The organism is Longimicrobium terrae, assembly GCF_014202995.1.
GTDB lineage: Bacteria > Gemmatimonadota > Gemmatimonadetes > Longimicrobiales > Longimicrobiaceae > Longimicrobium > Longimicrobium terrae.
In genome coordinates, this window is the sequence record NZ_JACHIA010000009.1 from 57,672 (window position 1) to 173,014 (window position 115,343).

The window sequence follows — 115,343 nt, forward strand, 5'->3', positions numbered from 1 at the left end:
CCGGGAGCGGCGGATCATCCGGCGTGCGCAGGCGGATGGTGTCCGCCGGGGCCTCGGGCTCCGCGAGCGGCGGATCGGCGGGCGCGTCCTCCGGCGCGGGGACGGCGACGGTGTCCGTCCGCCGCTCCGTCCGGGTGCGGCGTACCGGCGGCGGCCCGGCATCCTCGCGGACTTCGGCATCCCCGCCGGCGGCGCGGCGCACGCGGCTGCGCACCTGGTCCCACGCGTCGCGCGCCCACTCGCGGGCGGAGGTGCGGGCGGACTCCCACGCGCGGGTCCACCAGGGCGAGTCGCTGCGCCGCGATCCGCGCGGGCACACCCCGGCGGGAACGTGGGCGCGCAGAAAGTACTCCTGATACGTCGCGCCCGGCGCGCGGCAACCAGGCGCGATGACGCGGTCGCCGCTGACCGAAACCGTGCGCTGGACCACGTTCCCCGGCGCGCTCCATGCCTCCGGCGCCTCTCCCCGCTCCGCCACGCGCATGATGCGGCCCCACACCGGCGCGGCGAGCGTGCCGCCCGATCCGCTGGCGGTAATTGTCCGGGGCCGGTCGAAGCCGATCCACACCAGTCCCACGTGGTCCGGCGTGAACCCGACGAACCATGCGTCCGTGGCGCCGTTGGTGGTTCCCGTCTTTCCCGCCGCGGGGATTCCGGGCCCCAGCGCCGCCCGGGCCGCGCTCCCCGTCCCGCGATCGACGACGCCGCGCATCAGCGTCGTGGTCACAAAGGCGACACCGCGGTCCATCACCCGTTTGCGCTGCACGTCCTCGCGCCAGAGGATTTCGCCGTCCGCGTTCTCCACCCGCGTCACCCAGCGCGGCTCCACGCGCACGCCGAGCGTGGCGAACGGGGTGTAGGCGCGGGCGAGTTCCATCGGCTGCACCGCCGTCGCGCCGATGGCTACGGAGGGGAGCTGCGGGATGTCGCGGCTGATGCCGGCGCCGCGCGCCATCTCCCCGACCTTGTCCAGCCCCGCGCGCTCCGCCAGCTTGACCGCGACGGTGTTGATGGACTGCCGCAGCGCCGTCCGCACCGTCACGCTTCCGCGATAGCGGCCGTCGAAGTTGCGGGGGATCCACACCTCGCCGCCGGGCATCTGGCGGCGGACGGTGTCATCGACGATGCGGTCCGTGGGATTTACGCCCTGCTGGATGGCCGCGGCGTAGACGAACGGCTTGAAGGCCGACCCCGGCTGCCGCAGCCCCTGCGTGATGCGGTCGAAGCGCGACTCGTCCCACGAGCGGCCGCCCACCAGCGCGAGCACGTCACCGGTGTGCGCGTCCATCACCACCGCCCCGCCCTGCAGGTACGGCGTCTGGTCCGCCACATCGTATTCCGCCTTCTTCGGCCCGTCGAAGCGCCCGAAACGGCCGGACTCCACCGCGCGGATCTGCGCCTCCAGCTGCCGTTCCGCCGCGGACTGCACGGCGGGGTCCAGCGTGGTGTAAACGCGCACGCCGCCGTCGTACAGGGACGGGCCCAGCTGCGACTCCAGCGCGCGCCGCACCTGCTCCACGAAGTACGGGGCCCGCGTGGCGCGGCGGTTGTCCGGCTGCAGCCGCGCCAGGCGGACCGGCGCCGCCTTGGCCTCGCGCGCGCGGTCCGCGGGAATGCGCCCCTGCGCCGCCATCAGCGTCAGCACCAGGTTCCGCCGGCCGGTGGAGAGGGCCAGGTTGCGGCGCGGACTGTATCTCGTGGGCGCCTTGGGAAGCCCGGCCAGGAGCGCGGCTTCCGGCAGGGTGAGCGCGGAGGCGTGCTTGCCAAAGTAGACGCGGGCGGCGGACTCGATGCCGTACACGCCCTCGCCAAAGTAGATGTTGTTGAGGTAGACCTGCAGGATTTCGCGCTTGCCGTAGTGCGCCTCGATTTCCCGCGCCACGCGGATTTCCAGCAGCTTGCGGCGCACGGTGCGGTCCGAGGCGGGCAGGCGGTCCGGAAAGACGTTTCGCGCCACCTGCATGGTGATGGTGCTGGCCCCCGCGCCGCGCTGCCCCGGGATCAGGTTGCGCGCGGTCTGGGCGATGAAGCGCGGCCAGTGCACGCCGCCGTGGCGAAAGAAGTTCTGGTCCTCCACCGCGACGAAGGCCTCGGGGACGAGCGGAGGCAGATCGTCGATGTCCACCACCGTCCAGCGCGTGGGCGACAGGTCCGCCAGCAGCCCGCCGCGCACGTCGAAGACGCGCGCCGCGCCGCCGGGCTGAAGGGCGGCCAGGCGGCGCACGTCGGGGCAGCCGCGGAACCCGCAGCGCTGCCAGCTGAACAGGGGGAGAAAGCCGAGGATGGCGAACAGCGCCAGGATCCAGCGGCGGTGGAACGGGTGCCGAAGTCCGCGCCCGCCCGCACGGAACCCGCCGCGGAGCGCGCGGCCGCCGGCGGAGAGGATGGCGGCGAAGAAGAGCGCGTCGCGCTCCATCTGCTCGCTGAACCAGTCCGCGGCGGCGGCGGGAACGGCCCGGGGCTCCGTGAAGGGCATGCGCGCGCGGCGGCCCAGCGTGCGCAGGCGCTCGCGCAGCGCGGGAAAGCGGCCGGGGCGGTACACGTTCTCGGGCGGGGACGAGCCGGGCTGCGGCATGCGGTCGGGTTGTGGGCGCGGGGCTGGATGGAGAGGATGCGGCGGGGCAGGTTCAGTGCCGGAGAGATCAGAAAGGACGCGGCTCGGACGGTTTGGCGCATGCGGAGGCACCCCTCTCCCCCCAGCCTCCTCTCCCGCAAGCGGGCGAGGGGGAGCCGTTCGGCGCGGGCGACGGGTTCGGTGCGCGGCCGACACCTCGCGGGCCCCTCCCCGGCCCTCCCCGTGCAAAACAGACGCACGGAGAGGGAGACAACGACCACTTAACCCGATCCGAATGGTGCCGTGCGTCGGAGAGGCCCCCTCTCCCCGGCCCTCTCCCCCGCTCCGCGGGAGAAAGGGAGACCTCAACGCGGCGGAGGATGCGGCTTCAACCCCGACCCTTCACGCGGTTGAAGCCCCGAACGGCGCCTGTGGGCGTCGTGTCGGGGGTTCCCGCTGTCTGAGCGGCGGATTCATTCGCTCCACGGCATTCGCTTACACTTGGCACTGGGCCATCCACACCGGACCATCCGCCCGACCCAACCCTCCCCCAGTCTTTTTTGGGGGAGGGTGGGCGAGTAGTACGAGCCCGGGTGGGGGCCGCCCGTGAACTCCGCCGCCCGCATCCATCCTTCCGCGCGGAGAGCGGAACGGGGGCCCGGCGCAGTGCGCCGGGCCCCCGTTTGTCATCGACCGAAACCGACGTGGTTCAGCGGATCGCGCCGAGCACCACGCGGCTCTCCTGAATCACCACGCCGCGCTCCGCCAGCGCCCCGATGTACTCGCGGGCGGGCATGGCCTCGTCCGGCGTCCACACGCCCGGCTTGATCTTGCCCTCGGCCTGCAGCGTGCCGGTGATGGCCAGCGAAAAGCCCGTCGTGCGCATCATCGCGGTGATGCCGGTCTTTTCGTCATAGCGGTCCAGCAGGTCCCAGCGCAGCAGTACGTTCTCGCCGCGGTCGGTGCCTTCCACTTCCACGCGGAGCGCCACCAGGTCCGGGCTCTCCTTGTAGTCCTTGCGCAGCTTGGGGCCCACGGCGGCGATGAACAGGTCGCGCGGCACCACCGGCACACCCTTGACGTTCACCGGCTCCAGATCGAACAGCCCCAGTTCGCGCAGCATTTCCATGGCCTTGGCGTGGCCCGGGTAGCGCAGCGTCTTGTACTCCATCGTGGGGATCTTGCCCTCGTACCGCTGGGCCATGGCGCTCAGCCCGCCGGCGGTGTGGAACGCCTCCAGCCGGCCCGCGCCGTCGAAGTCGAGCTCCACGATTTCCGACAGCGCCGTCACCTGCGTCTGCTTGCCGTCGCGCAGAACCCAGGAGAGCGTGGTGTAGTAGTCCAGCACGCCTTCCAGGCTGTAGACGACCTGGTAGTTCAGCGGCGGCTGCGGCTTCTGCGGCAGCCCGCCCACGTAGATGCGCGCGGCGCGCGTCTCGTCCAGCTGCCGGATGCCGTGCTCGGCCAGGATGTTCACCATCCCGGGAGCCAGCCCGCAGTCGGGAATGATGCTTACGTTGGCCGCCACCGCGCGGTCATGCCCCTGCTTCTGCTGCAGCACGATGTCGGTGTTGCCGCCCAGATCGCAGAAGTGCGAGCCCGCCTCGATCGCGAGAGTGCTGAGCGGCCCGTTGAAGTAGTACGGAAACGCGCTCATGGTGGCGGACACGCCCTGCATCACGCGGCGCATGGCCTCGGGATCGTTGGCGTCCACGCGCACGGCGGTCAGGCGGCCGCCGGCCAGGTACGGGGCAAGAAACGACGGAAGGGCGTCGACGTTCTGGTCGGCGATGACCACGTCGTGCTCCGTATGGGCAAGCAGGTCGTAGGCGCAGGCAGAGCCCTGAAGGCCCGCCCCCAGCACCAGCATCCGCATGTGCAGGACTCCGGAGGGTGATCGGAAACGATCCGGCCCGCACCACGCGGTCCCGGAAAAGGCGGCCAAGATAGCGGCGCGGACGGGCCGGCGCAAAAACGCGCGCCGGCGCGGGCAGAGGATCGGCTGAAAAGACTGGCGAAAAGTGGACCTTCCGCCGGGCTCCGTCGCCGGTCGCGTCAAGTAGACGCCGGCTGGTTCGCGGGGTCACGAAGGGGAGGGCGCCGCCATCGGGGCTGGGGCGACTGAAGTCGCGGCAACAACGGCGCAAAGTCCGCCTGCGCGGACTGGGGGTTCAGGCAGGGTGCGGCGAGCGTGGGTCGGCGCGGCCGCAGGTCCCCGTCGGTGCGCCGATGCGGATCGATGGGGTCGCCGTGCCGGTGCGTCAGGCGTGGATCGGTGGGCCGCCGTCATGGATCGGTGCGCCGGGCTGGGTCGGCGCGGCCGCCATCCAGGAGCGAATCAGTTCGCATCTGGAAAGCCACGAAGTCCGCCTTTCCGACGGTGTCGGCGGCTTTCTCCAAGCCCCCCAATGCAGTTGAAGCCCCGAACCGGATGCGACAGCAGCCGGTGTCGGGGGTTACCGCTGTTCGAGCGGCGGATTCATTCGCTCCCGGGCGACGCGGTGGCATGGTTGCGTGGTCAACTCGTGGCAGATGCCGACTCTGTTTGGTCCTATGGTGCGGTCTCACTGGATGAACGAGAAACGCCGCGGCCGCTCTGGGCGGGCGCGGCGTTGATGGTTTGTGGTCGATGACGATCAGGCGGGCGGGGCGCCGAAGCGCTTCTGCAGCTCGGTGAAAAAGGCGTCGGCGAGGACGGCGAATCCGGCGGCGTCGATGCGGATCCGCTCGCCGATGCCGGTCTTGAGGACGGAGGATTCGGGCTTGTACCTGATGGTGCGGTCCGCCGTCATCACGCCGTCATGCTGAAGGATGGATTCGCACAACATCCGCACCTCGTTGAGCGCGTTGCCATCCTTGCCCTCCATCCCCCGCGTGCGGTGCACGAAGCAGCGGTCCAGGTCCAGCACCATCGTACTGAAGAAGCGTGATTCGAACGCCTCCACCGCCGCGCCGCCCGCACCCGCGAGCGAGCGCCAGGCCTCCAGCTCCGCATTGATCCGCGCGCGGCATCCATCAATGTACTCCGGCGGATACGTGTTGGCTGCGAGCACGTCATCATCTCCAGATCAAAGGGTGGATACCGCTCACGAAACTCCGTCCGCCGGCCACCCCGGCGGACGGGAGGGACAGTTCAGCCGCGCGCCTCGTCCAGCAGGCGCAGCACGTCTTCCTGCGTGTTGAGCATGAAGTCGGGGCCGGCGGCGATGATCGCGTCGTGCGGAAACGGGCCCCAGAGCGCGGCGGCGGTGCGCGTCCCCGCCGCGCGCCCCGAGGCAATGTCGTGCGGCGAATCGCCGATGAAGATCGCCTCGTCCGCCGACACGCCCAGCCGACGCAGCGCGACCTGCACCGGCTCCGGGTGCGGCTTGGCGTGCGTCACGTCTTCCGGCGTCACGATCTCGTCAAAGTGCTCCACGATCCCGCACAGCTCCATGCCGCGCAGCGTGGCGCGGCGGTGCTTGCTGGTGACGATGGCCATCAGGTAGCCGCGCCGGTCCAGCTCGGCCACGACCTGGGCCGCGCCGGGAAAGGGGCGCAGCAGCTCGTCGTGAATGCCGTCCTGGTGGTCGCGATAGGTATCCAGCATGGCCAGCGACTCCTCATCGCTGCGGCCGAAGCGGGCCAGCTGCGTCTCCAGCGGCGTGCCGAATCCGCTCAGCCACTCCTCGTCCGGCGGCACGTGGCCCAGGTGCGTGGCCATCGTATGCCGCCAGCAGCGCATGATGAGTTCGGTGCTGTCCGCCAGCGTGCCGTCAAAGTCGTACAGAACCGCCCGGATGGGGCGATGGATGAGTTCAGTCACGGGAATCAGTCCTTTTCCGCCTCGCGGGGCGGGTGGATGTGCAGCGCGTTCAGGATGGCGGGCGCCACGTCGGTGATGGCGCGCACCTCCGCGAACGCCTCGCGGCCCGGTCCCAGGATGATGACGGGCACCGGGTTGCGGGTGTGACCGCCGCGCGCGTCCTCCAGGTTTCCGTGGTCGCTGGAGACGACGAGCAGCAGGTCCGGCGGAATCGCGTCGGCCAGCGCGGCCAGGAAGCGGTCCAGCTTGGCGACGGCGGCGAGGCCGGCATCCAGGCCGCCGCGGTGGCCGCTGTAGTCGGTGTCGTAGTGGGCGAACAGCGTTACGTCCGCCCCCCCGGCGATGCGGGCCAGGGTGCGCGCTGCATCCTCTGCCGTCACCTGCGGCACCTCATGGCCCAGGTGCTCCGTCCACCGCTCGTGCGTGATGGAGGATGCCACGGCGTCGCCGGCGAACAATTCCGCGGCCCCGCGGACCAGCGCGCCCACTGATTGCGCCACCAGCGGCGGCGCGGCAGGCCGGCGAAAGATGCGCGGATCGCCCCCGGCCAGCGGGTACGCGTTGGCGAACGATGTGGTGCGCCCCGCGTCGGCGGCGCGGCGCAGCAGGTTTTCGCGCGCGAGCATGGGGCGCAGATCCGTGGGCACCCACGGGCCGAAGTGGCGGCCGTACTCCGCGGCGGCGTTGCGCCCGGTGAGCAGCGCGGTCTGCCCCGTCCCGCTCTGGGGCGTGCCTTCGACGCCCATCGTGGCGTCCGCGGCGATGAGGACGGCGCGTTCGGAGACGATGCGCCCGTCGCCGTCCAGGTGCTCGCGGACGGGACGGCGCCCACCCAGCAGCCTTTCGATCCCCGGCAGCGGCGCGGCGGCGAACGGGTTGTGCGCCGCGTCCCCCTCGCCGATGCCGACGCCATCCACGAATACGAGCAGCGCGCGGCGGGGATGGATCACGGCGTTCGGCCCGGGTGCGGCGTGGAAAAAGGATCGGCGGGCGGGAATGTAGGCAGGGGACGGGACCGGCGCGACCGGGCGGCGGGCGCGTTGGTCTGGCGAGGTGTGCGGGTACAACGCAGGGAGTGGCGGAGCGCACGGCGGCCCCCACCCGGGCTCGTACTACTCGCCCACCCTCCCCCAAAAAAGACTGGGGGAGGGTTGGGGCGGGCGGAGAGATCAGCGCGGTTCGGAGCGTATCCGGCGCGCCCAAGCGGCGTTGAGCGAATCAATCCGCCGCTCCAACAGCGGGAACCCCCGACACCGGCCACTGGCGCGTCCGGTTCGGGGCTTCAACTGCGTTGGGGATCGACAGAGACGGCCAGGGCACAGTCCGCGCAGGCGGACTTCGTGTATCTCGAGGCGCGGTTTCAACCGCCGGATGAAACCCGCCTCCCGCTCCGGACCAACCCCACTCACGACACTGGGGTGTGCTCCCTCTCCCACATCCGTTCGTGGGAGAGGGTCGTCGTGCGCAGCACGCGGGGTGAGGGGCCGCGGATGGCGGGCACCGAATATCGGCCCACAACCGAGTCACTCCCCCACCGAATCGCCCGCAAAACAGATCGGCCGCCGCGATCCTGTCGCGGCGGCCGATCATCATCCTCCAACTCCTGTTCTGTCGATCACATCCGCGCGTCCAGTCTCAGGACGGGATGACCAGGCGCTGTCCGGGGCGGATGCGGCTGCGAGATCCCATGCCGTTGGCGCGGCGGACGGCGGCCACCGACGTGTTGTTGCGGCGCGCGATGGTCCACAGCGACTCGCCCTTGCGGACGGTGTGGCGGCGGGCGCTGGTGGCGCGGCGCGCGGCAACCCGGCGCACCACGGCCTGCTTGGCCCGCACCTGCCGGGCTTCCGTCTCGGCCTTGGCCGACGCCACGCGCTGCACCTGCGTGAAGTTGGCCGCGTAGCGCTCCGTGCGTCCCCGCGGAATGCGCACCGGGTACGGCTTCCTACCTGGAGGCGTCATGGAGCGGACCAGGTGCGGGTTCATCCGCTTCAGCTCCGTCTCGCCCACGCCCACCGCCTCGGCGACGGTGGAAAGGCGCGTCCCCGCCGGCACATCCACCTCATCCCACTCCAGCGGCAGCCAGCGCTTGACGGGCGCCATGCCGTACTTGTGCGGCTCCTTGCCCACCAGCGCGGCGGCCACCATCAGCGGCACGTACTCGCGCGTTTCGCTGGGCAGGCGCCCGCGGATGCGCCAGAAGTCGGCGTCCTTGCCGCGCTGCTTGCCGGTGACTTCACGCATCACCCGGGCGACGCGGTTTTCGCCGGTGTTGTACGCGGCGGCGGCCAGGTACCAGGAGCCGAACTGCCCGTGCAGGTCCTGCAGGTAGCGCAGGGCGGCGTCGGTGGACTTTTCCGGATGGCGGCGCTCGTCCACGTAGCTGTCCACGCGCAGGCCGTAGCGCTCGCCGGTTCCTTCGATGAACTGCCACAGTCCAACGGCCTGCGCATGGCTGCGCGCGGTGGGGTTGAAGCCGGACTCGATCATCGAAAGGTACAGCAGATCCTCGGGCATTCCCTGTTCGCGCAGCTTGCCGCGGATCATGCCCTCGTAGCGCCCGGAGCGCTTGAGGTACAGGGCCATGCGGTCCTGCTGACGGCGCGTGAACAGGGTGACGAACTTCTGCACCGGCGCGTTGTGCACCACCGGGATGTCCCAGGTCGCGCCGGTGACGGCGGCGGCGGCTTCGGTGACGAACCCGTCGCCGCCGGTGACGGCCGAGGTCACCGTCGTGGGCGAACCCGCGTTGTTGCGGCCCGCGGCGGCGACGCCGAGCACGCATCCAAGCAACACGGCGACCGGCAGTGCAGACCTGAACTCCATTCGTCTCTCCTTCAGCTTGCGCGGATGCTTTTTCTGAGACCAGCCGAGCGCGCGCGAGGCGCTTAGAGAGGCGGGCCGGAGCCCACCGTGGTGCGGAGAACGACGGTGTCGTTCTGCACGTAACGTAAACGTACATATGGGGTTAGTCAACCCGGCGGTCCCGAATTTCCCATTTCGCGGGTAGATGAACCCAGGGCGGAATCAGCCGGAATGCGCATGAAATCGCGGTTTTCGGCGGGTTGGGCGGCCGGATCAGCGCCTCCTAAAGCGCTAGAAATGCATCTGATTGCACTGCATCAACTTAGGCGCGAAACACCCTTCGCGATCATGGGATGATGAGAATCGAGCCGGGATGAACGTCGGGTTGAGCCGATGCCGCGCGTCCGCCATCCAGGAGCGAATGAATTCGCCGCTGGAAAAGCACGAAGTCCGCCTGCGCGGACTGGGGCGGCGGGTTCGGCGGGTCACCCATCGTGCGTGCACGGCGGAGGCTGCGCGGACGAGCGCCGCGGGGCGGAACCGCAGGCTGAGCAGGCGCTGAGTTCATCCGCATTTTTTGAGGGACGTAATCATGCGCATCCCCGCCCCGCCGTCCCGTGTCGGAGCGGCGCGGGTGGCGGGAAATGCGGTGAGTTGACCATCCATCCGGACGGAGAGGCTGGCGATGGGCGATGATGCGGGCCCACGCTCCACCTGCTGCGCGTCTGTTTACGGAGCAGGTCGCGGGCGGGCAGGTTGTGGTGCGGGCGGAGCTTGCCGCGGGATCTCATCCTCCTTCGCGGCGGCGGATCAGTTGAAAAGACGCGCGGCGGGTGGTCAGTCCGGCGTCCAGCGGCGGCTCGGATGGCCGGCCCCGTTGCGGCGGAAACGGGGAGGACGGCGCGGGGGGAGGAGGATGCGAAAAGCGAGGAGTTCCGATGGACGGAACTCCTCGCTTTCGTTGGATCAACAGATCATCCGCCGACTGGGTCAGCCGATTCGGGGCGGACCGGGGTCGGCTTCGATTCGGGGCGCGCCGGCCGTGTCGGGATCGGGTTGGCGCGGATGGACTTCCTCGATGTTGATCTCCGTCGGCCGAAGCGCGCCGGTTTGCGCATCCGCGGTGGACTGCGGCGGATGACCGGCTGCGGCGTGCGACGCGGTCGGATCGGCGCCGCGCGCGGAGCGATCGCCTTCCGCGCCGGAATCGGGCGGATCGTCGCCGGTGTGGACGCGGACAAAGGCGGCGATGCCGAGCAGGATGTAGATCAGCGCACTGGGCCACGCCAGCACCCGCGGCACGAACACCCCCAGCACGCCCATGCCGATGAGGATGGCGCCCCACACGCTCACCCATCCCGTATCCTCGCGCCCCACCGTGCGCTGGCCGATGAGCGCGCGGGCCAGCACGGACGCCGCCCGGGCCAGCCGGCCCAGGAAGCGCGCCATCTGATTGCCGCGATACGACCGCTCCCGCGCCGCGCGCGCCGTTTCGCGGGCGACGGCGGCCTGGCTGCCGTCGCGCTCGCGCAGGACGCGGTCGGTGCCGCGCCGCTCGCGGATGCCGAGCACCGGGACGCGAGCGGAGTGCACGAGCCCGACTTCGACGGACGATTCCAGGTCGCGCAGAAAGAGCGCCTCCATCTCGCCGGCGAACACCAGGTCGGTGACGGCGACGTCCATCTCCCAGTTCCCCAGCAGCGACGCCAGGTTCAGGTTGCTGGAGCCCACGCGGGACCAGAACCCGTCCGCCACCGTCGTCTTGGCGTGGATCATGGGCCCTTCCCACTCAAACAGCCGCACGCCGGCCTCCAAGAGCGGCCGGTATCCCGCGCGCGACATTCCGCCGACGATGGGCCAGTTGTTGTGCGCGGGGACAAGGACGCGCACGTCCACGCCGTCGCGGGCGGCGGCGGCGAGCGCCTCCGTCATCGCGGGCGGGAGGACGAAGTACGGGTCCGTGATCCACAGCCGCCGCTCCACGCCCACGGCGACGAACTGCGAGATGCGGTAGATGCGCGACCGTCCCGGCTCACCTTCCACGACACGGACGGCCACGTTGCCCACCGTGCGCGACCCGTGCTGATTGGGAACCTCGTCCGGCGGAAGCACGCCGCCCGCCGCCGCCCACGTGCGCCCGAACGCCCGGTCGATGACCGCCGCCACGGGGCCGCGGAACTCCACGCCGGTGTCGCGCCAGGGCGGAATGCCGGCGTCCGGATCGCCCGCCCACTCGTCGCCGATGCACATTCCGGAGACGGAGGCCCACGTTCCATCGACCGCGACGACCTTGCGGTGGTCGCGGCGGATGTAGTTGAGCGGATCGGAGAACGAGGGCGGAGCGAACGCCCGCACCTCTACCCCGGCGTCGCGCATGGGCTTCCAGAAGGCGCGCGGCGTGGCCCAGCACCCCACCCAGTCGTACAGCACCCGCACGCGAACGCCCGCGCGCGCGCGTTCGCAGAGCGCGTCGCGAAAGCGCCGGCCGATGCCGTCGTCGCGGATGATGTAGTTTTCCAGGTGGACGTAGTGCTCGGCACGGGCGATGGCGTCCAGCCAGGCGCGGAACGCCTGCGTGCCGTCGCTGAGCAGGCGGGCGGTGTTTCCGCGCACCTGGTCGGCGTCGCTGGCGCGCTGCATGGCGCGCTCGGCCATGCGCAGCATCACCCGCATGCTGCCGGCCGTGGTCATCCCGCGGGTGCGCTCGGAAAGCGCATCCGCAAGATCGGGCCGCAGTTGGGGGAAGGCTTCGGGCACGTTGGAAGGTGTGAGGGTCCGGGCACCGCTTCGCAATCGCTCGGCCAGACGGATTATGGCGCGGTTCGCGGCGGCGGGAAAGCCTTTGATTCCGCGACTTGGACGAGGATCGCAGCTCGCCGCCCAGCGGTGTCGCAATCCGATCCGCCGCCCCGCGCCCTTCCCGCCAGGGGACCTGAGCGCGGAGGCCACGAGTCTGATCCGTACCCCGCCTGCCGGGCACTCCGCGTCCACCGTGGCAAGATCCTTCGACTTCGCGACACAGTTGGGCGCCGCTGATCGTCCGGCGAGGCGCTCCGCTCAGGATGACAAAATAGGGTGCGCAGTAACACTCCACGCCGAGGCTTTGTCATCCTGAGCGAGCGGCCACGCCGATCTTGGAGATGCGCCGATCCATGCAGCGAGTCGAAGGATCTTGCCACATCGCCGGCCCCGAGCGCCGAGGCCACGAGTCTGATCCGTACCCCGCCTGCCGGGCACTCCGCATCCACCGTGGCAAGATCCTTCGACTTCGCGCCACAGTTGGGCGCCGCTGATCGTCCGGCGAGGCGCTCCGCTCAGGATGACAAAACTTCGGCGGAAGGATCAGCGTTGCGGCCGCTCACGGCGACGGGCTCCGCTCAGGGTCATACAAGCTGACGCGCGGAGAAACCCCAACCGCTTCGCTGGATTCCTCTATCGACCGGGACGGCGCTGCTTCACGAGACGGTGCGGAGGACGCTGGCGGTCTGGGGGACGTAGCCGCCGCCGAACAGGTTCACGTGCGCGAGCAGGTAGTAGAGTTGATAGACGGCGCGCCGCTCGGCGTACCCCGGCGCCAGCGGCCACGCCTCGCGGTACGCCGCCCGGAACCGCGCGCCGACGCCGCCGAACAGCTCCGCCATCGCGAGGTCCACTTCGCGGTGGCCGCGGTACACGGCGGGATCGATGAGCGCCGGGCCGGCCGCCGTGGCCAGCACGTTTCCGCTCCACAGGTCGCCGTGCAGCAGCGACGGCCCGTCATCCTCCGCGGCGGCGAGGAGGCCGGGAAGGAGGTCCAGGAGGCGCGCCCACTCGTTTTCCGTCGCGGGGAGGCGGCCGGAGCGGCGGGCGAGCTTCAGCTGCGGCTCCATCCGCCGAAGGCGCCAGAACGCCGCCCACGACGGCTCCGCATCGTTCGCCTGCGGCAGCGAGCCGATGAAGTTGGCTTCCTCCCATCCCCAACCCGACACGGGCGTGCGGTGCAGCGCCGCCAGCCCGCGGCCCAGCCGTTCCTCATCCGCCACGGCTGGTTCCAGCCACTCCAGCGCGAGCCACGCGGGGACGCCCTCCTGCGCGTCGGCGCGCGCGAGCACGCGGGGAACAACAAGGCCCGCGGCGGCGCGCCGAAGCGCATCCAGCCCGCGGGCCTCCGCCGCGAACATCCCCGCCGGCGAGCGCGGGTGATACTTGATGAACACCGGCCCGTCCGCCGTGCGCACCCGCGCCGCGTGGTTGATGCTGCCGCCGCCCACCGGCTGAGCGTCGAGAATGCGGCCCAGCCGCGCCTCCACCGCCGCGCGCAGCCCGCCTGGGATCATCCCAGCCCGTGCTCGCGGACGATATGCTCCAGCAGGCCGCTCACGCCGCGCTCCACGATGTCGTGCACCTCGTCAAAGCCGCGCTCCCCGCCGTAGTACGGATCCGGCACGTCGCCGTGGCCGGGATCGGAGTCCCACTCGCGCAGCCGGTGCACGCGCGCGGTGCCGCCGGCGCGTTCCTCCAGCACGCGGATGCCCTCCAGGTTTTCCGTATCCATCGCGATCACGTAATCGAACCGGCGCAGGTCCGCGGGGGTGAGCGCGCGGCTGCGGCCCTCCAGCGTAATCCCGCGCCGCAGCGCCGTTTCCGCGCTGCGGCGGTCCGGCGCGGCGCCGCGATGGTAGCCGGAGGTCCCGGCGGAATCGATGACGAACCGCTCCTCCAGCCCGCGCTCGCGCACCTGGTGGCGGAATACGGCTTCCGCCAGCGGCGAGCGGCAGATGTTGCCCATGCACACGAAGAGCACGCGGATGCGCTCGTCGCGCGAGCCGGGCAGTTCCATCTCTTCCTGCACCGGCGCGCTCACCGCGGGACCGGGGGGATGACCAGCCGCTGGCCGGTGCGCACCTGATCCGTTTCCAGCTTGTTGGCTTCGATGATGGCGTCGCGCGTGACGCCATACTGCCGCGCGATGCCGAACAGCGTCTCGCCCGCCGCCACCGTGTGGGAGCGCGAGCCGCGCGGCGCCGCGGGCTGGCTGGGGCGCGCGGGCGTGGTGGCGCCCCCGCGTGCCGGAGCAGGCGTCGTCCCGCCGCTGCGGGCAGGAGCGGGCGTGGACGATGCGCCGGAGCCGGAGCCCGCACGCGTGTCGCGGGCGTTGGCGGGAAGGCGAAGCACGTCGCCGGTGCGCACGTCTTCCCAGTCCAGGTCCGGGTTCACCGCGCGGAGCTGCGCCGTGGTGATTCCGTACCGCCGCGCGATGCCGTAGAACGTTTCGCCCGCGGCCATGCGGTGCGTGCGGGGCGCGGCCGTCGTGCGCGGACGGGCCGTGTCGCGCGCGGCGGGGCGGCGCGTGCCCGCCGTGTCCGCGCGGCTTCCCCGGCCGATGACGACCGTGTCGCGCGGCGCATTCCGTCGCGCCGCGCTGTCCCGGGCCGCCGTCCGCCGGGCCGCCGAATCACGCGCGGCGGTCGTGGTGCGCCGCGTCGCTGCCGTGTCGCGAGACGTGTTGCGACGCGCGGCTGAATCGCGGGCGGCGGCAGCTGCGCGGCGAGTGGCGGCCGTATCGCGAGACGTGTTGCGCCGAGCCGCACTGTCGCGCGCAGCCGTCATGGCGCGGCGAGTGGCGGCCGTATCGCGAGACGTGTTGCGTCGAGCGGCCGAATCGCGTGCGGCAGTTGTCGTCCGGCGAGCGGCAGTGTCCCGAGCCGCGGTTGTGGTGCGACGAGTCGCGGTATCGCGTGCCGCAGTCGTGGTGCGGCGAGCGGCGGTGTCGCGTGCCGCCGTTGTTGTCCGACGAGCCGTTGTATCCCGAGCGGCAGTCGTGGTCCGGCGAGCCGTGGTGTCGCGGGCAGCGGCGGCGGCGCGGCGGGCGGCGGCGGTGTCGCGCGCGGCGGTGCGGGCGGGCGCGCTCACCCACACGGCGGAGTCGCGCGGCGGACGGGTGGAAACGGCGCCGCTGGACTGCACGGCGAACGGTCCGCTCGTCCCCTGCGCCCGCGTGAACGGACCGGGGCCGGGCACCGTGTCGGCATCGGCGGATTCCGCATCCGCCGAATCGCGATCCACGATCTGCACGGTGTCGCGGGCCGGGCGCGCGGGCGTCTTCTGCGCGAACAGCTCGCCCGGAGCCGCGAGGGCCAGGGCGAGCAGAAGTGCGGAGGCGGAACGGATGAACATCAACCGATTGAACATCAGATGCGGGGCTCGGTGCCGGTCGCGTCGGCCACGTCGCCGACGGTGCGCGAGCGGCGGTGCTTGAGCCACTCCAGGAACGGCGGCAGCAGCGAAACCAGAATGATGCCGATGACGACGTACTCGAAGTTGTGCTGAATCACCGGAATGTTGCCGAAGAAGTACCCGGCGAACAGAAACAGCGTGATCCAGATGACGCCGCCGATGACGTTGAACGTAAGGAACTTGGCGTAATCCATCTTGGACGCGCCCGCCACGAACGGCGCGTACGTCCGCACGATGGGAATGAAGCGCGCCAGGATGATGGTCTTGCCGCCGTACCTGGCGTAGAAGCCCTCCGTCTTGCGCAGGTACTCCAGCTTCATGACCCGCGCTTCTTCCTTGAACACCTTGGTGCCCACCGCGCGGCCGATCTGGTAGTTCACCGAGTCGCCCACGACCGCGGCGATCACCAGCACCAGCCAGAGCAGCAGGATGTTGAGCGCGGGCTCGCCGGGCATGTTGTTGGCCGCGGCCGTGATGGCGCCCGCGGCGAACAGAAGCGAGTCGCCGGGCAGGAACGGCGTCACCACCAGCCCCGTCTCGGCAAAGATGATGGCGAACAGGATGACGTACGTCCACGCGCCGTACTGCCGCAGCAGTTCCGCCAGGTGCACGTCCAGGTGCCGGAAGTAGTCGAACATCTGCGCAAGAAAGTCCATCCGTCACCGCCATCCAGAGAAAAATCCCGCCCTCGCCCGGAAGCCCCTTCCGGAAGAACGGGAATGGTATCGGCGGCGGGGGTGGGATTCAAGGATGATGCTGAATCCGCATCATCGTCCCGCCCCCGCCGAAACGTACGCGCCGTCCGGTTCCAGCCGCCGCACCGTCCGCTCCACCACGTCGCGGTGCGCGATCACGCGGTCGATGCTGTGCCCGTCGTACGCCGGATCGCGCGGGCTCACGCTGGGCCCGCCCGACACCTCCAGCACGGCGTCGTGCGCGTACCGCACCGTCTGCCCCGTGCGGGGATCGCGCCACGAGCCCGCCCACGCCAGCGGCCGCGTCTTTGGCCATATGCCCAGCGGCAGCGCCAGGGTGCGCACGCGGTAGCCGGGAACCGCGCTGTCCACGGCCATCTGCAGCCGCGCGATCTGCTCCTGCACGTACGCGTCGGAGTACTTGTCGAGGCGCGCGTGCCAGACGGTGTGGTTGCAGATTTCAAAGCCCTGCTGGGCCAGAAACTTCATCTTGGGATAGCGCCATTCCGTCTTCTGCCCCTTGATGCCGCCGCGGCCGAAGAAGGCGCCGCCCGCGTCGCCCGCGCTCAGGACGCAGAAGGTGGCGGCGTTGCGCCATCCCGGGTGCGTGCGGGTGAACTCCGTCCAGATCCCCACGGCGCTGTTGGGGTCGATGGACAGCGTTCCGTCGGCGGATTCCACGTAGCTGAACTGCGTAGGATCGGCGTCATCGAACACGGCGGCAAAGGCACGATAGCCGGCGGGGAGCACCTGGTCGATGCGGCGGTCGTGCATTTCCGCGACGGTGACGGGGCGATAACCGGCGTCGTACAGCACCTGCAGGTCGCGGCGCAGGGCCTCGGGCGGATGGTGGAACTCAGTGGGGCCGGCGCGGATGACGTGGTATTCAAAGACGGGCACGCGCCCCATGCTGTCCGGCGTGTACGGCCCCCGCGGCAGGCGCGATGCCGCCGCCGTCGCGGAATCCGCCGCATCCGCGGGACGGGCCGCCGCCGAATCCGCGCTCGCGGCCGTCGCCGCCTTTCCCGCCTCGCGAGGCGCATCACCCCCGCATCCCGCCATCGCCTGCACCGACAGCCCCATCGTCAGCACCCGCATCGCCATCACCCGCCGCATTACCGCTCCCCGTTCGTCATTCGCCACATGCCTCATCCACCGATCCCGGCTGGAGGATGGTTCCTCTGCGCGCATCGTGCCTCGCGGGCGGAAAGCCCCCCATCTGTTCCCCCGCGCCCCTCCGCCACCCCCGCGTCCTCCGCGTGAAACGGTGTTGTCGTTTGCGGGGCGTGGGGCTTGGGGCGGCGCGGAGGTGCTGGGGCCAAAAAGTGGAGGCGCAGTTCGATCATCGTCGGCGAGATCCGCCATCCAGGAGCGAATGAATTCGCCGCTGGAACAGCACGAAGTCCGCCTGCGCGGACTGTGGCGGCAGCTGTGGTGCGTCGCGCGAAATTGGCTTGGCGGATGGTAGATCCTTCGGTCGCGCAAGGCTTCGGCGCGGCGGACGATTCGGCGCACGCTCTCTCAGGATGACATGGGGTTGCGGTGAGAGATGGGGCGTGACGCCCGGCTCCGCCTGACGCGCGCTCCGGCGCGGAGGTACGCGGAGGTACGCGGGGAACGGGCGCGACGGCTTGCCCCGGGGCGGGCGGGCCGGGTAACGTGGAGGGCATGATGACCGACGACACGCTTCCCACGCTGGGCGCGGACGAGACGCTGCGCTACAGCCGGCACCTGATCCTGCCCGAAGTGGGCCCCGCGGGACAGCGGCGCCTCAAGGCCGCGCGCGTTCTGCTCATCGGCGCGGGGGGGCTGGGGTCGCCCGCCGCGCTGTACCTGGCGGCGGCCGGCGTGGGCACGCTGGGGATCGTGGACTTCGACACGGTCGACGAATCCAACCTTCAGCGGCAGATCATCCACGGCACGGCGGACGTGGGGCGCACCAAGCTGGATTCCGCCACGGACCGCATCATCGGCATCAATCCCCACGTGCGCGTGGAGCCGCATTCCGTGCGGCTGGAGTCGGCAAACGCGCGGCAGATCATCCGCGGCTACGATGTCGTCATCGACGGAAGCGACAACTTTCCCACCCGCTACCTGGTGAACGACGCCTGCGTGCTGGAGGGAAAGCCGTGCGTCTACGGCTCCATTCTGCGCTGGGACGGGCAGGCGTCCGTGTTCTGGGCGCAGCGCGGGCCGTGCTACCGCTGCCTGTTTCCCGAGCCGCCGCCGCCGGGCTCGGTGCCGTCGTGCGCGGAGGCCGGCGTGTTCGGCGTGCTGCCTGGCATCATCGGCAGCGTGCAGGCGCTGGAGGCGCTGAAGCTGATTCTGGACACGGGCGAGCCGCTCATCGGCAGGCTCTTGCTGTTCGACGCGCTGCGGATGAGGTTCAGGGAGATGCGGCTGCGGCGCGACCCGGCCTGCCCCGTGTGCGGCGACAATCCCACCGTTCGCGAACTGATCGACTACGAGCGCTTCTGCGGAATCCATCCGCCGGGCGCGCCAACGGATAACGAGATGATCCCGGAAATCACCCCGACGGAACTCAAGCAGCGGCTGGACCGCGGCGACCGCCTGACCATCATCGACGTGCGCGAGCCGATGGAGTGGGACATCGGCAACCTGGAGCCGCAGGGCGCGCGGCTCATCCCCCTGGCGCAGGTGCCCGAGCGGCTGGACGAGATTTCGCCCGACGAGGAGATCGTGCTGCAGTGCCGCTCCGGCGCGCGCAGCGGCCAGGCGCTGCAGTACCTTCAGGCGCAGGGCTACGAGCGCGTGCTGAACCTCAGGGGCGGCATTCTGGCCTGGTCCGACGAGGTCGATCCCACCATCCCCAAGTACTGAGGGGTTCACTGCGCGTGGAACGCCTCACGGAAGCGCCGTGAGGGCCGATCATCCCTGAGCCCGCGGATGGAGGACCGATGCACAGAACCGCGAAAACCGCCGTAGTGCTGGCCATGATCGCGCTCGGCCTGGTGCTCGTGCTCGACGTTCTCTACTTCGCGAACGGCTCGCTGGAGATGTTTCCGACGGAAGCGGACCACCGTACCGTCCGGACGGCCACCGGCATGCTGGCCGTCCTCCTCGTGACCGCGCTGGCCGGCCTCGGGTGGATCTTCCGGCTTCTGATCCGGCGTCCCGGGCGATCCGCTCCCGAATCCGCATGGACACGTTGATTTCCCATCTCATGAACCCGATGTCCGAAAACCCGATCCTGCCCACCGCGGCCGACGTGCACGCCGCGGCGGAACGGCTGCGCGGCAACGCCCACCGCACGCCGGTGATGACGTCGCGCACGCTCAACGAGCGGTTCGGCGCGGAGTTCTTCTTCAAGTGCGAGAACCTGCAGCGCGGCGGATCGTTCAAGTTCCGCGGCGCGTTCAACTCCGTCTCGGCGCTCACGGCGTCGCAGCGGGCGCTGGGCGTGCTCACGTACTCGTCCGGCAACCACGCGCAGGCCGTGGCGCTCACGGGCCGCATCCTGGGCGTGCGGACGGCCATCGTGATGCCGGACGACGCGCCGCAGTCCAAGATCGAGGGGACGCGCGGCTACGGCGGCGAGGTGATTCTGTACGACAAGCACAAGGAAACGCGCGAGGAGATCGCCATCACCCTGCAGGCAGAGCGCGGAATGACGCTGCTGCCGCCGTACGACCACGCGGGGGTGATCGCCGGCCAGGGCACCGCCGCGCTGGAACTGCTGCACGACGTGGCGGGATTGACGGTGATGATGACGCCCTGCGGCGGCGGCGGGCTGCTGAGCGGAACGGCGCTGGCGGCAAAGGACGCGGTTCCCGGCATCCGCGTCGTCGGTGTGGAGCCGGAGCTGGCGGATGACGCCACGCGATCGTTCCGCACCGGCACGCTGCAGACGGTGCGCAATCCGCCGACGATCGCGGATGGGCTGCGCACGCCGGCGCTGGGACAGCTCACCTTTCCGCTGATCCGCCAGAACGTGAGCGAGATGCGCACGGTGTCGGAAGAGGCGATCGTGGAGGCGATGCGGTTCTTGTGGACGCGGATGAAGATCGTGGTGGAGCCCTCCGGCGCCGTTCCGCTGGCCGCCGTCATGAGCGACCCGGACGCGTTCCGCGGCGAGCGCGTGGGGATGGTGATTACCGGCGGCAACGTGGACCTGGCCAACGCATTCGCGCTGCTGGCATAGTTCCCCGCGGGGGATGAACGGCGCGGGCATGGTGGATGTGGGGGAAGACGGGCGACTGAAGTCGCGGCAATAACGGCGCAAAGTCCGCCTTCGCGGACTGCGGCGGACGGTCCTGCGCGGTCGGCGAAGTTGGCTCGTGCGGAAAGCAGATCCTTCGTCGGCGCCACGGTTCGCCGCGTCGAAAGGCGCGGCCGGCGCCTCCTCAGGATGACGCCATTTGGCGTTGCAGGCGGAGAAGAGACAACGCATTAACGCGACGGCGTCATCATGTGGGATCACAAACCCGCTCTCCCCGGCGCCGGGCCGTGTGCGCCACCGGCGTCATCCTGAGGGAGCGTGCACCGCCCGTCCGCGGCGCCGTACTCGTGCGCGACCGAAGGATCTACCATCCGCGTGAGCCAACCGTCCGGCCCGCATCATCGCCGCGGCGGCGACAACAGCAGAGCGGCCCTCCGGCACAGTGCCGGAGGGCCGCTCGTCATCCATCCATCCCCATCACCTACCGGTCACCATCCCCGCCGCTCGCCGCGGACGGCCTGCGGGGGAGCGCGGCATAGGCCTCAACCATCCGCACGAACTCGGTGCGGTAGCCGTCCGCGTCCGGGCCGGTGGCGCCGCGGGCCAGCCGCAGCACATCATCCACGCTGCTGCGCCCGCGGTGCTCCGACGTGCGCAGCAGCATTCCGAATTCCGCCACGGCCGCGGCGAAACGGAAGTTCTCCGACGACCGGGCTCCGCCGTCCCGCGCCTGCACCGCGTGCGACAGCAGCCGGCTCTGCTCCCCGTCCGGCAGCTTGTAGCGCACCTTGACGTTCATCATCTCCCGCCCGAAGCGGCCCACGGGCTCCATCCCCACCCGCTGGTAGCGCAGCGAATCCACCCCGCCCATTTGCACGTCGCTGTCCGCGCCCACGGGAACGATCTCGTACAATGCCGTCACCGTGTGCCCGGCGCCCATCTCGCCCGCGTCCTTGCGGTCGTCGTTGAAGTCCTGCGCCGCCAGCATGCGGTTTTCGTATCCGATCAGCCGGTACGCGTACACCCGCGCCGGGTTGAACTCCACCTGCAGCTTCACGTCCTTGGCCAGCGTAAACAGCGTCCCCGCCCGCTCGCTCACCAGGACGCGGCGCGCCTCGGCGATCTCATCCACATAGGCGTAGTTGCCGTTCCCCTTGTCCGCCAGCTGCTCCATGCGCGCGTCGGCCAGGTTGCCCCGCCCGAAGCCCAGTACCGTCAGAAACGTCCCCTGATCGCGCTTTTCTTCGATCAGCCGCACCAGCTCGCCCTCGCTGCTGACGCCCACGTTGAAGTCGCCGTCCGAGGCCAGGATGACGCGGTTGTTGCCGCCCGGCATGTGGTTGCGGCGCGCCACGTCGTACGCCAGCTGAATCCCCGCCGCGCCGGCCGTGCTGCCGCCCGCGCTCAGCCGGTCGATGGCGGCCAGGATCACGTCCTTGCGGTCGCCGGGCGTGGCGTCGAGCACCAGTCCGGCCGCGCCCGCGTACACCACCAGCGCAATGCGGTCCCGCGCCGTCAGCTCGCCCACCAGCAGGCGCAGCGACTCCTGCACCAGGGGCAGCTTGTCGGGCGAGCTCATGGAGCCGGACACATCCACCAGAAACACCAGGTTGCTGGGCGGCAGGTTGCGCGTCTCGGGCATGCGGCCCTGCAGCGCCACCTGCACCAGCTGGTGGCGCCGGTTCCACGGGCAGTCGCCCACCTCGGTCACCACGCCGAATGGATGCTCGCCGCGCGGCGCCGGGTACGCGTAGGTGAAGTAGTTCACCATTTCCTCGATCCGCACGGCATCGGCGGGCGGCGCCTGCCCGTCGCGGATGAAGCGGCGCACGTTGCTGTACGACGCGCGGTCCACGTCGATGGAAAACGTCGACAGCGGGTCGCGCGCGGCGGCCAGAAAGACGTTCTCCTGGATGTGGTTGTACTCCTCGGTGTTCATGGGCGCGTCGGCGATGCGGGCGCCCGCCACCTTGCCCTGGATCACGCCACCCGCGGACACGGGGATGTTTTCCACCGCCACAGCCGATACCGAGAACGGCACCCGGGCACGCGACGCCGGGGTGGCGTGTCCCGTGACCACCAGTTCCTCCAGCATCAGAACCTGCGGCGCCAGCACGAAGTCCTGCGTCAGCTGTGCGCCCGCCGTGACATTCAAGGGGCGCCTCACGGATGTCATCCCGACGCGCGACGCGGTGATGTTCACGCTCATGGTTCCGCGGATGCGGGCACCGGGAATGGTGAGCCGGTACGCCCCATCCGCCGCCGTCATGGCACCCACGTTCAGTGCTTCGATGCGGACGAGCACGCCGGCCTCAGGCTGGCCCGCGGTGTTGGTCACCCTGCCCGTGATGACCGCGGGTTCCTGCGCCCGGGCCAGCACGGGCGCAAGCAGCAGCAACAGCAGCACGGGCAACGCACGAACGATGTTTCGCACCATGGTTCCTCCCGGAAGGCAGGGGCGGGGCGCCCGGAGTGAGCGGCCCCACACAGACAACGCCGCGAGCACTCCGAATTCGCACACCCTGCGGGCCCGGGTTTCCGCGCCAGTGCTAGGCTTTTAGCAGGATGATGGACAGCAGGGCGCGGGCGCGGCCCCGGCGCGCTTCGGAAGGTTTGGCTCGTGCGGAAGGCAGATCCTTTGTCGGCGCCACAGTCCGGCGCGTCGGACAGCGCGGCCGGCGCCTCCTGAGAATGACATGGTTGGATGCCGCACCAAGTTACCACGCCCGATCATGTCATCCTGAGGGAGCACGGGCGCGCTCTCCACGGCGCTGAACCCCGGCGACCGAAGGATCTGCCATCCGTGCGAGCCAACCGTCCGTTGAAAGAAACAGCCGCGCCGGGAAACAGCGCGGGAAAGGCCGCGGACGCTCCCCGCAAACAGGATGATCGCGCGTACACCGAAACACAACGACCGCGTGATCAGGCCATCGCCCGTCACCGCCCTTGACCCGGCGTGCACCCGTCCCTAGCGTACGGACTTGCAGACCGCCGGCGGATCCATCGCCCGGCAGGCCCCTTCCGTCCGTACCGGATCGCATGCCCAAAAGCACCAGCAACGGCTCCGACCTGAGCCGCCGGGAGCGCCAGATCATGGACGTGGTGTATCGCCTGGGAAAGGCGAGCGTCAACGACGTCCTGGACCGCATTCCCGAACCGCCCAGCTACTCCGCCGTGCGCGCCCTGATGCGCATTCTGGAGGAAAAGGGGCACCTGAAACACGAGCAGGACGGTCCCCGTTACCTGTACCTTCCCACCGTTCCCCGCGAGTCCGCGCGGGTCAACGCGCTGTCGCACATGGTGCGCACCTTCTTTGGCGGATCCACCGAGGCGGCCGTAGCCGCGCTGCTGGACGAGTCGCAGAGCCGCATCAGCGACGCCGAACTGGACCGCATCGCATCCATGATCGACCAGGCGCGCACCCAGGGCCGGTAGCCGCATGAGCATTCCCCTTCCCGCCTCCGCCGACGCGCCGTGGCTCGCCTCCGCCGTGTGGCTGGTGGCGCGCGGCACGGTGCTGCTGGCCGCCGCCGCGCTGCTGGCCTCCGCGCTGCGCGGACGATCCGCCGCGTCGCGGCACCTGGTGTGGGCGCTGGGACTGGGCGGAATGCTGGTGCTTCCCGCGCTCACGCTGGCGGTGCCGCACTGGGAAGTGCCGTTCGTTTCGGTGGATGCGGAGCGGTTCGGCGCCTCCGCGGGCGCGGGCGCGGCGGGCGGCCTCTCGTGGGGCGCCGTGGCGCTGGCCGTGTGGATGACGGGCGCGCTGCTGGTTCTGGCGCGCACGGCCGTGGGGATGCTGGCCGTACACGCCATGGGCCGCCGGTCCACCCGGGTGACGGACGGCGTGTGGAACGACCGCCTGAACGCCGCCCGCGCGGAACTGGGCCTGCGCGAGCGCGTGCGCCTGCTGCGGGCGCCCGGCGCCGCCATGCCGATGACATGGGGCATTCTGCGCCCCACGGTGCTCATTCCCGCGCAGGCGGATGCGTGGTCGCCGGAGCGCGCCCGCGCCGTGCTGCTGCACGAGCTTGCGCACGTGGCGCGGCGCGACTGCCTGTGGCAGACGGTGGCCGGGCTGGGCTGCGCGGCGTACTGGTTTCACCCGGGCGCGTGGTGGGCCGCGCGCCGCATGCGCGAGGAGCGCGAGCAGGCCTGCGACGACCGCGTGCTCGCCGCCGGCACCCGTGCCTCGGAGTACGCCGGGCACCTGCTGGAGGTGGCGCGTGCCTTTCGCCCGGGCCGCCTGGCCGCCGCCGCCGCGGTGGGGATGGCCGGCCGCTCGCAGCTGGAAGGCCGCGTAATCGCCGTCCTCGACGGCGCGCGCGCTCGCGGAGCCGTGGGTGCGCGCGCGGCGCTCCTCTGCTGCGCGATGGCGGCCCTGGCGCTCTTTCCGCTGGCGGCCGCGTCCCCGTCCATCCAGCAGCCTCGCGTGCTGGCGGAACAGCCGGTCGCGCCGCGCAGTCCGGCCGCCGCGCCGCCGCGGACCGCCGTTCCCGAAGCGGCGGCCGGGACGCGCGTGGCCGTGGCGCCGCAGCCCGCCCCCGTGCGGAAACGCGAGCCGGTGCGCGCCACCGCTCCCCGCCGCGCGCCCGCGCCGGACGACGCCGCCGCGCGGGTGGCCGCTGCCAGCCCGGAGCTGTTCACGGGCGACGAGGCGACCATCGCCGCGCTGATGCGGGCCGCGCGCGACGTGGATCCGCAGGTGCGGCGCAGCGCCGTGTGGGCGCTGGGGCAGATGGATGACGGGCTGGTGGTCTCGCCGCTGCTGCGGTCCATGTCGGACCGCGACCCGCGCGTCCGCAGCACCGCGGCCACGGCCATCGGCGAGTACGCCACGCGCCAGCGGCTGACGGGGATCGCCGCGCGCCCGGTTCCCACCGGCACCGGCAACGACATTCAGCCGCCGCGCACGGGGCGCTCGGACCTGCAGCCGCCGCGCCGCGACCTGGGCCAGCGCATCCTGGCCGGCCTCACCGCCGAGGTCGACACCCTCCCCTCCAGCTCCATCGGCGCCTCGCCCGATACGGAGATGTAGGACGCGATCGATTGTTGATCTCAAGAAACAGAAAGGCCGCTCACTGGAGCGGCCTTTTCTTTTCATCGATCAAACCCGTCCAGCCCAGCCCGGCGCACACTGCACAGCATCGCGCGATCCGGATGCTTCCCCGTTCGCGTCGTCAGGCGCCACCGCCAGCGACGGCGCGCGCCCACGGCCGGTGCACGCGGTATAGCGGGACGGCGGTGATGGATTCCCGCGCACTGTCGATCAACTGCCGCGCCGACAGGTGCGCCAGCGCGTCCTGCACGCCGCGCCGGGACAGGCCGGTGCCTTCGGCGATCGCGCGCAGGCTGATTGCGGCCTCCTCCACGCCCTCGCCGCGCGTCCGGCGCCACAGAAAGAGGTAGACGAGGAACGCCGACGGCTGGTGATCGTGCCCGACCAGATCCAGCATCAGCGTATCGAGCACGTACGCGTCCAGTTCGATCACCGGCACGGCGCTTCTCCGGTCAGGGCGGCTGTGGCAACGGATGCCATAGTATCGAATACACGCCTTGTCCGTCCAGGGCGCCGCCATTTCATTGATCGCATTAATGCCCACCCTGAACCGGAATGGCAGACATGATCAAGGCCGTGAAGTTCGTCAGCGTGTACGTGACCGACCAGGACGCCGCGCTGGATTTCTACACGCAGAAGCTCGGGTTCACCATCGTCACCGACCAGCCGATGGGCCCCGGCGCGCGCTGGATCGAGCTGCGCATCCCCGGCGCGGACACGGGCGTCGTTATCGCGAAGCCGATGATGGCGGGGCAGACAGTCGGCGGATTTCAATCCTTTGCTTTTACAGCCGACGACGTGCAGAAGACGTACGACGAACTGGTCTCGCGCGGCGTGGCGTTCGAGGCGCCGCCCAAGGCCGAGGCGTGGGGCACGAGCGCGAAGTTTACGGACCCTGACGGCAACCTGTTCCTGATCTCCAGCCGCTAAGGCGGAGAAATGCGCGCGGCCTCGACACTCCTGAGCGGATGAAGCCGCTCTGAACGCGGAAAGCCCCGACACGGCGGCGATTCGCACGCCGGGTCGGGGCTTCAGAACGTGATCAGACAAAGCTCGGTTGAAGCCCCGATCACGGACGCGACAGCGGCCGTGAGTCGGGGGTTACCGCTTCTTGAGCGGCGGATTCATCCGCTCAGGAGATCCGGCCGCCGCGTCTGCCTTCCCAGCACCAACGACGGATGCTGCCCGAGCCGCGCGCCCGGGCAGCATCGGAATCCATCACGCACGCACGAGCTTCTTGTACTTGATGCGGTGCGGGATGTCGGCGGCGGCGCCGAGGCGTCGCTTCTTGTCGGCCTCGTAGTCCTGGTAGTTGCCCTCGAACCACACCACCTGGCTCTCCCCCTCGAACGCCAGAATGTGCGTGGCGATGCGGTCCAGGAACCACCGATCGTGGCTGATGACCACGGCGCAGCCCGCAAAGTCCAGCAGCGCCTCTTCCAGCGCGCGCAGCGTGTCGACGTCCAGGTCGTTGCTGGGTTCGTCCAGCAGGATCAGGTTGCCGCCCTCCTTGAGCACCTTGGCCATGTGCACCCGGTTGCGCTCGCCGCCGGAAAGCGTCTTCACCATCTTCTGCTGGTCAGATCCCTTGAAGTTGAACCATCCGCAGTACGCGCGGCTGTTCACCTTCAACCGGCCGAGTTCAAGCTGCTCGGCGCCGGCGCTGATCTCCTGCCATACCGTCTTTTCGCCGTCCAGCGTGTCGCGGCTCTGGTCCACGTACGCCAGCTTCACGGTCGACCCCACCTTGAGTGCGCCGGCGTCCGGGTCTTCCTTGCCGGTGATCATGCGGAACAGCGTGGTCTTGCCCGCGCCGTTGGGCCCGATCACGCCCACGATGCCGCCGCGCGGAAGCCGGAAGTTCATGTTCTCGAACAGCAGCCGGTCGCCGAAGGCCTTGCTGACGTTGTCGGCGATCACCACGTCATCGCCCAGGCGCGGCCCGGCGGGGATGATGATTTCGGCAGTGGAGGTGCGCTCGCGCTGGTCGGCGTTCAGCAGCTGCTCGTAGCTCTGCAGACGGGCCTTGCTCTTGGCCTGCCGCGCGCGGGGCGCCATGCGCACCCACTCCAGCTCGCGCTCCAGCGTCTGCTGGCGGCTGGAGGACTGCTTCTCCTCCTTGCGCATGCGCTCCTGCTTCTGCTCCAGCCAGCTCGTGTAGTTGCCCTTCCAGGGAATGCCCTCGCCGCGGTCCAGTTCCAGAATCCACTCCGCCACGTTGTCCAGGAAGTAGCGGTCGTGGGTGATGGCGACGATGGTGCCCGTGAACGCGGCCAGGTGGTGCTCCAGCCACGCCACGGATTCGGCGTCCAGGTGGTTGGTGGGCTCGTCCAGCAGCAGGATGTCGGGCTCTTCCAGCAGCACCTTGCAGAGCGCGACGCGGCGCTTTTCACCGCCGGACAGGTTGTCGACGCGCGCGTCGGGGGCCGGCAGGCGCAGCGCCTCCATGGCGATTTCGATCTTGCGGTCCAGCTCCCACAGGTTGCCTGCGTCGATGGCGTCCTGCAGGCGGGCCTGCTCGTCCAGCAGCGCGTCGTAGTCGGCGTCGGGCTCGGCGAAGGCCATGTTGACCTCCTCAAAGCGGCTCAGCACACCGCGCTGCGCCTTGACGGCCTCTTCCACGTTGCCGCGCACGTCGAGCGCGGTATCCAGCTCCGGCTCCTGGGCCAGGTAGCCGATGCGGGTGCCTTCGGCCGCCCACGCCTCGCCGTTGAAGTCCTTGTCCACCCCGGCCATGATGCGCAGCAGCGAGCTCTTGCCGCTGCCGTTGCTGCCCACGACGCCGATCTTGGCGCCGGGGTAGAACGACAGCCAGATGCCCTTGAGGATCTCGCGGTTGGGGGGAACCACCTTCCGCAGTTCCTTCATGACGTAGATGAAGCGCGACGTATCTGTATTGCTCATGGCGTTCTTCTGGTGGCTTCGGTCCCGTGGATCAACGGCGGACAATCTATCAGCCGGGTCAACGCCGGGGCAGAGGGCGCGGGGGGCCGGCTCCACGGCGGCCCCCACCCGGGTTCGCATTACTCACCCACCCTCCCCCAAAAAAGACTGGGGGAGGGTTGGGCGGGCTGAAAGTCCGGCGCGGGAAGCGGAGTTGGGCGCGGCGGTGAATATCTGGAGCGGATGAATCCGCCGCTCCAACGGCGCAAAGCCCCGACACACCGCGCTGCACGCGATGTTCGGGGCTTCAACTGCTTGGGTGGATACCGACTTCAGCTCGCAGCCGCGCGGGTTCAGCCGTCTTCGGGCAAGCCGGCCGGAGCGATCAGGGAAAGCAGAGATCGCAGTTGGTGAGCACGATGGTCTGCAGTTCGTGGGTGGTGTTGCATCCGCCCGTGCACCGCGCCGAACCGCAGGCCGCGCTGCAGTTGTAGCACGTCTGCGCGTTGCAGGTGGGTTCGCAGGTACAGGTTGCTTCGGCGGTCTGGTCTGCGTGGCAGAGTTCGTAGTACGCGGTGATGTTGGCGCGCACCGTTCCCGCCTCGCCCTCCCCGACCGACGGTGTGAAGGATTCCACCGCGAGATCGTCGATTTCCAGCTTCAGCTTTCGCATTCCGCTACCCTCGTGCAAGGATGAAACCCTGATCCGGCGCGGTTCACCGATGACCCACCGGACAGCCGGCGCATCCATGAGTCCTCAATCCACGTTGAAGTCTCAGGATGAACCTGCGTGCCCAACCTATCCTTTGAAGACGAGTTGCGGAAGAAACGGCAGCAGCCCGGTGCGGGAGCAATTGAAGTTGCCGCGACAACGGAAAGCCTCACGGTACGGCTACAGGCTTCATCTGCGTGAACGCGATGTCGTCGGGTCGATGACTTGAGGCGGATCGCCAGCTTCCGGAGCGTCTGGGCTTCGCCACCCGGCAAGCGGCAAACCCCGGACGACGCGGGCGCCGTCCGGGGCGTCAGGTGCGGGGCTGCTCGATCAGCAGTACTCGCAGTTCGTCATGGGGAACGACTGGCGTTCGCAGATGCGCGGATCATTGGTGCCGCAGTTCGCCGTGCCGCATGCCGCGCTGCAGTTGTAGCACGTCTGCGCGTTGCAGGTAGGCTCGCAGGTACAGGTTGCTTCGGCGGTCTGGTCTGCGTGGCAGAGTTCGTAGTACGCGGTGATGTTGGCGCGCACGGTTCCCGCCTCGCCCTCCCCGACCGCCGGCGTGAACGATTCTACCGCGAGATCGTCGATTTCCAGCTTCAGCTTCCGCATTCGCCTACCCTCGTTCATGGATGGAGAGCCTGATTCCGCGCGGCTCACCGATGGAACCGCTCCGGACCCGAGCAGGCGCACCCCGCGAGTCCAAAACCCACGCCGGGGTTCCAGGACGCACCCGCCCGCTCAACCTATCCTTTTGAGACGAGTTGCGGAAGAAAGCACAATCGTCGGTAGGCGGGTCTCAGCGCGGCCCCCACCCGGGCCGGCACCACCGGCCCACTCCTCCCCCGCGAGAGCGAATGAATCCGCCGCTCAAACAGCGGAAACCCCCGACACCGGCCGCTGGCGCGTCCGGTTTGGGGCTTCAACAGCGCCGTTGGTGTGCGACCTGCGCCGCAGTTCGGTTACGCGATGAAGTCTCCCTTTCTCCCGCGGAGCGGGGGAGAGGGCCGGGGAGAGGGGGCCTCTCCGCGCATCGGCACGATCCGGGGCGAGATGAAGTTGCCGCCCTCCCCTCTCCGTGCGGCAGTTTGCACGGGGAGGGGCCGGGGGGAGGGGCCTCACACCGTCCGCCCACGCCAACTCATCCACAACGCACGGCACTGGTGTGTGCTCCCTCTCCCACATCCGTTCGTGGGAGAGGGTCGTCGTGCGCAGCACGCGGGGTGAGGGCCCCAGCCCGCGGCCACACGTGACCTCGCAGCAAGCATCCAATCCTCCCCGCCCGCCCTGTCCCGCCCTGTCCCGCCCTGTCCCGCCCTGTCCCGCCCTGTCCCGCCCTGTCCCGCCCTGTCCCGCCCTGTCCCGCCCTGTCCCGCCCCGTCCCGTCCCGCCGCCTACGCCGACGGCGACCGCCGCCGTTCCCGCGGCTCGTTGGGGTCGTGCGGGGCGCGCTCATCGACGAGCGGAAACGGAATCAGCACCTCGCGCCGCGTGCGGATGATGGTCTCCAGCTCGAACGCGATCGCTTCCGGCGTGCGCCCCTCCGCCGGAATCGACACATCCGCCAGGCGGTACAGCGGGTCGCGCTCCGCCAGCATCCGCGCGATCATCGCGCGCGGATCGGGGTGGCCGCGGAACGGGCGGTCGATCGTATCCGCGCGCAGGCGGCGCACGGTTTCATCCACCGACACGCGCAGCCAGGCCGAAAGCGTGGTCGCCCCCAGCACGTCCAGCTGCTCCGGGCGCAGAATCCATCCGCCCCCCGGCGCCAGCACCAGCCCGGGGCGCGCGGCCGCCTCGTCCGTCAGCGCGGCCTCCATCCGCCGGAAGACGTCTTCGCCGTCGGTGGCGATGATCTCCTTGACGGTGCGCCCTTCCCGCTGTTCTATCTCCACGTCAAAATCCAGAAAACCCCACTCCAGCCGCCGCGCAAGCGCCTGCCCCACGGTGCTCTTGCCCGACGTCATGTATCCCAGCAGCACCACCCGCTCGATGACCAGCGCGGGGGGCAGTCCGGTTTCGCTCACGTCAACGCTCCGTCTCGGTTCACGGGGGATTCTTCGCCTGGACGGACGGGCAGATTGCGGGCCGCGCGCCGGACCTGCATGATGACCGAATAAAATCCGAACCGCAGGGCCGCCGCGGGGTATCTCCCGGCGTCCACGCTGGCGCTTTGCCGCGCGGGGACGCACGTTTCCACGCTCTTCCAATCCGACTCCGTCCGCCCGCACGGCGGCTGAAGGCAGCTGATGGCCATCCTCACCCCCACGCAGCGCGACCGCATCGTTCCGCGGCTCATTGAAGACGAGATGCGCGAATCGTTCATCGACTATTCGATGAGCGTCATCGTGCAGCGCGCGCTTCCCGATGTGCGCGACGGACTGAAGCCGGTGCACCGCCGCATTCTCTTCGCCATGTCGGAGGCGGGGCTCATCCCCACGCGGCCGTACAAGAAGAGCGCGACGGTGGTGGGTGACGTGCTGGGCAAGTACCACCCGCACGGCGACGCGTCCGTGTACGATTCGCTCGTGCGCATGGTGCAGGACTTCAGCCTGCGCTACCCGCTGGTGGACGGGCAGGGCAACTTCGGGTCGATCGACGGCGACGCGGCGGCGGCGTACCGGTACACGGAGTCGCGGCTGTCCGCCGTGGCGATGGAGATGCTGGCGGACATCGACCGCGACACCGTCGACTTCGCCCCCAACTACGACGACCGGCTCACGGAGCCGCGCGTGCTTCCCGCGCGCGTCCCCAACCTGCTCATCAACGGCAGCAGCGGCATCGCCGTGGGGATGAGCACCAACATGCCGCCGCACAACATCGGCGAGGTGGTGCGGGCGGCGGTTCATCTTCTGGATCATCCGGACTGCACGCTGGATGACCTGATGGCGCACCTGCCGGGGCCGGACTTTCCCACCGGCGGGCTGATCGTGGGGACGCAGGGCATTCGCGACGCGTACGCCAAGGGGCGCGGCCGGGTGATCATGCGGGCGCGGATGTACAAGGAATCGCGGCGCAACGGCAAGGAACAGCTGATTGTCACCGAAATTCCGTACGGCACCAACAAGTCGCGCATCATCGAGCAGATCGCCGAGCTCACGCGCAGCGGCAAGCTGGCCGACATCAGCGACCTGCGCGACGAGAGCGACCGCGACGGCATCCGCATCGTCATCGAGCTCAAGCGCGGCTCGGACCCGGCCAAAGTCTACGCCGGGCTGCTGAAGTGGACGGCGCTGCAGACCACCTTCGGCGTCATCTCCCTGGCGCTGGACCGCGGCGTTCCGCGCGAGTTCACGCTGCTGGAGATCTTGGAGCGCTTTCGCGACCACCGCGTCCAGGTCGTCGTCCGCCGCTCGCGCTGGGAGCTGGAGCGCGCCCGCGACGAGGCGCATGTCCTTCAGGGCATCCTGGTGGCGCTGCGGCGCATCGACGAGGTGATCGCCATCATCCGCGGCTCGCGCAACCGCGAAACCGCCGCGCGCAAGCTGGAAAAGGAGCTGAAGCTTACGGAGCGCCAGTCCGAGGCGATCCTGAGCATGCGCCTTTCCCGCCTGACGCAGCTGGAATCGCGCGAGCTGCGCGACCGGCTGGCGGAGCTGGAGAGCCGCATCCGCGAACTGGATGCGCTGCTGGCGAGCCCGCAGGCGCAGGTGGCCGTCGTCCGCGCGGAGCTTCTGGAGATGCGCGAGCGCTTTGGCGACGCGCGGCGCACGACCATCTTCGAAAACGAAAAGGCCGTCCGCATCGAGGACATGCTCGCGGCGGAAGAAGTCGTCGTCACGCTGACGCGCGAGGGCTTCGTCAAGCAGATTCCCATGCCCGTCTACCAGCGCGCGGCGGGCACGGGGCGCGGGCTGATCGGCACGGAGTACGAGGCGGACTACCTTGAGCGCGTGCTGGTGGCGAGCACGGAGGACGCGCTGCTGGTGTTCTCGACGGACGGCCGGGCGTACTCGCTGGAGGTGCGCGATCTGCCGGAGCCGGAACTGCGCGCGCGCGGCAAGCGGCTGCACCAACTGCTGGACCTCGCGAAGAACGCGGACATCGCGGCGGTGCTGGTGGTGCGCGAGTTCAGCGCGGAGCGGACGGCGCTTTTCGCCACGGCCGGCGGAACGGTCAAGCGGACCACGCTGGACCAGTTCGGAAAGATCCGCGCGGGCGGCATCGAGGCCATCAGCCTGCGCGCGGGCGACCGGCTGCTGTCCGTGGCGCTGACGGACGGGGAGATGGAAGTGGTGCTCACCGGCCGCGGCGGGCGCGCCATCCGCTTTGGCGAGGGCGACGTGCCGCTGATGGGCCGGGCCACGCAGGGTGTGCGCGGGATGAAGCTGGACGCGCGCGAAACGCTCGCGGGTATGGCGGCGGGAAAGCCCGGGCTGGCGCTGGGCATCATTACCGTGCGCGGGCAGGGGAAGCGCTTCGCGATGGATGAACTGCCGCTGCAGAAGCGCGACGGCAAGGGCGTGGTGATTTCGGCCACCGGCAAGGAGTTCGGCGAGGTGGTGGCGATGCTGCCGCTGTCCGGCGACCTGAACGCGGTGATGGCCGCCGGGCCGCCGCGGCGCGTTCGCCGTGACGCGGTTCCGCTGCTGCCGCGCGACGCCGGCCCGGAATCCGTGCTGGAGCTGGCACGGAGCGAAAAGATCGTCCTCGTGACGCCGCTGGCCGAGCGCGACGCCGACGTCCCCGGCTCGCCCGACGACATTCCGCCGCCGCCCGACGCGCCGGAACGCGGGCCCGACACGTCCATGGACAGCGCGGACGGCGACCTTCCCGGCGACCTGATCGCCGACGCCGCCGAAAGCGGTTCCGCGGCGATCAACCCCGGCTCCTCTGCCGACACGGACGCGCAATCGGGTGATGATTCGCAGCCGGACGCCGCTGCCGCGCAGGGGGACGATGAGGTGCGTTCGGATGATGGCGATTCGCTGGCGGACAGTGATGCTTCGTGGATCGAGGGCGCCGACGCTGATAATCGGGAGCCGCTGCTGATCGCCGAGGACGCGCCTGACCTGCTCGCCGATCTCGCCGCGACTCCGCCGGGAGATGCCGCCGATGTACCCGCGTCCGGCGCGACGACTCCCTCGCGGCGCTCCAAATCCCGCTCCGCGGCTGCCTCGTCCGAGGCGGCCGGCGCGGGCAAGGCGACGGCCGATCCGGCGCCGCTGGCCGTGGAGGCCGAGCTGTTTCCGGGCGAGATGCCCGTGCCGGAGGACGAGATGATCATCGAGGAGCCGATCGCGCCTCCGCTGAGCCGCAGACGAAAGAACACGCGCGACGCGATCAACGCGGCAGATGTCGCTCCCGAGGCGACAAGCGAGCCCGTGCCTGCGCCCGAACCCGCCTCCACGTCCGCTCCCGTGGACGCAGGCGTAGCGCCCACCCCTGCCCCGCGACGCGCCCGCAAGGCGCCCGCGCAGGAACCGGCTGCGGCGCAGGAGCCTGCAGCCGCACCGGAGCCGCCTAACGCACCGGCCGCCGCGCCCGATTCGGCGCCCGCACGCGCACGGACGAAAGCGCAGAAGTCGGGCGCCGATTCTGATCCGGATGCCACCACGCAGCCGGCGTCCGTGGCTGCACCCAAGGGCCGCGCCGGATCCAAAGCAGCGGCACCGGAGCCAGCCCCAGAACCGGCCCCCACGCCGGAGCCCGCCGTCGCGCCCAAGGCTCGCGGCCGGTCCAAGGCCGCCGCCGCGCAGGAGCCCGCGCCCGAGCCGACGCCCCCCGCTGCGCCCGAACCGGCGCAGGCGGCAGGGGCGGAGGCGCCCGCCATCGCCGAAGCGCCCGCCACCGCGCCGAAGAAACGCGGCCGGGCCAAGGCCGCGGAGCCGGAACCCGTGCTCCCGATTGCGGAGCCGCCCGCGCCCGAGCCGCCGTCCGCCGCCGCGCCCAAGCGCGGAAAGCGGACGAGGCCCGCGCCGGAAGCCGATCCCGGCCCGCCGGAGCCGGAAACGCTCGCTCCGTCCGCACCGCGAGGCCGCGCCAAGCCGTCCGCCGAGCCCGCGCCGGACGCCGATCCGCCCGCGACAGGCGGCAAGCGTGGCAAGAAGACCGCGGCCGAACTGGACCTGTTCGGCTGATCCACCGTACGCCGCGGACGACTCCCGCAATCGGCTGCGCCAACCAGCTGGGCGCGCCGCCGCGGCGACGGCCGTTGCCATCGCACCACCTGCCCCGCATCAATGCCGACGCTGAACGAACTTCAGGCCGCGCTCAGCCACGCGCAGGGCGCGGCCGCCGCACTCGCTTCGCGAGCCGGGCAGACACTTCCGCTTCTGCTGGACCCGGATGAGCGCGTCATTCATCTGTTGAAAGGGGCGACGGATGAAGGCGAAGGCGTTCTCGTGGCCTCGCACCGGCGGCTGACGCTCGTCCGGATTCTCCTGAACCAGCAGCCCGCGCGCACTCTGATCGAGTACGCGCGGGTCACTTCCATCACCGTCCAGTCCGGCCTGTTCAGCACCCGCCTGAACGTGGCGCTGAACGGGGGCGAGTCGTTCGTGCTGCGCAGCGTGAACCGCGGTTTCGCGGGCAACTTCGTGGAGATCGTGACCGCGTTCCGGCGGAACCTGGCCGCCAGCCGGACTCGCGAAGCCGCCCCCGCCACCGTGTCGTCTCCGCCGCCTGCCCCGGGCGTACCAGACCGCCGCCCACCCGCGCTGGAGCCCAACGCCGTCGCCGAAGCAATGGGCGAACTCGTGGGAGGATACAGCTCTGCCCCCGAAGCGGCCCGCACGCTTCCGCCGCAGCACATGGGTTTTGAAGCCCTCAAGCATTTGCTCGCCTTTCTATGGCTTCTGGCCGGGACGGACGAGGTTTCCGAGGACGAGATGCGGGCGATCAGAGCCGTGTTTCACACCTTCATGGAGGAAGCGGAGGGCTCTGACCCGGATATCCTGCGGGGATTGCTGAGCCACTGGGCCGCGGAGGCCGGGGGCGACGACGTGAACGCGTGGGCCGTGCGCACGCCGGAGTACGTGGAGAGTGTGGCGCGCGCGGACCGCGCCTCGGGAAATTCCACGGCCCGCCAGTGGGTGCACCGGATGGAGCAGTTCGGGCTTGCGGTTATTTCCATCGACGAGCGCTCGGAGGCCGAACTCGCGCTGCTGACCCGCCACATCTCTCACCTCCGCGGCGTGCTGGACGGCGCCGGCGTGAGTCCCGCGCCAACTATCACAGGCTCGTCCGCGCAGGGCCCCGGTGCTGGAAGCGAGACGCAGGCGACGCTGGATGAACTGCTGGCGCGGCTGCACCGACTGGTGGGGCTGGACGAGGTCAAGCACGAGGTGCAGACGCTGGCCAACCTGGTCCGCGTCCGGCAGATGCGGCTGGAGCACGGGCTCCCTGCCCCGCCGCTCTCGCTGCACATGGTGTTCAGCGGCAACCCGGGAACGGGCAAGACCACCGTCGCGCGGCTGCTGGCGGACATCTTCCGCGCGCTGGGTGTGCTCTCCACCGGCACGCTCGTGGAAGTGGATCGCGCCGGACTCGTGGCCGGGTACTTGGGGCAGACCGCGCTCAAGACGCGCGCGGCGGTGCAGAGCGCGCTCGGCGGAATGCTCTTCATCGACGAAGCCTACGCCCTGGCCGGATCGGACCACGACTCCTTCGGCCGCGAGGCGGTGGACACGCTGCTGAAGGAGATGGAAGACCATCGCGACCAGCTGGTGGTGGTGGTCGCGGGATATACAGAGCCCATGCGCCGGTTTCTGCGCAGCAATCCCGGCCTGCAGTCGCGCTTCAACCGGTTCGTCGAGTTTCCGGATTATTCCCCGGACGATCTTGCGCTCATCTTCTTTCGCATGGCCGAGGAGAACGGCTATGCCCTCACCCCGGCAGCCAGGGCGAAGGGCGTCCGGAGCGCAGCCGGCCTGCACGCGGCGCGCGGGCCCGATTTCGCCAACGCGCGCGCGGTGCGGAATCTGTTCGAGCGGGCGCTGGCGCGGCACGCCAACCGTGTCGCCGTGATCCCCGCGCCCACCGCCGCCGACCTTGCCACGCTCGAGGCCGAGGACCTGGACGAGTAGGGCGCGCAGGGTGCCGCAAGTCCCTTCAGGGTGGTAGATTGGCCCGCATCAGAACCACCATCGGAGCACGGATGTACAGCACCCTTCCCGACGCCGTCGCCACCGCCGCGGCCGACGCCGAAAGCCTGCGTTCCGCCGGCCACGAACTCATCGACCGGATGGCCGACTACCTCGGCTGAGCGCGGTCTAGTGCTGACGCGGGGTTCGTGCGGGGGCGAGCCTCGGTGGGGCGACTGAAGTCGCGGCAACAACGGCGCGAAGTCCGCCTGCGCGGACTGTGGCGGCAAGTGCCGGTCAAACCCCGGAACGTGGTGCGCCCGCCATCCAGGAGCGAATGAGTTCGCCGCTGGACCAGCACGAAGTCCGCCTTCGCGGACTGGGTAGGCGGCTCTGGAGCGCGCGGCATGCTCCGAGATGGCCGCCAAGTCGGTTGAAGCCCCGAACGTGGACGCGACAGCGGCCACGTGTCGGGGCTTACCGCTTTCTGAGCGGCGGATTCATCCGCTCAACGGCGCCCGCGGCCCGCGCCACTGGATCTATCCCACTGGATCTATCCCACTGGATCCAACCCACGGAATCCAACCCACGGAATCCAGCCCACGGGATCTATCCCCCGCCATTCATGGTTGCCAGGCGTCCGCGGCTGTTCGATCCGGTCTTCGGCATCCGCGTACGATGATCCGCGTCAGAGGAGTCCGCGCTGCCGCATTCCATGGGTGCACCCATCATCAACGCTCCGCCATCGCCACCCGAGGGACCATGGCCGCCCGGTTTGCGCGGATCTTCCTGCTCCTCCCCGCCCTCCTCTGCACCGGCTGCGGCGACGACCGGCCGCGCGATCTGGAGGGGCGGTGGGAGGTGCGCATGCAGCTCACCGAGAACTGGTACAAGCGACGCCAGCCGCTCACCGGCACGATCATGGGAGAGATCGTGTTCAGCCGCGATCTTCCCCGTCTGTTCGAGTGGAATCTTCCGCGCGGAGAGATGCCGCCATACGAGTCTGGCTGCGCGTTCCTGCCCGAAGAACTCTTTGCGGGAGAGCCGGCTAACCCGCTGCGTTCGTCGCCCAACGCAGCCAGGGACTGTGACGTGAGCATCGGCTACCGGACCGCCGATATGGTCCAGGTCGGGCTGCACGTAGGCTATGTGGACGCGGAAACGTGGTTCACGGGCTTCCGTCACGGCGACACGATTACCGGCACCTGGATCGGTGGATCTGAATCGCTGGACCAGGGCGGACGAGGGACTTTCGTCATGCGGAGAACGGGCGCCGCGTCGGCCCGCTTCTACGAGCTTCAGCGCGACGCGCGTAGCCGGCATCGGGTTCTGACGATTATCGACTGGATCGACTGGTTCTTTTCGCTTCGGCGCGAGGCTCGCCGTCCGCTGGTCGCCGTGCTCGCGGCCGGCGCGGTGCTGACGTTTGCTGCCGCGTGGCTGGCGGGAAACGGCGCACGGCGGCGCTCGGCGGCCTCGCTGGTGATGGGGGCGGCCTGCACGGCCGAATGGCTCTGCTACGAACAGGGACCAAGCGCTCTCCGCCTGGCCACAGCGGACTTCGCGGGTCGCACGATCCACTGGCTGCCCGTGCTGGCGCTTCTCGGGACGATGATCCTGATCCTGGTGCTCACCGGATTGGCACTGCGATCGATCCGCCGTTCCGCGCTCCTCAACCCGTAGCCGAAGCCGGCCAACACATCCATCCAGCCATTCCGCATGAACAGCGAATCAGAGCTTCCTGATCTGGACGACACTGACGACGATGCCGTGGAGGCCATCGAGACACGGCAGCAGTTTGCGGAATTCGTACGCCGGTTGTCGAACGAGATCCGCAATCATCCGGGCTCGTGGGAAAACTCGACGCTCGCCGATTTCCTGGAAGCCGCCGCGGCCTGGTCAGATGACATGGATGGATTGTACGCGAACCAGAACCGCGCAAATCCCGATGTGCCGGAGTGGCGGATGTTCGCCATGATCCTTTCGGCCGCGCGCATCTACGAGTAACGCGTGACGGCGTGATTCGGGGTGCAGAATCCGGAATACAGCCCGGTCTGCACCGCGCCCGTCCGGGGTGCCGCAAGTCCGTTCCGGGTGGTAGATTGGCCCGCATCAAAACTACCATCGGAGCACGGATGTACAGCACCCTTCCCGACGCCGTCGCCACCGCCGCGGCGGACGCCGAAAGCCTGCGTTCCGCCGGTCACGCGCTCATCGACCGCATGGCCGACTACCTGGCCGGCATCGAGTCGCGCCCGGTGAGCACGCCGCTTTCCCCCGCGGCCATCCAGGCGCGCTTCGACCAGCCGTTGCCGCGCGAGGGCCGCCCCGCCGACGAAGTGTGGAACGAGGTCTGGCGCGACGTGGTGAGCGACGCCATCCACGTCAATCATCCCATGTACATGGGCCACCAGGTCGCCCCGCCGCTGCCGCACGCGGTGCTGGCCGACACGATGGTGAGCCTGCTGAACCAGTCGCTGGCCGTGTGGGAGATGTCGCCCACGGCCACCATGGTGGAGGCGCGCGTGGTGCGCTGGCTGGCGGACGCCATCGGCTTTCCGGAGAGCGCGGACGGCACGCTCGTCTCCGGCGGCAGCGTGGCCAACCTCACCGGCCTGCTCGCCGCCCGCGAGGCGCGCTTTCCCGGCTGCTGGCGGGATGGGATTGCCCGGACGGCCGAGGCGGAGCGCGCCTGCCTGCTCGTTTCCGGACACTCGCACTACTCCGTGGAGCGTACCGCGGGATTGATGGGGCTGGGCAGCGACGCGGTCATCGGCGTCGGCGAGCGCGACGGCAGGATGTGCCCGGAGTCGCTGGCGGAAACCATCGAGCGCGTGCGCGGCGAAGGCCGCATTCCCTTCGCCGTATCCGCCACCGCGGGCTCGACGGCGATGGGGCTGTTCGATCCGCTGGACCGCATCGCCGACGTGTGCGAAGCGGCCGGCGTGTGGCTGCATGTGGATGGCGCGCACGGGGCCTCGTACGCGCTGTCCGAGTCCATGCGCGGGCTGGTGCACGGCATTGGGCGTGCGGATTCGGTGGCGTGGGACCCGCACAAGATGCTGTTCATGCCCATGTCCACCGGCGCCGTCCTGGTACGCGACCGGCGGCATCTGGATGCCGCGTTCCAGCAGAAGGCGCCCTACCTGTTCCACGCCCGCCCCGGCGAAGACCGCTGCCGCGACGCGGGACGCATGACGCTGCAGTGCTCGCGCCGGTTCGATGCGCTCAAGCTGTGGGTGTGCCTGCAGCACTATGGCGCGGACCACTTTGCCGCGCTGCTGGAGCGCACGGCCGAGACGACCGCCTCGCTGCACGCCAAACTGGCGGACGCGGACGACTACGAGCCGTCGCACGCGCCGGAAAGCAACATCCTGTGCTTCCGCCATCTGCCCGCCGCGCTGGAGGGCCGGCCTGACGAGGAGGTGGATGCGTTCCAGGCCGAGCTCCGGTCGCGCTACAACGCCAGCGGCATCGGCTGGATTACGCTCACGGTGCTCAACGGCCGCCGCACCCTGCGCGTCACGTTGATGAATCCGCGCACCGCGGACGAGCACCTGGACCGCATGCTCGATTCGCTGCGGATGATTGGGCGCGAGATCCTGGCTGGGTAAACTGCCCTCACGCGGAGGGCGCGGAGGTCGCGGGAACAGCAACGACAAAGCCTCACACAGAGACGCAGAGACACAGAGGGACAGCGGAGCGGACGTGATCGGGGCCGTGAGATGAATGATGTCTCGATTGCCCTCTTCACCATCGTCGCTGATCAAACAACCGGCTCACCGACTACGACGGCCTGAAGGAATCCGCACGGGAGTGGCGGGCGGCGCGGAACTCCCCGCGACCTCCGCGACCTCCGCGACCTCCGCGACCCCCGCGTGAGGGCAGTTGACGCAATCAGGGGCGGACCGGCACCCGCCGATCCGCCCCTGATCCATCATCCACAAAACCGTCAGTTCCGCGGGTCGCCCAGCACCGCGATGTCGCGCGACCGCAGCGGACGCCCGGCGCCCAGAAGCTGCAGCACCCGGTCCGGCCCCGGCTGGTACCGCAGCGCCGACGCCCGCATCCCCAGCAGCAGGTTGACGGTGATCAGCGTCCCCGGCACCTGCGAGCCCTGCAGCAGCGCCTTCAGCTGCCCCGCGGTGTTGTCCTGAAAGTTGCGCGCGACGATCACCAGCGCGTCCGGCATCTCGTCCACCGCGGCGGCCACGGCCTTGACCGCTTCGCCGCCCACCGTGAACTGCACCTGGGGATACGCCAGAAGCAGCCCCTGCCGCTCGCCGTCGCCAAAGCGCACGCACTCTTCCGGCCCCACGGAGCCCAGCGCCGCCATCCCCGTCATGTCCTCCATCACCCGCCCGATGCGCTGCCGGAACTCGCCCGCCGCCGTGGGCCCGCGGAACGAAAGCGAGCGCAGCGCCTCGGCGAAGTAGCGGTCCGCGTCGAACGCGCGAAAGCAGGGAAGGAGGCGCGCGGCGGTGGCGCGGTCCACCCACCCGGTGGCGGCCAGCGCGTCCAGCAGCGCCTCGCCCTCCAGGTGCGGCTCGCGGGCGGCCACCCAGCGCAGCGCGTGCTCCATGCGCGTGTTTTCGTCGCCCACCGGGTTTACCCCGGACGGCGGCGTGAACATCACCTCGTTGAGCTGTTTTCCGAACCAGATCATCAGCGCACCACTTCGGTCAGCAACAGTCAGGAATTCGCGGATGGACGATGGCGGGACCGCCGCCGCCCGTCAAGGCGCCCCGCCCCGCGCGAGCTTGACTCCTGATACCCGCACCGCATCTTGTCCGTTCACCAAGACGCACCGACACCCTGAACGGAGACGCCGTGCACCGGACGCTGACCGTGGCCGCCCTGCTTTCCCTGGCCGCCTGCACCGTGGAGCGCACACCCGACGACGTGCTCAACCCGCGCGACCCCTCGCAGGTGGAACGCCGCGACGCCGAACAGGACGTGGCCATCCACGTGAACGCCTTTCTTCAGGCCCTGGCGCGCGGCGACCGCGGCCAGGCGGTCAGCGCCATGAGCCCGCTGGTGGACACCTACGTGATGGGGGTGGACGGCAACGAAGGGCGCCCCCGCTTTGGCGCCGACGGGCTGGCGGCGGCCATCGCGGAGCTGGAGATCCCGGCCAACTCCCTTCCCCGCACCCCCGACCTGCGCGTACAGGCCGACCCGCGACGCGGGACGGCCTGGTTTGCGGGCTTCGTGGAGATGTTTCCCGCCAGCGGCGGGCAGCCGGAGCGGGTGCGGATGTCCGGCGTGTTCGGGCGGCAGGAGGGGGAGTGGCGGCTGATGCAGATTCACATCTCCCGCCCCGAGGCGCCGCCCGCCCCCGTCGCCGCGCCGGACTCCGCGGCTACGGCGCGGGACTCGTCTGCGTCGAATCCGGATTCAGTTTCGGCCGCAGCGCCTCCGGCAGGCGAATGACCTCCGGCTGGGCCTGGCGGTCCAGCGGCTGCGTCATGGGCGCGTAGTCCTCGCCCGGCTGAAAGCTCAGCGGCTCGGCCAGCGCGGCGCTCAGCTGCTCGGGGTTGATCTGGCCGGCGCCGTACATCAGGCGCAGCACCTCGTTGCGGCGCGCGCCCACCGCCCCGGGTACGGCCTCGGGATCGTTGATGCGGGGCTCCAGCAGGAGCCCCGCCAGCGTGGCCGCCTCGCCCACCGTCACCCGCCGCACGTCCTTGCCAAAGTACTCCTGCGAGGCGTGCTGAATGCCGTACACGGCCCAGCTTTCCGTGCGGCCCATGGCCACGCGGTTCAGGTACAGCTCCATCCGCCGGTTGTCGGAGCTGCGCACCTCCAGCAGCTGCGCCATGGCCGCCTCGCGCACCCCGTCCTGCACCCCGCCCCGCAGCCCGTACACCTGCTTCACCAGGTCGCGCGACATGTGCACGCGCCCGCCCTTGGTGTCGTAGCGCGGGCGGCGCAGCGTGGAGGTGGTGTCCAGCACGGTCACGAAGGCGGCCTGGGCGTAGTCCGGCAGCTGCCGCAGCGGCACCCAGTCCGGCCGGCGGCGCGCCTCGCGCTCCTGCCTGAGCAGGCCGCCGCCCAGCTGCTGGTTGGCCCACCCCATGTATCCGGCGAATCCCCCCAGCAGCAGCACGCCCAGAACGCCCAGCGCGATGAGCGAACCGCGGTGGCGTCCGCCCATCCGGGTTTCCTCCGGCTGCTTGGTCCACCGCCCCGAGCGCGGCGCGCCGCCCAGCGTCTTTCCTTTTCCCGGTTTGGCCACGGCGAGTCCAGAAGTGCGAAAGTGCGAAAGTGCGAGGGTGCGAAAGTGCCGCCCGTACGGCGGGGCGCGGGGCAAGAAGCATTCCCCGCACAGGCAAATCGCGCCTTGGCAACGGCTTCCGGCGGTTGCGGCGGGGGCGCCGTTCCGTTAGCGTTCAGGTTGATTTGCGGGGCCCCGCCCCGCGTCCGCGCACCCGCTGCAACGCCCATGGAGCAAACCTACTTCCGCCGGGGCTTCGGCCTCAAGAAGCACGTGGCGCCGCTGATCCGCTCCGAGTACCACAGCGGCGTGGTGGAGCGGCTGCGCGCGCGCGGCTTTCAGGACCACTGGGGCGAGGGCGACCAGCGCGTCACCGTGCGGCTGGCGGAGGAGTTCGGGTTCTGCTACGGCGTGGACCGGGCGGTGGAGTACGCCTACGAAACGCGCGCCCAGTTCCCCGACCGGCGCATCCTGCTGCTGGGCGAGATCATCCACAACCCGCACATCAACGAGCGGCTCAGCGGGATGGGGATCCTCTTTCTGCAGCCGGAGGCGGACGGGCGCTTCGACTTCGGCGCGCTCACGGCGGAAGATGTTGTCATCCTCCCCGCGTTCGGCGCCACGGTGGAGGATTTCCGCCGGCTGCAGGCCATCGGCTGCATTCTGGTGGATACCACCTGCGGCAGCGTGCTGAACGTGTGGAAGCGGGTGGACCAGTACGCGCGCGACGGCTTTACCGCGCTCATCCACGGCAAGCACCTGCACGAGGAAACGCGCGCCACGGCCAGCCAGGCGCTCAAGTATCCCGAGGGCCGCTTTCTGATCGTCCGCAACATGGACGAGACGCGGCTGGTGATGGACTACCTGGAGGGCGTGCCCGGCGCCCTGACGCGCGACGGGTTCATGGCGCGCTTCGCGGACCGTGCGTCGGAGGGGTTCGATCCGGACCTGCACCTGTCGCGCATCGGCGTGGCGAACCAGACCACCATGCTCTCCGGCGACTCGCTGGAGATCGCGGCGGAGGTGGGACGCTCGCTGGCCCGCCGCTTCGGCGGGGAGCCGGGGTACGACCCGGCGGCGCATTTCCGCTCGTTCGACACCATCTGCTCGGCCACGCAGGAGCGGCAGGACGCGGTGTCGGCGCTCATGGAAGGGCCGCAGGGGCCGCCGGACGTGATGGTGGTGATCGGCGGATACAACTCGTCCAACACCAACCACTTGGCGGTGCTCTGCGCGCGGCACACGGTGACGTACCACGTGGCGGATGCGCAGTGCATCGATCCGGAGCGGGGCACCATCCGCTTCAAGCCGGCCGGCACGCCGCTGGACGCGCCCGAGGTGGAGGCGGAGGACTGGCTTCCCCGCGGCGCGATCGTGGTGGGACTGACGGCGGGCGCCAGCACGCCCAACAACAAGATCGGCGAGGCCGTCGAGCGCATTCTGCGCATCCGCGGCATCCCCGTAGACGCCGACGAGCCCGCCGCCGCGGCCTGAGACGCGCTTTCTTTCTCCCCTCTCCGCGCTTCTGCTTCGGCCGAGAGGCAGCGGGGAGGGGCCCGCGAAGCCGAGGTGCCACGAGATTCCGATCAACGAGCGGATTCCATCGACCGAGTCCGTTGATCGACAGAATCCGTTGAGCGACCGAGCCGTGTTTCGTCGACCGGCTCTGTTGAGCGAATGAATCCGCCGCTCAACCAGCGGGAAGCCCCGACACGACGCCCACAGGCGCCGTTCGGGGCTTCAACTGCATCTGGGGACCCGGAGATGGTCTCGGCCGCAGTCCGCGCAGGCGGACTTCGTGTGTTTCGAGGCGCGGTTTCAACCGCCGGGCCGGAGCATCGTCATCGAAGGAAAAGCCCTCCCCCGGAATCCCGGAGGAGGGCTTCTTCTCATCGATCGCTCACAGATCGTTGTCGGCGCACAAGATCAGAGCGCGGAAAGGGCGGCGCCGCGGGCGGTGGGGGCGAACTCGTGAAACATGTCCAGAAACAGGCTGAACAGTTCCGGATCGAACGACCTCTCGTCCTCCACCATGATCTCCAGCGCCTCGTCGGGCGAAAGCGGCCGGCGGTAGCTGCGCGCCGTCGTCAGCGCGTCGAACACGTCGGCGATGCGCAGGATGCGCGCGCTGTGCGGAATCTCCTCCCCCGCCAGCCCGTCCGGGTACCCGCGCCCGTCCCACCGCTCGTGGTGGCTGCGCACCATGGGGCGGATGTCCCACGGAAACTCCACCGGCGCCAGCATTTCGTCGCCGATGACGGTATGGCGCTCCATCAGCGCGCGCTCCTCGTCCGTCAGCCGCCCGGGCTTGTTCAGGATCTCCTCCGGCACCTCCGTCTTGCCGACGTCGTGCAGAAAGGCGCCCATGCGAAACCACACCAGTTCGCGCCCGCCCAGCCCGGCGCGCTCCGCCAGCCGGCACGCGTAATCCGCCACGCGCGCGCAGTGCCCCATGGTGTAGTGGTCCTTGGCCTCGATGCTTTCGCCCCAGAAGCGCACGAGCGAAAGAAAGTCCGCCTCCAGATCCTCGATGCGCTCGTCGATGTCGGCCAGGTCGGGGCTGGCCTGCAGCGCGGTGAACAGCGCATGCGACCGGTTCAGCGCCTCCAGCGCCTGCCGGTTGTGCCCCTGCAGCCGCAGCACCCGGCTCATTTCCCGCTGCGCCTGGGCTTCCAGAAGCGGGTTGGTACGGCGGGTGATGTCGATGGCCTGCTGCAGGTGGATGGTGGCCAGGTGCAGCTTGCCGCTTTCGCGGTAGATGATGCCGTAGATCTTGAGCGCCTCAGCCTGCCGCGGCTCGTCGCCCAGCCGGCTGAAGATCTCGAAACCCTCGTCACACGCTTCGCGGGCGCGATCCAGCTCGCCACGCGCCACAAACAGCTCCGCGCGGTTGATCTGCACACCGCCCGCCCGCACGATGTCGCCCACCTCCAGCGACAGGGCGAGCGCCGCGTCCAGGTAGCCGGACGACTCCGGGAGTTCGCCCAGCGTCAGGTGCAGCAGCGCCAGGTTGTTGAGGCACGAGATGCGGCCCCGGATGCTCTGCGCCCGCTCCAGAAAGCCGAGCGCGGACCGGTAGCGGCGGCGCGCCTCGTCCAGCTCCCCGCGGATGGCGGCCAGGATGCCCAGGTTCTGCTCCGTCTCGCCCATCAGCTCGGGGTCGTCGGCGCGGTCGCCCAGCTCGTGGGCCACGCGGTACATGCGCGCGGCTTCCACCAGGTCGCCGCCGTCCTGGGCCAGCATCCCCAGTCCGTTGGCCGCGCGCCCCTCGATGTCCGGCCGGTTGTGCGCCCCGCCCAGCGCCATGGCGAACTGCAGCATGTCGTCGGACAGTTCGCGCGCGCCGGCGCCGCGGTGGCAGTGCCCCATGCGCACCATGGACTCCAGCACGTGCTCGATGGAGCGCGCGCGCACGCCGGCCTCGTAGACCAGGTTCAGGGTCCGCGCGGCCTCGGTCCATTGTCCAGCGCGCTCCAGTGCGGTAGCGCGCTCCAGCAGATCGGCGATTTCGGGCGTCACGGCCGTATGGGGGAACGGCGGGGAAGCGTGAGCCGGCCGCGCGGGCCGTGCCTCGGGTCTTACGCTGGGAGGGCTCCGCGAGCCGGAAATCAGGGAGCCGGTGCGCGGCACATCACGGAACGGACGTGTTTGGGGCGCTGCACAGAATAGGTGCATTTGCGTCTCGCTGTCAACTGTTGAGCGCTCCGTTACGGACCTGCCGTTTCAATGGTACAGAGTAGACAGCCAGCCCCGCACGGAACGGCCCGAACCCCGCGCAATCCGGCTACAAACAAGGCATTGTCTACTTTATCCACTTGCTCCGGTCCGCGCAGCGTTCCGTCCGTCGCCTCCCCGCGGAACTACGCGCCCGCCCGTTTACCGCGTTCCTCCGCTCTCTTCCGCGTCCCCGCGGGAAAGCAGTGTTGCACAATTTTGCGCCACAACGAAAAAAGCGCCGGCCGGGAACGAATCCCGGCCGGCGCCTCGTGCGTGCATCCCGCGATGGCTCAGTGGTGGTGCGGAGCCTCGCCCGGAATGACCTTGAACAGGTGGTTGGCAATGGCGAGCGTTCCGCCGATGCTGGCCAGCAGCAGAAAGAAGCCGGCGATGCTGTAGCCCAGCCCCGCGCCGCTGCGGTCGATGGCGTACCAGCTGCGCGCCGCCACGATGCAGACGACGGCCAGCAGAAAGAGCCCCGCCACCGCGCCGCCGCCCACCGCCGTGCCCGCCGCCTTTTCCGCCGCGTCGCTCATCTCGGGGATGCGCGCGTTGGCCAGCGCCGAACGCGAGCGCGGACGAGGGTTGGCGTCGCTCCACCCCTGGTGGCGCGCCTCGACGGTACGGAACGTCTCGTTGTCGCGGTTGCTCATGCTCCCCCCTGATGGCTGAGGGCGTACACGTACGCCGCCAGTTCGCGGACCTGCGCGTCGTTGAAGTTGCCGCCACCCTTGGGCGGCATGGGCGCCGGGTGTTCCTTGGGGTTCGGCACGCCGACGTTGATGATGTTCACGATCTCGGGGTACTGCCCCGTGATGTTGATCCACGCCATGTCGTTCAGCGTGGGCGCCGCCGGGCTGCCGGTGCCGTTCTGGCCGTGGCAGCTGGCGCACACCGTGCCGAAGCTGGTCTGCCCCGCGTCCACCATGGCCTGGGTCACGCCGGCCGGCAGGTTCTTGGCCACGATGGGCGTGGCCTTGGCGCCGATGGCGCTGGAACCGGGCACCACCTCGGGCGGATCCGGAAAGGCGTTCACCGGCGCGGCCGGGTCGCCGCGCCACGAGACGCGGTCATATCCGCCCTCTGCACCGGGTTTGCACCCGGCCAGCAGCGCCATCGCAAGCAGCAGAGCGGCCGGCCCGCGCCGGCCCCCGAACACGTACGCCATCGTCGTTTGTCCTGGTCCTGTTCGTTCGGCGGCAGGGAAGTCCCTGCGCCACCGGGGAAAAAGAATCCCCCCGCCGCCCCTGCGCAAGAGGGAAACCACTGATTCTGCGTTCACGACGCCGCGGCGCCCCGCGCGGCCCGCTTCAAACGCTCCACCATGGCCGTAAGGCCGGCCTCGCGCGCGCTCAGGCCAATGCTCCCCATCACCTTGCGAACGAAGTCCTGGGGAATGTTCAAAACCGTCTCCGGCGGCTGGCCGTTCACCGCGTCAAAGATCATCGCCAGCAGGGCGCGGATGGCCGCGCTCTCCCTGGGCACGTCGGCGTAGTAGTACATCTTTCCATCCACTACCTCCGGAAAGATGGCCACCGGCGTCTGGCACTCGTGCACGCGGTACTGCGCCGGATCCAGCCCTTGAAGGCGCTCGGGAAGCGGCGGCAGCTTGTTGGCGTACTGCACCAGCGCCTGCCGCGTCATGTCGGGCGTGAGCGTGGCGAAGCGGCGCAGGATCTTTTCGATGGAGGGCGGGATCTGGCCCGGTGTGGCGTCCGTCATGGCGGTGCTCGTCCGTCCTGTCTTTCGGTGGATTTCAATCGTGAAAGATAACGTGTTGCGCCCCGTGCGGCGACGGCACGGCTCTTCGCGTCCGATGTTGCGGAACTGCCGTATCACACGGAGGTCACGGAGGATGCACGGAGGTCACGGAGGAGTCCCGCGCGGCATCCGCCTCCGGACACGGGGGTGAGGGATTGTGACAGGGATCGGGATCGGGGGATGAACGGCGGCGTTGTCATCCGGGGATGGACGGCGCGCGTGGACACGCTGTGCGAATCGTGGCGGGAGGTGCACGAGTTCTGCGGATCGTGTTATCCTCATCCCCCAAGGCACTCGCTCCCCTTCCCCGGAACGCCATGCACAGACCCAGACTCCGGATCGCCCTTCTCGTCCTCGCCGCCGCCGCGGCGGGGTGTGATGACGGGCTTCCCACGAATCCCACGGCGACTCTGCCCGACGCGGCCGGCCCCAGCGCGGCGGTGGAGGCGTACGCGGGACGCATCCGCATCGGCGTGGTGCCCGCGGCGTCTTCCGTAAAGGTGGGCGCGACCGGCGCCTACGAGGTGCGCGAAAAGGGGACGAACACGCTCCTCCTGTCCGGCGCCGCCAACGAGGTGGTCACCGTCACCCGCGGCACCGCCGCCGTTTCCGTCACCAGCCGCCGCCTTCAGGTGGTGTGCACGGCCAGCACCACGGACCGCGACCAGCGGCTGGCCGCCGGCACCGCGGCCGGCTTTCCCACCGCGGCGGAGTTCGTGTCCACCGCCAGCTGCTGGCGCGTGTACGTAGGCGAGCGGCCGCTCCCCATCGACACCGCCGCCGAGCGCGTGTACAAGAACCAGGTGATCGCCGCGGGGCAGGCCACCTCCGCCGCCCTGTGGAAGACCGTCACGCTGTCGCAGAACCAGCCGCGCTACATCACCACGCGGACGAGCGGCGCGCAGGCGCTCTCCGTGGAGCCGCCTGTGGTGCGGCCGCTGAGCGGGCAGGTGCTCATCGCCGGCGCCACCTACCGTGGCACGGCCGAGGTGCGGCAGAACTCCGCGGGAACGCTGGCGGGGATCAACGAGCTGCCCATGGAAGAGTATCTGTACGGCGTGGTGCCGCGCGAACTCGGCCCCGTGACGTACCCGGAGATCGAGGCGCAGAAGGCGCAGGCCGTGGCCGCGCGCACCTACGCGCACGCCAACCTGGGCAAGCACTGGAGCAACGGCTACGACATGGGCGCCACCGTGGCCGACCAGGTGTACGGCGGCTACGCGGCGGAGCACCCCACCTCCAACAGCGCGGTGAACGCCACCGCCGGCATCGTGGCCACCTACGGCGGCGCGATGATCGACGGGCTCTTCTACGCCACCAGCGGCGGACGCACGGCCAACAGCGAAGACGTGTTCAGCGCCACCGTGCCGTACCTGCGCGGCGTGTGGGACGCGCCCGCCGGCCAGGAGCTTTCGGGCACGACCGCGCTGCTGGCGGACCTTCGCAATCCGTCGTGGACGGGCGCGTACGGCGGGTTCCACAGCCTGCACCGGTGGAACTATCGCTGGACCAACGCGCAGATCAGCTGCGTGGTCGGCGACTTCGCCAACAAGCCGGTCGGCAAGGTGAACGCCATCAACATCCTTGCCCGTTCCGCCACCGGCCGCGTGACGCAGATCGAGTACGTGACGGACGCGGGAACGTTCGTGGACAGCAAGACGGCCATCCGTTCGTCGCTGCAGTACATCAACAGTTCCGGCGTGCCCACGCTGCTCCCCAGCACGCTCTTCGTCGTCGAGCGCACGACGGACGCGGCGGGGGTGCAGACCGGGTTTGCCGTGTACGGCGGCGGCAACGGGCACGGCGCGGGAATGGCGCAGACCGGCGCCGTGGGCATGGCGCGCGCGGGCCGCACGTACGACCAGATCCTCAAGGCGTACTACACGGGGATCGTGCTGGAGCAGAAGGTGGGAACGCGCCGCGACGGCGTGGCCCCGGCCACCACCAGCGGCACCACCGACCCGTACGACTGCACCAGCGCCTGACGCCCTCACCCCGCGTGCTGCGCACGACGACCCTCTCCCACGAACAGATGTGGGAGAGGGAGCACACACCAGATCGGCTGGATGGTTGATAACGGAGCGGCTCCTCAAACAGGTGAGGAGCCGCCCTATTTTCATCCACCGATCGCGATCGGTGATACGTTCAGCGCCGGTCCGCGCCGGTTTTCGCCTTTGGCGGGGGAAAATACCCCGGTTTGATGCGGCGAAGGATCTGCCCGTCGCCGGCCTCGCAGGCCCCTCCCCCGGCCCCTCCCCGTGCAAACAGCCGCACGGAGAGGGGAGAACTCACACCTCAATCGCCTACGCGTGCAGTTGAAGCCCCGAACCGGACGCGCCAGCGGCCGGTGTCGGGGCTTTGCGCTGTTCGAGCGGCGGATTCATCCGCTCATGGATGTCGGGGCAACTCGCGAATCCCGTCGGCCGAACCAATGCCGCTGTTGCTGTTTGTGGTGCTGTGCCGTGCTGTTGCTATACTTTTGCTGTGCTGTTGTTGCGCCGTGCTGTCTATCGCCACCCCTCGAACGAATCAGCGCCCCGCCTGCTCAGCGCCGTCGAGCGGATACACGTAGGCGGCAACGACCTCCCCGCCGGGCGTGGTGAAGTCGTGTTCGGGATCGCGGATGAAGCCCATCCGCTCGTACATGCTCCGCGCCACCGCCATCACGGGCCCCGTGTGCAGCCCCAGGTGCGAGGCCCCGCCCGCGCGCGCCCGGCGGATGCACTCCTCCACCAGCGCGCGCCCCACGCCCAGCCCGCGCGCCGCGTCCGACACGGCCAGCAGGCGCAGTTCCGGCCAGTGGACGGCGGCGGCCAAGTCGCCGTACGCGCTCGCCGCCGGCGGAAAGATCATCACGCTCCCCAGCACTTCATCCCCGCGCTCGGCCACGATGTGCTGCACGGCGGGATCATCGTTCGCCAGCGCCGCCAGCAACGCACCGCGCAGCACGCGCCACTCGTCCGCGGGCATGACGGCGGCGTACTGCTCGTACGCATCCATGGTGACGCGGTGCATGGCTACGCGGTCCGCCTGGCCGGCGTCACGCAGGCGCAGTTCCGTATCCGCCATCAGCCCAGCGCCTCCCGCCCATGCGGCTCCGTCCAGTCGATGACCGGACCCTTGGGCACGATGCGCGTGGGGTTGATCTGGTCGTGCGTCATGTAATAGTGCCGCTTGATGTGGTCCTCATTCACCGTTTCGCCAAAGCCGGGGCGCTGGTACAGGTCGCGGGCGTACGCCCAGAGGCTGGGATAGTCCACCAGGCGGCGCAGGTTGCACTTGAAGTGGCCCACGTACACCATGTCGAAGCGCACCAGTGTCGTGAAAAGACGGATATCCGCCTCGGTCAACTGATCGCCCACGAGGTAGCGCTGTCGGGAAAGGCGGTCCTCCAGCCAGTCCAGCCGGGTGAACAGCTGGTCCACCGCCGCCTCGTACGCCTCCTGCGCGGTGGCGAACCCGGCGCGGTACACGCCGTTGTTCACGTCGCGATACACGATCTCGTTGATCTCGTCGATCTCGGACCGCAGCGCCTGGGGATACAGATCCGGCGCGCCCGGCTTGTGGAACGCGCCGAACTGCGTCTCCATGTCGATGGTGATGTCGGGATAGTTGTTGGTCACCAGCTTTCCCGTCACCCGGTCCCACAGCACGGGCACGGTATACCGGCCGGTAAAGGTGGGATCGGTCTGCAGGTACGCCTCTGACAGAAACTGGAAGCCGTTCACCGGGTCCGGCCCGTGCCCGTTCCCCTCACGAAAGGCCCAGCCCCGCTCGTCGCGGATGGGGTCCACCGCCGACATGCTGATCACATCCTCCAGCCCCAGCAGCTTGCGCACGATGATGGCGCGGTGCGCCCACGGGCAGGCGTAGCACACGTACAGGTGATAGCGCCCGGCCTCCGCGGGAAAGCCGGAGGAGCCGTCCGCGGTGATGCGGCCGCGGATGTTGTAGGGCTGGCGGACGAATCCGCCGTCCTTGCCGGCCTCCGCCGGAAACTGCGCCTTGGAAGTCAGGTCGCTCACGGGATCTGCGATCGTCTGGATGGATGGGGCGCTGCCGGAGCGCCTCCGCTGCCGCAGGGCCGTAGCAAGTGCCGCGCTCACGCAGTCTTGATCGCCCTGCACCCGCCGTCAGACGTGGAGATCATCGAGCTTTGTGAACCGATGCGGCGTGGGGCCCCTCTCCACGCAAGCAGCCGCACGGAGGAGGGGAGAACGGCGGATTCGTGTGCTCCGGAGAGTTTGGCGCGGCGGCGGGCACCCCTCTCCCCCCGGCCCCCTCTCCCGCAAGCGGGAGAGGGGGAGACCTCAGCGCGGTGGCGGATTTCCGCGTGTGGCAGAGCGTGTCACGCGCTCATGAGATGAGGCTGATTGTGTGCCCGGCGCCGCGCGAGATACATTGCCGCGGTCACCGCACGGTGGCACGAGGAGCGCCCCCGCTGGCCGAAATTCAACCATCCGCCCGCCATACCGAATGCGAAACGCTGACACGCAGATGCTGGCCGCGAGCACCCGCCGCGCGATGATCGCCGCGTGCATGGGCGTGGCCCTCGCGAGCGCGGGCTGCGCGGGAGCCATCCCCGTCCGCCCGGCGGATGCCGGGCCGGGCGCACAGCGGGACGCGGTCGGCGGCGCGTACGTGCTGGCGGATGTGGACGGGCGGCCGCTCCCCGCGCGCGGCCGGGGGGAGAACAACGTGATGCTGCACGCCGGAACGCTCGCGCTCACCCCGCCCGATGCCGCCGTGCTCACGATCTCCGCGCAGAGCGCGGACGCGCCGGAGCCGCGGGAGCACACGGTCCCGGGCACCTGGCGCCTGCGCGGCGACTCGCTGATGGTGAACTTCGGCGAGGGCACGATGCGCGGCATCGCGGTGGGCAGCGTCCTGCGCCTCACCGCCTCCGACAACAGCGTCATCACCTTCCGCCGCCGCTGAACCCGCGCAACGCCCCGGAGGTGACGCTTCGGGCGATCCAAACCCGCGAAACATTCCCGGGAATACCTCACCGCCGCGGACGGTGCGCCGCGGCTGGCGATCCTGGACGCAGTTGAAGCCCCGAACGGCGCCTGTGGGCGCCGTTCGGGGCTTTGCGCTGTTTGAGCGGCGGATTCATCCGCTCAGGACAACCTGGGGACGGACCAGACCTCGCTTGCGACGCGAGGTCGTCAGAGGCCGAAAAACGAAAGCGGGCCCGGATCGCTCCGGGCCCGCCCTCATTCCATCCATCCAACCGCTCAACCGCGGATCAGAACACCCGCACGTTGATGTAGCGCCGCGGGTTGGCCTTGATGTCCGCCGTCAGCTCGTTCAGGCTGGTGACGGCCGCGTTCAGGTTGGTGTACAGCTGGTCATCCTGCGTCAGCTTGCCCAGCGTGCCCTCGCCGCGGTCAATGCGCCCCGAAAAGCTGGCCATGCTCTGCGCCGCCGCCTGCAGCGACCCCGAAGCCGCGTCCAGCTTGATGCTGAGCGAATCCGTGCGCGCGATCGCCCGCGCCAGCTCCGGCTGCGACGCCGTGGCCTGAACGCTGCGCGCCGTGCCCTCGATGCCGCGCGCCGCCGACTGCAGGCTGGTGGTCAGCTGCGTCAGCTGCACCCTCTGCTCCGCCGCCAGCAGCGTCAGCTGCTTGAGCAGGGCCTGCATGTCCTGCGCGCTTCCGCCCACCGCGTTGATGGTCTGGTCGCTCAGCAGCCGCTGCGCCCGCAGCAGCACGCTGTCGCCCTTGGCGGCGATGCTCTCGGCCGACTGCGACAGGGTGGGCTGGTCTACATTGGGGAGCACCGCGCCGTCCGGCACCCGCTCGCGCGACGTGCCCGGCTCCACCACCGCCACCATGCTCTGCAGCAGCCCGCCGCTCACGATGGAGATCTTGGAGTCCGCCGGAACCATGAACTCCTTTTCCATCTCCATCGCCACCCGCACCCCGTTGGTCCCGATCTCGAAGTCGCGGATGCGGCCGATGTTGACGCCCTTCATGCGCACCGGGTCGCCCTTGCGGATGCCGCCGGCGTCCTGGACCATCGTGTACACGTGGTAGCGGCCGCGGAAGGTGCCCGGGTCCGTCAGCGCGAACAGCGAGGTCAGCAGGGCCAGCAGGCCCAGCACCACGAAGAGTCCCACGTGAATTTCACGACGGGGTGCGCGGATGGGAGCCATGGCCCGCAGGTCCTCCTGAGAAAGTCGGTTGGCGGGCGCGGTGGGCGCCTTGCCGTCAGCACGCTGAATCATACTGGCTCCAGCAGGTCATCAGTATCAGGAACGTCGCGCTCCAGAAAGGCCCGGACCAGCGCGTCGGTACTGTTTCGGAACTCGTCGGCCGTCCCCACGAAGCGGATGCGGCCGTGGTCCAGCATGGCCACCCGGTCGGAAATGGGCAGCGTTCCCTCGATGTCGTGCGTCACGATGATGCTGGTGACGCCCAGTTCGGTGCTCAGCTGGTCAATCAGCCGGTGCACCACCGTGCCGTTCACCGGGTCCAGCCCCGTCACCGGCTCGTCGTACAGCAGGATCTCCGGCCGGCCCACGATGGCCCGCGCGATCCCCACCCGCTTGCGCATGCCGCCGGAAAGCTCCGACGGCAGCTTGCTGAGCACCTTGCGCGGCGTAAGGTTCACCAGCTCCAGCGCCTCGGCCACCTTGGCCAGCAGCGCCTTGGTGCCCAGCTCCTTCTGCTCCTCGTCGCTCAACCCCTGCGCCACGTTCTCGAACACTGACATGCTGTCGAACAGCGCGGCGTTCTGAAACACGTAGCCCACCTTCTTGCGGATGCGGGCCAGCTGCCGCCGGTCGGCCCGCACCACCGACTGCCCGTCGATCACCACGTCGCCCGCGTCGGGGACGATCAGGCCGATGGTGTTCTTGAGCAGCACGCTCTTGCCCGTGCCGCTGTGCCCCACCACCGAGATCGTTTCGCCCCGCCCCACGTCCAGCGTGACGCCCGCCAGCACCGGGTGGTCGAACGCCTTGTACAGGTCGATGTACTCCACCATCACGTCGTTCACGCGGCGCCTCCCTAGTTCAGCAGCAGCGGCGGGAACATCGCGTCCAGAATCAGGACGCCCAGCGTCATCGTGACCACGGCGGCGGTGGTGTACTTGCCCACCCCTTCGGCGCCGCCCCGCGTGGCCAGCCCCATGTGGCTGGCCACCAGCGGAATGATGAAGCCGAAGCTCACCGCCTTGGCCAGCGAGTAGAACATGTCCCAGTTGTGCCAGAACAGCCCGGCGCCGTAAAAGAACGACTGCCGCCCCAGCCCCAGCGTGAACTGCGCCGACAGCATTCCCGTCAGCAGCCCCGTGCCGTTGGCGATGGCCACCAGGATGGGCACCGAGATGATCCCCGCCACGATGCGCGGCGCCACCAGCGTGCGGATGGGGTCGCGGCCCAGCGAGTACAGCGCGTCGATCTGCTCCGACACCCGCATGGTCCCCAGCTCGGCGGTGATGCGCGCGCCCACCCGGCCAATGAGCACCACCGCCGTCAGCACCGGCCCCAGCTCCAGGATGATGGTGCTGGCCACGATGCTGCCCACGTAGTACAGCGGCACGTTGCCGGTGAACTGGTATCCGCCCTGCTGCGACGTCACCACCCCGGCCAGCCCGCCCGTCACCAGCACGATGGGAATGGAGCCGATCCCCATCCAGTACACCTGCGTGGCCACTTCGCTGAGCGGAATGCGGCCGGTGAACAGGTACACCAGCGTCCGCCAGAACAGGGTGGCCATCCCTCCCGCGTGCTCCAGCAGGCGCTCGGCGGCGCGGCCCGCGGCGGCCAGGCGGCGCTCGGCCCAGCCCACCGGGGCGGGCACCCTGCGCGCGGAAGGGGGAGAAACGGGGCTGCCCGCCGGAGCGGGCTGCTCGCGCGTCGTCTGCATGCGACCTCGAAAAGAAAGAAGCGCCGGCCCGGTGATCCGGGTCCGGTCGCGTGCCTCCCCGCCCGGGGAGACGTGCTGATACACCGCACCACGCACTCGGTTCACGCTTTCGCGTTCCCGCCCGGGAACGCGCAAACCGCTCTGCACCATCCACATACGCGGGTTTCGGGCCCGCCGCATCCGTCCCCCAACGGGTCCGCGCGCCTCCCGGAGTGCGGAAGCGCGCGGAGGGCCGGCCGGGTCAGTCTCCCTGCAGGGCGGGCTCGCGGTCCTGCGCGGCCACTCTGCGCGGCTCGTGCGGCACCGGCTGGCCGTGCCCGCCATGGCCGTCGCCGTGCCCGCCGCCGTGCGACTTGGGCGTCCGCCCGAACAGGCCGAACACCTTCACCCGCATTGCGTCCAGCAATTCCCACACGGTGGGAATGACAAGCAGCGTCAGCAGAGTGCTGGTGATGACGCCGCCGATGATGGCGATGCCCATGGGCGCCCGGAACTGCGCGCCCTCGCCGCGGCCCAGCGCCACGGGAAGCATTCCCGCGATCAGCGCGAATGTCGTCATCAGGATGGGGCGCAGGCGGATGGCGCCGGCCTCGATGAGCGCGTCGCGCGTGCTCATCCCCCCGTCCTTGCTCCACTTGGCGAAGTCGATGAGCAGAATGGCGTTCTTGGCCACGATCCCCATCAGCATGATGATGCCGATCATGCTCATCAGGTTCAGCGTGCTTCCCGCGATCTTCAGCCCCAGCACCACGCCCACGAGGGAGAGCGGGAGGGAAAGGAGGATGGCCAGCGGGTCCAGGAAGCTGCCGAACTGCACCACCAGGATCAGGTACATCAGCATCACCGCCACGCCCAGCGCGAACAGGATGCGGCCGAACACCTCCGTCTGGTCCTCGGTATCGCCGCCGAAGCTGAGCGCGTAGCCCTCCGGCATCCGCACGTCCTTGATGCGGTCCTGAATGCCGGCGACGACCTCCGACACGGGGCGGTCCTGCGTGTTGGCTTCGACGTTGATCACCCGCTCGCGGTCCAGGTGGTCAATCTGCGCCGGCCCCAGCTCGCGGCTGATGCTGGCCACCTGCCCCAGCGGCACGGTGACGGCCCCCGTGGGCCCGGCCAGCACCAGCGGAACGCGCTCCAGGTCCGCCGTTCGCTGCCGCGCCTCTTCGGTGAAGCGGATGTACACGTCGCGCGTTTCGCCCGACGGGTCCACCCAGTCGCCCGCGTCCACGCCGGCGAATGCGGGGCGCAGCGCCTGCGCGATCTGCGCCGCGGTCACGCCCAGGCTGCCGGCCAGGCCGCGGTTCACGTCCACGGTGAGCTCCGGCTTCTGCCCCTTGGTGGAGAGAGATACGTCCACCGCGCCGGGCACCTGCCGCACGCGCCCCTGCACGTCCTCGGCGATGCGGTTCAGCACGGCGATGTCCGGCCCCTGCAGCTGAATCATGATCTGCTTGGTGCCGCCGAAGTTGCCCGTGCCCAGCGCCGCCGTCGCCCCGCCGATGCGCTTGGCCTGCTCGCGCAGTTCGCTGGCGATGTCCTCCTGCCCGCGGTCGCGCTCCGCCTTGGGCGTCAGGCGGACGAAGACGCGCCCCTCGTCCACCGAGCCGCCGCGCCCGCCGACGGTGGTGTAGGTGTAGCGCACTTCCTTGATGCGGCGCGCCATGGCCGCCACTTCCTCGGCCTTGAGGCGTGTGTACTCCAGGCTGCTTCCCGGCGGCGTGTCGATCTCCACCTCGAACTCCGACTGGTCGTCCTTGGGAAAGAACTCGGAGCCCAGCTTGCCGCCTTCCGGCGCGGCCTTGATGGCCAGGTACATCCCGAACACGGTCAGCACGGTCACCAGGGTCTTTACCGCCCCGCCGCCCGCCCCGCGCGGAAAGCGCACGAAGGTCAGCACCATCACCGCGGCGAATACCACCGCCATCACCGCGAGGAACGCCCACAACCCCTTGGCCGGCACCACCAGCGCGCCCACGAAGGTGCCGATGGCGATCAGGATCATCGACAGCGCGTTGTCCAGCGCCCACGCCACCACGTGCCGGTAGTCGTTGGCGCGGCGGTCAAACCAGGCGTTGAAGCGGTCCAGCCAGCGGGTGATCCACGCCTTTTCGTGCTCTTCGCGGTGCGGGTCCGGCCAGTAGGCCGACAGCATCGGGTCCAGCGAGAAGGAGACGAAGAGCGACACCAGCACCGAACAGGCGATGGTCAGCGCGAACGGGGCGAACCACTGCTCCGCCAGCCCGCCCATGAAGGCGATGGGGACGAAGACGCAGACGATGGAGAACGTCGTGGCCGCCACGGCCATCCCGATCTCGTCGGTGCCGTCGTGCGCCGCGGTCATGTGGTCCTTCCCCATCTCCACATGCCGCACGATGTTTTCCCGGACGACGATGGCGTCGTCGATCAGAATGCCGATCGCCAGGGAAAGGCCCAGCAGCGACATGGTGTTCAGCGTAAAGCCGAACGCCCGCACCGCCACGAAGCTGGCCAGCACCGACACCGGCAGCGCCAGGCCGGTGATGACCGTGGAGCGCCACGAGTTCAGGAAGAGGAAGACGACGAGCACCGTGAGCAGCGCGCCCTCGATCAGCGCCTCCTGCACGTTCTCCACGCTGTTGGCCACGCGGTCGCCGGAGTTGCGCACCACGTCCAGCTTTACGCCCGCCGGCAGCTTCTTCTGCAGTTCATCCACCCGCTCGATGACCGTGCCGGCCACCGCCGTGGTGGAAAAGTTCTGCGACTTCACCACGTCGATGCCCACCGCCGGCTGCCCGTTGAACAGCGCCAGCGAGCGCGGCTCCTCCGTGCCGTCGGTCACCGTCGCCACTTCCGACAGGCGGACGGGAACGCCGTTGCGCGACGCCACCACGAGGGAGGCGAACTCCGCGGGAGAGCGCAGGCGCCCGCGCAGGCGGATCGTCCGTTCCTCCAGCGCCTCGTTCAGCCGGCCCACCGGAACGGCCAGGTTCTGCGTCTGCAGCGCGCCCAGCACCTGCGGCATGCTGAGCCCCGCGGCCTGCAGGCGCGTGGGATCAACCCGCACGCTCAGCTCGCGCTCCACGCCGCCGGCCACCTGCACCTCGGCCACGCCGGCGATGCCGCGCAGGTCGCGGGTGATGCCCGGGTCGGCGATGCGCGTAAGGTCCGCCGGCGACATCGTCTTGCTCGACAGCGTGAGCGACACGATGGGCTGGTCGTTGGGGTCGAACCGCGCCAGGATCGGCTCTTCCATTTCCAGCGGCAGGTCGCCGCGGATCTGGCTGATGGCGTCGCGGATGTCCTGCGACGCCTGCTGCGGATCGGTCCCGTAGACGAAGATGGCCTGGATGGAGGCAAAGCCGTCCAGCGCGCTGCTCTGGATCTTGTCGATGCCGCTGAGCCCCGCGATCGCCTCCTCGATGGGATCCACGACCTCGCGCTCCACGATGTCGGGCGAGGCGCCGGGATAGGGGACGGAGACGAAGATGAAGGGCGCGTCCACCTCCGGAAATTCGTCCGTGTCCAGGCTGAGCAGGCTGAAGATGCCGAACACCACGAGCGCCAGCATGGTCACCACGGTGACCACGGGCCGCTTGATGGCGAAATCGGAGATGAACATGGTCGCTTTCTCCTTTACCGGGCCGCCGGCGCGGCGGCCGATGCGGCGCGCACCGTTACGCGGGTACCGGGCGAAGTGCCCAGCGCCGCGCCGGTCAGCAGCGTGTCACCGGCGTTCACGCCGGAGGTGATCTCCACCCGGTCCGTTTCCGACATCCGCACGCCCAGGGTGACCGGGACGCGCTCCACCTTGCCGCCCGCCAGCCGCAGGACGGCCGGCTGCACGCCGCGCTCGTCCACGGCCGACGCGGGCACCAGAATTCCCTGCCGCGCCTCGGCCTCCACGCGGCCCTCGGCGAACAGCCCCGACACCAGCGTGCCGCCGTTGTTGGGAATGCTGACGTAGATGGGCACCATGCGCGTGACCGGGTCCGCCGCCGGATTGACTCGCGACACCGTGCCGCTGAAGGTCTGCCCGGGGTAGCCGGTGACGGTGAAGCGCACCGCCGCGCCCGGCCGCACCTGCCCCAGGTCCGACGCCGGCACGTTGCCCTCCAGCCGCATGCTGCCCGGATCGACGACGGTGAACAGCGCCGCGCCGGGCGCCACCACGTCGCCCGCGCTCACCGGGCGGTCGCTCACGATGCCGCTGATGGGCGAGCGCACGGTGGTCTTGGACGCCTGCTTGCTCACGCCCGACTGCTGCGCGCGCGCCGCCGCCAGCTGCGACTGCGCCGCGGCCAGCTGGTTGCGCGCCGTTTCCAGGTCGCGGTCGGCCACGGCGCCCGCGGCGTTCAGCGACTGGTTGCGCTCCACGTTGCGCGCGGCGATGGCAACGGCCTGCTCCGCGGAACGGACGGCGGAGGCGGCGGAGATCCCCTGCGCGCCCACCGCCGGGTCGTCGATGCGCGCCAGCACCTGCCCGGAGCGCACGGCCTGGCCCTTTTCCGCCAGCACCGCGACCACGGCGCCGCCGGCTTCCGCCCGCACCTGCGCCTCGCGGTCCGCCGCCAGCGTGCCGCTGATCACCGGCCCGGTCGTAATCTGCTCGGTGACGATCTGCACCACGCTTTCCGGGCCCAGAACGACCGCTTCTTCCTTCTTGGCCGCGCCCTCGGCGGCCTCGCCGTTCTGCCCGCAGGCGGCCAGCGCCAGCGCCAGCGCGGCCACCCCCATCGATCTCGACTTCATCATTGCACTCCGCCGGTGAACGCGTTTGCCTGGCTTGCCGCCGAGCCCTGCTGCTGCGGGCGGGCCGGCGTGGTCTGCTGCTGTTGCATCTGCTGCTGCGGGGACTGCCCGGTCTGCCCGGTGCCCAGCGGCAGAAAGGGGAGCAGGGCGGCGCGGGCCTGCGCGATCTGCAGGTCGCGGGCGGCCACGGCGCGGTTGGCCTGCGCCTGCTGAAGCAGAATGCGGCTGTCCGCCAGCTCCACCTGCGTGCTGATCCCCTCGCGGTAGCGAACTTCCGCGATACTGTACGCCCGGGCGGCCTGCTCCACCGTGCCCGCGCTGGCCTGGTACTGCGCGCGCGCCTGTTCCAGCCGCTCCAGGGCGTTGCGCGTGTCCAGCCGCGCCGCGTCCTGCACCTGCCGCAGCCGCGCGCGCGATTCAAGCAGGTTGGCCTCGGCCACCAGCTCGTCGCCGCGGATGCGCCCGCCGGTAAAGATGGGAATGGTCAGCCCGGCGCCCACCGTCCAGTTGCTGCGAAAGTCGCCCAGGCTGGGAAAGGCGCCCGTGGGATACGCCACCCGCCCGTACTGCGAGGTGACGGCAATCGTGGGCAGCCGCTGCGACCGCGCGATGCGCAGCGCGCTTTCCTGCGTGCTCACGGCGGTAATGGCCTGCTGCACCGGGGCGCGGTTTTCCACCGTGGTGTCGCCCAGCAGCGCCTCGTCGGCCGCGAAGCGCGCGACGGGAACGGCGCGCGAATCGTCCAGCGGCGAGGTCAGCGCCAGCGATGCGCCGGCCGGCAGATCCAGCAGCAGCGCCAGCCGGCTGTACGCGAGGTCCCGATCTGCGCGCCTCTGAATGACAAGAGGAAGCTGGTTGTCGCGCTGTACCTGCGCCCGCAGCAGCTCGAACTCCGGCGTGTTACCCACCTGCCGCGCCAGCCGCGTCTGCTGCAGCGTCGTTTCGGACTGCTGCAGCGTGGCCTCGGCGATGGTCACCAGACGGTCCGACAAAGCCGCGTCGTAGTACGCCTGGGTGACGTCCAGGGCCAGCTGCGCGCGCTGGGCGTTCAGTTCGATGGCGGCCCGGGCGCGCCCCGCGTCGGCGATGCGGTTGGTGGCCGCCGTGCGCCCGCCGTTGAAGATGGACTGGCTGAAGCTGAGCCCCAGCTGCCACGTGTTCTCGCGGCCGAAGGGAAGGTCGCTGAACGCGGCGAACGGATTGGAGTTCTGCGCGCAGTTCACCGCCGCCTCCAGCGAATCCAGCCGCTCCGCCACGGGAAGCGAGGGATTGGGGGCGAAGCGTCCGCACGCAGGCGCCGGCGCGGTGGTGGTGTCGCTCCCTCCGCCGCCGCCCAGCGACTGGAACTCGGAGGCCAGGGCGCGGCTGTAGTTGAGCGAGCCGTTCAGCTGCGGAAGCCGCTCGCTGCGGGCGCGCAGCACGTCGCCGCGGGCGCGGGTCACCCCGGCGCGGGCGATCTGCACGGTTTCGCTGGCGTCCTCGGCCAGGCGCAGCGCCTCGTCCAGCGTCAGCGGGCGCGCGCCGGGGGCGGGCGACGAGACGGTGACGGCGGGCTGCTGCGCGGCCGCGGGAAGGGCGGCCAGCAGCGCCCCCAGCAGGGCGGCGCCGCGGGCGAACCGGCCGCGCCGGTGAAAAGCAGACATGGGGTTCAGTTGAGGGGGGAGCTGCGTACCAACGTCAGGAAAACGGTCCCGCCACTTCGTCCGGCGTTCCGGCCGGGGATGCGGCATCGGGTTCGGCTCCGATGGCCCGCAGAAACAGTTCAAGGTACTTCGCGGGCGCGTCCGCTTCGCCGTACGGGTAGCGGTCGGGGATCATGTCGCGCCCCATGGCGTCGGCAAAGAGTGACCCCATGAGCATGGCGGTGGCGGCGTACGTATCCACATCCGCCCGGATCATCCCCGCCTGGCTGAGCCGCTCCATGTACGCGTGCAGCTCCGTGTGCGAACGCCGCGGGTTTTCCGCCGTGTGCCGCATCAGCTCGGGGTTGCGCTCCATCTCCCCCATGCTGGTGCGGATGAGCGCCGCGTTGCGCCGCAGTCCCGCATGCTGCATCCGCGCCCAGGCCAGCAGTTCCGCCGCGGGGTCGCGCGGCTCCGCGGGAAGGGGCGCACCCGGCCGCGGCGCGCCGCCGGAAATGGCCTCGTTCAGCAGCGCCGCCTTGCTGCCGAAGTGGCGGAACAGCGTGATCTCGTTGACTCCGGCCTCGGCGGCGATGCGGCGGGTGGTGGCCCCGCGCGATCCGCATCCCTCAAACACCCGCAGAGCGGCCTGAAGCAGCTTGTCTCGTACATCCATGGCGGCAACCTACCCGCGGCGGACGATGCAAGCAAGTGGTTGCTTGCATGCGTTCCGTGATCGTTACACGCCGGGGCCGGCCGTCTCCGTCGGGGTGCGCGCCTCCGCGGCGAGCAGAGCGTGCCAGCGGTCGATCAGCGCGTCACAATCGGTGATCAGCAGCCGGTGAAAGCGCTCCGCTTCGGCCACGCGCACACGGCCGGCGGGGTCCGGAAGCCGTTCACGCGCGTCGGCGAATGCGTTCGCCATGTCGCGCCAGCGGCTCTGCGCCACCCGCAGCATGCGCTCCCACGGATCGTCTTCCACGCGGTAGAAGTCGCGCCGGTCGCCCAGCACGCTCACGCGCTGAATCATCCCGAACTGCTCCAGCATGCGCGCGTTGGTGCTCACGGACGCCTTGCTGGCCTGCAGGTGCTCGGCGAGTTCTTCCAGCGAGTACGTCTGGTCGCTCGCCAGCAGGTAGCCGAAGATGCGGCCCGCGATGCGCGGCATTCCCTCTTTTTCGCAGATCAGCGCCATCCGCTCGACGAACTGGAGCACCGTCTGCTGCATCTCATCCCGGGTGTGTGAGCCACGGACCCGCGGACTGCGTTTGATCCGTTCAATCAGCAGTGAACAAGGTATACCGTTCTCTTCATTCAGTCAATATTGAACGGATTGAAAACACGTGTTTCCACGATCGTCTCGCGACTGGATTGAGAGCGCGGAATCTGTCGGCGCGCGCACGGTTCGGGATGGGTCAGCTGACCCGGTTCCGGTTCGATGGATGGTTTTCCATCGGCAGAGCGCCGCAGTTCGCCACCCTTTGCCTCCGACTCCGTCGAACGCGGCCTGCACACGTCTGACGGATGGCAGCCGCGATTTGTATCGCCCGGATCAAACGCAGCTGTCTGCACACGTCTGACGGACGCGACATGCACCATCCGGATCAAGTGCTTCCTGCGCCTCGTCGTCAGGATGGCGCCCGTTTGAGCCGTGGCAGCGGCTTGCAAACGCCTGCGCCACAAGGCGTCATCCTGAGGGAGCGTGCGCCGCCCCTTCTGCCGCGCTGGATCCTGCGCGACCGAAGGATCTACTTTCCGCCGAGCCAACGTCGCGACACTCACGCCTGTTCTCGCGGGGACAGCAGATCCTTCGTCGGCGCCAGACTGTGGAGTGGAGGCAGGTACCTTCGGCGCCTCCTCAGGATGACGCCTCGCGGCGCGTAAGTCATTGCGCGTCAGGTACGTGCGCCCATCACAGCTTATCCCAAGGCCTCGTTCTCGAGGGAGCTTGCGGCGAGCGGGGCACGCCTGTCATTCGCCATTACGCGAACGGGACGCGCCGGATCCGCCGGCCACGCACATCGACCGTGATCGCCCGGCCGCCGTTCATCCACCGGGGCACCTGGACGGGCGGAGCGCGTGTCACCGCGGTGCTCCCGGTGTGCACCGCGGGAACTCCCGGCGCCCGGCGCCGTACGGGTTCAGGCACGGCGGCAGGATGAGGCGCGCGGGGCAGCCTTGGGCAATCCTGATGCGTGGCCGTGATTTTGCCGGGGCGCGCCGTCTTGCGCCCCTGAACCCGAGACCCCGAGCCGTGACCATCTCCCGCGGGACCCCCGATCCCCAGCCCGCCGCCCAGTACGACCGGGCGCGCGACGGCGTGTGCGTGCTGTCCACGGACTGGCGCGTGCGCTACGCCAACGTGTCGCTGCTGGAGATTCTGGACCTGCTGGGCGGCTCGCCGGACGCGGACCGCTTCTGGGACCTGCTTCCCGGATGGGAAAACACGGCGGAGGCGGAGCACCTGCGCGCCGCCATGGACGGCACGCCCGCCACCTTTCGCGTAGGCCGCGAGCGGGGCGGCGGCTTCGTGTGGGAAGTGGCCGCCGAGCCGCTGGGCAGCGGCGAGCTTCGCGTGCGGCTGCGCAACGTGACCGCGCAGGTGGATGCGGAGGAGCTGCGCGCCCGCGTGGCCCGCGCCAGCGAGGAACTGGCCGCGCGAGAGCAGCGGCTGGACGAGATCGTGGCCGGGGCGCCGGTGGCGCTGGCGCTGCTGGACGGCGCGTCGCTGGCGGTGCTGGAAAGCAACGAGGCGTACTCCGCGCTGCTGGACCCGCCGTGGAACGCGGCCGGCGCCGTCATTGGCCGGGGGCTGGAGGAGTTCATTCCCGACTTTGAGCGCTCCGGGCTGCGGGCGCTGATGGAGCAGGTGCGGCGGACGGGGATTCCGTACACGCACCCGGAATACGAGTACGGCGGCTTTCAGCGCGGCCCCGCGTGGTTCCGGCTGACGCTGCAGCCGCTGGCCCCGGACCACGCCGGGCTGGCGACGCACATTCTGCTGCTGGTGGTGGAGATCACCGACCTGGTGCGCGCCCGCCACGACCTGGAATCGGAGTGGCGCGCGCTGTTCGAGGTGCTGGAAACGCTGCCCGTGGGCGTCGTCGTGGCGCAGGCGCCCTCCGGCCGCACCTCGTACATGAACGCGGCGGCCGTGGCCATCGGCGGCCGCCCCGCGGAGGAGCTGGCCGCGGACGGCGTGGCCGAGTACGCCTCGCGGTGGCGGATGGTGCTGCAGGACGGACGCCCCTTTCGGGCGGACGACAGCCCGCTGGCGCGCGCCCTTCGCGGCGAGCCCAGCCGCGACGTGGAGGTGGTGCTGGAGGCGGAGGACGGCGCGCGCCGCACGCTCTTTGTCTCCGGCGTCCCCCTGCGCGGCGCGTCGGGCGCGGTGGAGCGCGGGATGGTCACCTTTTACGACGTCAGCGAGCGGCTGGGGCTGGAGCGCGCGCTGGTGGAGCGCACCGCCGAGGCCGAGCACGCCGCCGCCGAAGCCGCGCTGCGCGCCGAGGAAAGCCGGGCGCTGCGGGTGATGGGGCGCGCGCTGGTGTCGTCGCTGGATCCGGAGAACGTGCTGCGGCTGGCCGCGCAGAGCGCCATGGAGCTGCTGGGCGCGCGCGGCGCGTTCGTCGCCACGCCGCTGGCGGGAACGGACCGGGTGCGCATCGCGCCCGGGCTGGGGACGTGGGAGGCGGTGGACGGCGCGGAGCTCCCGCTGGCGGGGACGCTCACCGAACGGGCGCTGCGCGACGGGACGCAGGTGTACAACGCCGGCGGGCAGATTCCCACCTCCGAGGCGGGGCGCCCCATCGTGGACCGCGCCGGCGTGCAGAGCGTGCTGATGGTGGCCATGCGCGCGTTCGGCGAACCGCTGGGCGTGCTGGCCGTCGTCAACCGGACGGACGGGTTCCGCGAGGAGGACGCGCGGCTGCTGGAGGCGTTCGCCGACTCCGCCGCGCTGGCCGTGCACAACGCCCGCCGCTTTGCCGAGGAGCGGCGGCGCGCCGAGGTGAACCACGCGCTGGTGAACGCGGCCGAGGCGCTGGCCAGCACGCTGGACCCCGCGGAGGTCATGGAGCGCATTGCCCGGCTGGCCGCGGAGCTGACGGACGCGGAGGGCGCCGCGCTCACCGTGCTCACCGGCGAGGCCCGCGACGAGGTGCTGATGCCGGTTGCGACGGGGCTCATGGAGCCGGTGCGCGGATACGGCGGAAAACTGGAGGGCAGCCTCACGGAAGAAGTCACGCGCGACGGCCAGCCGCGGATGATGAGCGCCGGCGAGCCCGGCGCGCACCCCGCGCTGGACTTCTTTCAGCGCATCGGGGTGCAGCACTACGCGCTGGTGCCGCTTCGGGCGGGAGACGAGCCGGTGGGGGTGCTGGGCGTGGTACGCTCGCCGCGCCAGCCGCCGTTCACCGCCGAAGACGTGGGAACGCTGGCCCTGCTGGGCAACCAGGCCGCACTGGCCGTGCGCAACGCGCGCCTGTACGAGGGTGCCCAGGCCGCCAGCCGCGCCAAATCGGAGTTTCTGGCGATGATGAGCCACGAACTCCGCACCCCGCTCAACGCGCTGGAGGGGTATTCCAGCCTGCTGGCGGACGGCCTGTACGGGCCGGTGACGGAGGCGCAGTCCCAGGTGCTGGCGCGGATGCACGGCGTGCGGCGCCACCTGATCTCGCTGATCGACCAGGTGCTGGACGTGGCACGGCTGGAGGCGGGAACCAAGCGCGTACGGCTGGAAATGGTGGCCCTGCGGCCGCTGGTGCTGGAAATCGTGGATGCGCTGCGCGGCGGGACCGGCGCGCGCGGGCTGACGCTGGACGCCGAGGCGGAAAAGGTGCCGCCCACGTACACCGATCCCGGGCTGGTGCGGCAGATTCTGACCAACCTGATCGGCAACGCCACCAAGTTCACCCGCGAAGGCGGCATCCGTGTGCGCCTGGCGCGCGTGGACGACGAGCTTCGCGTGGAGGTGGAGGACACCGGCCAGGGGATCGCGCCGGACCTGGCGGAGCGGATCTTTGAGCCGTTCTACCAGGTGGATCCGTCCACCACGCGGGTGGAGGGAGGCGTGGGGCTGGGGCTGGCGCTGAGCCGCGAGTTCGCGCGGCTGCTGGGGGGTGACCTGTCGGTGCGCAGCGTGCAGGGCGAGGGGAGCACGTTCACACTCACCCTTCCCGTCACCACCGCGCCTGTACCTCCGGCGTCGGCCAGGCAGCCATAGCGCGGCCCAGCTTCCGCGGCATCGCTGTCGCAGACCCCTTCTGGACGGTGATGGCGGGTGCGTGGCCTGCCCGGCGGTGGCGGATCGAGAATGATCCGTCACCGCGTTTCTACGTGGTCGTGATCCCCCGCCCTTTTCTCATCTCCTTCTCCCTCGCAGAATGCTTGTGACGACGGCCGGAGTGTGGCGGCGACGGAGTGCACAAGGTTTGCATAGCGTGGTTCGGGGCAGCGGAGATAACAGGTGATCGCAACGATGCTGATGGCGGCGGTGCTGGGCGCGGCGCCCGTGCAGACGCCGGGAATTCTGGTGGAGCGCCGGCTCGCGGAGTCGGTGCCGCTCGCCGTGGGCGATACCGTGCGCGTACGCGCGCTGGCGGGAAGTCCGCAGCCGCGCCCGTTTGTGGTGGCCGGCGTGTTTGAGCGCGCGGCGGACCCCAACCGCATCGCGCGCAACGACTTCGAGATCCGCCTGCACCTGCCGGACCTGGAAGCCATGCTCCCCGCGCACGACCGCGTGGACCGCTTCGCCGTGGTGCTGCGCCCCGGGGCAGACGCGGATTCGGCCGCGCGGTGGATCGAAGGTGTCGCCTTCGGGACGCGCGCGTATGGCAGCGCGGCGCTGGCGGAGCAGACGAGCGCCACCTTTCGCGTCGTCTCGCGCTTTCACGACGCCATCGGCATCGTCACCATCCTGGCCAGCGCCATCTTCCTGCTGTGCGTGATGATCATCCGCGTGGATGAACGCAAGCGCGACATGGGAATGCTGCGGCTGATCGGCGTGAGCCGGGGGACGGTGTTCCGCGCCATCGTGCTGGAGGCCATCGGCATCGCCGTCATCGGATCGATCAGCGGCGGCGTGCTGGGGATGATCGTGGCGCGAATCGTAAACGCCTATTACGCCAGCGTGTACGACACCACGCTCAAGTTTGCGCTGGTCACACCGCGCATCGTGCTGCTGGCGGCGGTGCTGGGACTGCTGCTGGGGGCCACGGCCGGCGTGCTCGCGGCGTGGCGGGTTGTGCGCGTGGCGCCGCAGAAGCTGGGGCAGAGGTGATCGTATCCGCCTTTCTGCGCTCGCTCTTTCGCCGCGGGGGACGCACCGCGCTCGCGCTGGCGGGAATCGCGGTTTCCGCCGCGCTGCTGCTGGACATGACGATGCTGGCGTCGGGGCTTACCGGCAGCTTCGGCGAGCTTCTGGGCGTCAGCGGCTACGCCATTCGCGTCACCCCGCGCGGAAGTCTGCCGTTCGACAGCGAGGCGGGAATCGCGGGCGGCGACGAGGTGGGGCGGCGGATTGCGGCCGTTCCCGGCGTGCGCGCCGTCGCTCCCGTCCTGGGGGCGCAGTTCTACCTGGCGCGCGGAGCCAGCGCGGGAGAGCCGCTTTTTACGACAGGGGTGGACCCCAACTCCCAGTTCCTCTACCGCATCACCTCGGGAACGCCTCCCGGACCAGGCCAGGTGGTGCTGAGCGAACCGCTCGCACGCGACGAGGGGTTGAGCGTGGGCGACAGCATCCGGTTGGCGTCAGACCTGGACATTTCGCTGGGGCGCGCGCGGCAGACGCGGACGTGGCGGGTAAGTGCCGTCGCGGACTTTCTGTACGACTACGCCGGCCAGCGCTCGCTGGCCATGCCCATCGCGGACGTGCAGCAGGTCACCGGCCGCACGCGCGAGGTTTCGCTCTTTGGCGTGGCCACGGACGAGGGGGTAGATGACGGCGCTGTCGCCCGGCGGATCAGCGCCGTCGTGCCTGAAGTGTCGACGTACTCCACCCGCGAGCTGATGGCGGAAATGGACCGGCGCCTGCTCTACTTTCAGCAGATGGCGACCATCCTGGGGAGCATCGCGCTGGCGGTGACGGCGCTGCTCATCTCCACGATCATCACCATCGGCGTGCGCGAGCGGTTCGGCGAGATCGCTACCCTTCGCGCCATCGGCGTGCGCCGGCGGCGGGTGCTGCTCGCCATCGTCACGGAAGGACTGGTGCTGGCGGGATCGGGATGCCTGATCGGGCTGCCGCTGGGGCTGTGGATGGCGGGGCGGCTGGACCGCATCCTCCTCTCCTTTCCCGGCATCCCCGCAAAGATGACCTTCTTTGCCTGGGACGCCGGCCGCGTGGCGCTGGCCATGTCCATCGTGATCGCCGTGGGCGCCGTCGCGGGGCTGGTTCCCGGCTGGAACGCAGCCCGCACCGCACTGGGCCGCGCCCTGCGCGAAGAAGCCGAGTAACCGGTTTCCGTCATCTACCGCACTCACGCACTCACGCACCCAGCACTCACGCACTCGTCTGCCTTTGTCCTCCGTCATTGAAGCCCGCGGGCTGCTGAAGGAATATCCGTACGAATCCGACGCCGTGCGGGCGCTGCGCGGCGTGGACCTCACGGTCGCGCGCGGCGAGCACGTGGCCGTCGTGGGGCCGTCCGGGTGCGGCAAGAGCACGCTGCTCAACACCCTGGCGGGAATCGAAGCGCCCACGGCGGGAACCGTGTCTCTGCTGGGCCAGTCCATCTACGCACTGGACGAGGGGCGACGCTCAGCCCTGCGGCTTACCAAAGTCGGCTTCATCTTTCAGCGCTTCCACCTGCTGTCCGTGCTGACCGCGGCGGAAAACGTGGAACTGCCGATGGCGGAAGCGGGGATGGCCCGGCGCGAACGGCGGGAACGCGCGCGTGAACTGCTGGCCTACGTGGGGCTGGAGCACCGGCTCAAGCACCGCCCGCCGCACCTGTCCGGCGGCGAGCAGCAGCGCGTGGCCATCGCGCGGGCGCTGGGCAACCGGCCGGAGGTGATCTTTGCGGATGAGCCCACCGGCGAACTGGACCGCAGGACCGGCGACGAGATCATCGGCCTGTTCGAGCGGCTGAACGCGGACGGCGCCACGCTGGTCATCGTCACGCACGACTCGCACGTGGCGCAAAGGGCGAGGCGGCGGGTGGAGATGGCGGACGGACTGATCGTGGCGGACCACGGCGGCGGTGAGCCGTCCCTGTCCGGAGACGTGCGCGGATGACCCGGATTCATCGGTCGATGGTCATCCGCACGGCGGCGGCTTCCGTGCTGCTGGCGATGGCCTTTGCGGCGTCCGCCCGCGCGCAGTCCGCCGCGCCCGTCGTACTGGACGGCGCGTTCGACGAGTGGAGCGGCATCCCCGCCGCGGTGATGGACGCGGCGGACGCCCCTGCACCCTTTGCCGACATGCGCGAGGTCCGCGTGCGCGACGACGCGGAGGGCGTATACCTGCTGCTGGACCTGGAACGTCCGATTGCCCTGCAGTCGCTGCCGGGAACGCTGCAGGTGCTGCTGGACACGGATGGCGACACCGCGAGCGGCTGGACGGAGATGGAGATGCGCGGCGTGGACGCGGTGCTGGCGTTCTCGCCGCGCGCGCCGAACGGCGGGTTGTCGGGGACGATGCTGCGGATCATCCGCCGCGCGGGCGGCGCGCCGGAGGAGATTCCCGCCGTGGACGCGGGCGTGCTGATGGCGCCCAGCGTGGGCTCGCGGCGCTTTGAAGTGCGGCTGGGCCGCGGCGCGCCGTTCCGCTTCGGCGGCCGGCTGCGCGCGCGGATCGTGGCGCGTGACCGCACGGATTCCGTCATCGACCAGACCGTGATCTTCTCCGCCCCGCTGTCTCCCGGCGCCCACCGCCCTACCCCGCGCGGCCACGGGGACGCGGACCCGCTCGCCCGCGCGCCGGGGACGGATTTCCGCCTGCTGTCGTGGAATGTGGGGCGCGACGACCTGTTCGAGGGGACGGTGGAGTTCGGCGCGCTGCTCCGCGCGGTGCAGCCGGACGTGGTGATTCTGGACGAGGTGGATACCGATTCGGCGGAAAAGGTGCTCATCATCCTCAACCGCATCCTTCCCGGCGACCGGCCGTGGCGCGGCGTGCTGGGCCGGTCCGGCGGTACGCAGCGCGGCGTGGTGGCGGTGCGCGCTCCCGTCTCGGTCGCCACGCCGTTCGCGGGGCACGTGGCGTACCCCGACTCCGCCGCCGCTCTGGTGCCGCGCGACGCCGCCGCTTCTGCCCATGCCGCGGCCGCGCGCCGCGCCTCAGAGGGCGTGCCGACGGTTGGCGCGGTGGCGGAAATGGGGGGCCGGCGACTGCTTGCCGTCACGGTGGACCTGGAATGCTGCGGCGATCCCGGCAGCCCGTCAGACCGGCTGCGGCGCGTGGAAGCCGCCGTGCTCCGTGACGGAATCCGTGAGGCGCTGCGCGGCGGCGGAGTGGACGCGGTGATCGTGGCCGGCGACTTCAACCTGGTGGGATCGCGCACGCCGCTGGAACTGCTCGCGGCGGGAACCGATGTGGACGGCTCTGCGCTCGTGATCGCGGAGCCGCGGCGGCTGAATGGCGCATCCATGGCGACATGGGAGAAGCCGGGCGACCGTTTTACGCCGGGGCGGCTCGACTACGTCCTTGTCGGCGACGCGGCGTTGACGATCCTGCAGAGCTTTCCGCTGAACTCGGGGGACCTGTCGCGGACGTGGCGCGCGCACCACGGGCTGGACGCGGAAACGTCGCATCGGGCCACGGATCACCTCCCCGTCATCACCGACCTGCGCTGGACGGGCGGATGATCTTTCGCCTTGCGCTCGCGGAACTCAGAAACCGGCCCGGCCGCGCGCTCTTTCTGCTGGGCGGGTATTCGCTCGGCGTGGCGGTAATGGTGGTGCTGCTGGCCGTCGGCGAAGCGATGCTGAACCAGGCGCGTGACGCGGAACTGGTCGGCGGCGGCGACGTGGTGGTCGTTCCGGCCGGCATCAGCGCGGAGATGCTCAAGTCCGGCGGCGTGTCGTCGCTGTTTCTGGGGATCGACCACGCGCGTTTTCTGCACCGCAACCTGCTGGAATCGCCGCGCGGCCGTGAGGATTTTGGCATTGAGGGCGTGTCGCCGCTGCTGGACGGCAAGCAGGTGGAGCTGTTCGCGGGGGACCGGCGGATCGCCGCCATCGCCGCCGGGGAAATTCCGTCACGCGCGCAAGCGGCCGGCGCGGTGCCGAGGCTGTTGAGCGGCGGATGGCGGGATTCGGATGCGGACCGCCGCTGGCTGCGTCCCTCGTCCGACGAACTGTACCGCGAGATCGACCGCTTTCACATCCCTCCGGTTCGCGACAGCACCTGGGCGGAATGGCACTACTTCAACGTCGTGCTGAGCGAGCAGCGGTGGGTGTACGTGACGCTCATGGTGGCGGGAGAAGTGGGCGTGCCGGGGCGCTGGGGCGGCCGCATCCTGCTGACGGTGCGCGAGCCGGACGGCACCCATCGCTCGCTGACGCGCGACCTGCCGGGCGAACAGGTGCGGTTCGACACGGCGTCGCCCGACCTGCGTTTCGGGGATCGGGCATACGTGCGCATGCGCGATGGCGTGTACCGCGTGGTGGCGGACGCGGAGGGCGTGCGCGTGGACCTGCGGGTGACGCCTGCACCGCGCCGGTACTTTCCGCCCACGGAGCTGGGCGGAAGCGAGCTGGTGTCGGGATACGTGACGCCCGCGCTCTACGCCACCGCGGACGGCACCGTCTGCGCGCCCGTGTGCGAGCCGGTTCGCGGCGCCCAGTCGTACCACGACCACAACTGGGGCGTGTGGCGCGATGTGTCGTGGGAGTGGGGCTCCGCGTCGGACGCGCGGATGTCGCTGCTGTACGGCGTGGTTCGCGGTGGCGGCGCGGGGACGGAGGGATTGTTCGCGTATCTGGTGGATGAGCGGGGCGTCCGTGGCGTCTTTCGTCCGGGCGCGGTGCAGTTCGGGGAAACTCAGCCGGCCACCGTCGCCGGGCGCACAGTCCGCGTTCCGCGCCGGTTCGCGTTCCAGGACGCGCGGCAGGGACTGCGGGTGGATGTGGAGGTCGCGGCCGTGCACGTGACGGACATGAACCGCCCCGAGCGCCGCTTTTTCGTGCAGATGCGCGGCGTGGCGACCGTCCGGGAGCGCGGAAAGATCGTGGGGCGGCTTCCCGGATTCTTTGAAACGTACGTGGATTGAGGGCGGGGCATCCGCCCGAACGCAGCGACGCCCCGGCCGATTTCCCGGCCGGGGCGTCGCGTTTTCCGTCATCCACGTGACGCGTTACTCCGGATTCCAGGTCAGCGGAACGGAGACTTCGGACTTCACCGCCTGCCCGTCCACCCGCGCGGGCTCGAAGCGCGCGGCGGCGATCGCGGCGGAGGCGGCCAAGCGAAACGCCGTGTGCGAAACCTCCACCACGCGAATGCTGCCGCGGTCCACGCGCCCGTCCGGCATCACCACGAACTGCACGACCGCCGCGCCCGCGATGCCGCTGTTTTCCAGCGCGGACGGGTAGCTGCGCAGGATGGCGCGCTGCAGATCCGCGCGGTTGCGCAGCGTGGGGCGCTGGTCCACCTCCGACGCCGAGTAGACTCGGGATGCATCGACGCGCGCCGGTGCGGGAGCCGGCGGCGGAGCGGCGGCCGGCGCAGCCGTGGCGGAAACCGCGGCGCGCTGCTCCACCACGGGCGCGGGGCGCTCCACGACCGGGGCCGGAGCAGCGGCAAGCACGGCGGGAGCCGTCACTGGCTGATTCCGCGCGGCAGACTGGACCGCGCGCAACGAATCTACGCGGCGCTGCTGGTCGCGCCGAAGCTGGTCCTGCTTGCGCGCTTCATCCGCCAGGCGCTTCTGCTCGGCGGCGGTCAGCGGGGTGGCGGGATCGACGGTCGCGAGCGCGGTGATGGCGGAATCCGTATCCGGGTCCGCGGGCTGCGCGGCAGAGGGAGAGGCGCTCAGCGTCGCGGCGGCCGTGCTCGCGATGCGCTGGGTGGCGGCAGGCGTGCGGGGCGATCCGACGAGCACGGCTCTGGACGCCATGGCGCCGCCCGCGAGCACGACGACCGCAATGCTCGCCGCCACGAGTCCCGCACGCGACTTCCGCGGCTGCGCGCCCAACCGGCTCAGCCCCGATTTCCGCATCGGGAGCACGGCGATTGGGCCGGGCTCCACTTCATCGGATGCCGCCATCTCCGTTGCTTCTGCCGTGAACGGCAGAGCGATGATCGTGGCAGGGGCGACGGGCGCTGTTTCATCCAACGCCGCCTGTTCCTGATCCGCAGCCACGGCCTGCGCGGCGAATCCGTCATCGACGGAAGTCTTGGACCACTCGGCGGATGCGGGGGCCGGGGCCAAGACGATTTCCGACACGTCCGGTACGCTCGGCGAGACGGACGCGGCGCGCGCCTCGATGATGGGCCGGGCGAGGGCAGGCGCGGGAACGGGCGCGTGCACCTCCGCAGTCGGCGGTGCCGCGGCAGTCACAGGCTCAGCCGGCGCGCTGACCGGAACGGAAAGGGTTCGCGCCTGTCCGAAAGTGGGCGGGATGTAGAGACTGTCAGCCAGGTCTGTTCTGGAGGCCGTCAGCTTGTGCGCCCGCGCGGGCTGGACTGGAGCGGGCGCACTCGCCACAGCCGGCGTGGCCGCAATCGACGCGGCAGCGACGGCAGGCGGCGCCACCGGAGGAGCCGTTTCCGGCACTGCCGCGACCAGGACGTCCGCAGCGGGGGGCGCTTCCGGCACCGACTCGGCACTCGCAGATGCCGCCACGGCAGGCTCATCATCCTCGACCAGAACGATCGACGGTTTCTCTGCCTGCGGCGCCAGTTCTCCGAACAACACGATCTGCGGCTCCGCTGTGCCGGGCACTTCGCTCGCGATCGGGGCGATCGACGGCTCCGCAGCAGCCGGCTCAGCATCCGGGATGTCGATCGGCGACTCTGCCGTAACCGGTTCCACGTCCGGGATCGAGGCGATCGGCGGCCCCGCAGCAGCCGGCTCAGCATCCGGGATGTCGATCAGCGGCTCCACAGCAGCCGGTTCTGCGTCCGGGATCGAGGCAATCGACGGCTCCGCAGCAGCCGGCAGCTCGTCATAGGCCGAACCGACCGGCGGCTCCGCGGTCGCCGGCGGGTCGTCCTCAACCGAAGGTGCCGCTACCGCCAGCGCCGCATCCATGATCGCGAGGATCGACGCATCCGGGTTCGGAACGGGCGCGGATGACGAACCGGCGCCGGTGTCCTGCGCGTCATCCACCGGAGCAGCATCCCGCGGCGCGGTGACGATCGGCACGGGAAGGTGAATGCGCGGCAGTGCAGCGGCGCGCGCCTCATCGGCCGGGGCGATCTCCCGATCCGCAGTGACGACAGCGGGTTGCGCCGGGACGATGTCCGGCGCGAAAGCGGAAGGCGCGAGCGCAGCGGCGAACTCGCCCGCGGTGGCCCAGCGATGCGCGGGGTCCGCGGAGAGCGCACAAAGGATGGCGTCCGCGACGTGCGCCTCGATCCCGGGCCGCCCGATGGAGGGCGAAACGATCGAGGGGGCGCCGCCCTTGGCCATCGCCAGCAGCGTGGCGGTCCAGTCCGCGGGGAGCCCGGCCAGCACCTCGTACGCCATCACGCCTAGGCTGAACACGTCCGCGGCCGGTGACAGCCCGGGCGAACGGCGCAGGCGCTCCGGCGCACAGTACCTCGCGGTGGACCGGCCCGGCGTGGTCGTCCCCGGATGGATTCCGAGCCCCACGAGCACGACGCGCAGCTTTCCCTCGTTTCGCGCCAGCCACAGCATTCCGGGATGCACGTCCCCGTGCACCGCGCCCGCGATGTGCGCCATCGCCAAGCCGGCCGCCGCCTCTTCCACGATGCGCAGGGCCAGCGGCAGCGGGGGCGCGCCGCGCTGGGCCAGCAGCGCCGCCAGCGTTCCGCCGGGACCGATGTCCGCCGCCGCGTACTGCACGCCCGCCGCCGCATCCACCCCGAAATCCACCGTTCGCGCCACGTTCGGGTGAAGCAGGCGCGCGGCCAGCTTGCCCTGCCGCGTGCCGCGCTCCCGCTCCTCCGCGGACGCGGGCAGCGGGATCATGCGCAGCGCCACCTCTCGCTCCGCGCGCCCATCCATGGCGCGAAACACGGCGCCGCTGCCCTCGCCGGCGAGAACTTCCAGCACACGGAAGCGGTCGGCGAGCAGCGAACCGGGAACGATGGGGGCGGGGCTGGACATCAAGGCGTCCGGGATGGGAGGATCGACGCGGCTCGCCAGGCGAACGGCGGCGCGGGTTTGACGCGGGCCTGGCTGTCCGCCGCGTGGCGGGGAACAGACTGGCGCAGTTCAGATGGGGATACGCAAAGTAGTACGCGTCCGCATCAGGGTCAACGATTTCGTACGCCGTGGCGACCCCGCGCAACCCGTGCGGCGTTTGTCCCGTACGGTGTGCACCGCCTGTCCCCCGCGCGCGACAGGCGCGATGACAACCAAAGGGTGATCCATGCGGTCAAACGAAGCTGCGCCAAGGACTTTCGGCAGATCCGCGGGCGGATGCGCCGGGCACGCGAGGTGCCTTTCAGGCGTGCGCATCCCGGTGGGATGTGGAAAGGAAATGAATCAAAATGGAACTGATCCGTACATATCTGGAGAGCTCGCCCACGCGGTTTCAGGCGTACTTGGCGCTGCAGTGCGCGCTGATGCGCCGGTTTGAGGCGCGCGGCGGAACGAGCGAGGATTTCTGCCGTCGTCTGGCACCGGCGTTTCACCGGCGGTACGGGGCGATGCTGCGGGAGGACTAGAGGGACTGCAGGGAATGGGGAATAGGTAACAGACGAGCCGCCTCCCGAGGATGATCCGGGAGGCGGCTCTTCTGTTCGATCAAATGTATCCGGTGTGGCGGGAGACGAGGATGGATGGCCATCCCCGCGTTCCCCCGCCACCCTGCGTCCTCCGCGCGAAGTCCATTCGCGGCGCCCGCCATACACGAGCGCGGGCGCCGCAAACCGCTGGATCAGTACGCGTTGTCCGTCGTCGTGGCGGCGGCCGTTTCCTGGAAGCGCGCCGACATCGTCGGCTGGTGCACATCCAGCTCGCGCGTGCGGATCTTTTCCACCAGCTCGGCAATCACCTCATCCACCGGCGCGACCCGCTGCTCCTTGACCTTGTGGCGCCGCACCGCCGCCGTGCCCTGCTCCTGCTCGCGCTCGCCGACGACCAGGATGTACGGCACCTTCTGCTTCTCCGCCTGCCGCACGCGGTAGTTGAGCGACTCGTACTGCTGCAGTTCCGTGCGGATTCCCGCCTTGCGCAGCTTTGCCGTCACCTCGCGCGCGTAATCCAGGTGCTTCTCATCGGAGATGGGGAGCACCACGGCCTGCACCGGCGCCAGCCAGAGCGGGAAGGCGCCCGCGAAGTGCTCCACGATCACGCCGATGAAGCGCTCCATTGACCCGAAGATGGCGCGGTGGATGACGATCGGGCGCTGGCGCGTTCCGTCCTGCGCCGTGTACTCCAGATCGAACCGCTGCGGCAGCTGGAAGTCCAGCTGAATCGTTCCGCACTGCCACTTGCGGCCCAGGCTGTCCTGGATGCTGATGTCGATCTTGGGGCCATAGAAGGCGCCGTCGCCCTCATCCACCGAAAACTCCCGCCCGCCCGCCGTGAGCGCGGCGGACAGCGCCGCTTCGGCCGCGTTCCACGTTTCCAGCTCGCCCATGTACTTTTCCGGGCGCGTGGAAAGCTTCATCACGTACTCCAGCCCGAACGTGGAGTAGAAGCGGTCCACCAGTTCCAGAACCTGAAGGATCTCGTCCTGCACCTGCTCGTTCGTGATGAAGATGTGCGCGTCGTCCTGCACGAAGCTGCGCGTGCGCAGCAGGCCGTGCAGCGCGCCCGTCACCTCGTTGCGGTGCAGCACCTGGTTTTCGGCGATGCGCAGCGGCAGGTCGCGGTAGCTGTGCGAGCGCGTCTTGTAGTACAGCATCGTGTCGGGGCAGTTCATGGGCTTCAGCAGCCAGTCGGGCTCGCCCTCGCCGTCCCGCACGATGTACATGTCCTCGTGGTAGTGCTCCCAGTGCCCGGACTGGTGGAACAGGTCGGGCTTGTACAGCACGGGATTCATGATCTCCTGATAGCCGTACTCCGGCATCAGCCCGCGCCAGAACTGGGCGAGCTCGTTGCGCACCACCAGCCCGCGCGGATGCCAGAGCGCGCCCGCGGCCCAGGGGTGGAACGAGAACAGGTCCAGCGCCTGGCCCAGCACGCGGTGGTCGCGCGCCTTGGCTTCTTCCACAAAGGCGAGGTACGCCTTGAGCGCGTCGCGGCTGTCCCACGCCGTGCCGCTCACCCGCTGCAGCGACGGGTTCTGCTCGCCGCGCCAGTGCGCCGGTGAGGCGGCAAGCAGCTTTACGTTCTGGCAGAAGCTCGTGTCGGGCACGTGAGGCCCGGCGCACAGGTCCACGAAGTCGCCGTTGCGGTAGAACGTGACCGTCTGGTCCGCCAGCTTTTCCAGGATCTCCAGCTTGTACCGCTCGCCGCGGTCGCGCATGAACTCCACCGCCTCGGCGTGCGGAACCACGGCGCGCTCAAATTTCTGCCGCTGCTTGGAAACGTCCTTCATCCCCTCCTGCACCGCCGCCAGCTCCTCCGGCGTCAGCGGGCTGTCGACGTGCACGTCGTAAAAGAAGCCGTGCTCCGTCGCCGGCCCGATGGCGAACGTGGCCTCGGGGCGCACGCCGCGCAGCGCCGTCGCCATCACGTGCGCCGACGAGTGGCGGATGCGGCGAAGCTTTTCGTCATTCGGCAGCGCCTTGAACTCGTCGGGCGCCACGGGCTGCCAGTCGCGCTCCTGCAGCCAGCTGTTCCAATCCGTCATGTGAGCGTTCTCCGTCCTGTATCGTGTGCGGCCCGCGCGGGCCGTGATGATTTCTGTCGATTTCCGTCAGCAAACCGGGAGATTAACGGCCTGCACCGCCCCGCGCCACTCATCCGCCGAACAGAAAGGCCGCCCCCGTTGCGGGAGGCGGCCTGTATGTACGACGAGTGGATGCTCACCCTGCCGCGCGGGCGAGCTTCGTCGGGACGGTGCCGGTAGTGGTTCGCGTGTGCTGGCCCAGAAGCCGGACGAACGTGTCGGCGATGGCCGACCACGAGAAGTGGCTGGCCGTGTACGCGGCCGCGCGGCGCGACGCCTCCGCCACCAGGGCGCGGTCAGCCCGGTAGCGCAGAATCACCCGCTCGAACGCCTCGGCGTCGCGGCTGGGCACCAGGTGCCCGTTTTCTCCCTCGCGAATCACGTCGCTGATCCCTTCCAGGTCCGCGGCCACGACCGGCATTCCGCACAGCCCGGCCTCCAGCATCACCACGCCGAATCCCTCCATGTCGCCCTTGACCGGGATGTTGGGCATCACGAACAGGTCGGCCCCGCCGTACAGCGTCGTCAGCATGGACTCCGACACCTTGCCCAGCATGCGCACGTTGCGCTGCACGCCGTTGCGGGTGATGGCTTCCTGAATGCGCGGCGTCATGGGGCCCTCGCCGGTGATCAGGTACACCACGTCGCGCGGCAGCCGCGGCATGACCGTGTCGGTAAACCACTGAAATCCCTTGCGCTCCTGGTGCCGCCCCACGCTCACCAGGATGAGCGCGTCTTCCGGAATGCTCGCGCCGGACTCGCCGATGGCGCGCAGCAGTTCCGCCCGCGCCGCGCGCCGGTCGCGCGGCGCGCCGAACAGCTCCACGTCCACACCGCAGGGCACCACGTGCATGCGCGACGGCGGCAGCCCGCGGTCCAGGCACTCCTTGCCCGTGGCCCGGCTGATGGGAAACACCACGTCCAGCGAGCGCAGCACCCGGGGCACGAACCACTGGTACCCGGGCGTGGGGAGCGTAACGTCGCGACCCACGGGGATGGCTGCGGAGATGGCGCCCGCGCGGCGGATGGCGTTGCCCAGCACGGCGGTGGTGCTGGCCGTCACCATGGACGAGTGCAGCACCACGTCGATTCCCAGGTCGCGCACCATGCGCGGAACGCGCGCCAGCAGGCCGGCCATGTAGCCGGGCATGCGGTAGGGCGTGCCCTTCCACGAGGTTTCCAGCAGCAGCGAATGCAGTTCCACACCCGGATGCTCGCCCAGCGCGGCGTGCAGCCCCTGGGCCACGCGCTGCATGCCACCCACGTTGCTCAGCGGGTCGCCGGGAAGCGGAAACGAGTGGGAAACGTAGAGAATTCGCAACGCGGAGTGCTCCTGCGGAAGCCGTGCGGGGCGCATCTAACGCCTTGAGAACGCGCAATATACACCCCAAACCGCCCCGCTGTCCAGAATGCCGCTCCCTTCCTGCCCAGGATCACGGTCACACGACGCGGATGATGATCACTGCTTTTGTCATCCTCGATCGGGCGCCGGCTCCACCTCTACCGCGTTGTCGTAGAACACGGCGCCGCCGCCCAGATCGGTGACCGCCTGCGACGTGGTGTCGTTCACCGTGCGGCCGCCGTCGGAGTGCATGGCCCAGCGCACACCGTACGAGACGGCCACGCCCGGACGCACGTCTTCCGTCACCACCGCGCGGCCGAAGAAGTGGCCGCGGTCGTTCCAGCAGCGAACCCGGTCGCCCTCCGCCACGCCGCGCTCCCCCGCCTCGCTGGGGTGCAGCAGCAGCTTCGTGTCTCCCGCCGCGCGCGCCAGGCTGGGCACGTTCACGAAGGTGCTGTTCATGAACGGATGCTCCGGCGGCGACAGCAGCATCAGCGGATAGCGCGCGGCACGCTCCGGGTCCGCTTCCGCGCTTTCCGCGGGCGGAATGTACGTGGGGAGCGGATCGATTCCGTGCGCCGCCAGTTCCGGGGCGAGGATCTGGATTTTTCCCGTCGGCGTGTTGGGCCGCGGATCGGCATAGGGACGGAAGTCCTCCGGCGCGTTCAGGCGGACCCATCCCTCCTGCACCAGCCGCTCGAAGGTGATCCCCGCCAGCCACGGATGGTCGGACTTCAGCGCCTGCCGGATCAGGTCCGTGTCGCTGTCCGCGAACTCGGGATCGTCCAGCCCCATCCGCGACGCCAGCCGGCGAAAGATCTCCGTGTTGGGCAGGCACTGGCCCACCGGCGCGATGGACGGCTGGTTGAGCGTAAGGTACAGGTGCCCGTACGCCGTGTGGACGTCCCAGTGCTCCAGCTGCGACGTGGCGGGAAGCACCCAGTCCGCGTACCGCGCCGTATCGGTGACGAAGTGCTCCATCACCACCGTGAACAGGTCGTCGCGCAGCAGCCCGGCGCGCACCGCGCCCAGGTCTGGCGCCACCGCGGCCGGGTTGCTGTTGTACACGATGAACGCCTGCACCGGCGGCCCGCCCACGCCCGCGTCGGGCTTGGTAAGGGCCTCACCCAGCCGGATCATGTTGATGGTGCGCGTCCCGGGCGCGATCCAGTCCGGCCGCTGCAGCGCCCCCGAGTTCAGCTTGAAGGCGCCGCTGGTGGAAAGCGTGGCGCCCCCGCCCAGGTCGCGCCACGCGCCGGTCACCGCGGGAAGAAGGGAGACGGTGCGCACGGCGGTTCCGCCGCCGCGGTGGCGCTGCAGCCCGTAGTTCAGGCGGATGAACGCCGGCCGCGTGGTGGCGAACTCGTGCGCCAGCCGCTCGATGCGCTCCGCGGGGAGCCCCGTGGTTTCCGCGGCGCGGGCCGGCGTCCACTCCGCCGCGCGGATCCGCAGTTCCTCCGCGCCCACGGTGTGGTCGCGCAGGTAGGCGTCGTCCTGCAGCCCGTCGCGAAAGATGACGTGCATCATCCCCAGCGCCAGCGCGGCGTCGGTGCCGGGGCGGATGGGCAGGTGCTCGTCGCACTGCGCGGCGGTGCGGGTGCGGATGGGATCGATGGCGATCAGCCGCGCGCCGGCCTCGCGGGCGCGGCGCAGCGCGGGCCACAGGTGCGGGTTGCTGGTGAGCGTGTTGGTGCCCCACAGCAGGATCAATCGCGCGTGCTCCGCCTCCGTGGGCGTAGGGCCCATGCGGTCGCCGTACGTGGCCTTCCACCCCTCGCTCCCCGCGCTGGCGCAGATGGTCCGGTCCAGCAGGCTGGCGCCGATGCGGTGAAAGAAGCGGCGGTCCATGGACCCGCCCTGCACCTGCCCCAGCGTGCCGGAATACGAATAGGGGAGAATGGACTGCGGCCCGTGCGGCCCGTTGCGGATGTCGTTCAGCCGCCGCGCGATGTCGTCCAGCGCCTCGTCCCACGTGGCCGGCTCGAAGCGCCCCTCGCCCTTGGGGCCCACGCGGCGCAGCGGCACGGTGAGCCGGTCCGCGTGGTAGGTGCGCTCCACGTACCGGTTCACCTTGGTGCACAGAAATCCCTGGGTGACCGGGTGCTCCGGATCGCCCTGCACGCGCACGGCGCGCCCGTCCTGCACGTGCACCAGCATGGCGCACGTGTCCGGGCAGTCGTGCGGGCACGCGCCGCGCACGACGCCGGTCTGGGCCAGGGGAAGGGCAATGCTGTTCATCGATCACTCATTCAGTACAGGCGTACAGGGACTGAACTCAAGGATCGCGTTCCATCTCTGCCAGAACGTCCTCCCACGCGAACGTTTCCGCACGTCCGGAACGGATCTCCTCACTGCGCCGCCGCGCCTCCAACAGCCAGGAATGACTTCCCACCTCTGTTGCCGGAGCGTTTGAACAGCGTAACTCTTCCGTTCATCCATCCCATGAACCTCCGAATACGCGCGGATGAGAGACATCGGGTCGGGTGGATCGTGCGTCAGAGCCGCTTATACCAGAACGCCTCATCGCGGCTCTGATGCGCGACGGCAAGTATTACGATCTCATCGCCCTCTACCCGGTAAATGACCCGGTATCGGAACAGCCTGATCAGAACGGAACGCACGGAACCGTAAGCGCGCCCCAGTCTCGGGAACTCGAGCAGCAAGTCGAACGCGCGGGCAATCTCCGCCTGGAACGCCTCGGCGACGCCTTTGTCCCGCAGGCCATCATACGCGTCAAGGAGGTCGGCTTCGGCTTCAAGATGAATGCGGATTCGCATGATGCCTCGCCCGCATCTTGGCGAACACCTCTTCAGGCGAGACCGTCCGTGCGGTTCCGGCCTGCACTTCGGCCGACCTGCGCATGATCTCCGCTCTCCAGTGCAGATCCTCCTCGAGAGTATCCTCCGTACTCGCGATCAGGCGCTCGATCAAGCCGCCCAGTTCTTCGCGCGGCAGCTCCAGCGCGGCTTCCTCGATCTCTTCGGCGGTGACCATCTTCTTCCTTTCGCTCATGGTTCGTCACCCTCCGAAAAGATACAGTGTGAACGCGCATTCGTCCATCGGTTAGAACACGACACGGGCGAGCATTTAGCTGGCCCGGAGCGCTGTCCGCCGGTGGCGGGAAAGGGTCAGGATGGACGCGCAATCCACATCCCCAATGCCACGCAGGCGAGCCCCGCCGCCATGCTCGCGCCCGCGTACGCCAGCGCCGTTCCGTACGCGCGGTCCTGCAGCAGCGCGAACGTTTCGTACCCGAAGGTGCTGAACGTCGTGAGCCCGCCGCAGAAGCCGACGGCCAGCAGCAGCCGGCGCGGATCGTCCGGCGGGACGCGGGCGACGATGATCCCCAGCAGCAGCGAGCCTGCCAGGTTCACGGCGAACGTCCCCCAGGGAAACCCGCCGCGCGCCGCCGTCCCGATCCACCGCCCGGCGCCGTAGCGGGTCACGGCGCCGGCCGCCCCGCCCAGCGCCACGAGCAGCAGGTTCATTGCACGGCCGCGCGGTTGTTGGCGCGGTTGTAGTCGATCAGCACCCACTCCGGGTCCAGCACCACCTCCGCCGGGCGGTCCGCCGTGGTGACGTTCACCGTCTGCCGGCGCGCGCGCGAATCCAGCGTCTGCGTCCGTCCGCCCACCTGGAGCACGACGGGCATCCACGCGGCGCCGCTGCGGTCCACGATCACGCTCGTACGCCAGCGGCCGTCCGGCAGCCGCGTGCTGGTAGCCTGGCTGACGCTGTAGTCCAGCCGGTCCGTGCGCGTGATCCACTGGTCAAAGAACCAGTCCAGGTCGCGCCGGCTCACCCGTTCCGCCACCTCCTGGAAGTCCGCGCCGGTCACGTGGCGCAGGCGGTACTCCGCGAAGAAGGTGCGCAGGATGCGCTTGAACGTGTCCTCGCCCACGTACTCGCGCAGCATGCGGAAGACGGCGGACGGCTTGGTGTAGGTCATGGCGCTGAAGATGGCGGGCGAGCGGAACTCCTCCGCCGGCAGTGCGATGGCCTGCGTGGAATCCGCGCGCTCCAGCCGCTCCAGCGCGGTCATGGTGCCGCGCCAGACAGCGGTGTCGCCCTTCATCTCCCGATAGTACGAGGTCATGAAGGAGGTGAAGCCCTCGTCCATCCACCCCTCGCGCCACTCGTTGTTCGCGAGCATGCCGTGCAGGTACTGGTGCGTAACCTCGTGCACGATCAGCCCTTCGGAGGCGGAGCCGTTCATCACCATCATGGGGAACTCGGTTCCGCCGCCTTCCAGCCGGTGCACGTTGGTCAGCTGCGGCCAGGCGTACGGTCCGAACATCGTTTCCAGCCACGTGAGCGCATCGTACGTGCGGCGGACGGCGGCCTGCCGGGCCCACGACGTGTCTTCCGGCAGAAAGAGCGCGTGGATCCCCGGCGCCGGCCGCGTCCGTCCGGCGTCGTCCACCAGCGTGCGGCTGACGTACTCGTGGATGTAGCGCGGGTCGGCGCTCCAGGCGAAGTGGTGCACGCTGTCCGCCACCATCCGCACACGCTTGCGCCCCTCCGCCGCCGCCCCGGCGAGGAAGCCGAGCGCCTCCGCAGGGCCCGCGGCGGGAACGATGCCCAGGGCCACCGGCTGGTACCCGGGATTCCCCTCTACCGCCACGCCGGTGGAACCCACCACCTGGTCCGCGGCCACGTCCAAGGTCACGTCGTAGCGCCCGAATTCGCCGTAGAACTCGCCCTGCGGCAGCAGCGGATGCTCTGCCCAGCCGGTGCGTTCGTACACGGCGATGCGGGGATACCACTGGGCAAAGTCGTAGTGCCGCCCCGCCCGGCCCTGCCGCCGCGGCAGCGTGGAGAGGCGCGCGTCCCAGTCCATCACCAGCGTCAGCGATCCGCCGGGCGCGAGCGGGCGCGGAAGCACGATTGCCGCCACGGTGGAGTCCGGGGCGATGGGATAGACGGCGCGCGCGGCGGTCCCATCCACCGTGACCGCGGTGAAGCGCTCGTACGCGTGATCGTCCGGGCCCAGGTCGGTGAAGCGGCGCTCGCCGTACTCCAGTTCCCGCCGCGCCCAGGCACTGTTTGGGCGGAACGCGTTCAGGTGCTGGTGGACGTAGATGGTGTCCAGCGCATCGGGCGAGCGGTTGACGTAGCGCAGGCGCGCGCGGCCGTGCAGCACGCCGGAGGGCTCGTCCAGCCGGGCTTCGATGCGGTAATCCACCCCCTGCTGAAACGTCTGCGACCGCTGCGCGGCGGCGGGGACGGCGGCCAGCAGGGCCAGTGCGAAAAGGCGTGCGATGCGGATCATTGCGGCGCGTGGGCTCAGGGTGATGACGGCCAACATGCGCACGGCGCGGATCGCGGGCAACGGGTGGGGCGGCGCGGCGGCGGCCCGCGCGTTACCTTGGGCACGGTTCGCGACGGATTGTCTCTCTTCGGGGGTGCGGTGATGGGAACGATCGTGATGTTTCTGCTGATCGGCCTGGGGGCCGGCGTGCTGTCCGGCCTGTTCGGGATCGGCGGGGGCCTGGTGATTGTTCCGGCGCTGATGCTGCTGGCCAAGATGCAGCCGCTGCAGGCGACGGGAACGTCGCTGGGCGCGCTGCTGCTGCCGGTGGGCGCGCTGGGTGCGTACGAGTACTACAAGAACGGCCACGTAAACGCGTCCGCGTCGCTGATGATCGCGTTCGGCCTGCTGATCGGCGCGTACTTTGGCGCGCACTGGGCGCAGACGCTGTCTCCGGTACAGTTGAAGCGGGCGTTCGCGGTGTTTCTGGTGCTGGTGGCGGTGCGGATGTGGGTGACGGCGAAATAAGGGAAGTGCGTGAGTGCTGGGTGCGTGAGTGCGTGAGTGCGAGGGACAGCGGTGAGGGAGGATCGGGTGCGATCGGCTGACATCACCGGCGGCCCCCACCCGGGCCGGCACCACCGGCCCACCCTCCCCCAAAACAGACTGGGGGAGGGTTGTCGCGGCCGAGGTCTCGGTGCGGGTCGGCGGCCTCCGTTCGGCGGTTGAAACCGCGCCTCGAACAACACGAAGTCCGCCTCCGCGGACTGGAACGCCGTCTCCGTTCGCGTCCTCCGTGCAGTTGAAGCCCCGAACGGCGCCTGTGGGCGACGTGTCGGGGCTTTCCGCTGTCGGAGCGGCGGATTCATTCGCTCAACGGACTCCGCCCAGAACGATACTTGTCCTCCGCACCAATCTTTCCGCCCCGCCCCAACCCTCCCCCAGTCTTTTTTGGGGGAGGGTGGGCGAGTAGTACGAGCCCGGGTGGGGGCCGCCCTGAGACCCGCCATCCACTCCATATCTCCTTTGTGGCGCCGGGCTTGCACACGTCCCGGGTCCCATTCCCGGAACGGCTCGTGCACGACCGCCGGCCTCGTTCCCGAGACGGCGCAACCGACATCGCAGGGGAGAACCACATGGACCAGAACCGCGACCAGGGCTCCGAAGACAACCGCCAGGCGGTGGAGCACGTGCACAACGCCCAGGAAAACCGCGACGCCCTGCAGGAGCAGGCCCGCCGCGTCGCCGCCACCGCGCCGGACACGAGCCAGCCGGTGGATGGCCTGCACGCGGACGGCATGGGCGGCGAAGACACCACGCGCGCTGAGGAAAACGTCCGCCGCGCGCATGAAAACACCGCCGCGCTGCGCGAAGAATCCCGCCGCGTGGACGCCACCACGCCGCCGGACATCAACCGCACCGGCCCGGCCGACCGGTAGTCCCGGGCAGGGCAGGATGATCCCGCGGGCGGTGGCGAAAGCCGCCGCCCGCGCGCGTTCCGGGGGGTCTCTTGAGCGTCTAGCATCCTGCTTGCGAATGCGGTCCGCGAGCGCCGGCCCGCGGGCCGAGCGCAGGACCCTCCCGAGGAGACGAGCATGCGCTGGCAGGGCGGACGACAGAGTTCCAATGTGAACGACCGCCGCGGGATGGGCGGAGGCGGCATGGCCGCGGGCGGCGGACTGGGCGCCGTGGTGCTGGGCCTCGTCTACTTCCTGTTGACCGGCGACTCGTCCGGGCTGCAGAACGCCGCGCCCGGCGCCCAGCCCTCGGCCGAGTCCCAGGCCGGCGCACCGACAGATGCGGCCTCGGACAGCATGAAGGCGTTCGTCTCCACGGTGCTGGCCAGCACCGAAGACGTGTGGACCGAGATCTTTCGCCAGCAGGGCGAGGCGTACCAGCAGCCGCAGCTGGACCTGTTCACCGGACGGGTGCAGTCCGCCTGCGGCCAGGCGACCGCGGCGGTGGGGCCCTTCTACTGCCCCGGCGACCGCAAGGTGTACATCGACCTGGACTTCTACGATCAGCTGCGCAAGGACCTGGGCGCGCCCGGCGACTTTGCCCAGGCGTACGTGATCGCGCACGAGGTGGGGCACCACGTGCAGACGCTGACGGGCGTTTCGCAGCAGGTGAACGCCGCCTCGCGCCGCGGCGGCGAAGCCGAGGCCAACCGCCTTTCGGTGATGCAGGAGCTTCAGGCGGACTGCTACGCCGGCGTGTGGGCCAACCATTCGCAGCAGCAGCACAAGTGGCTGGAACAGGGCGATGTGGAAGAAGCGCTGAACGCCGCCACGCAGATCGGCGACGACGCGCTGCAGAAGCGCTCGCAGGGCTACGTGGTTCCGGAAAGCTTCACCCACGGAACCAGCGCGCAGCGGGTGCAGTGGTTCCGCACGGGCTTCGAATCAGGCAAGGCGGAAAACTGCAACACCTTTGAATCCCGCATCTGACGTTTCGCCTTCCGGGGGACGACGAGCGAGGGGCGGTCCGCGACGGCGGGCCGCCCCTCGCCGCGCCGGGGCCGGGGACTGGCGCGGAGGGCCGGACGACGTTTGTTTACAGGATTCCCCGCCCCGCAGTCGCACCCGTGCCGCCCGCTCCATGTCTGCCGATCGCGATCAGAACGACGAAGGGCGGCTGACCGCGCGGCCGCAGGCGCCCGCGCGGGTGGACCGGCCGGGGCTGCGGCGGCTGGGGCTGGACCCGCGCCGCGACGGGCTGGTGTACGTGCCCATGGCCCACTCGCCGGAGCGGCCGGCGCCGCTCATCCTGATGCTGCACGGGGCCGGGGGCAACGGACACAACGCGCTGGGCATGCTGCAGCCGCTGGCGGATGCGTACGGGGTGGTGCTGCTGGCGCCGGACGCGCGGCAGCAGACGTGGGACGGCATCCGCGGCGGTTTCGGGCCGGACGTGGCGTTCATCGACCGCGCGCTGGAGCAGGTGTTCAGCCGCTGCGCCATCGACCCGGCGCGCATCGCCATCGGCGGGTTCTCCGACGGCGCCTCGTACGCGCTCTCGCTGGGGCTGGCGAACGGCGACCTGTTTTCGCACGTGATCGCCTTTTCGCCCGGCTTTGCCGCGCCGCCGGGACGGCGCGGGCGCCCGGGCGTGTTCGTGACGCACGGGACGGACGACGCGGTGCTCCCCATCGACGCATGCAGCCGCCGCGTAGTGCCGCGGTTGACCCGCGCGGGGTACACGGTGGACTACCGGGAGTTCGCGGGCCCGCACACCGTGCCCCCGGCGCAGGCCCGCGACGCCGTAAAGTGGTTCGTGCGCGGGGCTTCCGGCGCGCCCGCCGCACCGCGGCAGCAGCCGGGGTGAAGGGGGGCTTCACAAAGGGGCTGGGGTCGTATATATTCTGCGCCCCGCCCCGACCCAACCGCGTCACGGACGCGAAACGGAGCCGGCCGGCGGGGGCTTGCGCAAATGGCCGGATGGTTGTAACCTTTTGGCCTGCAGGCAATTAGCACCGATAGCTCAACTGGCAGAGCAGGGGACTCTTAATCCCAAGGTTGTAGGTTCGATTCCTACTCGGTGCACTGCGCGCCCATAGCTCAGCTGGATAGAGCGTCTGACTACGGATCAGAAGGTCGGGAGTTCGAATCTCTCTGGGCGCACTGCTGGCTTTGACATGCTCCTGTGGCGGAATTGGTAGACGCGCTAGATTCAGGATCTAGTGGGCGCAAGCTCGTGGAGGTTCGAGTCCTCTCGGGAGCACTGGTGTAGAAGGTTGTTGTAAGCCCCGTTCGTCTAGTGGCCTAGGACATAGCCCTCTCAAGGCTAAAACACGGGTTCGATTCCCGTACGGGGTATGGTTGCGGTACATGTCGCGGGGTGGAGCAGCCTGGTAGCTCGTCGGGCTCATAACCCGAAGGTCGCGGGTTCGAATCCCGCCCCCGCTATGCACGACGAGGGCGTTTAGCTCAGCTGGTCCAGAGCGCTCGCTTCACACGCGAGAGGTCATAGGTTCAAATCCTATAACGCCCACTGGTACGAAAGACGCGGGCATAGCTCAGTTGGTAGAGCGCAACCTTGCCAAGGTTGAGGTCGCCGGTTCGAGTCCGGTTGCCCGCTCTGTAGGTCGGTCAAGCCCACTTAGCTCAGTTGGTTAGAGCATCTGACTGTTAATCAGAGGGTCCCAGGTTCGAGTCCTGGAGTGGGCGCTCTCACAAACCAAAGGCCCGAAAGCTCCCAGAGCTTCCGGGCCTTTGGTGTTTCTGCGCACGGGTTGGTGAGCTGGTCGACGGGGTTCGCCCCCGTTCTCCGCTGGCCCGCGCATCTAGATCAAGCCGCAGAGGAACGGCCCCGGCGATTGTCTCGCCGGGGCCGTCTGCATTGCGGCGCTGCCTGGCCGCGCTCCGTTACGGCGTGACCGTGATGGGGATCGACGGCGAATCGTAGTCGGAGTGGTTGCCGTGCAGGATGCTGAACACGACGGCCGTGCTCCCCGCCGCCACGCCGTCCAGATCCATGTGGTCGCCGTGCGAGTCGATCACGGCGATGCTCTCGTTGGCCACGGTCCAGTCCAGCGTGTGCTCGGCGCCGTCCGGCTGAAAGCGGTCGCCGTCCTCCGCCACGAACCACACCTCCAGGTGCTTCGCCTGCCCCGCCTTGACGCTCAGCGAGCCCGTCACCTGCCGCGACGCGTTTACCGACACCACGGTCGCGTTGTTCTGGTCCAGGATCACCAGCCCGGCGGCTTCGTCGTGATCGTGGTCGTCCGGCCCGGTGCCGTCGTCGTCGCACGCGGCCAGCATGGCGGTGGCGGCAAGCACCAGCGCGGCGCGGTTGATCAGCTTGCGGGTTTCCGTAAACATCGTCCTTCTCCTTGATCCATCGGGTTTGCCCGCCGTCCATGGTGAGGCGGGGTTTGATCTGGCCGGCCGCGCGCCGCGGCCCGGGGCCGGCCACGCGGCACGTCAGAAATCGACGCGGTACAGCAGTCTCAGGTTCAGCCCCGGCTGCGGGGCCACTTCGCGGATGCGCGACAGGTGGTCGCGCCACACCGCGTCCGTCAGGTTGTCCGCCGCCAGGGTGACGGTGTGCAGGGCACCGCGCGCGTCCCAGCGGATGCCGGCGGACGCGTTCAGCAGCGTGTAGCCGGCGGTGGGCTGTTCCAGCGGCGTTCCATCCGCGGCCGAGCCCGGGTACACGCGGTCCTGCCGCGCGCCGCTCTCCACCCCCGCCCCGGCAAACCAGCGCGGCACGTCGCGGCGGATGCGAAGCGCGCCGTGCGCCGGAGGGATGGCGGGAAGCGGATGGTCTCCATCCTCCCCGTCCAGGTCGCCGCGCACGTAGCTCCCCGTGGCTTCCACCACCCACGCGTGCAGCGGCTCGATCTGAATGCGCCCCTCCGCGCCGGTGAAGCGCGCGTCATCCCCCCGCGCCTGGTAGACGGGGTAGCGGCCGAAGCGCGGGTCCAGCTCCCCCGTCGGCGCGTAGTAGATGAAGCCGCCGATCGTATTCCGGTACGCGGTCAGCTCGCCTTCCACCCCGGGGCGGGAGACGCGGAGAAACAGGTCCGCGCCCAGCCCCGTCTCCGGCTCGATCGCCGGATTGCCGATCTCGTACGAGTAGGCGGCCAGGTGCGGCCCGCGGGAGTACAGTTCTTCGATCGATGGCGTGCGGAACGAGCGCGCCAGCCGCGCCCCCGCCTGCCATCCCGCGCCCAGGCGGAACACGCCCGCCGCGCTGCCGGAAAAGGCGCCGAAGTCGCGCGTTCCCACGGAGATGCCGGCGACCGGCCGGTCATCTTCCGGCACCACGCGGGTCCAGTCGTAGCGCGCGCCCAGCTCCAGCCCCCAGCGCCCGCGCGAAAGCTCCTCATAGGTGAATCCGGCGAGCGACCACTGGCGCGCGCTGCGGCTTCCCGTCGCCAGTCCGCCCACCTCCAGGTTCTTGCCGAACCCCCACAGGCCGACCGCGCCCTCGTTGCGGAACGCTCCCTCATGCCGGTGGCGGCCGACGAGGTTCATCGTCCCCGTGTACTGAAGGAACGACGTGCCCACGAACTCGGCGCCGTCCGTCCCGCGCTCCAGTTCGTGGTGGCGAAAGCGGACCAGGTTCAGGTCCGCCTCCACTGACCCGAACGGGCCCAGCCCGCCCAGGTGCGCCGCTTGTCCCCGGACGGCGGTGCGGCGGACGTCCAGGTTCACCCCGCCCTGGTGCGCGCCGGGAATGTTCTGCCCCCGGAAGGTGCCGGGGACCCCGTACTCCATGGTGTAGTCGCGCACGGCGAGCCCGGCGAAGCCGCGGGCGCCCACCCGGCTGGCGCCCGCGCCCGCGCTGTATCCGCTCAGGCCGGTGGATGGCAGATCGCCCAGCGGCGTGCGCGTGTCTCCCGCGCGGCGGCCGCTGGCCTCGCCCCGCAGCGCCCATCCGCCGAGGCCGCCCAGCAGCGACGCGCCGCCCGCGATTCCCCGGCTGGCGGATTCGCCCTGCAGGCTGACGGCGCCGGAAAGGCGGTCCGGCCGCGAGCGGGGCACTTCTTCGCGGATGACGTTGATCACCCCGCCCAGCGCGTTGCTGCCGTACAGGAGGCCGGCGGGCCCGCGCACCACCTCGATGCGCTCCGCCGTCAGCGGCTCCACCATCACGCCGTGGTCCGCTGCGCTCCCGGCGATGTCGCCCGTGCGCTGGCCGTCTTCCAGCACCAGCACGCGGTCGCCGCCCAGGCCGCGGATCACGGGCTGGCTGGCGGCGGGGCCGTTGTAGCGCATGGAGATTCCCGGCTCGCCCGCCACCGTGGCGCTCACCGTCGCGCCCAGCTGCCGCCGCAGCTCCGCGCCGCTGACGACGGTGGTGGGGCGATACGTGTCGTCCCCGCCCCGGTCGCGCCCCGTGCCCGTGGCCACCACGGCGGAAAGCTGCAGCGCGGACGGCAACAGCTTCAGGCTCGCCTGCCCCGCCAGCCCGTCCAGGATGCGCACGGCCTGCTCGCCCGGCGCGTAGCCGATGCGCTCTGCGGCCAGGGTGTAGCTCCCGGCGGGGAGCCCGTCGAAGTGGAACGCGCCGTCCGCATGGCTCACGTCCCGGCGCCCCAGCTCCAGAATGCGCACCGTGGCGCCCGCCACCGGCTGCCCGGTGGACGCATCGATGACGGTGCCGTGCAGCGCGCCCGCGGCCGGGGTGCGCGTGGAGGAAAGGTTGATCGGAGCGGCCGGGGTGCCCGACTGGCCCCGCGCGGAAACGGGGAGCGCGGCGAGCACGAAAGCGGCGGCCATCAGGGTGCTTCGCATCGATTGAACGTCCTTCACGTCAGTTCGGGATGTGCGTCGCCCAGCGCCCGCGACGGTTCGCGGGCGCTGGTTGATGGACGGCACCGGCGCGCCACGCCCATCGTGGACGTGCGTCGTCGCGCGTCGATGGCACGTCCACGCGGGTCCGGACCGCGATGGCGGACCGGGACGCGGACGGGCGGCGGCGCGACGGGACCGCGGCGGTGCTTTCCGGGGAAAGGCATCGCCGGCGCGGGCCGGTGTCGTACGGTTCTGTACTGGATTGGGGGACCGGCACGGCGCCGCGCGAAGTGCGCGGACGCGGTCAGATCCCGCCGGTGCCCTGGGGCGCGCGGCGGCGTGCCGGGTTCAGCTCCGGAGGGGAGCCGTCAGGCGAGGGGTGGGGCGCGGGAACCGGGCTGGGCGTGCGAACGGATCGCCGGGGCAGACTCGTTGCCCGGGTTCGGCGTCCGGAGCGTGGTGCAGGCCGCGGCGAGTTCGCCGGACCCGGAAACCGTGGGGATGAAGTGCAGCCCGGTGAGCTTGCAGGCCGGGCAGTGCGTTTCGTCGTGCGGAGGCGGCGGGCAGTCGTGGTCGCTGTCGCCGGGGGCGTGCAGGTGCGCAAGCCGGGGGACGGGCGCCGGCGCCGGATCGCTCCCACCGTGCTGCAGCACTTCTCCACCCGCCGCAAGCAGCAGGTACAGAAGCGCGAAGAGCGCGGAAAGAGGTCGGCGGATCTGGAGCACCCGGGCCCTGCGGTACAGGTCTACTGGTTAATTCGAGATATCATTATCAATAATGCCGCTCATCATCCAGGCGCGCAACCCCGGCGCGGGCGATCCGCCGAACGGCCCTCACCGCTAGCTGGCGCCGACCGCGTCCCCATCCACCGCAGCGCGGGTGGATGGAGAGAGATCCGGAGGATCGGCATCCCTCTTCCCGCCGCGGAACCCGTCCCGGCGGCGCGGCTCCGCGGTGTTTTCCCAGCGGATCGTAAAAGGATGTATTTTGTGTCGCCCAAAGCGCGGATTCAGCCACCGGAGCCCATCCGTCGTGATGCACCAAACGCGGCGCAGAAACTTGATGATCGTACTCCGAGACCCGTTCGGAACGCCTCCGCCCAGGCGCAGGAACGCAGACTGAAAATGGACAAATTTTCCCGTTGACGGCCCGGCTCGCTGCCCTGTAGCTTTGGATCCGGCGGGGCACCCCGAGGGGACAAGCCTTTCGCCGCCGCTACACTGATCCCGCCTGCTTCCAGCCTGACCTTCCCTCTCGACGGGTCAGTGCTGTCCCCGGCCGGAACCCCGGCCCAATACCCCTGGATGGAGAACCCCACATGCAGCAGAACAACAACGGCACGCCCAAGCGCAAGCTGGAAGTCGCTCGCGAAACCCTTCGCCAGCTTGGCGGGCAGGCGCTTCGCAAGGTGGCCGGCGGCGAGCCGTACTTCACCGCCACGTCGCCCACGGAAGACTTCACCTGCGCCGGCCCGTGGCAGTGCACCGACACGTGCCCCACGCTTCCGGAGTGTGAAACGGGCATGCAGTGCATGACCTTCGGCAACTAGCCCTGGTGCTGAACCTGCGCCTGCCGATGCACCGGCGGTCGTAGTCGTTGGCTCGCTTCACAGAAGGCAGCGACGGCCGGCGTGCAACGCGGATTTCCGCCGAGCGCCGGCCGTCGCTCCGTTCCCGGCAGTACACTCCATTGACGACCGCATCCAATCTCCAGGCCGCGCCGCTGGACCGCGCGGCGGTTCACCAATCCATTCTGCAGATCGCGGACGCGCTCATCGCGTTTCTGCGGAGCGCAGACAAGCCCTCCGTAAGGGACCTCCCCGGCGCGGCGCTCTTTCTTACCCACCTGGGCCGCGCGTCCGGCCAGGCGAAGCACCGCGAGGCGGCCGCCGAAGCCGTGGCGCTCTCGGGCGACCTGGTCGCCCGCGTGCCCATGCGGCTGGCCCTGTACGGCGGCCTCGCCGGGATGGTGCTGCCCATGGCGCACCGCGAGCGGCTGGGCATCGCGGACGACGGGTTTGACCTGGACGGCATCGACGAGGTGCTGATGGAAGGCGTCGATCCCGGGGTGACGCCGCACTTTGACCTGATCAGCGGCGTGGTGGGGCTGGGCGCGTACTTTCTGGAGCGCCTGCCCGCGCCCGCCGCGCGCGAGGGGGTCCGGCGCGTCATCCACCGGCTTCACGACACGGCGGAGCACGACGGGCACGGCATGCGCTGGCTCACCGCGCCTGACCTGATTCCCGCCGCCAAGCGCGCGATCACGCCGCTGGGCAAGTACGATCTGGGGATGGCGCACGGGATCACGGGGGTGGCCGCCTTTCTGGCGCTCGCGCTGCTGAACGGCGCCGACCGCGATCCGGCCGAAGCCATGCTGCGCGAAACAGTGCGCTGGCTGATGGCCCTGGAGCGGGCGGATGGCAGTCAGGGCGCCTACGGGACCATGGTGGACCCGCGGCAGCCGGAGGCGATGGCGCCGGGCCGCGCCGCGTGGTGCTACGGCGACCCCGGCGTGGCCGCGGCGCTGCTGCTGGCCTCCCGCGCGCTCGGCGACGACGCGCTCCTCCACCGCGCGCACGCCCTGGCCCGGCACTCCGCGGCGTTCGCGGACGCGCAGCGGCACCGGGCGGTGGACACCTCGCTCTGCCACGGCACCGCGGGGCTGGCGCACCTGTTCCGCGTGCTGGGCCGCCCCGCCGACGCGGAGCGCTGGGACGCCGAAACCATGGCCATGCGGAGCCCGGACCAGGGAGTGGCGGGCTTCTACTTCATGGAATCCCACGACGGCGTAACTCGCCGCGCGCCGGACGCCACCTTTCTGCAGGGCGCGGCGGGCGTGGGCCTCGTCCTCCTGTCCGTCCTCGATCCGGCCAGCGACCGGTCGTGGGACCGGCTCCTTCTCCTGAGCTGACGCCGCGGGTTCATTCCCCCGGCCCTGTCCGCGAAACGCCTTTCATGCCGCCAGCCTCGTCTTCTCCCTCCGCCCCGTTCGTCCACGGCGGATTCGCGGTTCTGCGCACGCCGCTGCTCCCCGTCGACACCTTCGTGCGATGGACGGAGCGCGTCCAGGCGGGCGCCGCCGCGCGGGACCCCGGCCCCGTGCTCCACATCCTGCGCGAGGTGCTGGACGATCCCGCGCTTCGCGAGGCCATCCGCGTGGCCTCGCGCGACCTGTCCAGCGCCATCGACGCGTGGATGACGGGCGGGCGCGCGGTGGACGCCGACCGGCTGATGCACTCCGTGGTGCGCTACTTCAGCCGCGCGGCGTACCGGCCCACCCCATTTGGCCTGTTCGCCGGATGCAGCGTGGTGGGCGTGGGCGGGCATACCCGCCTGGAGCTTGCCCCGCGGGGGGAGTACACGCGCCATTCGCGCATCGACATGGACCACCTGGCCGAGCTCGCGCGGGTGCTGGGCGAGGACGCGGACGTCCGCCGCCGGGTGCCGCTGCGCACCAACAGCAGCGCGGCGGAGATGGGCGGGCGGCTGCACTACGTGGAAACGCGCTACGCCGGACGGATGCGGGAGTACGCGCTCACCGCGGCGGACCCCACGCCGGAGATCCGGGACACGCTGGCGCGCGCCCGCCACGGTTCCACCCTGGACGCGCTGGCCGCGCCGCTGCTGGCGGACGGGTACGAGCGGGAGGAGGTGGACGGCTTTCTGGCCGAGCTCCTGGACGCGCAGCTGCTGGTGCCGGAGCTGGGGCCGCGCGTCACGGGCCGGGACGCCGCCGCGGCGCTGGCCGCCACGCTGGAGGCGGCCGGGTGCGCAGAGCCGGTGAGCGCCGCGCTTCGCGAGGTGGGCGGGCGGCTGCGCGCCATCGACGCGGGCGGCGTGGGGGGCGGGGCGGACTACGACGGCGCCGTGGCCCCGCTGCGCGGCCTGGCGGTGGAGCCGGACGAGGCGCGCCTGCTTCAGGTGGACCTGTACAAGCCCGCTCCCGCGGCGTCCATCGGGCTGGGGGTGATGGAGGAAGCCGCCGCCGCGGTGGAGCTGCTGGCCGGGATCGCCCCGCGCCAGGACCCGCTGGCCGCCTTTGCCGCGCGCTTCGAGGCGCGCTACGAAACGCGCGAGGTTCCGCTGCTGGAGGCGCTGGACGAGGAGGTCGGCGTCGGCATGCCCGGCGTGGGCACGGACGATTCCGTAATGCGGCGCAGGGCCGAAGCCATGGTGCAGCGCGAGGGGGTGCTGGCGGACCTGCGCTGCCGGGCCGCGTCCGGGGACGGCGCCCGCGTGGAGCTCACGGACGAGGACGTGGAGCGGCTCCGCTGGCCGGGCGGGCGCACGCTTCCCGGCGCGCTCGCGTTCTTCGGCAGCATCGTGGCGGAAAGCGGCGAGGCGGTGGACCGGGGGGATTACCAGCTGGCGCTGAGCCACGTGTCCGGTCCGTCCGGCGCGCGCCTGCTGGGCCGCTTCGCGCACCTGAACCCGGAGCTGGAACGGTGCGTCCAGGCGCACGCGGCCGCGGAAGAGGCGCTGCAGCCCGACGCCCTCTTCGCCGAGATCGTGCACCTGCCGCAGGGGCGCATCGGCAACGTGATCGCGCGGCCGGTGCTGCGCGGGTGGGAGATCTCGTACCTGGGGCAGAGCGGCGCGCCCCTGGACCGGCGGCTGGACCTGGCGGACCTGCGCGTGTCCGTGCGGCGCGGGCGCGTGCGGCTGCGCTCGGCGTCGCTGGACCGCGAGGTGCACCCCCGGCTGAGTTCGGCGCACAACTATTCCGCGCCGCGCGAGCTTCCGGTGTACCGCTTCCTCTGCGCCCTGCAGGACCACGCGCAGTCGGCGTCCATGCACTGGAACTGGGGCGCGCAGGAGGGGGCGGCGGCGCTGCCCCGGGTGACGCGCGGCCGGCTGATTCTGAGCCGCGCGCGATGGAACCTGTCCGCGGCCGAGATCCGCCGGATCACCGAGGCGGGTACGCGGTGGGACCACCAAGCCATCCAGCGCTGGCGCGAGGAGCGGGGGCTGCCCTCCCTGGTTCTGCTGGCGGACTCGGACAACCAGCTTCCCGTCGACTTCTCCAACGCGGTCAGCACGCTCGCCTTTGCCCGGCTGCTGCGGGGACGCGCGGCGGCGCTGCTCACCGAGGCTCTTTCCGGCCCCGGCGCCCTGTGCGTCCACGGACCGGAGGGGCGCTTTACGCACGAGATCGTCATCCCCCTCCTGCGCGGCGCGCCCGTGCCGCCGGACGCGGGGGCGGAGCGCGCCGCCTACGTCCACGCGCCGGACTCCGCGGAGGTCCCGCGCGCGTACGCCCCGGGCTCCGAGTGGGTGTACGCCAGACTGTACTGCGGCGCCGGGAGCGCGGACGCGGTCCTGCGCGACCTGGTCGCGCCAGTCGTCCAGCGCGCCAGGGAGCAGATTCCCTCGCTGGAGTGGTTTTTTCTGCGCTACGCCGATCCCGGGTTCCACATCCGCCTGCGCTTCCGGACGGGCGCGCGCGCGGCTCCCCATCTGATGGCGCTGCTGGGGCAGGCGGCGGCGCCCGCGATCGCGTCCGGGCGGCTGTCCCGGCTGGTGTACGACACCTACCTTCCGGAAGTGGAGCGCTACGGCGGCCCTGGGGCGATCCGGCTGGCCGAGGCCGTCTTCGCGGTGGACAGCGAAGCCGCGCTGTCGCTGGTCACCCTGCCCGCGGGCGGTCCGCCGCGGGACGTGATCGTGCTCGCCGGCGTGGACCGCATGTTTGCCGACGCGGGGCTGGGGGTGGATGACCGCATCGCCTTCCTGGGCCGCGCGCTGGGCGAGGTGCCCGCGGCCGTGCGCGATGCGCGGGCCCGGGAGTTCCGCCCGCTGCGCCCCGCCATCGATGCCGTGCTGGCGGGCGAACTCCCCGATCGTGTCGAAGCGCTGCTCGCCGCCCGTTCCGCGGCCATGGCGCCGTTGCTGGCGCGGATCCGCGCCCTGCACGACGACGGCGGCCTGCACGCGCCGCTGGACGACGTGCTGGTGAGCATGAGCCACCTGTGGATCAACCGCACGCTGATGGATGCCCGGACCCTGGAGCCGCTTCTGTACGATCGCCTGCGCCGCGCCCTGCGCGGGTTCGCCGGCCGCGCGCGAAAGAGCGGCGGAGGTGCCCGTGCGGAGGAATAGCCCCACGCGCGGGAAAGGCATCGCGCCCGCACCCGCCGTCGCGTTCGCATGGCGGTGACGGGTTCCGGCCTGCTCGCCGCGTGGCGCGATGTGCCGGGGCTGCGCCACGGGCGCCCCGGCCCCACCGCGTACATGCGGCTGCGCGCCTCGCCGGACGAAACGCCCCCCCCGCCGCGGTGGACCGCCATCGGGGATCTTTCGCCGTACGCGCTCTGCGCCATCGTGGGCGCGGAAGACCCGGACTTCTTTGCGCACAACGGCGTGGCGTGGGGCCGGTTCGCCCGGCGGTCGGTTTCCGCGCTGCGGGCGGGGCGGCGCATCGGCGGCGTCAGCACCATCACCCAGCAGCTCGCGCGCAACCTGTATCTGCATCCACGGCGGTCCATCACCCGAAAGACGGCGGAGATGGCGCTGGCCGGGCGGATGGAGCGCGCGCTGGACAAGGCGCGCATCCTGGAGCTGTACGTGAACGTGGCGGAGTGGGGGCGGGGCGTGTGGGGGATCGGGAGCGCCGCGGAGGCGTGGTTCGGCGCGGCCGCGCGGGAGCTGAACCCGTTTCAGGCCGTGGTGCTGGCCAGCCTTCTCCCCGCGCCGCGCGCGCCGCTCGCCGGCGGCAACCTGAACCGCGCGCTCGCCAGCCAGACGGACGTCCTCCACTTCCTGTACGGCGCGGGGGTGATGAACCTGCACGCGTGGCGGGAAACGACGGAGCGGCTGATGGCGGCGGCGGGCGCGCTACGTGCCGGCCGCCCTGTGGACGAAGTGCTGCGGGAGACCGGCGCCCCGCCCTACTCGCCGCGGGCGGAGATCGGGCGCGCGCCGGGCGCGGCGGAGCTCCTGGCCAGCGGGTGCGCGCGGCGGGAGCGCGCCGTGTACGCCGCCCTCATCCACGCCGCGGCGGACCGGCGAAGCCTGATGGCCCGCCTGCCGCTCCGGTGGGCGGGAGCGCTGTCCGGGTGAGCACCTCCGCGGACGCCGGTCCGCCGGGCGCGTTTCCGTCGACGGAGGGAGCGCGCCCCGTGCGTGTGCCCCTGATCCGGCAGTCGGGCGCGAGCGACTGCGGAGTGGCGGTGCTGGAGATGGTGCTGCGGCACTACGGCCTGCCCTGCGAGCGCCACGAACTGCGCCGCGCGCTGGGCGGCACGGAAGGCGGATCCACGCTGGAATCCCTCCGGGACGCGGCCCGCGCGCTGGGGCTGGATGCGGAGGGCTTCGACGCCCCGCTGGAGATGCTGGGCGAGGTGCCTACGCCCGCCATTCTGCACTGGCGGCAGGGCCACTTCGTGGTGCTGGAAGGGTTTTCCGGCGGCCTCGCCTGCATCGCCGACCCCGCGCGCGGCCGCCTGCGCATGAGCCGGGCGGAGCTGTCGGGGATGTACGGCGGCACGGCGCTGGTGCTGGAGCCGGCGCATCCCGCCGCGCTGGCCGTCGGACGCAGCGCGGAGGAGGCCGGGCCGGTGCGCGCGCTGCTCGCCCCGTGGCTGCGCGCGGAGCGGGGACGCATCCTGGACCTCGGCGCGGCGGCGGCGGGGATGGCGGCGGCCGCCTCCGCGTCGGCGTGGGGGGCCGGGCGGGCCCGATCCGCGCTGGACGGGGGATGGATGGACGCGGCGCCCTCCCTTTCCGCCGCCGTGGTCGCCGCCGCGCTGGCCGCGGGGCTCGGGCTGTACGCGGCGGGGGTGGAGTCCGCGCTGCGCCGCACGCTGGCCGCCTTCCTCGCCGGCCGCTTTGCCCGCGTGGCCGCGGGAGCGCCGTACGACTATCTCGCCTCGCGGACGCCGCGCTTTCTCGGGAACTTGGCGGGGGACATCGATCCCACCGTAAACCCCCGCATTCCGCCGCTGCGGTGCATGCGGCTGCTGGCGCTGGCGCTCGCCGGCACGGCCACGGTGCTCGGGATTTCGGGGATGACCGGGGGCGTGCTGGCCGCGGCGCTCGCGGCCATTGCCGCCGGCGCCGAGTGGCGCGCGCGGCGATGGAACCGGCGCGCCGCGCGGTGGCGGCCGCGGGTGCAGGCCGCGCGCGAGTGGGCGTGGGCGGTGCTGGCGCGCCCCGCGGAACTGCGCGCGGCGGGGAGCCTGACGGCCGCGCTGGCGCGGTGGAACCAGGCGCGGGAGCAGGCGCAGGCGGCCGTGGCCGGCGAGCCGGTCACCGCGCCCGGGCCGCACGCCGCGGGGTTGGGGGTCGCGTTCGTGGTGCTCGCCCTCCTCACCTCTCCGCTCGCGCCGGGAGACGCGCTCGCCGTCCTTCTGCTCGGCACCGCCGCCCTCACTGCGACCCACGTGCTGGCGGGCGACCTGCAGCTGCTGCGCGGGTGGATGCGGACGCTGGCGACGCTCGCGGACGCGGAGCGGGAAGCGCCTCGCCCAACCGATATCCGTCCATCCGGCTCCGGCACGCTCCACTGCCGCGCCGCCCGCTACGCCGCGGGCGGGCGCGAACGCCTGTCATCCACCACGTTGGAGGCCAATACGGGCGCGGCGATCGGCGTCACCGGCGACGCGGAGGCCCGGGCCGCCCTGGCGCAGCTGATCCTGGGCCTGGTGCCGCCCTCCGGCGGCGAAGTTACGGTCGGCGGCGTGCCCGTGTGGGGGATGGAGGAAGCGCGCCGCGGCCCGGTGTGCGCGGGCGTCCTTTCCGGCGCGCACCCCGTCCCCGGCACGCTGCTGGACAACTTTCGCGTCGTGCACCCGGCATGCACGCGGGCGGACGTGCTGGATGCCTGCGCGCGCGTGGGCCTGTCCGGATGGCTCGCCGCGCTCCCCCTGGCCGAACTCACCCCCCTGACCCCCGCCGTGCTTCGCGGCGAGGTGCCGCGGCTGCTCTGCCTGGCGCGCCTGCTGCCGCGGCTTCCCCGCGTGCTGGTGCTGGACGGCACGCTGGATGAACTGGACGCGGAACGGGCCCGGGCGCTCGCCCTCGACCTCGGCGCCCTTCCCTGCACCGTCGTGCTCTGCACCGGGCGGCCGGAGATCATTCCCCCCGCGTTCCGGTCGATCCACCTCTCCTCATCCCCCGCCGCCTGATCCGTCAGGCGCACCTTCCACCCGCGGCGAGCGATCCGCGCCGGGGCGAAAGACGAGCCGGTCTCCCAGCCCCACAATGGCCGGCGCGGCGATCCACGCGAGCGCGAACGGCACGGCGAGCAGCAGGTTCTGCGGCCTCCACCACGCCACTGCCCCCAGCGCCGCCACGCCCGCCACCGGCGACAGCCAGAGCGCGCGCCAGTATTCCGACAGCGGCGAGGCGGGCTCCTGCCGCGGCGCCCACTCCAGCAGCCGCCTGCGCGACACGCCCATCCGCCACGCCACGCGCACCAGCGCATCGGCGGCCACCAGGCTCTGGTGCACCAGCACCACCTGCGCGAACGCCCCCATCGCCAGGCGGCCCAGCGCCGCGCCCGGCCCGGCGCCCCGCCCCCTCCGCAGCGGCAGAAGGAGGATTCGGTGAATGAGGGAAAGGAACGGCAGGAGCAGCGCGGGGCACGCGGCCACGGTCCACACCCAGGCCGGGCCGGGGAGCACCGTCCACGCCAGCGGCAGCAGGACCAGCGACGCCGGGGTGCCCAGCTCCACCAGCGACGCCTCGCCCAGAAAGAACCGCTGCGCCCCCGTCAGCGGATTGCCGCGCAGCCCCGCGATGAACGGCGCCGTCTGCAGCAGGCCGCGCAGCCACCGGTGCCCGCGCCGCGCCTGGGCCAGGTAGGTGGCCGGCCACGGCTGCTGGACGACGGCGTCGTACACCTCGCCCGTCCGCGCGACGAAGCCGTCCAGCAGGTCGTGGTGAAGAACGAGGTCGTCGGGAAAGGTGCCGTCGAGCGCGCGCCGGAACGCATCCACGTGGTACAGTGCGCCCGCGCCCTGGTGTACTCCCGCCCCCAGCGCCGTGAACGCGAAGCTCGGCCCCGCGGCGCGCCGGGCCGGCTCCGCGTCTTCGCCCGCGCCGCCGAACGTGAACTCCACCGAGGGCTGCAGCACTCCGTATCCCGCCAGCACGCGCCCGGTCCGCTCGTCCACCCGCGGCCGGTTCAGGGGATGCAGGGCCGTGCGGATCAGCGCGTCCGCCGCGCCGGCCCTGAGGCGCGTGGTGTCATCCAGCGTGATGACGAGCGGAACCGGCGTGCGCGCCAGCAGCCCGCCCACATCCCCGAACCGCCACGCAAAGGCCGCCGGGTCTCCGTGCAGCAGGCGCATCAGTTCCAGAAGCTTGCCCCGTTTGCGCTCCCATCCCATCCACGCCTGCTGCGTCGCGCTCCATCGCCGTACGCGGTGCAGGGCGAAGAACCGGTCGCCCGCCGCATCGCCGGCGCGCGCGTTCAGCGCCGCGATCCCCGCCTCCAGCTCCGCCAGCACGGCGTCGTCCCCGGCCGCCGTTTCGGTCGCGGCGTCGGCGAAATCCGAGAGCAGGGCGAAGCGGAACTCCGCCCCGCCGTGCGCCTCGTGCAGCGCCCACAGGCGGTCCAGCAGCGCCCGCACCCGCGCGGGCGATGACACGATCGCGGGCACGACCACCAGCGTGGCGGCGCTCCGCGGCTCCGCGTCTTCCGGGCGCAGGCGGGGGAGCGGAAGATCCATCCGCGGCCGCCACGGGAGCGCGCGCACGGTGCGCGAGGCGTAGACGGCGGCCAGGGGAACGGCGCAGACGAGTGCAGCGATCCGCGCCCAGGGCGCGGCCGGATGCCCCAGCAGGTACGCCGCGCAGCCCATTACCAGCACGCACGCGATCAGGACCGTGAGCGGCGCCGCCAGCCCGCGCGGGATTCCGGGGCGGCGCGTTCCGCGGTACCCGGGCAGCGCGCGGAGTTCGCGCTCGAACGCCTCGGTCCCCTCACCGATCAGATGATGGCCGATGTGCGCGGCGGGAGACTCGGGCCCGTCCTTCTCGAGCGCGCGTTCGGCCCGGGCGAGCGCGGCGCGGGCAAGGGTCAGCGGGTCGATGCCGGTCCGCTGCTCCCCCAGGCGGAGCGCGGCATGATGGCGCCACTGCGTGCGCGGATCCGAGCGCGGATAGCTGCCGCCCGGATCGCGGCGCAGGATCGCCTCGAGGGATGCGTGAAGGGCCGCCTGCTGCGACTTCTCGGCGGGGGATGGGGGACGCACGTGGGGGCGGACTCTCGCGAACCGGGGGAGGGTGGCCCCGTGTGGACCGGGCGCGGCGGCCCGCGGCTCATCCCCGGCGGGGAGGTGCGAGGGTGCCTGCGGAACGGCCCGGCGGCGTGCTTCCGTGCCCGCCCGGGTCGATGGGGGGGTTCGCAACGATAACCCGTCCCGCGCCGCCGGGACAAGCGCCGGCCGGGCGGGACGGACCGGCCGCGCGCGCCGGTCCGCGAGGACGCGGTCAGCAGTGGTGCGCGCAGGAAGGCGGATGCTTTCGCCGGGGCCACGCGTTCCACAGAGATGCGGAAACGAGGAGAGCCGCACCCAGCCACGGCACCATGGAGGAATGCTCCCCCGCGGGCGCGGAGGACATCCCGTGGTGGCCCGCGTGCATCGCGCCCGCATCGGCGTGCAGGTGCGTGAGTTCGCCCGCGAGCAGGACCGCGGCCACGCAGGCGAGGGCGAACGGTCCGTACCCGCGGCGCGCGGGGGCGCGCCACGCCAGCATCAGCGGCACGGCGGCCAGGGCGAGGGCCGCCACCGGCCGGGGGAGCGCGGCGGGAGCGACGGAAATCCCCAGCCAGCCCAGCACGGTCACGTGGGCCACCACGCACAGCGCGCACTTGGGCACCACGGCAACCAGCACCGCCAACCCCACCGACGGAAGCCGCACGCGCGCGCCGTTCTGAATCACGGCGGAGGACGCCATCATCGACAGATCCAGTGTGAGTGAAGTCGTCGCGGAGGGGAGGAGGAGCCGGTGCGCTCCCCCTCCCCTCCGCCGTCAGACGGGCTGCGGCTGCGTGAGCTGGTCCGGGTTCACCGCCACGGTGACGGGCCCGGGCGCGGGCGGAATGTTGGCGCAGCGGATGGAGATCGTCTTCCATCCCATGTTGTCCTGCTGCGCCACCGTGTCGGGAATGGGGCGGGCGAACGGGCGGTTGAAGGGGAATCCCATCTCCCGCTTGTCCGGATAGTTCTGGTCCTTGAGGCCGCAGTAGCTCAGCGACGTGCACTTGCCGGGCTGCGGCGGCATGCTGAGCTCGGCGCCGTCGGAAAACATCACGAACAAGCGGAATCCCATCCCCGACGACGTGCCCCGCGGCAGCAGCAGGGTGTACGGCCAGCCGCAGTCGCACCAGGGCGAAAGCTCCGTCTTGGGCGAAGGCTCGTCCGTGGGCTCCAGGTCGGCGGGCTTGAGCGCCGGCTTGCGCACCACCGACGAATCCTCCGAGCGGCGCACCACCACGCCCGTGTCGCCGGTCAGCAGAAAGCTGAAGCGGTCCAGCTCCATCCACGCGGTGCGGTCGCCGATTTCGCTTTCCGGCGCCAGAAACACGCGCACGGCCAGGTCCTGCGGCGCGCCGGCCAGGTTCTCCACCCGGAAGGCGTACAGAAAGTCCTCGTGCGACAGATAGTTGATGGTCTGCAGCACGGGGTTGCCGTCCGCGTCCTGCAGCATCACCTGGCGCTTCCGCATCTCCGTGCGCAGCTCGTCCGTGGCCTCAAGCCCGGCGGGGAGCGGTCCGCCCGCGTCCAGGGCGGCGGTGAGCGCCTGCAGGTCCGCGGTCCCGGGCGTGCTCAGCCGGAACAGCTGGATGTCGGGGCTCTGCGCGCCGTGCCCGTCCGGATGCTTGCGGATGCGCACGCGGGGGCCGCCGGCGAAGTCGTACGGCGCCTGCGTGTTCTGGTACGCCTGGTAGACGGAATCCACCTCCTTGTGCCAGCGAAAGAAGATGGGGTCGCGCACGGCGGTGGAGGTGTTGCCCATCACGCCGTACGGCTCGGCGTTGTTCCACGCCATGAAGTGGATGTGGCCGTCGTTGTGGTGGTTGCCGTACGTCTGAAAGTTGGCCGTGCTGCCGGTGCCGTAGTAGTCCGGCGAGTTGGTGTTGGCTTCCTCGGCGTCCCCCACGTTGTCGATGGTCACGGCCAGAGGCGGCGTGAGCAGCGAGAACGTGCCGGAGCGCGCGGCCTCGGTCATCCGCTGGTAGAAGGTTTCCTGCTGCTGGATGGTGGCGCCGGGGCGGGTGTTGAACGGCGGGGCCAGGTCGCTCCACGCGGCGCCGGCCGGGCGCGGCCCGCACGCGGACCAGTTCGCACCGTCCCACAGCAGCAGGTCTCCGGGGTTGTAGCCCTGCGGAATGGGCGCGGCGTAGTCCTCGAACTCGGTCACGCGGTCCAGGTTCACGGCCACGCGCTCGGCGTCGTACCGGGCCAGCATCTGCTCGTGCATGTACGCGAACAGTTCGCCGTGGCGGTCGCCCAGGTCGTAGCCGCCGCCGGGAGAGGGGCGGCCGGCCGTGGGGTACACCAGGTGCCAGTGCTCGTGGTGCTCGTTGATGAGGGGATCTTCGCGCCAGAACGAGACGCGGTCCTCGGGCGGGGTGGCCACGGGGCGGGTGCCGGGGTCCGCCTCCGTTTCGTCGGCGGCCGACGGCTCGGCGGAGGCGCGCAGCAGCCCCGGCTGGCGGCGCTCCAGCGTGTGCAGGCGAAGGCGGTCGCGCGCCGGCGCATAGTGCGTCACGAACAGCTTGAGCGCGTGCTGGGCAAGGCCGCGGATGGGCTCTTCGCCGGGCGCGGCGTCCAGCGCAACGGCCTGGGGGCCGCTTTCGCGAGAAAGGCGGGTTTCCACTTCGGTCACGGCGTCGGCCAGCCCGTCGTCTCCCCCACCCCGCGCGTCGGCGATGCGCATCATCTCCGAGGCCAGGTCCACGGCCTTCTGCACGTCTTCGGGAATGAAGGCGCTGAACGGGCGGCCGGGGCGCGCCTGTGCGTCGGCGGCAAGCATGCCGGGCGCGGTGCGGGTGGCGGCGAGAGCCGCGCGGGCCTTGGGGCTGCGTCCGGAGACAATGTTGTCTACCCGGCGCTGCAGATCATCCTGGGTCATGAAAGCACGCTCATGGATTGGTGCGGAAGCCGCCACGATGCGCACGGGGAGGAGTGTGCGATCACCTGGGGCGGCCAGGGAAGGTGTGGTCCGGCGGGGCAATCGGCATGCCTGCTGCTACCCTTTCGCGTCGCACATCGCAAGTCGATGTGGCCGGACGAGATGCGTGCTTTCCAAGGAGCCGGACTGATCGCCGCACGCCAGCGGAGTGGGACCCCGCCGCCTCATCTTGCTGCCCCAAGAGGACGGTCTCCTTCGTGGATTCGCGGGGTGCGCGGAGGATGACCGGATCCGGCTCAGATCGGAAAGCGGCATCAGGTGACAAAGAAGCCCCCGCGCGCTCGCCGGGGGCTCCTTTTACATGCGCGCCGTCGGGCGCTCTGGATCGATCACCTCGACCCTGGTCTGATCAGGGTGACATGACTGGGCGGGGTAACTGGCTTTCCCGCAACAACATGCCATCCTGAGAGGGTGGTGAGAACCTCAGATCATCCTGCCGCAGAGATTGGCCCAACGGACGGCTCACGCCCCTAGGCGTCATCCTGAGGAGGCGCCGGATGATGCCGCCGGCCCGCCGAACCTTGGCGCCGACGAAGGATCTACTCTCCCCGCGAGAACGGGCGTGCGGGTCGCGACGTTGGCTCGGCGGATAGTAGATCCTTCGGTCGCGCATGACCTCGGCGTGATGGAAAGGCCGGCGCACGCTCCCTCAGGATGACGCCTAGCGGCGGGGTTCGACGGGGAAAGACGGTCTGCGGGTCGTTTCTCGACGTGCTCTCAGACGGACAGCGTGGGTGAACGAACTCTGGCCAGCCGAGTTTCTCAGCCGCCTCTCAGAGCGCCCCGCCGGATCACCGCTGAGCGCAGGTTCTCTTCTTCACGTGATGGACGGCACGCAGCGCGGACCGCGGTTGTACCTGCCGTGCCCCGCATGCACCCACCCTGCCTCACCAGTGTGGCTCGCCGGCCACGCTGCCCATCGTACCCGCAGAGCCTGCAACCGTATTCCGTTGCAGAGCTTACCATCGATCACAAGCGCAGGCACGGCCGGGGGACCCTCCCTTGCAGCCGCTTTTCCGCATCGGACCCCCCGCACCAACTGGCGGTTGCGCGGGCTCCGCGGATCAGTCCGCGCCGCGCATCCCATCATCCCCATCCCACAGATCGGAGTTCCAGGAATGTCCACGCTTTCCAGTTTCTCGCTGCCGGCCTTCATTCAGGATTTTCCCGCGGACTCGCCACAGGACGTGGAGATGAAGCGGCAGTGGAACATCAACGTTTCCGGCTGGATCACGCAGGCCATGCCGCCTGCACCCTCGTTCTTCTACGACCCCACGGCCGTGGACATCCCCTCCGGAAGCCCCTCGGTGCTGGTGCAGTGGGTGGCGTTTCCCGGACGGCTTCAGCAGTTCTATTCCAACACGCCCCCCAACGACCCGCCGAACATCTACAATCTGACCCAGGCGCAGGTGTACTCGCTGGCCGACCAGTACGCGGCCGGCGGGAGCGTGCCGGAGTTCAAGGAAATCCCGTCCGTCCTCTGCCCCGCGGCGCAGTGGAAGGGCCCGCTCAAGACCTTTGGCCCGTACGGCCCCCGCGGCTGGCTGGATGAGTACTGCGAGTGGAGCGCGGCCCGCGACGCCAGCGGCAACCTGCTGCGGGTGGATTTTGCCTGCGAAAACCCGGAGTACTGGAACACGCTCTGGATGGTGAGCCCCGAAAAGGTGCGCGAGCTGTACGAAAGCGTGCTCAACTGGGACGCGCCCGCCGACCGCCGGATCACGGTGACGCTGCAGGACCTGCAGATGTTCGCCGACGGCAATGCGGTCACCGACCCCGTCACCGGCGCGCCGGTCTACAACCCGCTCAACAAGTGGAACAGCGGCCCCACCGCCGTGCGCACCGGCGATGCCTCCCAGTTCAGCGGCGGCGTGATGCACCTTACCAGCACGCCCAACACGCTGCAGACCGAACTGGGGCTGGCCGGCGCTTCCACCGTGCAGTTTCAGGTGGCCGGGCCCGTGAACGAGCAGTCGCTCATCTGCTGCGGCAAGTACGGCCAGCAGTACCGCCACAGCGACCCGCACATCGGATTCACCGTAAACCAGGTCGTGGGCGGCGCGCTCACCGGCGGCCAGCCGCAGCTCGTCTGCCTGGCCAACCCGGTGGGGCTCTACCTTCAGCCGCCCACGGCCAGCTTCTCGTTCGGGCCGGGCATCGATCCCGCGAAGCTGCCGGCGAACGCGCAGGCCTCCGACATCTACCACGTGCTGCGCGGCTCCGCGACGGTGACGGACAGCGTGACGGGCAAGCCCTTTCCCGGCGGAATGATCCTGCACGCCGCGGCCCAGATCCCCTCTGCGTGGCTGGCCGTGTATCCACAGATGACGCTGGGCGACATCCTGATCAACAACGAGCCGCTGCAGTGGGCGGGGCAGCTGGCCGCGCAGTTCAAGGTGGGGCTGTACGCCCGCCCGCTTGCCGCGCCCACCACGCCCCCGCCGGCCCCGTGCTCCACCGGCGCCGCCACGCCCGGCGCCCCGCTGCAGGCGCTGTACGCCAGCGTGTGGAACGCGTTCTACAACGCGGTGGAAACGGCGCCCACCGGGCAGACCATGTCCCTGGCCAGCAACACCACCTTCATCGCCCCGCGCCTGCCCGCCGGAACCACGCAGGATCTGGTGGTAACGTGCAACAACCCGTCGCCGGGGTCGCTCAAGGCGGGCATCCTGCTGCCGGACGGGTCCGCGGTGGACGGCTCCATCAAGGTCACCATCAACAGCGCCGTGCCCGTGGAGTACGCGGTGCCCGGTAACTCGTATCCCGGCTCGTACACGGCGCTCCAGCTCACGGTGGCGGTGCCCGCCGGAGCGCTGGCGGGGCTGCGCGGAATCCAGATCGTGGATTCGCAGTCCGGGCCGCAGAGCTTTCCGGCGATGGTGTACGTGTCGCCGGGAGGCATTCATGCGTAGCCGCGCGCTTCTCTGCGCCGCGGTCGTCCTGTACGCGGCGGCCTGCGGGCGCGCGGACGGCGAGCGCGGCGGCGCGCCCGCGGCCCAGGCCGGCGTGGGGGGCGAGCAGGCCCAGGCGGCACCCGCGCCGAGCCCCTGCACGGGGTTCGGCGTACCGCCCATCGTTCAGAAGCCGGTGCTCAGCGGCGACTTCTCCTCCGTGGGCGACCAGCTGGGGGCGGACTGCATGGCGTGGCAGTCGTTCATCGCGCTCAACTGGCGGGCGGACCCGGCCAACCCCGGCCAGCCCGACACCTCGGCGGCGTGGGGCGGCTTCGGCGATCCGGCGGACGAATCGCCCACCGTGTGGGAAAGCTACTGGGAGCCCGCGGAGGTGTTCAACCAGCCGGTGGGGACCCGGCTGCTGTGGTCCAGCCCGCGCCCGGCCGGCAAGCGGCTGGTGCGCCGCTCCAAGCTGGACGACGCCAACCTCACGCTCATCGGCTTTCAGCAGGCGGGCGACCACAAGTGGCTGACCGCGCAGGACGGCAACCTCACCTACTACGAGGTGCGGATCAACCAGGACGAGTTCGAATACATCACCACCAACGTCATCAACGGCAGCGACCTCACCACCTTCGCGGGGCAGGCCGCCTGCGCGGCGCAGGCGGGAAAGCAGGGGCGGGGCGGCTTCAACCTTCCGGTGGGCGGCGGCAACAGCGCCACCGCGGTGAACGACGCGGACTGCATGGGAACGCCGCGCACCTACGGCCGCAACGTGGGCAGCATCGAGCTCAAGGCGGCGTGGCGCGTACTCCCCGCCAACGGCTCGCTCAACGGCCGCTACCTGACGGCGCAGGCGCAGATTGTGGATCCCGCCACCGGGCGCGCGACGCCCGCCACCGTGGGGCTCACGGGGCTGCACATTCTGCGGCGGGTGCCGGGGGCGCAGCAGTTCGTGTGGTCCACCTTTGAGCAGATCGACAACAGCCCGGACCAGGGAAGCACGCCGGACGGGTACACCAATCCCGTGCTGCCGTCCAACCCCAACCAGAAGCCGGGCCCGGGCTACACCTACTACAACCCGGGGTGCAGCAAGACCACCGACACCGTCTACGGCTGCGCGCACAACCAGATGCCGGACAGCGCCTGCGCGGTGGGGCAGGCCAGCGGGTGCGATCCGTACCCGGCGCCCATGCAGGTGACGCGCGTGACCCCGGTGGATCCCGTCGCCAACAGCGTCACGGGGTACGTGTGGAGCGTGCTGCCGGCCAACTCGGTGTTCAACTACTACCGCCTGGTGAACGTGCAATGGCCGGCCAACTCCACCGCCACCGCGCCGGGCAGCACCACGCCGCTCACCCGCGGCGACATCACGCCCGCGGCAAACGTGGCCAACACCACGCTCGAGACGTATCTGCAGACCAGCGCCACCGCCAACAACTGCATGTCGTGCCACCAGCAGGCGCCCATCGCGCAGGCGGCGGAGCAGAGCGTGGCCATGGTCGCGGGGCGCCGGCTGCGGACGGTGCGGCTGCTGGCCAGCAGCAAGGAGTACGGGTCCAGCTACAGCTTCATCTTTGCCACGGAGACGCGGCACTGATCCGCGCGCGGCGGTACAACTCCGTCGCGTCGCGTGGGACCGGGCGAAGCAGAGATTGAGGATGGATGGATGAACATCGGGGTGCCGCGCGTCCGCGGCACCCCGTTGCTGATGCTGATCACCCGCGCCGCCGATCCGGCCCGCCCTACGCCGCGCCCGCGGATCCGGGGTGCCCGCCGAAGCGCACCGGCTGCGGGCGGATCTCCGTCCCATGCGAAAGCGGCCCCCTTCACCGGGAAGGGGGCCGCCGTTCATCCCCCGAAAGCTACTCGGGGCAGATCTGCACCGCCGGGTTGCAGGCCGGCGGCGCGGGTTCCACCACCGACACCACGCCGCTGCCCGTGATTCCGCCGATGGTGGCGTAGATGTTCGTCTGCCCGTACCACGCGCCGTACAGCGAGGCGCTGCTGCCGTTGCTGGACGTGATGGAGGCGACGGACGAGTTGCCGCTGGACCACGAGCTCACGGTGCCCGGGATGGCCCAGCCGTACTGGTCCAGCGCCGATGCGGAGGTCGCACCCGCGCTCCCCTGCTCCACCGTCACCGACCACACGTTCACCGAAGTGGCCACGGGCTTGGAACGCTGCACCCATCCCAGCTCGATGTCGGCGTAGATGCTGGAGTTCCCCGACACGTTCAGCCGGCGGGACTGGTCGCGGTCCACCCAGGTAAAGACCCTGGGCCCGTACCATTCATCCGGGTTGGCCCATCCATCCTCTTCCCTGATCCGGAGCTGGATGTACGCGTTGCTGCTGTCCGGCAGAACGGGAAGGAGCAGGCCCGGTCGAAGCCGCCATGCCTGGCGGTACGGAAGGCTGTAGTTCTGGTAGGTCCACTCTCCCAGGTAGCTGCCGTCGGGGCGGTAGAACTTGGCATAGAACGTCAGTTCCAGGTCGGTGCCGGAGTCGTTGGTCTCAAAGAAGGCCTCGTCCAGGTACGTGGAATCACCGAAGTTCAGCGACTCCATCCCGCCGGAAGCCGTCATCCCCGGCACCATCACCGTCTTGTGTCCTTTGGCATCCGTCCAGGTGTACTGCTCGGCGATCTCGCCGTCCGTCGCCGACTGGATGACGGCGCCCGCGCCCGCCGGCTGCGGGTTTCCGCGCCGGCCCCGGGGCTCAGCGGGGTTGATCATCATGACCAGCGCGCTGGACGAGGCGCTGCCCACTCCGGCAACCAGCTGCCCGTCGCTGCCGAAGCCGAAGACGGTGCGGTCCTCCGGGTTTACGCTGGCGGCCACCACCACGCCGGGGGTGCCCCGCCAGGCGCGGCGCTGGGCGCGGCTGGGAACGGAAAAGTCCAGGTCCGGCAGGGCGCGAAGCCGCGCGATGTACACTTCCGGCGTTTCGCCCGCCGCGGCGGCGGCGCCCGCCAGCAGCCCTGCGCCCCGGGGCGAGCCCATCAGTTCCCGAAGGCTCACCTGGTGCACGTCCCACGGCGAGTCGCGCATGGCGTCGCGCACGGCGGCGCGCACCTCTTCGCGCCCCATGGCCACGGCCACGGACCGCGCCACGGTCTTGAGGCTGGCTTCGGCGCCCTGGATGTCTCCGGTGGTCACCGTGCCGGCCTTGGTTGGAACTGCCTGCGGCCCCGTTCCGGGATTGTCGCATGCCGCGGCGGCGGCGACGAGCCCGAGGCCCACCCACGCGCTTGATCGACGATTCATCATCTCAACGCAGAGCTGGAGGGAGATAAGAGCATAGGGGCAGGCGGGAAAGGATGGTTGCCGGCCCCTCCGCTCGGGAGAGTGCCGAACGGTAGGTTTTTTCAGCCAGAGGCGGCAATCGTGAGGGGGCGAACCGGCGGAATCGTGGGGTGAACCGCATTCCCGCCGGCCCGATCCGACTTCGTCTCCAGCGTCTCGCGGCCGGGCTTTGTTGAGCGAATGAATCCGCCACTCAAGAAGCGGTAACCCCCGACACCGGCCGCTGGCGCGTCCGGTTCGGGGCTTCAACCGCATCGGGACGGCGGGAGCAAGCCGTGTCCCGCCGCCGCGCTGAGGTCTCCCTTTCTCCCGCGGAGCGGGGGAGAGGGCCGGGGAGAGGGGCCTCTCCGGCCGCGCATGACTCTCCGGATCGAGCTGAGTTGCCGTTCTCCCCTCTCCGTGCGGCAGTTTGCACGGGGAGGGGCTGGGGGAGGGGCCGCCCGGCCCGGCGATGAACGAATCTCTCCGCGGCAAACCTGTATCGATGAGCCTCCGCTCTCGACCCTCGCAAAAGCACGACGCGCCTGGGCGCAAAACGAGGAGGGGGTGATCCACCCGGATCACCCCCTCCTCCCGTCTCAAGCGACCCGCGCAGCAGGTCAGCCGAAGAGCTTCTTCGCGATGTCCTTGAACATCTCGTGGTCGATGTCCGGACCCAGCGGCGACGTCAGCTGCGGCTCTTCCGGCAGCTCCGGCGGATCAAACCCTTCCGGCGGGCCGTCCTGCACGATCAACTCGCTCCCGTCCTCGGGGTGCGTGCCGTTCCAGATCTGGTTGATCTCGCGGTAGTCGTTGGGGCTGAACCGGTACAGGATCCGGTGCAGACCCTTGGCCTCGTGCGGCCGCGTCTCCGTGAAGCGCTTGTTGCTGATCTCGGGAATGGGAAGCAGCTTGCCCACGTCCACGCCGGTCAGCTTCTCCAGCGCCTTGGCGTACGCCACAATGTGTACGCCGCCGCGCACCAGCAGGTAGCCCAGCATGGCGCGCGAGGTGCGGTCTTCCACCATCTCGTACACGCGGATCTTGTTGGCCCGCGCGCCGCACTCCAGAAAGAAGTTGTGCAGCAGATCCAGCTTCAGGTTGCCGCTGGAAAAGACGTAGCTGCCGTTCCAGGGATTGCCCATGGAGTCCACCGGCAGCGCCGCCTGGCCGCTGGCGATGAAGTGGTAGCTGTTGCGCATGTCCGTGGCGTTGGCCAGCGGCGTGGCGTTCGGATCGCTGCCGCGCTTGGTGGAGCCGGTCAGCAGCAGGTTGATGGTGTACGACACCGCCTCGATGTGGCCGTACTCTTCGGCCGCGATGTTGGCGATCAGGTCGTAGAACGGGCGCATCTTGTCGCGCCCGCGAAAGTTGAAGGACTGAAAGGTGTAGTTCATCAGGGTAGACATCTCCCCGAACTT

General features: G+C 70.4%; 85 protein-coding genes and 8 tRNA genes (2 of these 93 cut by a window edge). 43 read left to right on the top strand and 50 right to left on the bottom strand.

What is annotated here, in order from left to right:
* Both HNQ61_RS15405 and HNQ61_RS15410 read right to left on the bottom strand, forming a co-directional pair.
* Positions 1-2,575, bottom strand: partial view of a transglycosylase domain-containing protein gene (locus HNQ61_RS15405; protein WP_170034975.1) — the 5' portion only. Its footprint begins 74 nt before the window's first position; the window shows 2,575 of its 2,649 coding nt (coding positions 1-2,575); the start codon lies at positions 2,573-2,575; its stop codon lies off the left edge, out of view.
* Positions 2,576-3,263: 688 nt separating this feature from the next.
* Positions 3,264-4,430 carry a saccharopine dehydrogenase family protein gene (locus HNQ61_RS15410; protein ID WP_170034974.1) on the bottom strand — a complete coding sequence of 389 codons (1,167 nt, stop codon included), beginning with the start codon at positions 4,428-4,430 and terminating at the stop codon, positions 3,264-3,266.
* Positions 4,431-4,783: 353 nt separating this feature from the next.
* Between HNQ61_RS15410 and HNQ61_RS15415 the strand changes: the two genes are divergently transcribed.
* Positions 4,784-4,972, top strand: coding sequence for a hypothetical protein (locus HNQ61_RS15415; RefSeq protein ID WP_170034973.1), 189 nt, complete (start codon positions 4,784-4,786; stop codon positions 4,970-4,972).
* 218 nt (positions 4,973-5,190) lie between these two features.
* Here HNQ61_RS15415 and HNQ61_RS15420 read toward each other — a convergent pair whose 3' ends face one another.
* From HNQ61_RS15420 to HNQ61_RS29605, 10 genes are all read right to left on the bottom strand, one after another.
* On the bottom strand, positions 5,191-5,607 hold the full coding sequence (locus tag HNQ61_RS15420; RefSeq protein ID WP_170034972.1) for a hypothetical protein: 417 nt from the start codon (positions 5,605-5,607) through the stop codon (positions 5,191-5,193).
* Positions 5,608-5,687: 80 nt separating this feature from the next.
* Complete coding sequence (locus HNQ61_RS15425) at positions 5,688-6,359, bottom strand: HAD-IA family hydrolase (protein WP_170034971.1); 672 nt, start codon at positions 6,357-6,359, stop codon at positions 5,688-5,690.
* A 5-nt stretch (positions 6,360-6,364) separates the two neighbouring features.
* The gene (locus HNQ61_RS15430) at positions 6,365-7,309 is read right to left on the bottom strand and encodes an alkaline phosphatase family protein (protein WP_170034970.1); all 945 of its coding nucleotides are present in this window, start codon (positions 7,307-7,309) and stop codon (positions 6,365-6,367) included.
* A gap of 685 nt (positions 7,310-7,994) precedes the next feature.
* Positions 7,995-9,185, bottom strand: coding sequence for a lytic transglycosylase domain-containing protein (locus HNQ61_RS15435; protein WP_170034969.1), 1,191 nt, complete (start codon positions 9,183-9,185; stop codon positions 7,995-7,997).
* A 969-nt stretch (positions 9,186-10,154) separates the two neighbouring features.
* Positions 10,155-11,921, bottom strand: a complete 1,767-nt coding sequence (locus HNQ61_RS15440; protein ID WP_170034968.1) for a phospholipase D-like domain-containing protein — start codon at positions 11,919-11,921, stop codon at positions 10,155-10,157.
* Positions 11,922-12,619: 698 nt separating this feature from the next.
* Positions 12,620-13,480 (bottom strand): fructosamine kinase family protein, encoded by an 861-nt coding sequence (locus HNQ61_RS15445; RefSeq protein ID WP_170034967.1) that lies wholly within the window; start codon positions 13,478-13,480, stop codon positions 12,620-12,622.
* Positions 13,477-14,007, bottom strand: a complete 531-nt coding sequence (locus HNQ61_RS15450; RefSeq protein WP_205761539.1) for an arsenate reductase/protein-tyrosine-phosphatase family protein — start codon at positions 14,005-14,007, stop codon at positions 13,477-13,479. The genes HNQ61_RS15445 and HNQ61_RS15450 overlap by 4 nt, the downstream gene beginning before the upstream one ends.
* Positions 14,004-15,335 (bottom strand): LysM peptidoglycan-binding domain-containing protein, encoded by a 1,332-nt coding sequence (locus tag HNQ61_RS15455; protein ID WP_170034966.1) that lies wholly within the window; start codon positions 15,333-15,335, stop codon positions 14,004-14,006. The genes HNQ61_RS15450 and HNQ61_RS15455 overlap by 4 nt, the downstream gene beginning before the upstream one ends.
* A complete protein-coding gene (locus HNQ61_RS15460; RefSeq protein ID WP_170034965.1) occupies positions 15,335-16,036 on the bottom strand; it encodes a DedA family protein in 702 nt (233 codons plus the stop codon). The genes HNQ61_RS15455 and HNQ61_RS15460 overlap by 1 nt, the downstream gene beginning before the upstream one ends.
* 111 nt (positions 16,037-16,147) lie before the next feature.
* Positions 16,148-17,218 (bottom strand): polysaccharide deacetylase family protein, encoded by a 1,071-nt coding sequence (locus tag HNQ61_RS29605; protein WP_170034964.1) that lies wholly within the window; start codon positions 17,216-17,218, stop codon positions 16,148-16,150.
* A gap of 528 nt (positions 17,219-17,746) precedes the next feature.
* Between HNQ61_RS29605 and moeB the strand changes: the two genes are divergently transcribed.
* The 3 genes from moeB (at position 17,747) to HNQ61_RS15480 (ending at position 20,237) form a co-directional block, all read left to right on the top strand.
* Complete coding sequence (moeB, locus tag HNQ61_RS15470) at positions 17,747-18,916, top strand: molybdopterin-synthase adenylyltransferase MoeB (RefSeq protein WP_221239695.1); 1,170 nt, start codon at positions 17,747-17,749, stop codon at positions 18,914-18,916.
* Positions 18,917-18,993: 77 nt separating this feature from the next.
* Positions 18,994-19,248 carry a hypothetical protein gene (locus tag HNQ61_RS15475; protein WP_170034962.1) on the top strand — a complete coding sequence of 85 codons (255 nt, stop codon included), beginning with the start codon at positions 18,994-18,996 and terminating at the stop codon, positions 19,246-19,248.
* 20 nt (positions 19,249-19,268) lie between these two features.
* Positions 19,269-20,237 carry a threo-3-hydroxy-L-aspartate ammonia-lyase gene (locus HNQ61_RS15480; protein ID WP_170034961.1) on the top strand — a complete coding sequence of 323 codons (969 nt, stop codon included), beginning with the start codon at positions 19,269-19,271 and terminating at the stop codon, positions 20,235-20,237.
* A gap of 499 nt (positions 20,238-20,736) precedes the next feature.
* On the opposite strand, the gene HNQ61_RS15485 is transcribed toward HNQ61_RS15480, so the two are convergent.
* Positions 20,737-22,692 (bottom strand): YfbK domain-containing protein, encoded by a 1,956-nt coding sequence (locus HNQ61_RS15485; protein ID WP_170034960.1) that lies wholly within the window; start codon positions 22,690-22,692, stop codon positions 20,737-20,739.
* Positions 22,693-23,294: 602 nt separating this feature from the next.
* Between HNQ61_RS15485 and HNQ61_RS15490 the strand changes: the two genes are divergently transcribed.
* Entirely contained in the window at positions 23,295-23,690 is a 396-nt protein-coding gene (locus tag HNQ61_RS15490; RefSeq protein WP_170034959.1) for a BlaI/MecI/CopY family transcriptional regulator, read from the top strand.
* A gap of 4 nt (positions 23,691-23,694) precedes the next feature.
* Positions 23,695-25,290, top strand: coding sequence for a M56 family metallopeptidase (locus HNQ61_RS15495; RefSeq protein ID WP_170034958.1), 1,596 nt, complete (start codon positions 23,695-23,697; stop codon positions 25,288-25,290).
* Positions 25,291-25,432: 142 nt separating this feature from the next.
* On the opposite strand, the gene HNQ61_RS15500 is transcribed toward HNQ61_RS15495, so the two are convergent.
* Entirely contained in the window at positions 25,433-25,750 is a 318-nt protein-coding gene (locus HNQ61_RS15500; RefSeq protein ID WP_205761537.1) for a helix-turn-helix domain-containing protein, read from the bottom strand.
* A gap of 125 nt (positions 25,751-25,875) precedes the next feature.
* Here HNQ61_RS15500 and HNQ61_RS15505 point away from each other — a divergent pair, with 125 nt between their 5' ends.
* On the top strand, positions 25,876-26,241 hold the full coding sequence (locus HNQ61_RS15505; RefSeq protein ID WP_170034957.1) for a VOC family protein: 366 nt from the start codon (positions 25,876-25,878) through the stop codon (positions 26,239-26,241).
* 288 nt (positions 26,242-26,529) lie between these two features.
* Here HNQ61_RS15505 and ettA read toward each other — a convergent pair whose 3' ends face one another.
* From ettA to HNQ61_RS15525, 4 genes are all read right to left on the bottom strand, one after another.
* Positions 26,530-28,215 (bottom strand): energy-dependent translational throttle protein EttA, encoded by a 1,686-nt coding sequence (gene ettA / locus HNQ61_RS15510; RefSeq protein ID WP_183685705.1) that lies wholly within the window; start codon positions 28,213-28,215, stop codon positions 26,530-26,532.
* 364 nt (positions 28,216-28,579) lie between these two features.
* Positions 28,580-28,867 carry a pinensin family lanthipeptide gene (locus HNQ61_RS15515; RefSeq protein ID WP_170034955.1) on the bottom strand — a complete coding sequence of 96 codons (288 nt, stop codon included), beginning with the start codon at positions 28,865-28,867 and terminating at the stop codon, positions 28,580-28,582.
* Between the two features lie 372 nt (positions 28,868-29,239).
* On the bottom strand, positions 29,240-29,521 hold the full coding sequence (locus HNQ61_RS15520; protein ID WP_170034954.1) for a pinensin family lanthipeptide: 282 nt from the start codon (positions 29,519-29,521) through the stop codon (positions 29,240-29,242).
* A gap of 782 nt (positions 29,522-30,303) precedes the next feature.
* A complete protein-coding gene (locus tag HNQ61_RS15525) occupies positions 30,304-30,936 on the bottom strand; it encodes a shikimate kinase (protein WP_170034953.1) in 633 nt (210 codons plus the stop codon).
* Positions 30,937-31,158: 222 nt separating this feature from the next.
* On the opposite strand from HNQ61_RS15525, the gene gyrA reads away from it, so the two are divergent.
* The 6 genes from gyrA to HNQ61_RS15550 all read left to right on the top strand — a co-directional run bounded on the left by gyrA (position 31,159) and on the right by HNQ61_RS15550 (position 40,547).
* The gene (gene gyrA, locus HNQ61_RS15530) at positions 31,159-34,989 is read left to right on the top strand and encodes a DNA gyrase subunit A (RefSeq protein WP_170034952.1); all 3,831 of its coding nucleotides are present in this window, start codon (positions 31,159-31,161) and stop codon (positions 34,987-34,989) included.
* Between the two features lie 102 nt (positions 34,990-35,091).
* On the top strand, positions 35,092-36,936 hold the full coding sequence (locus HNQ61_RS15535) for an AAA family ATPase (RefSeq protein WP_170034951.1): 1,845 nt from the start codon (positions 35,092-35,094) through the stop codon (positions 36,934-36,936).
* Positions 36,937-36,974: 38 nt separating this feature from the next.
* Positions 36,975-37,115 carry a hypothetical protein gene (locus tag HNQ61_RS28290; RefSeq protein ID WP_170034950.1) on the top strand — a complete coding sequence of 47 codons (141 nt, stop codon included), beginning with the start codon at positions 36,975-36,977 and terminating at the stop codon, positions 37,113-37,115.
* A gap of 580 nt (positions 37,116-37,695) precedes the next feature.
* Positions 37,696-38,616 (top strand): hypothetical protein, encoded by a 921-nt coding sequence (locus tag HNQ61_RS15540; RefSeq protein ID WP_170034949.1) that lies wholly within the window; start codon positions 37,696-37,698, stop codon positions 38,614-38,616.
* A gap of 36 nt (positions 38,617-38,652) precedes the next feature.
* Positions 38,653-38,940, top strand: coding sequence for a DUF7660 family protein (locus HNQ61_RS15545; protein ID WP_170034948.1), 288 nt, complete (start codon positions 38,653-38,655; stop codon positions 38,938-38,940).
* Positions 38,941-39,068: 128 nt separating this feature from the next.
* Positions 39,069-40,547 carry a pyridoxal phosphate-dependent decarboxylase family protein gene (locus HNQ61_RS15550; RefSeq protein ID WP_170034947.1) on the top strand — a complete coding sequence of 493 codons (1,479 nt, stop codon included), beginning with the start codon at positions 39,069-39,071 and terminating at the stop codon, positions 40,545-40,547.
* A 338-nt stretch (positions 40,548-40,885) separates the two neighbouring features.
* Here the strand turns inward: HNQ61_RS15550 and HNQ61_RS15555 are convergent, their stop codons facing one another.
* On the bottom strand, positions 40,886-41,599 hold the full coding sequence (locus tag HNQ61_RS15555; RefSeq protein WP_170034946.1) for a hypothetical protein: 714 nt from the start codon (positions 41,597-41,599) through the stop codon (positions 40,886-40,888).
* Positions 41,600-41,763: 164 nt separating this feature from the next.
* Between HNQ61_RS15555 and HNQ61_RS29610 the strand changes: the two genes are divergently transcribed.
* Positions 41,764-42,366 carry a nuclear transport factor 2 family protein gene (locus HNQ61_RS29610; protein ID WP_170034945.1) on the top strand — a complete coding sequence of 201 codons (603 nt, stop codon included), beginning with the start codon at positions 41,764-41,766 and terminating at the stop codon, positions 42,364-42,366.
* Here the strand turns inward: HNQ61_RS29610 and HNQ61_RS29615 are convergent.
* Positions 42,296-43,171 (bottom strand): transglycosylase domain-containing protein, encoded by an 876-nt coding sequence (locus HNQ61_RS29615; protein WP_170034944.1) that lies wholly within the window; start codon positions 43,169-43,171, stop codon positions 42,296-42,298. The two genes, HNQ61_RS29610 and HNQ61_RS29615, sit on opposite strands and share 71 nt — an antisense overlap.
* Positions 43,172-43,378: 207 nt before the next feature.
* Between HNQ61_RS29615 and HNQ61_RS15570 the strand changes: the two genes are divergently transcribed.
* Complete coding sequence (locus HNQ61_RS15570; RefSeq protein ID WP_170034943.1) at positions 43,379-44,644, top strand: 4-hydroxy-3-methylbut-2-enyl diphosphate reductase; 1,266 nt, start codon at positions 43,379-43,381, stop codon at positions 44,642-44,644.
* Between the two features lie 432 nt (positions 44,645-45,076).
* On the opposite strand, the gene HNQ61_RS15575 is transcribed toward HNQ61_RS15570, so the two are convergent.
* The 4 genes from HNQ61_RS15575 to HNQ61_RS15590 form a co-directional block, all read right to left on the bottom strand.
* Positions 45,077-46,669 carry an HD domain-containing phosphohydrolase gene (locus tag HNQ61_RS15575; protein ID WP_170034942.1) on the bottom strand — a complete coding sequence of 531 codons (1,593 nt, stop codon included), beginning with the start codon at positions 46,667-46,669 and terminating at the stop codon, positions 45,077-45,079.
* A 488-nt stretch (positions 46,670-47,157) separates the two neighbouring features.
* Positions 47,158-47,520 (bottom strand): hypothetical protein, encoded by a 363-nt coding sequence (locus HNQ61_RS15580; RefSeq protein ID WP_170034941.1) that lies wholly within the window; start codon positions 47,518-47,520, stop codon positions 47,158-47,160.
* The gene (locus tag HNQ61_RS15585; protein ID WP_170034940.1) at positions 47,517-48,035 is read right to left on the bottom strand and encodes a c-type cytochrome; all 519 of its coding nucleotides are present in this window, start codon (positions 48,033-48,035) and stop codon (positions 47,517-47,519) included. Before HNQ61_RS15585 ends, HNQ61_RS15580 begins: the two co-directional genes overlap by 4 nt.
* A gap of 110 nt (positions 48,036-48,145) precedes the next feature.
* On the bottom strand, positions 48,146-48,589 hold the full coding sequence (locus HNQ61_RS15590; protein WP_170034939.1) for a SufE family protein: 444 nt from the start codon (positions 48,587-48,589) through the stop codon (positions 48,146-48,148).
* 356 nt (positions 48,590-48,945) lie between these two features.
* Between HNQ61_RS15590 and HNQ61_RS15595 the strand changes: the two genes are divergently transcribed.
* The gene (locus HNQ61_RS15595) at positions 48,946-50,613 is read left to right on the top strand and encodes a SpoIID/LytB domain-containing protein (protein ID WP_170034938.1); all 1,668 of its coding nucleotides are present in this window, start codon (positions 48,946-48,948) and stop codon (positions 50,611-50,613) included.
* Between the two features lie 544 nt (positions 50,614-51,157).
* On the opposite strand, the gene HNQ61_RS15600 is transcribed toward HNQ61_RS15595, so the two are convergent.
* Together HNQ61_RS15600 and HNQ61_RS15605 are read right to left on the bottom strand one after the other, a co-directional pair.
* On the bottom strand, positions 51,158-51,697 hold the full coding sequence (locus HNQ61_RS15600; RefSeq protein ID WP_170034937.1) for a GNAT family N-acetyltransferase: 540 nt from the start codon (positions 51,695-51,697) through the stop codon (positions 51,158-51,160).
* Entirely contained in the window at positions 51,697-52,653 is a 957-nt protein-coding gene (locus HNQ61_RS15605) for a glutathione S-transferase family protein (protein WP_338088127.1), read from the bottom strand. Before HNQ61_RS15605 ends, HNQ61_RS15600 begins: the two co-directional genes overlap by 1 nt.
* Positions 52,654-53,104: 451 nt before the next feature.
* Between HNQ61_RS15605 and HNQ61_RS15610 the strand changes: the two genes are divergently transcribed.
* Positions 53,105-53,566, top strand: coding sequence for a hypothetical protein (locus HNQ61_RS15610; protein ID WP_170034936.1), 462 nt, complete (start codon positions 53,105-53,107; stop codon positions 53,564-53,566).
* A 310-nt stretch (positions 53,567-53,876) separates the two neighbouring features.
* Here the strand turns inward: HNQ61_RS15610 and HNQ61_RS15615 are convergent, their stop codons facing one another.
* From HNQ61_RS15615 to HNQ61_RS15650, 8 genes are all read right to left on the bottom strand, one after another.
* Positions 53,877-54,857, bottom strand: coding sequence for an MlaD family protein (locus HNQ61_RS15615; protein WP_170034935.1), 981 nt, complete (start codon positions 54,855-54,857; stop codon positions 53,877-53,879).
* On the bottom strand, positions 54,854-55,630 hold the full coding sequence (locus HNQ61_RS15620) for an ATP-binding cassette domain-containing protein (RefSeq protein WP_170034934.1): 777 nt from the start codon (positions 55,628-55,630) through the stop codon (positions 54,854-54,856). The genes HNQ61_RS15615 and HNQ61_RS15620 overlap by 4 nt, the downstream gene beginning before the upstream one ends.
* A gap of 11 nt (positions 55,631-55,641) precedes the next feature.
* The gene (locus HNQ61_RS15625; protein ID WP_170034933.1) at positions 55,642-56,502 is read right to left on the bottom strand and encodes an MlaE family ABC transporter permease; all 861 of its coding nucleotides are present in this window, start codon (positions 56,500-56,502) and stop codon (positions 55,642-55,644) included.
* Positions 56,503-56,743: 241 nt separating this feature from the next.
* Entirely contained in the window at positions 56,744-60,103 is a 3,360-nt protein-coding gene (locus tag HNQ61_RS28295; RefSeq protein ID WP_205761536.1) for an efflux RND transporter permease subunit, read from the bottom strand.
* A gap of 14 nt (positions 60,104-60,117) precedes the next feature.
* Positions 60,118-61,233: an efflux RND transporter periplasmic adaptor subunit gene (locus tag HNQ61_RS15635; RefSeq protein ID WP_170034932.1), complete on the bottom strand. Its 1,116-nt coding sequence runs from the start codon at positions 61,231-61,233 to the stop codon at positions 60,118-60,120.
* Complete coding sequence (locus HNQ61_RS15640) at positions 61,233-62,876, bottom strand: TolC family protein (RefSeq protein ID WP_170034931.1); 1,644 nt, start codon at positions 62,874-62,876, stop codon at positions 61,233-61,235. The genes HNQ61_RS15635 and HNQ61_RS15640 overlap by 1 nt, the downstream gene beginning before the upstream one ends.
* A 34-nt stretch (positions 62,877-62,910) precedes the next feature.
* The gene (locus tag HNQ61_RS15645) at positions 62,911-63,531 is read right to left on the bottom strand and encodes a TetR/AcrR family transcriptional regulator (protein ID WP_170034930.1); all 621 of its coding nucleotides are present in this window, start codon (positions 63,529-63,531) and stop codon (positions 62,911-62,913) included.
* 63 nt (positions 63,532-63,594) lie between these two features.
* Positions 63,595-64,083, bottom strand: coding sequence for a GbsR/MarR family transcriptional regulator (locus HNQ61_RS15650; RefSeq protein WP_170034929.1), 489 nt, complete (start codon positions 64,081-64,083; stop codon positions 63,595-63,597).
* A 1,026-nt stretch (positions 64,084-65,109) separates the two neighbouring features.
* On the opposite strand from HNQ61_RS15650, the gene HNQ61_RS15655 reads away from it, so the two are divergent.
* The 6 genes from HNQ61_RS15655 (at position 65,110) to HNQ61_RS15680 (ending at position 74,068) form a co-directional block, all read left to right on the top strand.
* Positions 65,110-68,079, top strand: coding sequence for an ATP-binding protein (locus HNQ61_RS15655; RefSeq protein ID WP_170034928.1), 2,970 nt, complete (start codon positions 65,110-65,112; stop codon positions 68,077-68,079).
* 243 nt (positions 68,080-68,322) lie between these two features.
* Positions 68,323-69,135, top strand: a complete 813-nt coding sequence (locus HNQ61_RS29620; protein WP_170034927.1) for an FtsX-like permease family protein — start codon at positions 68,323-68,325, stop codon at positions 69,133-69,135.
* On the top strand, positions 69,132-70,310 hold the full coding sequence (locus HNQ61_RS15665; RefSeq protein WP_170034926.1) for an FtsX-like permease family protein: 1,179 nt from the start codon (positions 69,132-69,134) through the stop codon (positions 70,308-70,310). Before HNQ61_RS29620 ends, HNQ61_RS15665 begins: the two co-directional genes overlap by 4 nt.
* A 64-nt stretch (positions 70,311-70,374) precedes the next feature.
* Positions 70,375-71,091 carry an ABC transporter ATP-binding protein gene (locus tag HNQ61_RS15670; protein ID WP_170034925.1) on the top strand — a complete coding sequence of 239 codons (717 nt, stop codon included), beginning with the start codon at positions 70,375-70,377 and terminating at the stop codon, positions 71,089-71,091.
* Positions 71,088-72,662: an endonuclease/exonuclease/phosphatase family protein gene (locus HNQ61_RS15675; protein ID WP_170034924.1), complete on the top strand. Its 1,575-nt coding sequence runs from the start codon at positions 71,088-71,090 to the stop codon at positions 72,660-72,662. Before HNQ61_RS15670 ends, HNQ61_RS15675 begins: the two co-directional genes overlap by 4 nt.
* Complete coding sequence (locus HNQ61_RS15680) at positions 72,659-74,068, top strand: hypothetical protein (RefSeq protein ID WP_170034923.1); 1,410 nt, start codon at positions 72,659-72,661, stop codon at positions 74,066-74,068. Before HNQ61_RS15675 ends, HNQ61_RS15680 begins: the two co-directional genes overlap by 4 nt.
* 84 nt (positions 74,069-74,152) lie before the next feature.
* Here HNQ61_RS15680 and HNQ61_RS15685 read toward each other — a convergent pair whose 3' ends face one another.
* On the bottom strand, positions 74,153-77,089 hold the full coding sequence (locus tag HNQ61_RS15685; RefSeq protein WP_170034922.1) for a TonB family protein: 2,937 nt from the start codon (positions 77,087-77,089) through the stop codon (positions 74,153-74,155).
* 386 nt (positions 77,090-77,475) lie between these two features.
* Here HNQ61_RS15685 and HNQ61_RS15690 point away from each other — a divergent pair, with 386 nt between their 5' ends.
* On the top strand, positions 77,476-77,652 hold the full coding sequence (locus HNQ61_RS15690) for a hypothetical protein (RefSeq protein WP_170034921.1): 177 nt from the start codon (positions 77,476-77,478) through the stop codon (positions 77,650-77,652).
* Between the two features lie 212 nt (positions 77,653-77,864).
* Here the strand turns inward: HNQ61_RS15690 and thrS are convergent, their stop codons facing one another.
* From thrS to HNQ61_RS15725, 7 genes are all read right to left on the bottom strand, one after another.
* Positions 77,865-79,727, bottom strand: a complete 1,863-nt coding sequence (thrS, locus tag HNQ61_RS15695; RefSeq protein ID WP_170034920.1) for a threonine--tRNA ligase — start codon at positions 79,725-79,727, stop codon at positions 77,865-77,867.
* Between the two features lie 175 nt (positions 79,728-79,902).
* Complete coding sequence (locus HNQ61_RS15700; RefSeq protein ID WP_170034919.1) at positions 79,903-81,087, bottom strand: glycosyltransferase family 4 protein; 1,185 nt, start codon at positions 81,085-81,087, stop codon at positions 79,903-79,905.
* Positions 81,088-81,237: 150 nt separating this feature from the next.
* Positions 81,238-83,346 (bottom strand): molybdopterin-containing oxidoreductase family protein, encoded by a 2,109-nt coding sequence (locus HNQ61_RS15705; protein ID WP_170034918.1) that lies wholly within the window; start codon positions 83,344-83,346, stop codon positions 81,238-81,240.
* Positions 83,347-83,603: 257 nt separating this feature from the next.
* Positions 83,604-83,885, bottom strand: a complete 282-nt coding sequence (locus HNQ61_RS15710; RefSeq protein WP_170034917.1) for a type II toxin-antitoxin system RelE/ParE family toxin — start codon at positions 83,883-83,885, stop codon at positions 83,604-83,606.
* Complete coding sequence (locus HNQ61_RS15715) at positions 83,863-84,120, bottom strand: addiction module protein (RefSeq protein WP_170034916.1); 258 nt, start codon at positions 84,118-84,120, stop codon at positions 83,863-83,865. The genes HNQ61_RS15710 and HNQ61_RS15715 overlap by 23 nt, the downstream gene beginning before the upstream one ends.
* 116 nt (positions 84,121-84,236) lie before the next feature.
* Positions 84,237-84,596 carry a fluoride efflux transporter CrcB gene (gene crcB, locus HNQ61_RS15720; protein WP_170034915.1) on the bottom strand — a complete coding sequence of 120 codons (360 nt, stop codon included), beginning with the start codon at positions 84,594-84,596 and terminating at the stop codon, positions 84,237-84,239.
* A complete protein-coding gene (locus HNQ61_RS15725; protein ID WP_170034914.1) occupies positions 84,593-86,380 on the bottom strand; it encodes a M1 family metallopeptidase in 1,788 nt (595 codons plus the stop codon). The genes crcB and HNQ61_RS15725 overlap by 4 nt, the downstream gene beginning before the upstream one ends.
* Before the next feature lie 141 nt (positions 86,381-86,521).
* Here HNQ61_RS15725 and HNQ61_RS15730 point away from each other — a divergent pair, with 141 nt between their 5' ends.
* From HNQ61_RS15730 to HNQ61_RS15785, 12 genes are all read left to right on the top strand, one after another.
* The gene (locus HNQ61_RS15730) at positions 86,522-86,887 is read left to right on the top strand and encodes a sulfite exporter TauE/SafE family protein (protein ID WP_170034913.1); all 366 of its coding nucleotides are present in this window, start codon (positions 86,522-86,524) and stop codon (positions 86,885-86,887) included.
* Between the two features lie 608 nt (positions 86,888-87,495).
* Positions 87,496-87,798 (top strand): hypothetical protein, encoded by a 303-nt coding sequence (locus tag HNQ61_RS15735; protein ID WP_170034912.1) that lies wholly within the window; start codon positions 87,496-87,498, stop codon positions 87,796-87,798.
* Between the two features lie 156 nt (positions 87,799-87,954).
* Positions 87,955-88,806 (top strand): KPN_02809 family neutral zinc metallopeptidase, encoded by an 852-nt coding sequence (gene ypfJ, locus HNQ61_RS15740; protein ID WP_170034911.1) that lies wholly within the window; start codon positions 87,955-87,957, stop codon positions 88,804-88,806.
* A 151-nt stretch (positions 88,807-88,957) separates the two neighbouring features.
* Positions 88,958-89,683, top strand: coding sequence for an alpha/beta hydrolase (locus HNQ61_RS15745; RefSeq protein ID WP_170034910.1), 726 nt, complete (start codon positions 88,958-88,960; stop codon positions 89,681-89,683).
* Between the two features lie 145 nt (positions 89,684-89,828).
* Positions 89,829-89,901, top strand: a tRNA-Lys gene (locus HNQ61_RS15750).
* A 4-nt stretch (positions 89,902-89,905) separates the two neighbouring features.
* A tRNA-Arg gene (locus HNQ61_RS15755) sits at positions 89,906-89,979 on the top strand.
* Positions 89,980-89,995: 16 nt separating this feature from the next.
* Positions 89,996-90,079, top strand: a tRNA-Leu gene (locus tag HNQ61_RS15760).
* A gap of 22 nt (positions 90,080-90,101) precedes the next feature.
* Positions 90,102-90,174: transfer RNA gene (locus HNQ61_RS15765), tRNA-Glu, on the top strand.
* 16 nt (positions 90,175-90,190) lie between these two features.
* A tRNA-Met gene (locus HNQ61_RS15770) sits at positions 90,191-90,264 on the top strand.
* Positions 90,265-90,274: 10 nt separating this feature from the next.
* Positions 90,275-90,349, top strand: a tRNA-Val gene (locus HNQ61_RS15775).
* Between the two features lie 14 nt (positions 90,350-90,363).
* A tRNA-Gly gene (locus tag HNQ61_RS15780) sits at positions 90,364-90,436 on the top strand.
* 15 nt (positions 90,437-90,451) lie between these two features.
* A tRNA-Asn gene (locus HNQ61_RS15785) sits at positions 90,452-90,525 on the top strand.
* A 198-nt stretch (positions 90,526-90,723) separates the two neighbouring features.
* Here HNQ61_RS15785 and HNQ61_RS15790 read toward each other — a convergent pair.
* From HNQ61_RS15790 to HNQ61_RS15800, 3 genes are all read right to left on the bottom strand, one after another.
* On the bottom strand, positions 90,724-91,179 hold the full coding sequence (locus tag HNQ61_RS15790; RefSeq protein ID WP_170034909.1) for a hypothetical protein: 456 nt from the start codon (positions 91,177-91,179) through the stop codon (positions 90,724-90,726).
* Positions 91,180-91,281: 102 nt separating this feature from the next.
* Positions 91,282-93,600, bottom strand: coding sequence for a TonB-dependent receptor (locus HNQ61_RS15795; RefSeq protein WP_170034908.1), 2,319 nt, complete (start codon positions 93,598-93,600; stop codon positions 91,282-91,284).
* Between the two features lie 368 nt (positions 93,601-93,968).
* Positions 93,969-94,325 carry a hypothetical protein gene (locus HNQ61_RS15800; RefSeq protein ID WP_170034907.1) on the bottom strand — a complete coding sequence of 119 codons (357 nt, stop codon included), beginning with the start codon at positions 94,323-94,325 and terminating at the stop codon, positions 93,969-93,971.
* Positions 94,326-94,918: 593 nt separating this feature from the next.
* On the opposite strand from HNQ61_RS15800, the gene HNQ61_RS15805 reads away from it, so the two are divergent.
* The 5 genes from HNQ61_RS15805 to HNQ61_RS15825 all read left to right on the top strand — a co-directional run bounded on the left by HNQ61_RS15805 (position 94,919) and on the right by HNQ61_RS15825 (position 102,724).
* Entirely contained in the window at positions 94,919-95,149 is a 231-nt protein-coding gene (locus HNQ61_RS15805) for a hypothetical protein (RefSeq protein WP_170034906.1), read from the top strand.
* 140 nt (positions 95,150-95,289) lie between these two features.
* Complete coding sequence (locus HNQ61_RS15810) at positions 95,290-96,510, top strand: lanthionine synthetase LanC family protein (protein WP_170034905.1); 1,221 nt, start codon at positions 95,290-95,292, stop codon at positions 96,508-96,510.
* Positions 96,511-96,554: 44 nt separating this feature from the next.
* Positions 96,555-99,698 carry a lantibiotic dehydratase gene (locus HNQ61_RS15815; RefSeq protein ID WP_170034904.1) on the top strand — a complete coding sequence of 1,048 codons (3,144 nt, stop codon included), beginning with the start codon at positions 96,555-96,557 and terminating at the stop codon, positions 99,696-99,698.
* Positions 99,699-99,746: 48 nt separating this feature from the next.
* Complete coding sequence (locus HNQ61_RS15820) at positions 99,747-100,658, top strand: biosynthetic peptidoglycan transglycosylase (protein ID WP_170034903.1); 912 nt, start codon at positions 99,747-99,749, stop codon at positions 100,656-100,658.
* A gap of 59 nt (positions 100,659-100,717) precedes the next feature.
* Positions 100,718-102,724 (top strand): cysteine peptidase family C39 domain-containing protein, encoded by a 2,007-nt coding sequence (locus HNQ61_RS15825; protein WP_170034902.1) that lies wholly within the window; start codon positions 100,718-100,720, stop codon positions 102,722-102,724.
* On the opposite strand, the gene HNQ61_RS15830 is transcribed toward HNQ61_RS15825, so the two are convergent.
* From HNQ61_RS15830 to HNQ61_RS15840, 3 genes are all read right to left on the bottom strand, one after another.
* Positions 102,707-104,797, bottom strand: a complete 2,091-nt coding sequence (locus HNQ61_RS15830) for a hypothetical protein (RefSeq protein WP_170034901.1) — start codon at positions 104,795-104,797, stop codon at positions 102,707-102,709. The genes HNQ61_RS15825 and HNQ61_RS15830 overlap by 18 nt on opposite strands.
* A gap of 238 nt (positions 104,798-105,035) precedes the next feature.
* The gene (locus tag HNQ61_RS15835) at positions 105,036-105,506 is read right to left on the bottom strand and encodes a hypothetical protein (RefSeq protein ID WP_170034900.1); all 471 of its coding nucleotides are present in this window, start codon (positions 105,504-105,506) and stop codon (positions 105,036-105,038) included.
* 72 nt (positions 105,507-105,578) lie between these two features.
* Positions 105,579-107,684, bottom strand: coding sequence for a tyrosinase family protein (locus HNQ61_RS15840; RefSeq protein ID WP_170034899.1), 2,106 nt, complete (start codon positions 107,682-107,684; stop codon positions 105,579-105,581).
* A gap of 1,178 nt (positions 107,685-108,862) precedes the next feature.
* Between HNQ61_RS15840 and HNQ61_RS15845 the strand changes: the two genes are divergently transcribed.
* Both HNQ61_RS15845 and HNQ61_RS15850 read left to right on the top strand, forming a co-directional pair.
* Positions 108,863-110,656: a hypothetical protein gene (locus HNQ61_RS15845; RefSeq protein ID WP_205761535.1), complete on the top strand. Its 1,794-nt coding sequence runs from the start codon at positions 108,863-108,865 to the stop codon at positions 110,654-110,656.
* The gene (locus tag HNQ61_RS15850) at positions 110,649-112,238 is read left to right on the top strand and encodes a hypothetical protein (RefSeq protein WP_170034898.1); all 1,590 of its coding nucleotides are present in this window, start codon (positions 110,649-110,651) and stop codon (positions 112,236-112,238) included. The genes HNQ61_RS15845 and HNQ61_RS15850 overlap by 8 nt, the downstream gene beginning before the upstream one ends.
* A gap of 265 nt (positions 112,239-112,503) precedes the next feature.
* Here HNQ61_RS15850 and HNQ61_RS15855 read toward each other — a convergent pair whose 3' ends face one another.
* Positions 112,504-113,796 (bottom strand): hypothetical protein, encoded by a 1,293-nt coding sequence (locus HNQ61_RS15855; RefSeq protein ID WP_170034897.1) that lies wholly within the window; start codon positions 113,794-113,796, stop codon positions 112,504-112,506.
* 746 nt (positions 113,797-114,542) lie between these two features.
* Positions 114,543-115,343: the 3' portion of a manganese catalase family protein gene (locus tag HNQ61_RS15860; RefSeq protein WP_170034896.1), read on the bottom strand. The gene runs 96 nt beyond the window's last position; only the last 801 of its 897 coding nucleotides appear in the window; its start codon lies beyond the right edge, outside the window — the gene reads right to left on this strand; it ends in the stop codon at positions 114,543-114,545.

Excerpts from the sequence above, each read along its gene's own strand:
- HNQ61_RS15410 (WP_170034974.1), bottom strand. The coding sequence starts at position 4,430 with ATGCGGATGCTGGTGCTGGGGGCGGGCCTTCAGGGCTCTGCCTGCGCC.
- HNQ61_RS15415 (WP_170034973.1), top strand. The coding sequence starts at position 4,784 with ATGCGGATCGATGGGGTCGCCGTGCCGGTGCGTCAGGCGTGGATCGGT.
- HNQ61_RS15435 (WP_170034969.1), bottom strand. The coding sequence starts at position 9,185 with ATGGAGTTCAGGTCTGCACTGCCGGTCGCCGTGTTGCTTGGATGCGTG.
- HNQ61_RS15445 (WP_170034967.1), bottom strand. The coding sequence starts at position 13,480 with ATGATCCCAGGCGGGCTGCGCGCGGCGGTGGAGGCGCGGCTGGGCCGC.
- HNQ61_RS15455 (WP_170034966.1), bottom strand. The coding sequence starts at position 15,335 with ATGTTCAATCGGTTGATGTTCATCCGTTCCGCCTCCGCACTTCTGCTC.
- HNQ61_RS15460 (WP_170034965.1), bottom strand. The coding sequence starts at position 16,036 with ATGGACTTTCTTGCGCAGATGTTCGACTACTTCCGGCACCTGGACGTG.
- moeB (WP_221239695.1), top strand. The coding sequence starts at position 17,747 with ATGACCGACGACACGCTTCCCACGCTGGGCGCGGACGAGACGCTGCGC.
- HNQ61_RS15475 (WP_170034962.1), top strand. The coding sequence starts at position 18,994 with ATGCACAGAACCGCGAAAACCGCCGTAGTGCTGGCCATGATCGCGCTC.
- HNQ61_RS15480 (WP_170034961.1), top strand. The coding sequence starts at position 19,269 with ATGTCCGAAAACCCGATCCTGCCCACCGCGGCCGACGTGCACGCCGCG.
- HNQ61_RS15485 (WP_170034960.1), bottom strand. The coding sequence starts at position 22,692 with ATGGTGCGAAACATCGTTCGTGCGTTGCCCGTGCTGCTGTTGCTGCTG.
- HNQ61_RS15490 (WP_170034959.1), top strand. The coding sequence starts at position 23,295 with ATGCCCAAAAGCACCAGCAACGGCTCCGACCTGAGCCGCCGGGAGCGC.
- HNQ61_RS15495 (WP_170034958.1), top strand. The coding sequence starts at position 23,695 with ATGAGCATTCCCCTTCCCGCCTCCGCCGACGCGCCGTGGCTCGCCTCC.
- HNQ61_RS15505 (WP_170034957.1), top strand. The coding sequence starts at position 25,876 with ATGATCAAGGCCGTGAAGTTCGTCAGCGTGTACGTGACCGACCAGGAC.
- ettA (WP_183685705.1), bottom strand. The coding sequence starts at position 28,215 with ATGAGCAATACAGATACGTCGCGCTTCATCTACGTCATGAAGGAACTG.
- HNQ61_RS15515 (WP_170034955.1), bottom strand. The coding sequence starts at position 28,867 with ATGCGAAAGCTGAAGCTGGAAATCGACGATCTCGCGGTGGAATCCTTC.
- HNQ61_RS15520 (WP_170034954.1), bottom strand. The coding sequence starts at position 29,521 with ATGCGGAAGCTGAAGCTGGAAATCGACGATCTCGCGGTAGAATCGTTC.
- gyrA (WP_170034952.1), top strand. The coding sequence starts at position 31,159 with ATGGCCATCCTCACCCCCACGCAGCGCGACCGCATCGTTCCGCGGCTC.
- HNQ61_RS15535 (WP_170034951.1), top strand. The coding sequence starts at position 35,092 with ATGCCGACGCTGAACGAACTTCAGGCCGCGCTCAGCCACGCGCAGGGC.
- HNQ61_RS15540 (WP_170034949.1), top strand. The coding sequence starts at position 37,696 with ATGGCCGCCCGGTTTGCGCGGATCTTCCTGCTCCTCCCCGCCCTCCTC.
- HNQ61_RS15545 (WP_170034948.1), top strand. The coding sequence starts at position 38,653 with ATGAACAGCGAATCAGAGCTTCCTGATCTGGACGACACTGACGACGAT.
- HNQ61_RS15550 (WP_170034947.1), top strand. The coding sequence starts at position 39,069 with ATGTACAGCACCCTTCCCGACGCCGTCGCCACCGCCGCGGCGGACGCC.
- HNQ61_RS15555 (WP_170034946.1), bottom strand. The coding sequence starts at position 41,599 with ATGATCTGGTTCGGAAAACAGCTCAACGAGGTGATGTTCACGCCGCCG.
- HNQ61_RS15570 (WP_170034943.1), top strand. The coding sequence starts at position 43,379 with ATGGAGCAAACCTACTTCCGCCGGGGCTTCGGCCTCAAGAAGCACGTG.
- HNQ61_RS15580 (WP_170034941.1), bottom strand. The coding sequence starts at position 47,520 with ATGAGCAACCGCGACAACGAGACGTTCCGTACCGTCGAGGCGCGCCAC.
- HNQ61_RS15585 (WP_170034940.1), bottom strand. The coding sequence starts at position 48,035 with ATGGCGTACGTGTTCGGGGGCCGGCGCGGGCCGGCCGCTCTGCTGCTT.
- HNQ61_RS15590 (WP_170034939.1), bottom strand. The coding sequence starts at position 48,589 with ATGACGGACGCCACACCGGGCCAGATCCCGCCCTCCATCGAAAAGATC.
- HNQ61_RS15595 (WP_170034938.1), top strand. The coding sequence starts at position 48,946 with ATGCACAGACCCAGACTCCGGATCGCCCTTCTCGTCCTCGCCGCCGCC.
- HNQ61_RS15600 (WP_170034937.1), bottom strand. The coding sequence starts at position 51,697 with ATGGCGGATACGGAACTGCGCCTGCGTGACGCCGGCCAGGCGGACCGC.
- HNQ61_RS15610 (WP_170034936.1), top strand. The coding sequence starts at position 53,105 with ATGCGAAACGCTGACACGCAGATGCTGGCCGCGAGCACCCGCCGCGCG.
- HNQ61_RS15615 (WP_170034935.1), bottom strand. The coding sequence starts at position 54,857 with ATGATTCAGCGTGCTGACGGCAAGGCGCCCACCGCGCCCGCCAACCGA.
- HNQ61_RS15625 (WP_170034933.1), bottom strand. The coding sequence starts at position 56,502 with ATGCAGACGACGCGCGAGCAGCCCGCTCCGGCGGGCAGCCCCGTTTCT.
- HNQ61_RS28295 (WP_205761536.1), bottom strand. The coding sequence starts at position 60,103 with ATGTTCATCTCCGATTTCGCCATCAAGCGGCCCGTGGTCACCGTGGTG.
- HNQ61_RS15635 (WP_170034932.1), bottom strand. The coding sequence starts at position 61,233 with ATGAAGTCGAGATCGATGGGGGTGGCCGCGCTGGCGCTGGCGCTGGCC.
- HNQ61_RS15640 (WP_170034931.1), bottom strand. The coding sequence starts at position 62,876 with ATGTCTGCTTTTCACCGGCGCGGCCGGTTCGCCCGCGGCGCCGCCCTG.
- HNQ61_RS15645 (WP_170034930.1), bottom strand. The coding sequence starts at position 63,531 with ATGGATGTACGAGACAAGCTGCTTCAGGCCGCTCTGCGGGTGTTTGAG.
- HNQ61_RS15650 (WP_170034929.1), bottom strand. The coding sequence starts at position 64,083 with ATGCAGCAGACGGTGCTCCAGTTCGTCGAGCGGATGGCGCTGATCTGC.
- HNQ61_RS15675 (WP_170034924.1), top strand. The coding sequence starts at position 71,088 with ATGACCCGGATTCATCGGTCGATGGTCATCCGCACGGCGGCGGCTTCC.
- HNQ61_RS15680 (WP_170034923.1), top strand. The coding sequence starts at position 72,659 with ATGATCTTTCGCCTTGCGCTCGCGGAACTCAGAAACCGGCCCGGCCGC.
- HNQ61_RS15685 (WP_170034922.1), bottom strand. The coding sequence starts at position 77,089 with ATGTCCAGCCCCGCCCCCATCGTTCCCGGTTCGCTGCTCGCCGACCGC.
- HNQ61_RS15690 (WP_170034921.1), top strand. The coding sequence starts at position 77,476 with ATGGAACTGATCCGTACATATCTGGAGAGCTCGCCCACGCGGTTTCAG.
- thrS (WP_170034920.1), bottom strand. The coding sequence starts at position 79,727 with ATGACGGATTGGAACAGCTGGCTGCAGGAGCGCGACTGGCAGCCCGTG.
- HNQ61_RS15705 (WP_170034918.1), bottom strand. The coding sequence starts at position 83,346 with ATGAACAGCATTGCCCTTCCCCTGGCCCAGACCGGCGTCGTGCGCGGC.
- HNQ61_RS15710 (WP_170034917.1), bottom strand. The coding sequence starts at position 83,885 with ATGCGAATCCGCATTCATCTTGAAGCCGAAGCCGACCTCCTTGACGCG.
- HNQ61_RS15715 (WP_170034916.1), bottom strand. The coding sequence starts at position 84,120 with ATGAGCGAAAGGAAGAAGATGGTCACCGCCGAAGAGATCGAGGAAGCC.
- crcB (WP_170034915.1), bottom strand. The coding sequence starts at position 84,596 with ATGAACCTGCTGCTCGTGGCGCTGGGCGGGGCGGCCGGCGCCGTGACC.
- HNQ61_RS15725 (WP_170034914.1), bottom strand. The coding sequence starts at position 86,380 with ATGATCCGCATCGCACGCCTTTTCGCACTGGCCCTGCTGGCCGCCGTC.
- HNQ61_RS15730 (WP_170034913.1), top strand. The coding sequence starts at position 86,522 with ATGGGAACGATCGTGATGTTTCTGCTGATCGGCCTGGGGGCCGGCGTG.
- HNQ61_RS15735 (WP_170034912.1), top strand. The coding sequence starts at position 87,496 with ATGGACCAGAACCGCGACCAGGGCTCCGAAGACAACCGCCAGGCGGTG.
- ypfJ (WP_170034911.1), top strand. The coding sequence starts at position 87,955 with ATGCGCTGGCAGGGCGGACGACAGAGTTCCAATGTGAACGACCGCCGC.
- HNQ61_RS15745 (WP_170034910.1), top strand. The coding sequence starts at position 88,958 with ATGTCTGCCGATCGCGATCAGAACGACGAAGGGCGGCTGACCGCGCGG.
- HNQ61_RS15790 (WP_170034909.1), bottom strand. The coding sequence starts at position 91,179 with ATGTTTACGGAAACCCGCAAGCTGATCAACCGCGCCGCGCTGGTGCTT.
- HNQ61_RS15795 (WP_170034908.1), bottom strand. The coding sequence starts at position 93,600 with ATGCGAAGCACCCTGATGGCCGCCGCTTTCGTGCTCGCCGCGCTCCCC.
- HNQ61_RS15805 (WP_170034906.1), top strand. The coding sequence starts at position 94,919 with ATGCAGCAGAACAACAACGGCACGCCCAAGCGCAAGCTGGAAGTCGCT.
- HNQ61_RS15815 (WP_170034904.1), top strand. The coding sequence starts at position 96,555 with ATGCCGCCAGCCTCGTCTTCTCCCTCCGCCCCGTTCGTCCACGGCGGA.
- HNQ61_RS15820 (WP_170034903.1), top strand. The coding sequence starts at position 99,747 with ATGGCGGTGACGGGTTCCGGCCTGCTCGCCGCGTGGCGCGATGTGCCG.
- HNQ61_RS15835 (WP_170034900.1), bottom strand. The coding sequence starts at position 105,506 with ATGATGGCGTCCTCCGCCGTGATTCAGAACGGCGCGCGCGTGCGGCTT.
- HNQ61_RS15840 (WP_170034899.1), bottom strand. The coding sequence starts at position 107,684 with ATGACCCAGGATGATCTGCAGCGCCGGGTAGACAACATTGTCTCCGGA.
- HNQ61_RS15845 (WP_205761535.1), top strand. The coding sequence starts at position 108,863 with ATGTCCACGCTTTCCAGTTTCTCGCTGCCGGCCTTCATTCAGGATTTT.
- HNQ61_RS15850 (WP_170034898.1), top strand. The coding sequence starts at position 110,649 with ATGCGTAGCCGCGCGCTTCTCTGCGCCGCGGTCGTCCTGTACGCGGCG.